This is a genomic window from Rhodococcus sp. H29-C3 (assembly GCF_030063405.1).
Lineage (GTDB): Bacteria > Actinomycetota > Actinomycetes > Mycobacteriales > Mycobacteriaceae > Rhodococcoides.
The window spans coordinates 57,672-173,014 of sequence record NZ_JASITC010000008.1 but is presented as its reverse complement, the minus strand read 5'-3'; the positions used below and the strand labels follow the sequence as shown (position 1 = coordinate 173,014).

100 protein-coding genes, 1 tRNA gene and 1 pseudogene (2 of these 102 cut by a window edge) are annotated in these 115,343 nt (G+C 62.1%); 43 read left to right on the top strand and 59 right to left on the bottom strand.

Annotation, left to right across the window (positions count from 1 at the left end):
- Positions 1-325: pseudogene (locus QMK32_RS18275) on the top strand (metallopeptidase TldD-related protein); it begins 1,037 nt to the left of the window's first position.
- Here the strand turns inward: QMK32_RS18275 and QMK32_RS18270 are convergent.
- The 3 genes from QMK32_RS18270 to cobN all read right to left on the bottom strand — a co-directional run bounded on the left by QMK32_RS18270 (position 326) and on the right by cobN (position 4,913).
- Positions 326-751, bottom strand: coding sequence for a VOC family protein (locus QMK32_RS18270; RefSeq protein ID WP_283476586.1), 426 nt, complete (start codon positions 749-751; stop codon positions 326-328).
- Between the two features lie 158 nt (positions 752-909).
- Positions 910-1,287, bottom strand: a complete 378-nt coding sequence (locus QMK32_RS18265; protein ID WP_283476563.1) for a PPOX class F420-dependent oxidoreductase — start codon at positions 1,285-1,287, stop codon at positions 910-912.
- A gap of 17 nt (positions 1,288-1,304) precedes the next feature.
- Positions 1,305-4,913 carry a cobaltochelatase subunit CobN gene (gene cobN, locus QMK32_RS18260; protein WP_283476562.1) on the bottom strand — a complete coding sequence of 1,203 codons (3,609 nt, stop codon included), beginning with the start codon at positions 4,911-4,913 and terminating at the stop codon, positions 1,305-1,307.
- A gap of 210 nt (positions 4,914-5,123) precedes the next feature.
- Here cobN and cobG point away from each other — a divergent pair, with 210 nt between their 5' ends.
- Genes cobG through cobJ form a run of 3 tightly spaced genes read left to right on the top strand, consistent with a single transcriptional unit; the run spans position 5,124 to position 8,435 of the window.
- On the top strand, positions 5,124-6,275 hold the full coding sequence (gene cobG / locus QMK32_RS18255) for a precorrin-3B synthase (RefSeq protein ID WP_283476561.1): 1,152 nt from the start codon (positions 5,124-5,126) through the stop codon (positions 6,273-6,275).
- A gap of 31 nt (positions 6,276-6,306) precedes the next feature.
- Positions 6,307-6,933: a precorrin-8X methylmutase gene (locus QMK32_RS18250; protein WP_283476560.1), complete on the top strand. Its 627-nt coding sequence runs from the start codon at positions 6,307-6,309 to the stop codon at positions 6,931-6,933.
- The gene (cobJ, locus tag QMK32_RS18245; protein WP_283476559.1) at positions 6,930-8,435 is read left to right on the top strand and encodes a precorrin-3B C(17)-methyltransferase; all 1,506 of its coding nucleotides are present in this window, start codon (positions 6,930-6,932) and stop codon (positions 8,433-8,435) included. Before QMK32_RS18250 ends, cobJ begins: the two co-directional genes overlap by 4 nt.
- Here cobJ and QMK32_RS18240 read toward each other — a convergent pair.
- Genes QMK32_RS18240 through QMK32_RS18230 form a run of 3 tightly spaced genes read right to left on the bottom strand, consistent with a single transcriptional unit; the run spans position 8,432 to position 11,162 of the window.
- Entirely contained in the window at positions 8,432-9,190 is a 759-nt protein-coding gene (locus tag QMK32_RS18240; RefSeq protein ID WP_283476558.1) for a cobalt-precorrin-6A reductase, read from the bottom strand. The genes cobJ and QMK32_RS18240 overlap by 4 nt on opposite strands.
- Positions 9,169-10,380 (bottom strand): precorrin-6y C5,15-methyltransferase (decarboxylating) subunit CbiE, encoded by a 1,212-nt coding sequence (gene cbiE, locus QMK32_RS18235; RefSeq protein ID WP_283476585.1) that lies wholly within the window; start codon positions 10,378-10,380, stop codon positions 9,169-9,171. The genes QMK32_RS18240 and cbiE overlap by 22 nt, the downstream gene beginning before the upstream one ends.
- Complete coding sequence (locus tag QMK32_RS18230) at positions 10,380-11,162, bottom strand: SDR family NAD(P)-dependent oxidoreductase (protein WP_502943687.1); 783 nt, start codon at positions 11,160-11,162, stop codon at positions 10,380-10,382. Before QMK32_RS18230 ends, cbiE begins: the two co-directional genes overlap by 1 nt.
- Positions 11,163-11,184: 22 nt before the next feature.
- On the opposite strand from QMK32_RS18230, the gene QMK32_RS18225 reads away from it, so the two are divergent.
- The gene (locus QMK32_RS18225; protein WP_283476556.1) at positions 11,185-11,598 is read left to right on the top strand and encodes a TIGR03618 family F420-dependent PPOX class oxidoreductase; all 414 of its coding nucleotides are present in this window, start codon (positions 11,185-11,187) and stop codon (positions 11,596-11,598) included.
- A gap of 1 nt (position 11,599) precedes the next feature.
- Here QMK32_RS18225 and QMK32_RS18220 read toward each other — a convergent pair whose 3' ends face one another.
- Positions 11,600-12,745 (bottom strand): M24 family metallopeptidase, encoded by a 1,146-nt coding sequence (locus QMK32_RS18220; protein ID WP_283476555.1) that lies wholly within the window; start codon positions 12,743-12,745, stop codon positions 11,600-11,602.
- 27 nt (positions 12,746-12,772) lie between these two features.
- On the opposite strand from QMK32_RS18220, the gene QMK32_RS18215 reads away from it, so the two are divergent.
- Positions 12,773-13,747, top strand: a complete 975-nt coding sequence (locus QMK32_RS18215) for a 5'-3' exonuclease (protein WP_283476554.1) — start codon at positions 12,773-12,775, stop codon at positions 13,745-13,747.
- Between the two features lie 45 nt (positions 13,748-13,792).
- Here the strand turns inward: QMK32_RS18215 and QMK32_RS18210 are convergent, their stop codons facing one another.
- From QMK32_RS18210 to pafA, 7 genes are all read right to left on the bottom strand, one after another.
- Entirely contained in the window at positions 13,793-14,614 is an 822-nt protein-coding gene (locus QMK32_RS18210) for a DUF4333 domain-containing protein (RefSeq protein ID WP_283476553.1), read from the bottom strand.
- Positions 14,615-14,660: 46 nt separating this feature from the next.
- Entirely contained in the window at positions 14,661-17,384 is a 2,724-nt protein-coding gene (locus QMK32_RS18205; protein ID WP_283476552.1) for a DEAD/DEAH box helicase, read from the bottom strand.
- Positions 17,385-17,393: 9 nt separating this feature from the next.
- Positions 17,394-18,356, bottom strand: coding sequence for a twin-arginine translocase subunit TatC (gene tatC / locus QMK32_RS18200; protein WP_283476551.1), 963 nt, complete (start codon positions 18,354-18,356; stop codon positions 17,394-17,396).
- Positions 18,357-18,424: 68 nt separating this feature from the next.
- Entirely contained in the window at positions 18,425-18,706 is a 282-nt protein-coding gene (gene tatA / locus QMK32_RS18195) for a Sec-independent protein translocase subunit TatA (protein WP_502943681.1), read from the bottom strand.
- A gap of 120 nt (positions 18,707-18,826) precedes the next feature.
- Positions 18,827-19,798: a helix-turn-helix transcriptional regulator gene (locus QMK32_RS18190; RefSeq protein WP_283476550.1), complete on the bottom strand. Its 972-nt coding sequence runs from the start codon at positions 19,796-19,798 to the stop codon at positions 18,827-18,829.
- The gene (locus QMK32_RS18185) at positions 19,795-20,784 is read right to left on the bottom strand and encodes a helix-turn-helix transcriptional regulator (protein WP_283476549.1); all 990 of its coding nucleotides are present in this window, start codon (positions 20,782-20,784) and stop codon (positions 19,795-19,797) included. Before QMK32_RS18185 ends, QMK32_RS18190 begins: the two co-directional genes overlap by 4 nt.
- A gap of 31 nt (positions 20,785-20,815) precedes the next feature.
- Positions 20,816-22,174 (bottom strand): Pup--protein ligase, encoded by a 1,359-nt coding sequence (pafA, locus tag QMK32_RS18180; protein WP_283476548.1) that lies wholly within the window; start codon positions 22,172-22,174, stop codon positions 20,816-20,818.
- Positions 22,175-22,262: 88 nt separating this feature from the next.
- On the opposite strand from pafA, the gene QMK32_RS18175 reads away from it, so the two are divergent.
- Positions 22,263-23,732, top strand: coding sequence for a bifunctional phosphatase PAP2/diacylglycerol kinase family protein (locus tag QMK32_RS18175; protein WP_283476546.1), 1,470 nt, complete (start codon positions 22,263-22,265; stop codon positions 23,730-23,732).
- A 24-nt stretch (positions 23,733-23,756) separates the two neighbouring features.
- Here QMK32_RS18175 and prcA read toward each other — a convergent pair whose 3' ends face one another.
- From prcA to QMK32_RS18145, 6 genes are all read right to left on the bottom strand, one after another.
- Complete coding sequence (prcA, locus tag QMK32_RS18170; protein ID WP_283476545.1) at positions 23,757-24,518, bottom strand: proteasome subunit alpha; 762 nt, start codon at positions 24,516-24,518, stop codon at positions 23,757-23,759.
- Complete coding sequence (gene prcB, locus QMK32_RS18165; protein ID WP_283476544.1) at positions 24,515-25,402, bottom strand: proteasome subunit beta; 888 nt, start codon at positions 25,400-25,402, stop codon at positions 24,515-24,517. The genes prcA and prcB overlap by 4 nt, the downstream gene beginning before the upstream one ends.
- Complete coding sequence (locus tag QMK32_RS18160) at positions 25,399-25,593, bottom strand: ubiquitin-like protein Pup (RefSeq protein WP_084348893.1); 195 nt, start codon at positions 25,591-25,593, stop codon at positions 25,399-25,401. The genes prcB and QMK32_RS18160 overlap by 4 nt, the downstream gene beginning before the upstream one ends.
- Before the next feature lie 327 nt (positions 25,594-25,920).
- A complete protein-coding gene (gene dop, locus QMK32_RS18155) occupies positions 25,921-27,420 on the bottom strand; it encodes a depupylase/deamidase Dop (RefSeq protein ID WP_283476542.1) in 1,500 nt (499 codons plus the stop codon).
- A 203-nt stretch (positions 27,421-27,623) separates the two neighbouring features.
- Positions 27,624-29,396 carry a proteasome ATPase gene (gene arc / locus QMK32_RS18150; RefSeq protein WP_269305792.1) on the bottom strand — a complete coding sequence of 591 codons (1,773 nt, stop codon included), beginning with the start codon at positions 29,394-29,396 and terminating at the stop codon, positions 27,624-27,626.
- 382 nt (positions 29,397-29,778) lie between these two features.
- Entirely contained in the window at positions 29,779-30,756 is a 978-nt protein-coding gene (locus tag QMK32_RS18145; protein WP_283476541.1) for a tRNA (adenine-N1)-methyltransferase, read from the bottom strand.
- Between the two features lie 150 nt (positions 30,757-30,906).
- On the opposite strand from QMK32_RS18145, the gene QMK32_RS18140 reads away from it, so the two are divergent.
- Positions 30,907-31,779, top strand: a complete 873-nt coding sequence (locus QMK32_RS18140) for a RecB family exonuclease (RefSeq protein WP_349307573.1) — start codon at positions 30,907-30,909, stop codon at positions 31,777-31,779.
- Positions 31,776-32,663 carry a thioesterase family protein gene (locus tag QMK32_RS18135; protein ID WP_502943680.1) on the top strand — a complete coding sequence of 296 codons (888 nt, stop codon included), beginning with the start codon at positions 31,776-31,778 and terminating at the stop codon, positions 32,661-32,663. Before QMK32_RS18140 ends, QMK32_RS18135 begins: the two co-directional genes overlap by 4 nt.
- 18 nt (positions 32,664-32,681) lie before the next feature.
- On the opposite strand, the gene hisG is transcribed toward QMK32_RS18135, so the two are convergent.
- The 4 genes from hisG to metH are packed head-to-tail and all read right to left on the bottom strand — an operon-like array spanning position 32,682 to position 38,119.
- The gene (hisG, locus tag QMK32_RS18130; protein WP_084348888.1) at positions 32,682-33,533 is read right to left on the bottom strand and encodes an ATP phosphoribosyltransferase; all 852 of its coding nucleotides are present in this window, start codon (positions 33,531-33,533) and stop codon (positions 32,682-32,684) included.
- A gap of 47 nt (positions 33,534-33,580) precedes the next feature.
- Complete coding sequence (locus QMK32_RS18125) at positions 33,581-33,862, bottom strand: phosphoribosyl-ATP diphosphatase (RefSeq protein WP_179142431.1); 282 nt, start codon at positions 33,860-33,862, stop codon at positions 33,581-33,583.
- Positions 33,859-34,557, bottom strand: coding sequence for an HAD family hydrolase (locus QMK32_RS18120; RefSeq protein ID WP_283476540.1), 699 nt, complete (start codon positions 34,555-34,557; stop codon positions 33,859-33,861). The genes QMK32_RS18125 and QMK32_RS18120 overlap by 4 nt, the downstream gene beginning before the upstream one ends.
- Positions 34,550-38,119 (bottom strand): methionine synthase, encoded by a 3,570-nt coding sequence (gene metH, locus QMK32_RS18115; RefSeq protein WP_283476539.1) that lies wholly within the window; start codon positions 38,117-38,119, stop codon positions 34,550-34,552. Before metH ends, QMK32_RS18120 begins: the two co-directional genes overlap by 8 nt.
- A gap of 241 nt (positions 38,120-38,360) precedes the next feature.
- Between metH and QMK32_RS18110 the strand changes: the two genes are divergently transcribed.
- The 4 genes from QMK32_RS18110 (at position 38,361) to QMK32_RS18095 (ending at position 42,498) form a co-directional block, all read left to right on the top strand.
- A complete protein-coding gene (locus QMK32_RS18110; protein WP_222438178.1) occupies positions 38,361-39,206 on the top strand; it encodes a PAC2 family protein in 846 nt (281 codons plus the stop codon).
- A gap of 135 nt (positions 39,207-39,341) precedes the next feature.
- Positions 39,342-39,689, top strand: coding sequence for a molybdopterin oxidoreductase (locus QMK32_RS18105; protein WP_283476538.1), 348 nt, complete (start codon positions 39,342-39,344; stop codon positions 39,687-39,689).
- On the top strand, positions 39,689-42,202 hold the full coding sequence (gene nirB, locus QMK32_RS18100) for a nitrite reductase large subunit NirB (protein WP_502943679.1): 2,514 nt from the start codon (positions 39,689-39,691) through the stop codon (positions 42,200-42,202). The genes QMK32_RS18105 and nirB overlap by 1 nt, the downstream gene beginning before the upstream one ends.
- Positions 42,199-42,498, top strand: a complete 300-nt coding sequence (locus QMK32_RS18095) for a Rieske (2Fe-2S) protein (protein ID WP_283476537.1) — start codon at positions 42,199-42,201, stop codon at positions 42,496-42,498. Before nirB ends, QMK32_RS18095 begins: the two co-directional genes overlap by 4 nt.
- A gap of 43 nt (positions 42,499-42,541) precedes the next feature.
- Here QMK32_RS18095 and QMK32_RS18090 read toward each other — a convergent pair whose 3' ends face one another.
- The 3 genes from QMK32_RS18090 to QMK32_RS18080 all read right to left on the bottom strand — a co-directional run bounded on the left by QMK32_RS18090 (position 42,542) and on the right by QMK32_RS18080 (position 44,212).
- Positions 42,542-42,787, bottom strand: coding sequence for a pentapeptide repeat-containing protein (locus QMK32_RS18090; protein WP_283476536.1), 246 nt, complete (start codon positions 42,785-42,787; stop codon positions 42,542-42,544).
- 283 nt (positions 42,788-43,070) lie between these two features.
- Complete coding sequence (locus QMK32_RS18085; protein ID WP_283476535.1) at positions 43,071-43,691, bottom strand: RES family NAD+ phosphorylase; 621 nt, start codon at positions 43,689-43,691, stop codon at positions 43,071-43,073.
- Complete coding sequence (locus tag QMK32_RS18080) at positions 43,688-44,212, bottom strand: hypothetical protein (protein WP_283476534.1); 525 nt, start codon at positions 44,210-44,212, stop codon at positions 43,688-43,690. The genes QMK32_RS18085 and QMK32_RS18080 overlap by 4 nt, the downstream gene beginning before the upstream one ends.
- 222 nt (positions 44,213-44,434) lie before the next feature.
- Between QMK32_RS18080 and QMK32_RS18075 the strand changes: the two genes are divergently transcribed.
- The 4 genes from QMK32_RS18075 to QMK32_RS18060 are packed head-to-tail and all read left to right on the top strand — an operon-like array spanning position 44,435 to position 52,726.
- Entirely contained in the window at positions 44,435-45,910 is a 1,476-nt protein-coding gene (locus QMK32_RS18075) for a TIGR02677 family protein (protein ID WP_349307574.1), read from the top strand.
- Positions 45,907-47,325: a DUF2398 family protein gene (locus tag QMK32_RS18070; RefSeq protein ID WP_283476532.1), complete on the top strand. Its 1,419-nt coding sequence runs from the start codon at positions 45,907-45,909 to the stop codon at positions 47,323-47,325. Before QMK32_RS18075 ends, QMK32_RS18070 begins: the two co-directional genes overlap by 4 nt.
- Positions 47,326-51,507: a TIGR02680 family protein gene (locus tag QMK32_RS18065; protein WP_283476531.1), complete on the top strand. Its 4,182-nt coding sequence runs from the start codon at positions 47,326-47,328 to the stop codon at positions 51,505-51,507.
- Complete coding sequence (locus QMK32_RS18060) at positions 51,497-52,726, top strand: DUF2399 domain-containing protein (RefSeq protein ID WP_283476530.1); 1,230 nt, start codon at positions 51,497-51,499, stop codon at positions 52,724-52,726. The genes QMK32_RS18065 and QMK32_RS18060 overlap by 11 nt, the downstream gene beginning before the upstream one ends.
- Before the next feature lie 66 nt (positions 52,727-52,792).
- Here QMK32_RS18060 and mshC read toward each other — a convergent pair whose 3' ends face one another.
- The 5 genes from mshC to QMK32_RS18035 all read right to left on the bottom strand — a co-directional run bounded on the left by mshC (position 52,793) and on the right by QMK32_RS18035 (position 57,113).
- Positions 52,793-54,034 carry a cysteine--1-D-myo-inosityl 2-amino-2-deoxy-alpha-D-glucopyranoside ligase gene (gene mshC / locus QMK32_RS18055; RefSeq protein WP_283476529.1) on the bottom strand — a complete coding sequence of 414 codons (1,242 nt, stop codon included), beginning with the start codon at positions 54,032-54,034 and terminating at the stop codon, positions 52,793-52,795.
- Between the two features lie 24 nt (positions 54,035-54,058).
- The gene (locus QMK32_RS18050) at positions 54,059-54,853 is read right to left on the bottom strand and encodes an SCO1664 family protein (RefSeq protein ID WP_283476579.1); all 795 of its coding nucleotides are present in this window, start codon (positions 54,851-54,853) and stop codon (positions 54,059-54,061) included.
- A gap of 35 nt (positions 54,854-54,888) precedes the next feature.
- Positions 54,889-55,482, bottom strand: a complete 594-nt coding sequence (locus tag QMK32_RS18045; RefSeq protein ID WP_084348874.1) for a DUF3090 domain-containing protein — start codon at positions 55,480-55,482, stop codon at positions 54,889-54,891.
- 71 nt (positions 55,483-55,553) lie between these two features.
- Complete coding sequence (locus QMK32_RS18040; protein ID WP_283476528.1) at positions 55,554-56,243, bottom strand: histidine phosphatase family protein; 690 nt, start codon at positions 56,241-56,243, stop codon at positions 55,554-55,556.
- 27 nt (positions 56,244-56,270) lie between these two features.
- Positions 56,271-57,113 (bottom strand): undecaprenyl-diphosphate phosphatase, encoded by an 843-nt coding sequence (locus tag QMK32_RS18035; protein WP_283476578.1) that lies wholly within the window; start codon positions 57,111-57,113, stop codon positions 56,271-56,273.
- A 215-nt stretch (positions 57,114-57,328) separates the two neighbouring features.
- On the opposite strand from QMK32_RS18035, the gene QMK32_RS18030 reads away from it, so the two are divergent.
- The 4 genes from QMK32_RS18030 to QMK32_RS18015 all read left to right on the top strand — a co-directional run bounded on the left by QMK32_RS18030 (position 57,329) and on the right by QMK32_RS18015 (position 60,834).
- On the top strand, positions 57,329-58,261 hold the full coding sequence (locus QMK32_RS18030; protein WP_283476527.1) for an aldo/keto reductase: 933 nt from the start codon (positions 57,329-57,331) through the stop codon (positions 58,259-58,261).
- A 152-nt stretch (positions 58,262-58,413) separates the two neighbouring features.
- Positions 58,414-59,439, top strand: a complete 1,026-nt coding sequence (locus tag QMK32_RS18025) for a YncE family protein (protein WP_283476525.1) — start codon at positions 58,414-58,416, stop codon at positions 59,437-59,439.
- Between the two features lie 30 nt (positions 59,440-59,469).
- Positions 59,470-59,718, top strand: a complete 249-nt coding sequence (locus QMK32_RS18020; RefSeq protein WP_283476524.1) for a DUF5703 family protein — start codon at positions 59,470-59,472, stop codon at positions 59,716-59,718.
- Positions 59,719-59,760: 42 nt separating this feature from the next.
- Positions 59,761-60,834 (top strand): quinone-dependent dihydroorotate dehydrogenase, encoded by a 1,074-nt coding sequence (locus tag QMK32_RS18015; RefSeq protein ID WP_283476576.1) that lies wholly within the window; start codon positions 59,761-59,763, stop codon positions 60,832-60,834.
- A gap of 75 nt (positions 60,835-60,909) precedes the next feature.
- Here QMK32_RS18015 and QMK32_RS18010 read toward each other — a convergent pair whose 3' ends face one another.
- Together QMK32_RS18010 and QMK32_RS18005 are read right to left on the bottom strand one after the other, a co-directional pair.
- Positions 60,910-61,440, bottom strand: a complete 531-nt coding sequence (locus QMK32_RS18010) for a YbhB/YbcL family Raf kinase inhibitor-like protein (protein ID WP_283476523.1) — start codon at positions 61,438-61,440, stop codon at positions 60,910-60,912.
- Between the two features lie 17 nt (positions 61,441-61,457).
- Entirely contained in the window at positions 61,458-62,771 is a 1,314-nt protein-coding gene (locus QMK32_RS18005) for a M20/M25/M40 family metallo-hydrolase (protein ID WP_283476575.1), read from the bottom strand.
- Positions 62,772-62,974: 203 nt separating this feature from the next.
- On the opposite strand from QMK32_RS18005, the gene QMK32_RS18000 reads away from it, so the two are divergent.
- The 7 genes from QMK32_RS18000 to QMK32_RS17970 all read left to right on the top strand — a co-directional run bounded on the left by QMK32_RS18000 (position 62,975) and on the right by QMK32_RS17970 (position 70,469).
- A tRNA-Leu gene (locus QMK32_RS18000) sits at positions 62,975-63,063 on the top strand.
- Between the two features lie 124 nt (positions 63,064-63,187).
- Complete coding sequence (locus QMK32_RS17995) at positions 63,188-64,705, top strand: SDR family NAD(P)-dependent oxidoreductase (protein ID WP_283476522.1); 1,518 nt, start codon at positions 63,188-63,190, stop codon at positions 64,703-64,705.
- Positions 64,706-64,826: 121 nt separating this feature from the next.
- A complete protein-coding gene (locus QMK32_RS17990) occupies positions 64,827-66,323 on the top strand; it encodes a glutamate-cysteine ligase family protein (RefSeq protein WP_283476521.1) in 1,497 nt (498 codons plus the stop codon).
- Between the two features lie 25 nt (positions 66,324-66,348).
- Positions 66,349-66,723, top strand: coding sequence for a DUF2784 domain-containing protein (locus QMK32_RS17985; protein ID WP_283476519.1), 375 nt, complete (start codon positions 66,349-66,351; stop codon positions 66,721-66,723).
- Between the two features lie 55 nt (positions 66,724-66,778).
- Complete coding sequence (locus QMK32_RS17980; protein ID WP_283476518.1) at positions 66,779-68,050, top strand: saccharopine dehydrogenase family protein; 1,272 nt, start codon at positions 66,779-66,781, stop codon at positions 68,048-68,050.
- Positions 68,047-69,441 carry a CoA transferase gene (locus QMK32_RS17975; RefSeq protein ID WP_349307572.1) on the top strand — a complete coding sequence of 465 codons (1,395 nt, stop codon included), beginning with the start codon at positions 68,047-68,049 and terminating at the stop codon, positions 69,439-69,441. Before QMK32_RS17980 ends, QMK32_RS17975 begins: the two co-directional genes overlap by 4 nt.
- The gene (locus QMK32_RS17970) at positions 69,438-70,469 is read left to right on the top strand and encodes a nucleoside hydrolase (RefSeq protein ID WP_283476517.1); all 1,032 of its coding nucleotides are present in this window, start codon (positions 69,438-69,440) and stop codon (positions 70,467-70,469) included. The genes QMK32_RS17975 and QMK32_RS17970 overlap by 4 nt, the downstream gene beginning before the upstream one ends.
- Positions 70,470-70,518: 49 nt before the next feature.
- Here QMK32_RS17970 and meaB read toward each other — a convergent pair whose 3' ends face one another.
- The 3 genes from meaB to mutA are packed head-to-tail and all read right to left on the bottom strand — an operon-like array spanning position 70,519 to position 75,723.
- Complete coding sequence (meaB, locus tag QMK32_RS17965; protein ID WP_283476516.1) at positions 70,519-71,541, bottom strand: methylmalonyl Co-A mutase-associated GTPase MeaB; 1,023 nt, start codon at positions 71,539-71,541, stop codon at positions 70,519-70,521.
- 15 nt (positions 71,542-71,556) lie between these two features.
- Positions 71,557-73,845, bottom strand: coding sequence for a methylmalonyl-CoA mutase (scpA, locus tag QMK32_RS17960; protein WP_283476515.1), 2,289 nt, complete (start codon positions 73,843-73,845; stop codon positions 71,557-71,559).
- A gap of 3 nt (positions 73,846-73,848) precedes the next feature.
- Positions 73,849-75,723: a methylmalonyl-CoA mutase small subunit gene (mutA, locus tag QMK32_RS17955; protein ID WP_283476513.1), complete on the bottom strand. Its 1,875-nt coding sequence runs from the start codon at positions 75,721-75,723 to the stop codon at positions 73,849-73,851.
- A gap of 165 nt (positions 75,724-75,888) precedes the next feature.
- Between mutA and QMK32_RS17950 the strand changes: the two genes are divergently transcribed.
- From QMK32_RS17950 to QMK32_RS17940, 3 genes are all read left to right on the top strand, one after another.
- On the top strand, positions 75,889-76,566 hold the full coding sequence (locus QMK32_RS17950; protein WP_283476512.1) for a TVP38/TMEM64 family protein: 678 nt from the start codon (positions 75,889-75,891) through the stop codon (positions 76,564-76,566).
- 74 nt (positions 76,567-76,640) lie between these two features.
- A complete protein-coding gene (locus tag QMK32_RS17945; protein ID WP_283476510.1) occupies positions 76,641-77,246 on the top strand; it encodes a hypothetical protein in 606 nt (201 codons plus the stop codon).
- Between the two features lie 58 nt (positions 77,247-77,304).
- On the top strand, positions 77,305-77,823 hold the full coding sequence (locus QMK32_RS17940; RefSeq protein ID WP_283476509.1) for a hypothetical protein: 519 nt from the start codon (positions 77,305-77,307) through the stop codon (positions 77,821-77,823).
- Between the two features lie 84 nt (positions 77,824-77,907).
- On the opposite strand, the gene QMK32_RS17935 is transcribed toward QMK32_RS17940, so the two are convergent.
- Genes QMK32_RS17935 through QMK32_RS17925 form a run of 3 tightly spaced genes read right to left on the bottom strand, consistent with a single transcriptional unit; the run spans position 77,908 to position 80,397 of the window.
- The gene (locus tag QMK32_RS17935; RefSeq protein WP_283476508.1) at positions 77,908-79,110 is read right to left on the bottom strand and encodes an SPFH domain-containing protein; all 1,203 of its coding nucleotides are present in this window, start codon (positions 79,108-79,110) and stop codon (positions 77,908-77,910) included.
- Between the two features lie 4 nt (positions 79,111-79,114).
- Entirely contained in the window at positions 79,115-79,546 is a 432-nt protein-coding gene (locus QMK32_RS17930) for an NfeD family protein (protein WP_084349008.1), read from the bottom strand.
- 41 nt (positions 79,547-79,587) lie between these two features.
- The gene (locus QMK32_RS17925; RefSeq protein WP_283476573.1) at positions 79,588-80,397 is read right to left on the bottom strand and encodes a DUF3097 domain-containing protein; all 810 of its coding nucleotides are present in this window, start codon (positions 80,395-80,397) and stop codon (positions 79,588-79,590) included.
- Positions 80,398-80,472: 75 nt separating this feature from the next.
- Here QMK32_RS17925 and QMK32_RS17920 point away from each other — a divergent pair, with 75 nt between their 5' ends.
- Entirely contained in the window at positions 80,473-81,294 is an 822-nt protein-coding gene (locus QMK32_RS17920) for an Rv1486c family protein (protein ID WP_283476507.1), read from the top strand.
- Here QMK32_RS17920 and QMK32_RS17915 read toward each other — a convergent pair.
- From QMK32_RS17915 to QMK32_RS17880, 8 genes are all read right to left on the bottom strand, one after another.
- On the bottom strand, positions 81,291-82,358 hold the full coding sequence (locus tag QMK32_RS17915) for a ferrochelatase (protein ID WP_283476506.1): 1,068 nt from the start codon (positions 82,356-82,358) through the stop codon (positions 81,291-81,293). The genes QMK32_RS17920 and QMK32_RS17915 overlap by 4 nt on opposite strands.
- Before the next feature lie 113 nt (positions 82,359-82,471).
- Complete coding sequence (gene inhA, locus QMK32_RS17910) at positions 82,472-83,296, bottom strand: NADH-dependent enoyl-ACP reductase InhA (protein ID WP_283476505.1); 825 nt, start codon at positions 83,294-83,296, stop codon at positions 82,472-82,474.
- Positions 83,297-83,368: 72 nt separating this feature from the next.
- Entirely contained in the window at positions 83,369-84,091 is a 723-nt protein-coding gene (gene fabG1 / locus QMK32_RS17905; protein ID WP_136169040.1) for a 3-oxoacyl-ACP reductase FabG1, read from the bottom strand.
- A gap of 66 nt (positions 84,092-84,157) precedes the next feature.
- Positions 84,158-85,150 (bottom strand): VWA domain-containing protein, encoded by a 993-nt coding sequence (locus tag QMK32_RS17900; protein WP_283476502.1) that lies wholly within the window; start codon positions 85,148-85,150, stop codon positions 84,158-84,160.
- Positions 85,147-86,139, bottom strand: coding sequence for a DUF58 domain-containing protein (locus QMK32_RS17895; protein WP_283476500.1), 993 nt, complete (start codon positions 86,137-86,139; stop codon positions 85,147-85,149). The genes QMK32_RS17900 and QMK32_RS17895 overlap by 4 nt, the downstream gene beginning before the upstream one ends.
- On the bottom strand, positions 86,136-87,392 hold the full coding sequence (locus QMK32_RS17890; protein WP_502943686.1) for an AAA family ATPase: 1,257 nt from the start codon (positions 87,390-87,392) through the stop codon (positions 86,136-86,138). Before QMK32_RS17890 ends, QMK32_RS17895 begins: the two co-directional genes overlap by 4 nt.
- Before the next feature lie 224 nt (positions 87,393-87,616).
- Positions 87,617-89,146: an NlpC/P60 family protein gene (locus QMK32_RS17885; RefSeq protein WP_502943674.1), complete on the bottom strand. Its 1,530-nt coding sequence runs from the start codon at positions 89,144-89,146 to the stop codon at positions 87,617-87,619.
- 421 nt (positions 89,147-89,567) lie between these two features.
- Entirely contained in the window at positions 89,568-90,158 is a 591-nt protein-coding gene (locus QMK32_RS17880) for an Rv1476 family membrane protein (protein ID WP_283476495.1), read from the bottom strand.
- Between the two features lie 349 nt (positions 90,159-90,507).
- On the opposite strand from QMK32_RS17880, the gene QMK32_RS17875 reads away from it, so the two are divergent.
- Positions 90,508-93,318 carry an aconitate hydratase gene (locus tag QMK32_RS17875; protein ID WP_283476493.1) on the top strand — a complete coding sequence of 937 codons (2,811 nt, stop codon included), beginning with the start codon at positions 90,508-90,510 and terminating at the stop codon, positions 93,316-93,318.
- A 157-nt stretch (positions 93,319-93,475) separates the two neighbouring features.
- The gene (locus QMK32_RS17870; RefSeq protein WP_084349004.1) at positions 93,476-94,048 is read left to right on the top strand and encodes a TetR/AcrR family transcriptional regulator; all 573 of its coding nucleotides are present in this window, start codon (positions 93,476-93,478) and stop codon (positions 94,046-94,048) included.
- Positions 94,049-94,075: 27 nt separating this feature from the next.
- On the opposite strand, the gene QMK32_RS17865 is transcribed toward QMK32_RS17870, so the two are convergent.
- Positions 94,076-94,321: a helix-turn-helix domain-containing protein gene (locus QMK32_RS17865; protein ID WP_283476492.1), complete on the bottom strand. Its 246-nt coding sequence runs from the start codon at positions 94,319-94,321 to the stop codon at positions 94,076-94,078.
- A 93-nt stretch (positions 94,322-94,414) separates the two neighbouring features.
- Positions 94,415-96,046 (bottom strand): ABC-F family ATP-binding cassette domain-containing protein, encoded by a 1,632-nt coding sequence (locus tag QMK32_RS17860; RefSeq protein ID WP_269305699.1) that lies wholly within the window; start codon positions 96,044-96,046, stop codon positions 94,415-94,417.
- 207 nt (positions 96,047-96,253) lie between these two features.
- On the opposite strand from QMK32_RS17860, the gene QMK32_RS17855 reads away from it, so the two are divergent.
- Genes QMK32_RS17855 through ku form a run of 3 tightly spaced genes read left to right on the top strand, consistent with a single transcriptional unit; the run spans position 96,254 to position 99,213 of the window.
- Positions 96,254-97,045, top strand: a complete 792-nt coding sequence (locus tag QMK32_RS17855) for an SDR family oxidoreductase (protein ID WP_283476491.1) — start codon at positions 96,254-96,256, stop codon at positions 97,043-97,045.
- Positions 97,042-98,208 (top strand): lycopene cyclase family protein, encoded by a 1,167-nt coding sequence (locus QMK32_RS17850; RefSeq protein WP_283476490.1) that lies wholly within the window; start codon positions 97,042-97,044, stop codon positions 98,206-98,208. The genes QMK32_RS17855 and QMK32_RS17850 overlap by 4 nt, the downstream gene beginning before the upstream one ends.
- Before the next feature lie 45 nt (positions 98,209-98,253).
- Positions 98,254-99,213, top strand: coding sequence for a non-homologous end joining protein Ku (gene ku / locus QMK32_RS17845; RefSeq protein WP_283476489.1), 960 nt, complete (start codon positions 98,254-98,256; stop codon positions 99,211-99,213).
- 137 nt (positions 99,214-99,350) lie between these two features.
- On the opposite strand, the gene QMK32_RS17840 is transcribed toward ku, so the two are convergent.
- Genes QMK32_RS17840 through QMK32_RS17810 form a run of 7 tightly spaced genes read right to left on the bottom strand, consistent with a single transcriptional unit; the run spans position 99,351 to position 105,822 of the window.
- The gene (locus tag QMK32_RS17840; RefSeq protein ID WP_269305692.1) at positions 99,351-99,791 is read right to left on the bottom strand and encodes a metal-sulfur cluster assembly factor; all 441 of its coding nucleotides are present in this window, start codon (positions 99,789-99,791) and stop codon (positions 99,351-99,353) included.
- Complete coding sequence (gene sufU, locus QMK32_RS17835) at positions 99,788-100,264, bottom strand: Fe-S cluster assembly sulfur transfer protein SufU (RefSeq protein WP_269305690.1); 477 nt, start codon at positions 100,262-100,264, stop codon at positions 99,788-99,790. The genes QMK32_RS17840 and sufU overlap by 4 nt, the downstream gene beginning before the upstream one ends.
- Before the next feature lies 1 nt (position 100,265).
- Complete coding sequence (locus tag QMK32_RS17830; protein ID WP_283476488.1) at positions 100,266-101,540, bottom strand: cysteine desulfurase; 1,275 nt, start codon at positions 101,538-101,540, stop codon at positions 100,266-100,268.
- Between the two features lie 2 nt (positions 101,541-101,542).
- Positions 101,543-102,319: a Fe-S cluster assembly ATPase SufC gene (sufC, locus tag QMK32_RS17825; protein WP_269305686.1), complete on the bottom strand. Its 777-nt coding sequence runs from the start codon at positions 102,317-102,319 to the stop codon at positions 101,543-101,545.
- Between the two features lie 42 nt (positions 102,320-102,361).
- Positions 102,362-103,585, bottom strand: coding sequence for a Fe-S cluster assembly protein SufD (sufD, locus tag QMK32_RS17820; protein WP_283476487.1), 1,224 nt, complete (start codon positions 103,583-103,585; stop codon positions 102,362-102,364).
- The gene (gene sufB / locus QMK32_RS17815) at positions 103,586-105,049 is read right to left on the bottom strand and encodes a Fe-S cluster assembly protein SufB (protein WP_088943144.1); all 1,464 of its coding nucleotides are present in this window, start codon (positions 105,047-105,049) and stop codon (positions 103,586-103,588) included.
- Positions 105,046-105,822, bottom strand: a complete 777-nt coding sequence (locus QMK32_RS17810; protein ID WP_283476572.1) for a helix-turn-helix transcriptional regulator — start codon at positions 105,820-105,822, stop codon at positions 105,046-105,048. The genes sufB and QMK32_RS17810 overlap by 4 nt, the downstream gene beginning before the upstream one ends.
- Positions 105,823-106,104: 282 nt before the next feature.
- On the opposite strand from QMK32_RS17810, the gene mptB reads away from it, so the two are divergent.
- The 4 genes from mptB to QMK32_RS17790 all read left to right on the top strand — a co-directional run bounded on the left by mptB (position 106,105) and on the right by QMK32_RS17790 (position 110,582).
- Entirely contained in the window at positions 106,105-107,760 is a 1,656-nt protein-coding gene (gene mptB, locus QMK32_RS17805) for a polyprenol phosphomannose-dependent alpha 1,6 mannosyltransferase MptB (RefSeq protein ID WP_502943684.1), read from the top strand.
- The gene (locus QMK32_RS17800; protein WP_283476485.1) at positions 107,757-108,701 is read left to right on the top strand and encodes an ABC transporter ATP-binding protein; all 945 of its coding nucleotides are present in this window, start codon (positions 107,757-107,759) and stop codon (positions 108,699-108,701) included. Before mptB ends, QMK32_RS17800 begins: the two co-directional genes overlap by 4 nt.
- Positions 108,698-109,498 carry an ABC transporter permease gene (locus QMK32_RS17795; protein WP_283476483.1) on the top strand — a complete coding sequence of 267 codons (801 nt, stop codon included), beginning with the start codon at positions 108,698-108,700 and terminating at the stop codon, positions 109,496-109,498. The genes QMK32_RS17800 and QMK32_RS17795 overlap by 4 nt, the downstream gene beginning before the upstream one ends.
- Before the next feature lie 79 nt (positions 109,499-109,577).
- Positions 109,578-110,582: a COX15/CtaA family protein gene (locus QMK32_RS17790; RefSeq protein ID WP_283476481.1), complete on the top strand. Its 1,005-nt coding sequence runs from the start codon at positions 109,578-109,580 to the stop codon at positions 110,580-110,582.
- 96 nt (positions 110,583-110,678) lie between these two features.
- Here the strand turns inward: QMK32_RS17790 and QMK32_RS17785 are convergent, their stop codons facing one another.
- On the bottom strand, positions 110,679-111,074 hold the full coding sequence (locus tag QMK32_RS17785) for a hypothetical protein (RefSeq protein ID WP_283476480.1): 396 nt from the start codon (positions 111,072-111,074) through the stop codon (positions 110,679-110,681).
- Positions 111,075-111,225: 151 nt separating this feature from the next.
- The gene (locus QMK32_RS17780) at positions 111,226-112,248 is read right to left on the bottom strand and encodes a heme o synthase (protein WP_283476478.1); all 1,023 of its coding nucleotides are present in this window, start codon (positions 112,246-112,248) and stop codon (positions 111,226-111,228) included.
- Positions 112,249-112,566: 318 nt separating this feature from the next.
- Here QMK32_RS17780 and tkt point away from each other — a divergent pair, with 318 nt between their 5' ends.
- Together tkt and tal are read left to right on the top strand one after the other, a co-directional pair.
- Positions 112,567-114,663 carry a transketolase gene (gene tkt, locus QMK32_RS17775; protein WP_283476477.1) on the top strand — a complete coding sequence of 699 codons (2,097 nt, stop codon included), beginning with the start codon at positions 112,567-112,569 and terminating at the stop codon, positions 114,661-114,663.
- A 5-nt stretch (positions 114,664-114,668) separates the two neighbouring features.
- Positions 114,669-115,343 carry the 5' portion of a transaldolase gene (gene tal / locus QMK32_RS17770; RefSeq protein ID WP_283476476.1) on the top strand. It continues 450 nt past the right edge of the window, so the window shows 675 of its 1,125 coding nt (coding positions 1-675); its start codon is at positions 114,669-114,671; its stop codon lies beyond the right edge, outside the window.

Below are 115,343 nucleotides of genomic sequence, written 5' to 3'. Positions count from 1 at the left end.
CACCCTCGAAGAGATGGTCGCGCGAACCGAACGAGGACTGCTACTGAGCACACTCTGGTACATCCGCGAGGTGGACCCTGCGACCCTGCTGCTGACGGGGTTGACTCGCGACGGCGTCTACCTGGTCGAAAACGGCAAGGTAGTCGGCGCGGTCAACAACTTCCGCTTCAATGAAAGCCCACTGGCCCTGTTGAGCCGAGCCACGGAGGCCGGGGCAACGGAGAAGACGCTGCCCCGGGAATGGAAAGACTGGTTCACGCGAACGGCTATGCCGCCGTTGCGTATTCCGGACTTCCACATGTCCTCGGTGAGTGAAGCGCAGTAGCTATTCGCTGGGGCCCGCGATTTCCAAAGCAATATTGTCGGGGTCACGGAACTCAACGATCGACAATCCAGGGCCACCGCTCTTGATCGGCTCGTGCGCGATACCGAGCTTGTCCAGCGTCGCCACTGCGTCCTTCAAGTCCTGATGCTTCTCGACACTGAAGGCCAGATGGTCGAGTCCCGTTCGATCTTCGTCGAAGGAATCTCCCTCGGGTGCGACCGGGCGCAAGCCGAACAATCCGCCGGGAAACTTGTAGATCACTCCGCCGAAGAGGAACCACAGAGACTTCTTGGTTTCTTCGTCTGCATTCGGATCGAAGGCAAACGCGACCTCGAAGCCGAACACCTCGTCGTAGAACTTGCGCGAGACGTCGATGTCGCTGACTGTGAGGCGAACATGGTTGTAGTCGGATACCGCGATCGGCACGTTGAAATCTCCGTTCTGGCGACGGAACTCGTCACCGATTATCGAGCACTCGAAAAACATTCGGAACTGTCACCGCGAACGATTGCCGACCGAACGATATGAATGTCGAATCAAGCAAGACCGGTGGCAGGAACATCGGTGGCGGCTGTCAGCGTCGACTACGCCGGCACGATCGAGATGCCCACCGTCCCTGACTTTCCTCGACGAAGCGAGCTTCCCTTCACCGTCAACCAACCGAGAATGCCGTACTTGGACGATATTGCCGAGCGCGCCTTCTCGGTACCCGCGGCGTCCAGAACCTCGGCAACACCGTCGACTGCGTCGCCCTCGACCTTGCCCCGCGCCGAACACAAGGCGATGGTGACCGAGGAGTTGCGCTTGATGCGCTTGACCTTCCACGAATCAGTCGGCGTCCACACGAGAAGACGATCTCCGTCGCGCGCACCCCACAACGGCGTCGCGACGGGAGTCCCGTCCTTCTTGAAGGTGGTCAGTGACACGAATTTTCCGTCGGCGATGCTCGTAAAGGTGGTCATGCCGATAAAGGGTACGGCTACTCCCCCTCCAGGTCGCCTTCGGTTTCGAGATACACCTGGCGTAGACCGTCGAGGATTGCGGCATCGGGCTCGGCCCACATCTTTCGTTCGGCCGCTTCGAGCAACCGTTCCGCGATCCCGTGCAGAGCCCATGGATTGGACTGCTGCATGAACTTTTGATTCTGCTCGTCCAGGACGTACGTCTCGGCCAGCTTTTCGTACATCCAATCGGCGACGACATCAGTGGTGGCGTCGTACCCGAACAAGTAGTCGACCGTGGCCGCCATCTCGAACGCGCCCTTGTAGCCGTGTCGGCGCATCGCTTCGAGCCAGCGAGGGTTGATCACGCGTGCGCGGAACACGCGAGCGGTTTCCTCGGATAGCGTTCTGGTCCGCACGGATTCCGGCCTCGTGCTGTCACCGATGTACGCCTCGGGAGACTTCCCCGTCAGGGCACGAACAGTTGCGACCATCCCGCCGTGGTACTGAAAATAGTCGTCCGAATCGGCGATGTCGTGTTCCCGAGTGTCGGTGTTCTTTGCGGCAACCGCGATGCGGCGGTACGCACTGCGCATATCGTCCGACGCGGGCACTCCGTCGAGGCCCCGCCCGTATGCGAAACCGCCCCACGTCGTGTAGACCTGCGCCAGATCCTCGTCGCTGCGCCAGGTCTTGCTGTCGATCAGTTGCAGCAGCCCAGCGCCGTAGGTTCCAGGCTTCGAGCCGAAGATGCGGGTCGTCGAGCGACGCTCATCGCCATGCTCGGCGAGATCTGCCTGAGCGTGTGCGCGAACGTAGTTCTGGTCGGCCGGTTCGTCCAATGAAGCGACGAGGCGTACTGCGTCGTCGAGCATCGCCAGCACGTGAGGAAAGGCGTCACGGAAGAAACCACTGATCCGCACCGTGACGTCGATCCGCGGACGTCCCAGTTCGTCCAGTTCGATGACCTCGAGCTTTGTGACGCGTCTGGAAGCCTCGTCCCACACCGGTGCGACACCGAGGAGTGCGAAGACTTCTGCGACATCGTCGCCGGACGTCCGCATGGCGGAGGTGCCCCACACCGACAGACCTACGGACTTGGGCCACTCCCCGTGGTCCTTGCGGTAGCGGGCGAGAAGCGACTCGGCCATTGCCTGCCCGGTTTCCCACGCCAGGCGCGAGGGCACTGCCTTGGGATCGACAGAGTAGAAGTTCCTGCCGGTCGGCAGAACGTTGATGAGTCCGCGCAGCGGGGACCCGCTCGGTCCGGCGGGAATGAACCCACCGTCGAGCGCGTGGAGGATCTGGTCGATCTCGCGAGAGGTTGCCCGAAGCCTGGGAACCACCTCGGTGGCCGCGAAGCGAAGGATCTCGGCAACGACCGGTCCGTGCTCGGCCGCTACTGCTTCGGCGGCGCCGGGATCCCACTGAGTCGTCTGCATCGTCGCCACGAGACCGTGTGCGATCGACTCGATGGCGTCGACTCGTGTTCGCTCCTCGTCTCCGTCCTCGCTCAGTCCCAACGCTTCGCGAAGTCCGGGCACGGTTTGTTCGCCGCCCCACATCTGACGTGCACGCAGCATCGCCAGCACCAATTCCACCTCGGCGTCGCCGACCGGCTCCTGACCGAGGATATGCAGACCGTCCCGGATCTGGACGTCTTTGATCTCGCAGAGCCAACCGTCGACGTGCAGCAGCATGTCGTCGAACACTTCTTCGTCGGGACGCTCCTCCAATCCGAGGTCCTGATGCATCTGGGCCGCGGTCATCAGAGTCCAGATCTGCTGCCTGATAGCAGGCAGTTTGGCCGGGTCCAAAGCCGAGATGTTGGCATGCTCGTCGAGCAACTGCTCGAGCCGGGAGATGTCGCCGTAACTCTCGGCGCGGGCCATCGGCGGGATGAGGTGATCGACCAGAGTGGCGTGGGCACGACGCTTGGCCTGCGTCCCCTCACCCGGATCGTTGACGAGGAATGGGTAGATCAGCGGCAGGTCGCCGAGTGCGGCATCGGTGCCGCACGAAGCGGACATCCCGAGCGTCTTACCTGGCAGCCACTCGAGATTGCCATGCTTTCCCAGGTGGACCATCGCGTCGGCACCGAAGCCACCGTCCTGAATCGACGCCTGGATCCAGCGATACGCCGCGAGATAGTGGTGACTGGGAGGTAGATCCGGATCGTGATAGATCGCGACGGGTCGCTCGCCGAATCCGCGGGGCGGTTGAACCATGATGACGACGTTGCCGAACTGCATTGCCGCGATGACGATTTCGCCGTCGCGATCGCTCGAACGGTCGACGTACAGATCACCGGGAGCTGGGCCCCAATGCTTCTCGACGGCGGTCGTCAGGTCCTCCGGGAGCTCAGCGAACCACGACCGGTACCGCGCGGCCGAGATGCGGATCGGATTGCCCTCGAGCTGTGCGTCGGTGAGCCAATCCGGGTCCTGTCCACCACGCGCGATAAGTGCGTGAATGAGTGCGTCGCCATCGCGGGCGGCCAAGCCCGGAACGGCGTCGGGTCCGTCCTCTGGTCCGAGATCGTATCCCGCGGTGCGCATCTCGGTCATGAGCGAAATCGCGCTTGCCGGCGTATCGAGGCCGACGGCATTTCCGATGCGAGCATGTTTGGTCGGGTACGCCGAGAACATCAGGGCAATCCTGCGCTCCGACGTAGGAATGTAGCGAAGTCGTGCATGACGCACCGCGATTCCAGCTACCCGCGCAGCACGTTCGTGATCGGGGACGTAGGTGGTCAGGCCATCGCCGTCGATCTCTTTGAACGAAAACGGAACCGTGATGAGTCGGCCGTCGAATTCGGGAACTGCAACTTGAGTCGCTACATCGAGCGGCGACATGCCGTCGTCGTTCGCATCCCAGGTGGCCCGGCTGCTGGTCAAGCAAAGCCCCTGCAGGATGGGAACGTCCAGCGCAGCTAGTTCGGTAACGTCCCATGCTTCGTCGTCGCCGCCTGCCGACGCGCCCGCAGGCTTGGTTCCGCCCGCGGCCAACACTGTCACGATCATCGCGTCGGCCGACTTCAAAGCGCCCAGTAGTTCCGGGTCTGCGGCGCGCAACGACGCGCAGAAGAGCGGAAGCGCCTTCCCGCCCTTCGCCTCGACGGCCGTGGCAAGAGCTTCGATGTACGCCGTGTTTCCGGCCAGATGCTGCGCTCGGTAGTAGAGGATCGCGATGGTCGGTCCGTCGGCATCGGCGGGTGTCACCGAAGACTCCAATACTCCCCACGTAGGTGTGTGGACGGGCGCAGAAAACCCATGACCGGTGAGCAGAACGGTGTCGGACAGGAAGCCGAAGAGCTCGGCAAGATTTTCCGGGCCACCTTCTGCCAGGTAATTGTGGGCTTGAGCTGCGACATTGCCGGGGACCGTCGACAACTCCATCAACTCCGCGTCCGGCGCCTGCTCCCCGCCGAGAACGACCACCGGCACCCCCGAGGCGAGTACCGCGTCGACGCCTTCTTCCCAGGACCGCTTCGACCCCAGGATCCGGAGCACGATCAAATCAATGCCCTCAGCCAGCCCTGCAACATCGTCGGCGAGCAGGCGCGAGGGATTTCCCCACCGATAGTCGGCGCCGCTGGCACGCGCGCTGAGCAGGTCGGTGTCCGATGTGGACAGAAGCAGGATCACGGTTACTGCCCTCCTCGGGGTTTTCGCGCCCCGCATTTGTCTTGCGTGTGGGCTCACGGGAGAGGGTCTGGCTTTCACAGTGGCGCGACCGCGCCGGACTTGCACCGGCTTCCTCTCGGCCGAAGCCGTTCGAAGGGGATGCTACCGAAGAAACCCTCCGGCTCGTTACATCGGGAAACCCCGACAAGATGCACTTGTAGCCTTGGACAGGTGACGTCGAGCGATCCGAGAACAACCCCCGACCGCTGCCCAGGTGCACTGACCTTGCACCAAGCAGCCGATGGCGCGCTGGCCAGGGTGCGGCTGCCCGGCGGATTGGTCGACCCTTCCCACATGCAGGTTCTCGCGAAGGCTGCCGGCGATCTCGGCAACGGGTCTATGCAACTGACATCCCGTGGCAACATTCAATTCCGCGGGGTTCGGGATAGCACCGAGCTGGCTCGACGCCTAGCGGATGCCGGTATGTTGCCCTCTCCCTCTCACGAGCGTGTGCGCAACATACTTGCCTCGCCCTTGACTGGTCGGGTGAATGGTGTCACCGATGTCCGAACCTTGATCACCGCACTCGACCGAGGCCTGTGCGCCTGTGCCGACCTGGTGGATCTTCCCGGCCGGACGCTGTTCGCCCTCGACGACGGCCGAGGCGATGTCACCGCTCTGGACCCGGACTTCGGTGTCCAAGCGCTTTCGCCAGCGTCGTTCGCACTGATCCTCGGTGGCGCTGATACGGGTGTCAGGGTCGACCGCGACAGCGTCGTCGACGTGCTGGTGGACGCCGCCCGGATATTCGTCTCGTTGCGGGGCACGGAGTGGCGACTGACCGAGCTCGCCGACGGACCCGCACGAGTTCTCGCAACGCTGGGCCTCGATTCATCCGGCTACGACCCGACAACTACGGCCCCACTGGCCACTCGGCCGTCTGATACGCCCCCGGTCGGGTGGCTGTCGCAGGGCGACGGACTCGTCGCGCTGGGCGGAGTCCTTGCGCTCGGAGTCCTCGACGCACGGCTCGCCGAGTTTCTCGCTGCAATCGACAAACCGCTCGTCGTCACGCCGTGGCGCGGGATCGTCGTGTGCGATCTCGACGAGGGCGCTGCCGAACAGGTGGTCCGAGTACTGGCCCCGATGGGCTTGATCTTCGATGCCGACTCACCCTGGGTGAACCTCAGCGCCTGCACCGGCGCACCTGGGTGCGAGAAGTCGAATGCCGACGTGCGGGGGGATCTACGTGACGCCGTGGCTGCCGGCCGGAATCTTGCTGACCAACGCGAACATTGGTCAGGATGCGAGCGTCGATGTGGCAGGCCGAAAGGCGAGATCGTGAACGTCGTCGCCACCGGCGCCGGATACCGGGTGTCATGAGGGGTCTCCGTTCTGACCTATCGTGAACTCCATGTACGACTACATCCGCGACGGTGCGGAGATCTATCGACAGTCCTTCGCGACTATTCGAGCCGAGGCAAATCTTTCGGCGTTCGCCCCTGACGTCGCGCAGGTCGTCGTTCGGATGATCCATGCCAGCGGTGAAGTCGACCTCACCGAAGTTGTCGGTGCCACACCGTCGGTTGTTTCCAGTGCCCGCACTGCTCTCGCTGCAGGTGCACCGGTTCTGTGCGATGTGAAAATGGTCGCGGCAGGTGTCACTCGTCGACGATTGCCCGCCGACAACGAAGTGATCTGCACGCTGTCGGATCCGAGAGTGCGTGATCTCGCGGCCAAGATGGGCACGACTCGAACTGCCGCCGCGCTCGAGTTGTGGGGAGATCGGCTCGATGGCGCCGTAGTTGCGATCGGTAACGCGCCGACAGCGCTGTTCCGTTTGCTCGAGATGCTGGCTGCAGGCGCGCCCAAACCCGCTGCGATCGTCGGGGGGCCGGTCGGTTTCATCGGTGCTGCCGAATCCAAAGAGGACCTCATCGCATCGAACTTCGGTCTCGAGTATCTGGTGGTTCGGGGACGGCGTGGCGGTAGCGCCATCACAGCCGCCGCAGTGAATGCCATTGCAAGCGAGGAAGAATGAGCGTAATTCCAGGAAAGTTGTGGGGCGTCGGTATCGGGCCCGGGGATCCCGAACTGGTGACGGTCAAAGCTGCGCGGGTCATCGGTGAAGCCGATGTCGTGGCATTCCACAGCGCCAAGCATGGCAAATCCATCTCACGCGGAGTCGCCGCCGGCTATATGCGCGAAGGTCAGATCGAAGAGCACCTGGTGTACCCGGTCACCACGGAGACCACCGATCACCCAGGCGGCTATCAGGGAGCTATCGACGAGTTCTACACCCAGGCAGCCGAACGCCTTGCCGCACATCTCGAGTCCGGACTCTCGGTAGTACTTCTCGCCGAGGGCGACCCGCTTTTCTACAGCTCCTACATGCACATGCACAAGAGGCTCTGCGACCGGTTCGACGTAGAGATCGTACCGGGTGTGACTTCGGTGAGCGCCGCCTCGGCCGCACTGAAGACACCATTGGTCGAGCGCGACGAAGTCTTCACGGTGTTACCCGGAACGCTGTCTGTCGCCGAGCTGACGAGGCGGCTTCGAAACACCGATGCGGCGGCAATCATGAAGCTCGGGCGCACGTACCCCAATGTTGTAGCTGCACTGAAAGATTCGGGGCGACTCGACGAAGCGTACTACGTCGAACGAGCCAGTACCGGTAGCGAACGGGTTCTTGCCGCTGCCGACGTCGTCGCCGACGAGGTGCCGTACTTCTCCATCGCAATCGTGCCGAGCCCGGCGAACAATCCCGTCGAATCGCGCACACTGGGTGAAGTTGCCGTCGTCGGCCTCGGTCCGGGCGCAGACAGGTGGACGACGGACGAGGTTCGTCATGAGCTTCGCGCTGCCACCGACCTAGTCGGTTATGTGACGTATCTCGACCGAGTCCCGATGCAGGCCGGTCAGATTCGGCATGCAAGCGACAACAAGGTCGAGTCCGAACGTGCCGCTTTCGCGTTGGACCTCGCGAAGCGGGGCCGACGGGTTGTAGTGGTGTCCTCCGGCGATCCTGGAGTGTTTGCAATGGCCTCGGCAGTCGTCGAGATCGCCGCCGAAGATCAATGGTCTACCGTGCCGGTGCGGGTCGTCCCTGGAATGACCGCAGCCAATGCGGTAGCAAGCCGCGTCGGCGCACCACTCGGACACGACTATGCCGTGATTTCACTGTCGGATCGCCTCAAACCCTGGGCCGTCGTGGCCGCGCGACTGTCGGCTGTGGCCGAAGCGGACATGGCGATTGCCATCTACAACCCCGCCTCGAAGTCGAGGACATGGCAGATCTCTGCCACACGTGACATCCTCCTCGAACATCGTGGACCTGACACTCCGGTGGTCATCGGTCGCGCAGTGGGAAGCGAAGACGAGTCGGTGACCACCGTCCGGTTGGCCGATCTCGCCGAAGCGAAAATTGATATGAGGTGTCTCCTCATCGTGGGATCCTCGCTCACTGAGGTCATCGACACGGGTAGTGGCCCAATGATCTTCACGCCACGGAGATACCCTGCTGCAGAGGGACGCGCCTAGCCGGAAAGCGAATCCAGCCAGGCCAGCACGTCGTCCACGGTGTGAACCACACGTCGATCGGGTGGCACAGTCGGCCGGGCGATCATGATCACTGGAATGCCCAGTTCTCTCGCCGCGGTGATCTTCGCTTCCGTCATCACTCCCCCGCTGTTCTTGCTGACGACGGCGTCGATCCCGCGTCGACGCATCAGTTCGATCTCGGCGTCGATGTCGAACGGCCCTCGTGCGAGCAGTAATTCGTGATGGATCGGAAGTACCGGGTCCGGTGGATCGATGCTACGAATCAGAAACCAGCTGGATTCGACGGCCGCGAAGGCCGCTACCTCCTGACGCCCGATCGTCAGCAGGACGCGACCGGCGTCGGCTGGAATGGCCGCCGCTGCTTCGCCTGGGGTGAATACCTCCAGCCACTGGTCACCGGGCCTGGAGGACCACGGCGTGCGATGCAGTCCGAGAAGCGGGATGCGAAAGCGTGCAGCAGCGATGGCGGCGTTGTTCGAGATCGTGGAGGCGAAGGGATGCGTCGCGTCCACCATCGCGTCGATCTCGTGATCGTGCAGCCAGCGGGTCAGCCCGTCGGCCCCGCCGAACCCGCCGACGCGCGAAGTGCCCAGCGGGAGTTTCGGGTCCCGGACACGGCCGGCAAGAGACGTGACGAAGTCGAACCGATCGTCGCCGGACAATCGTGCGGCCAGCTCTCGCGACTCGGAAGTGCCTCCGAGTACCAGCACTCTCACTGCTTGGTCGACATCCACTGCGCAACCGGAAGTTGCGGTCGCCAACTCGTGAACGAGCCCAACGGCTCCCCCCGGTAGATCTGAAACTTTCTCAGCGACCCACCGTACCGATCCACGCATTGTAGAAGAAGAGCCTCGGATTCGGCCGTCACCGCATTCGCGACGAGTCTCCCACCTTCTCGCAGTTGCGACCAACAGGCCTCGATCATCTCGCTCTGTGTCAGTCCGCCACCGATGAATACCGCATCGGGCTGCTCACCGTCGCCGAAGCAGTCGGGTGCAGCGCCACGAACCTGGAGGCCTGGAACGCCGAGCGCATGTGCGTTGACCTCGATCTGTGATCGCCGTGCCTCGAGAATCTCGAATGCGACTGCGGTGCATCGTGGATCCGTTCGCATCCATTCGATGCCGATCGATCCGGACCCGCCACCGACGTCGAACAACACTTCTCCCGGCGTCGGTGCAAGTGCACTGACCGTCAATGCCCGAACCTCGGATTTGGTCAGCTGACCGTCACCGGCGTAGACAGCGTCGGGTAGCCCTGGGATTCGACTGATCCGAGATGCTGTGGGCGAGAACACGCAGTCGACAGCGACGACGTTGAGCGGATCTCCGGGCGCCTCGCTCCACGCGCGCGCAGTACCGGTCATCGACCGTTCGGCGTGTCCACCCAGTTGTTCGAAGACTGTGACAGCCGAGTCCGCGAACCCCGATTCACGCAGCAACGACACCACCTGAGCGGGGGTGTGCTGATCTCGGGAAAGAACGATCACTCGGGAGCCATGGGCCAAGGCTGGTACCAGCGTCGCGACTTCGGAGTTGACGAGACTGACCGCGGTCGTGCTGTGCACCGCCCAGCCCAGACGTGCGCAGGCCAACGACATCGACGACGGGGCCGGCATCACATGCAACCGCTGGGCGCCGAATTCCCTTGCCAGCGTGACTCCGATGCCGTGGAACATCGGATCCCCGCTCGCGAGTACGCATACCCGCTTACCGTCGAACTCGTCGATCGACGCGCGTAGTCCGGGCAACATCGGGGACGGCCACCGACGTAAGCGATCGTCCGGTATGGGAAGCGTCGCCAACTGCCGAGTCGAGCCGAAGACCACGTCCGAGGACAAGATCACTGCCCTGGCGGATTCGGCTATACCTTCCCAACCGTCCGCTCCGATACCGACAATCGCTATCCGGCCGCCCGGGAGCATCAGCGAGGCATCTTTCGCCAGAGCCACGACGGCAGCAGATTCAATCCGGCGTACAGGGGTCCGAGGATGCCGGGCACCCACACCCGAGACTTCTTTCTTGCCAGCGCATGCGCCACGGCATCAGCGACTTGGCCTGGTGTACTGGAAAACGGTGCGGGAGACATTCCCTCGGTCATCGATCCGATGACGAAGCCTGGGCGGACCAGTAGCAGTGATACCCCCGACCCATGCAGTGCATCCGCTAGACCGCTCGCGAAGCCGTCGAGCCCAGCCTTGGCCGAGCCGTACACATAGTTGGCCTTGCGCACGCGGATGCCGGCCACGGAGGAGAAGACTACGAGTTCGCCGCTCCCCTGTACGCGCATCATCCGAGCCCCGTGAGTGAGAACAGAAATCTGAGCGACAAAGTCGGTATGCACGATCGCCATTGCGTGCTCGGCGTCCGATACCGCCCGTGACTGATCACCGAGGATTCCGAATGCCAGAACCACGGTCGCCAACGGGCCGTGCTCCTGCGCGACGGATTCGAGAAACTCGCCGTGCCGGCTCACGTCGTCGGCATCGAACTCCACCGTTGCGACGCTGCGTGCACCGGCGGCCTGCAATCGCCCGACCTGCGAGGAAAGTTGATCGCTCCGCCTCGCGGCAAGTACGACGGTCCGACCCGGTGCAAGCCTCGTCGCCACCTCCATACCGATCTCGCTGCGGCCCCCTAGAAGCAGGACTGTGCCGACATGGTGCGGAAAAGTGTCACTGGGTGGAGTGGACGTCACGACTGACAGTGTCGCCGATTACGGTCGTAGCATGGCCACCACCCCCGCAGACCCCGCAGCCCTCACCGCCGAGGCGACCGAATTTCTTACCCAACGTCATCTCGCAACGCTGACGACACTCCGCGCCGACGGCACGCCCCACGTCGTCGCTGTCGGGTTCACCTGGGATCCCGAAGCTCGCATTGCGCGCGTGATCACCGGCCGCACGACACAGAAGGCGATCAACGCTGCACGAGGTGGCTATGCAGCTGTCAGTCAGATCGAAGGGCCGCGGTGGCTGACGTTGGAAGGGCCGAGCACCGTGCTGACCGACCGAGACGACGTCCACGAGGCGGAGCATCGATACGCCCACCGCTACCGAGTCCCTCGGGAGAATCCGGAACGCGTCGTCATCACGATCGCCGTCCAACGGATACTGGGCTCTCGGTCACTGCTTGCGCGCTGACCTACGTGGTCGGTAACACCGCCAGCCCGTGCGGCCGAAGGTTGACCGACTCGCACCCGTCCGCGGTGACGATCACGATGTCCTCGATTCGCGCACCCCACCGGCCCCGAAAATAGATCCCGGGTTCGATACTGAAGGCCATCCCCTCGACCAATTCGATGTCATTTCCTGCCACGATGTAAGGCTCCTCGTGAACCGACAGACCGATTCCGTGGCCGGTGCGGTGCAGGAACACATCTCCTAGTCCCTCGGCGGACAGTACGTCGCGCGCCGCCGCGTCGATGGTCTCGGCTCTCACACCGGGCCTGACTGCATCGACTGCCGCCTGTTGTGCTCGCTCGAGAACGGCGTACTGCTCGGCAACTTCGGCAGAGGGCTCGCCCAAAACATATGTACGCGTCGAATCGGAGTTGTACCCCGGCGCGACAGGCCCGCCGATGTCGATCACGACGACATCTCCTGCCTCGATGATGCGCTCCGACACCTCGTGATGTGGATCCGCGCCGTGCGGACCGGAACCGACGATGATGAACGCTGCCTCGGTGTGCCCTTCCTCCACGATCGCGGCGCCGATGTCGTGTGCAACTGCGGCCTCCGTTCGGCCAACTCTCAGGAAGTCCCCCATTCGGGCGTGGACCCGGTCGATGGCGTGGCCGGCGCGCCGGAGCGCCTCGATCTCGGCGCTGTCTTTCGACATTCGCAGTTGCCGCAACACCGCGGTCGCCAAAATCGGTGTCCGACCCAGCTTCTCGGCCAACGGCACGAAGTGCAATGCCGGCATGGCGTCGTCGACCGCGGTCTTCGCGCCGGACGGCAAGATGGCGGCGACAAGTGCGTACGAACTGACTCCATCCACCCAATCGGTAATGACGAGACCGAGATCACCGACCGCGGAATCCTGCAAGGCTGCCAACTCGATCCGCGGGACGATCACGGTGGGGCTCGAGCCATCCGCGGGGATCACCAGGCAGATCAGGCGCTCGAACGAACTTGCCCGCGATCCGACCAGGTATTGCAGATCTGGACCAGGGGTGACCAGCAACGCATCCAGGCCCGCCTGCCCGGCGTACTCGGCCGCGTGAGCCAGCCGCGAGGCATAGATTTCTGTCGCGAATCGGGTGGGTGACGACGTGGAATCGGAACTCATGACTTCAGGCTAACGGCGTTTGGCAAGATGATGTCCATGACAGCCCCGGGAACGTCACCTCTTCTCCTTCTCGACGGAGCCAGCCTGTGGTTTCGGGCCTACTACGCGCTACCCGAATCGATCACGGCACCGGATGGGCGACCGGTCAACGCCGTGCGGGGATTCATCGATATGGTCGCCGCTCTGATGGCTCGCACCGAGCCGCGCCGTCTCGCCGTCTGCCTGGATCTCGATTGGCGCCCGAAATTTCGAGTGGATGCAGTGCCGTCGTACAAGGCGCACCGCGTCGCAGAAGTACTTCCCGACACCGGATCGAGCGAAGAAGTACCCGAAACGCTGACGCCGCAGGTCGAGATGATCATGAACGTGCTCGCAGCCGCAGGGATCGCAACTGCCGGATCAGTCGGACTCGAAGCCGACGACGTACTCGGAACTCTGGCTGCCCGCGAGCGAGAAGATCCGGTCGTCGTCGTCAGCGGAGATCGAGATCTTCTGCAGGTTGCATCCGATGAACCCAACCAGGTCAGGGTCCTCTACGTCGGACGGGGGTTGGCGAAAGCAGAGTTGTTCGGCCCCGCGGAAGTGGCAGACAAATACGGGGTTCCCCCGCACCGGGCGGGCGAAGCATATGCCGAACTCGCCCTTCTACGCGGTGATGCCTCGGACGGACTCCCGGGCGTGAAAGGCGTCGGCGAGAAGACGGCGTCGACGCTCATGCTGCGATACGGCTCCGTAGCCGACCTGCGCGCAGCGGTGAACGATCCAGCATCAGATCTAGCGAAGGGCATCCGAGCAAAACTGACGGCGGCGAGCGACTACCTGGATGCAGCACTGCCCGTAGTTCGCGTCGTCACCGATGCCGAGGTCGAGTTCTCACGCTCGGACATCATCCCAGCTGTGCACGCCGACCCGGATCGGCTGTCGCAGCTGGCTTCCGAGCTCGGAATCGGCAGTGCTGTGGACCGACTGACCTCGGCAATGGGCACCTACGGCCGCGCCTGACCCGAACCCCAGCTGCACTCCGTGGCCCAGCTGGGTCCCAGTACGTCAGCGGGGACGTGAAACCTCGTAGGTTCCGCTGTCATCGGTGAACGTCAACGTCACCTTTTTGTCGATGCCATCGACTCGCACCGAGCAATCGAAAGATGCACCTTTTTCGACGGCCTGGCCGCTGGGGCAATCTACGTTCGAAACGCTTGTGGCACCGTAGGTTCCGGAGACGATCTCTTCGATTCCGGCCTCGGCAGCGTCAGTATCGAGGGTCTTCGTTCCACCCAAGGTGGCAAAAAGCACCCCACCGATGAGAAGAATTGCAACGACCAAACCGCCGATCAGGAACAGGGGTGTCTTCGACTTGGTGCCCTGCGGTGATTGTCCACCTGGATTCCACTGCTGCTGACCGGGCTGCTGCTGACCGGGATACATGCCCCCGTACTGGCCCTGCGGGTTTTGGCCCTGCGGATACTGCCCCTGGGGAAATTGGCCCTGCGGGAACTGACCTTGCGGGAACTGGCCCTGCGGGAACTGGCCCTGCGGGAACTGGCCCTGCGGATACTGCCCCTGCGGGAACTGCCCCTGCGGGAACTGGCCCTGCTCGTAGGACTGAGTTGGATAGTTACCCTGCCCCTGGGGCTGCGCCGGGTATTGCCCCTGTGGATAGGGCGGCTGCTGCAGGTAGCCCTGAGTCGGTTGGCCCGATGTAGGTCCGGCTTGGCCCCATGCTTGCTGACCGGGTACCTGTTGATCCCACGGCTGACCGGTCGCAGGGAGTTCACCACCAGAAGGGGTCTCCGACGCTGGTTCTTCCCGTTGCCCCTGATTGCGCGACCACTGCTCATCAGGGTTGTTCGGACCGTAAGGGCCGGTCATCTCGCCTCCACTTGATTCGATGTCGTCACACCTTAACGGAATTCACTCACGCCGCATCGACTGCGACAACACCACGTCGTAAGGCAGTGACAGCGCGAGCTGCCGTCTTGGATATCTCCGGATCCGGCGAAGCCAGACGTACCTGGTCGAGTAGATCGATGACCTGTCGGCACCATCGAACGAAATCACCCCCGGACAGAGCTTTTCCGTTGTCCCCTGCAGCGACGAGAGCATCTACGAGCGAGCTGTCGCTGGCCCAGCGATATACGGCTTTCACAAACCCCATATCGGGTTCACGTGTCGGCGGCAGGGAGTGTCGAATCTCGTCGGCACGCAATTCCGTCCATACCCGAACCGTCTCGGTCAGAGCATGACGCACAGGTCCGGTTGGCCCCTGTGGAGTCGAGTCGCCTTCCTGCCGTGACTCGAACACGACCGAGGACACAACGGCAGCGAGTTCGGCGGGCGCAAGGCCGAGCCAGAGGCGTTGCCGCAGGCACTCGGCGACAAGCAGATCCGATTCCGAGTAGATGCGGCTCAACCGCGAACCGTTACCCGTCACCTCGGGTGTACGACCGGCAGTGATGTATTCCCTTTCGGCAAGCAGCGATAAAATCCGGTCGAATGTGCGCGCCAAGGAATTGGTCGTGGCAGACACCTTGCGGCGCATCGATTCATTCTCACGAGCAAGCCTGTTGTACCGCTCGCCCACTCGGCCGAGCTCCTCACGATCGGACCTCGAATGAACCGGATGCGAACGTATGCTCCGCCTCAACGTGGCAAGTTCGCGGTCGTCGGTCGCCGTGGATTTACGGCGTCGGTGATCCGATGGCACGGAGATTCCGGTCGAACGCAACGCCGCTGCCAAATCACGCCGAGTCCTCGCCGTTCGATGATCGACATAGCGGGGCAAACGCATCGCACCCAATGAGTCTGCAGGAGAGGGGAAGTCGGCAGCCGACACTCGTCCGGCCCACTTGTCCTCGGTCAGAACCAACGGCCGAGGATCGGTGAGATCGTCATCGGGCTCGAGGACAACGGCCAACCCGCTGCGCTTCCCGCTGGGAACGGACACGACGTCACCACGCTTGAGACTCCGTAGCGATTCGACGGCATTGTCCCGTCGGTCCTGTCGTCCCTGACGCTCGAGGGTCTTTTCGCGGTCTTTCAGTCGTTCGCGCAGCTTGGCGTATTCGAAGTATTCACCCTCCGGCCCGCCCAGTCGCGCACCCAATTGGGTCAGAGTCTGATCGTTACGCTCGATGCCGCGAACAAGCCCGACGACAGATCGGTCCGCTTGGAACTGCGCAAACGAGCGTTCCAGCAATGCGCGTGAGTCGGCAGCCCCGAATTGTTCGACCAAATTTATCGACATGTTGTAGCCCGGACGGAATGAGCTCCGTAGCGGAAAAGTGCGGGTCGATGCCAGACCCGCTACTTCGGTCGGCTCGGTTCCCGGCTGCCACAGTACGACCGCATGACCTTCGATATCGATGCCACGACGTCCCGCTCGACCCGTCAGCTGGGTGTACTCCCCCGGAGTCAATTCCGCATGGGACTCACCATTGAACTTGACCAGCTTCTCGAGCACGACGGTGCGTGCTGGCATATTGATGCCCAGAGCCAATGTTTCGGTGGCAAACACCGCCCGGACCAGGCCTTTGACGAACAGCTCCTCGACTGTATGGCGGAAGACCGGCAGCATACCCGCGTGATGGGCGGCGAGCCCTCGCTCGAGAGCCTCGCGCCACTCCCAGAAGCCGAGTACTTCGAGGTCCTGACGAGGAAGCTCGGAGGTGTGTTTTTCGACAATGTAGCGAATCTCTTCGACCTGCTCCGGCGTCGTGAGAACCAACCGGGAACGCAGACATTGCGTCAGCGCAGCGTCACAACCGGCACGGCTGAAGATGAAAGTGATTGCAGGGAGTAGACCCTCCTGGTCGAGCCGAGCGATAACTTCGGGCCGCGGCAGAGGTCGATTGTTCGCACTCGCACCGTGTCCACCCCGCCCGCGTCCTCTTCCATGGGGCGCTTGCCATCTGTCGACGTAATCGAGTGACTGCCTTTCCTTCACATGGCGGACCAGATCGCGGTCGACGACAGGTTTTGCCGCACCCCCGCTGGAGTGAGCGCGACTGTCGAACAAATCGAACAACCGGCGGCCGACCATGATGTGCTGCGACAACGGCACCGGTCGATTCTCGTCCACCACGACGGTGGTATCTCCCCGCACCGTCTCCATCCACGCGCCGAACTCCTCGGCGTTGCTCACGGTGGCCGACAGGCTGACCAGTCGAACGTCCTGCGAGAGATGAAGAATCACCTCTTCCCACACCGCACCCCTGAACCGATCGGCGAGATAGTGAACCTCGTCCATGACCACATGGGACAGTCCCCGAAGGGCATTCGAGTTGGCATAAAGCATGTTTCGCAAGACTTCGGTCGTCATCACGACGATCGGAGCATCGGGATTGATGCTCGAGTCGCCGGTCAACAGGCCGACAGTCGACCGGCCGTACCTTGCCGTCAGCTCGGCGAACTTCTGATTGCTCAGCGCTTTGATCGGGGTCGTGTAGAAGCACTTGCGACCCGATGCGAGGGCGAGATGAACGGCGAACTCACCGATAATCGTCTTACCGGCACCGGTGGGGGCGCATACCAGAACGCCGTGGCCCGCCTCCAATGCCGTACAGGCATCGATTTGAAAGCGATCGAGTGGAAAGCTCAGCTCACCCGCGAACTTCTGCAATTCAGAGGTCGAGACGCTCACTCCATCACGTCAGATCGTGTCGGTGAAGTCCTGCTGAGGTTGACGGGGTGCCTCGACCTTGCTCGGTGACTCGACCTTGTTCGGTGATTCGATGGATCCAGTGAAATCGATCGACGATGCTTCGTCATCGGATACATCACCCCATTCCTCGCTACTCTTGCGCAATTTACGCCTGTCGTGAATGCGAGCGATCTGCACTGCCATTTCGAACAGGATCGTAAGTGCCAACGCCAACGCCAACATCGAGAACGGGTCTTGACCGGGCGTTGCGATCGCAGCGAAGACGAACAGTCCGAAAATCAGTCCGCGGCGCCATGCTTTCAATCGTTCGTAGGTCAAGATGCCGACGAAATTCAACGCCACCACCAGGAGCGGAATCTCGAAGCTGACACCGAAAATGATCAGCAAGTTGATCAAGAACCCGAAGTACTGGTCACCGCTGAGCGCCGTGATCTGAACGTTGTCGCCGATGGACAACAAGAAGTGCAGGCCCTTGGCCACGACGAAGTACGCGAGGATCGCACCTGCGACGAACAGTGCAGCAGCTGAAGACACGAACGCGATCGCATAGCCGCGTTCCTTCGCGTATAGACCCGGGGTGATGAACGCCCACAACTGGTAGAGCCATATAGGGCACGCCAACACGACGCCGGCGGTGAACGCGACCTTGAATCGGAGGAGGAACTGATCGAATGGGCCAGTAGCCAGCAAGCGGCACGAATCGTCGTTGCTCAGATTCGCTCTCAAACTCGGATCGAGCGAGCAGTAAGGACCGCGTAGTAGGTCACCGAGGCTCTCGGTGCCGAACAAGGTGTGCGAGTACCAAAAAAAGCCGAAGGCCGTCGTCACGGCAACGGCGAGCAGAGCCCACATCAACCGAGTCCGCAACTCGTACAAGTGATCGACCAACGACATCGTGCCGTCGGGATTCAGTCGGCGCTTGCTTCGCCTTGGGTCGAACGGGATTCGCATTCTCTGTCTTCGCTCAGCAGTGAACCGGGGTGCTGATCAGCACCCCGGTTTGCTACGTATCGTTCTTCTCAGGCCGACTTGGTGTCAGGTCGGCTGCTCACGCCGTCGACGGGATGAGCGTCAACGGAGTGCGGGTCGACCGGCACCGCAGGATCGAGCAGGCCTGGCGCGGCAGGTCGAGCGGCAGGAGCTTCGGCCTTACCGTCGTTCTGCATTTCCTTCACTTCGCTCTTGAAGATGCGCAGCGAGCGTCCCAGTCCCCGAGCTGCTTCGGGCAGCTTCTTGGAACCGAACAGAATTACGACAACCACCGCGACGATGGCCCAGTGCCACGGGCTCAAGGCTCCCATGTATACCTCCCAGAATCAGATATCTCGAGCGTACCCGACATCAGACCTAGTCGGACCCGAAGAAATCGAGTGTTAACTGTCAGTTCATTGATCTCGAGCGACGCGAACAACCTCTTCGAATCATTCACCGAGCTCAGCATAGGCAGCCAGCGCGGTCCGGGCACGTTCGTTGACGCTGCGCTGCAGTTCCGGCGGTCCCAGCACAGCGATCCCCGTACCGAAGCCAAGCGTCAAACGGGTCATCCACGCCAAGGTCGCGAATCGCATCGTCACCGTGATCGAGCCATCTGCCGCAGCACCTACCTGAGTCATCGGGTAGTAGTCCATCACCCACACGAAATCTGGTTGGATCTCGAGAAGTGCCTGTGGGAGCGACGGATCGTCATTGAAGATCTCGAAACTGTCGTCCTGTGGTGCACCCTCGGGCGGGCGCGACGGTTCGGAAAGCTCGCCTGCGCTGTCGATTCGATCGAATCGAAAGAGTCGCACTCCCTCGGCGCGACGGCACCAAGCCTGCAGGTAGCTGTGATCGTCGATCAGGACAGTTCGGATCGGATCGACGATTCGTTCGGACACGGCGTCACGCGAAGCGGAATAATAGGTCAATTCGAGTGCATGTCGATTCCGAAGGGCAGAGCGGATGGCGGCCGCGGCCGCGCTCTCCGGTGCCGATGTCTCCGTATCCTGCCCGGATGATCGGGGGACGTTGGCGGCAGCAGCTCCTGCTGCATCCTCGATCTTCGCGATCGCTCGCTGCGCAGCTGACGGATCCACCATCCCCGGCATCGAAGTCAATGAACGAAGTGCGACGAGTAGGGCCGTGGCTTCGGTCGACGTCAGCCTCAACGGACGATCGATTCCAGCAGAGAACGTCACCTCGATGCTTTCTTCCGAGAAGGACAGGTCGATGAGATCTCCGGGGCCGTAACCGGGCAATCCGCACATCCAGAGCTGATTCAGATCGGTCATCAGGGTCGTGGTGGATACGCCGAGCTCGCGTGCTGCTTCGGCTGCGCTCAGGCCTGGATTGGCCAGGAAAAAAGGCACCATGTTCAGGAGTCGGGCCAACCGCACCGACAGTCGCGCGCTCACCGTGACGCCTCGACCGCAGCTGAACGCAGTGCACGAATGACGTCGGCGCGTAGCTCTGGCGGGTCCAGCACCAAAGCGTCACCCCCGTGGCCCGCCACGAGCCGGGTCACCCATTCCCACGAACGGACCGGGATCTGCACGACCGATCCGCTTCTTCCGCCGACGGTGCGTTCCTCCAGCGCAGTTCCTAGTCTTCTGATCTCGAATGCAGCGTCGTCGACAACCCAGACGGTTGCCGATCCGCTGACCTCCGCGGTTCCTGCAACTCGTTCGACTATGGATTGAAGATCGATGCCCTCGGGCTTACGAACGCTTCCTGTGCGCCCGAACGTGGAAACGTCATCGCCGATCCGCGACAACCGGAACGTCCGAGTGTCGTTGCGATCGACGTCGTGCCCCACCAGGTACCACCGCCCACGAAACGTGACGACGCCCCACGGTTGCACGGTGCGAGTGACGAACGGGTCTGTAGTCGATCCTCGATGCAGGAAACGGACCGACCGCCCCGCGTCGATTGCCGAGAGCAAGGCACCGAGCGCAGGTTCGGAGCCTCTGGTCCGCGCTGGAACCGCGGTGACCGATGCCGCCGATTGGTCCTGATCGACCTGAATGCCGGCGGCACGTAGCTTGAGGAGCGCGCTTTGCGCTGCAGAAGTCAACTCTGGGGACTCCCACAATTGAACGGCGACGGCGACGGCTGCAGCTTCTTCTCGGCTGAGATCGATGTCTGGAAGCTCATAGGCGTCTCGATTGATCCGATAGCCCTCGATCCCTCCCGAGCCAGCAGCTAATCCAGTCTCCAACGGAACGCCGAGATCGCGGAGTTCGTTCTTGTCTCGCTCGAACATACGACTGAACGCTTCGTCGGTCCCCGAGTCTCCGTACCCTGCGACGCTGTCTCGGATCCGCTCCGCGGTCACGAACTGCCGCGTCGACAGGAGACAGATGACCAGGTTCATCAACCGCTCGACTTTGGTGATCGCCACTATGGCAGCCTAATGGTCGATACCTGACCCGCTACATCGAAGCGATCAAACGCTCCACGCGTTCGTCGACCGAACGGAACGGATCTTTGCACAGCACGGTGCGCTGTGCCTGGTCGTTGAGCTTGAGATGTACCCAGTCGACGGTGAAGTCGCGTCCTGCTTCCTGCGCGGCGGTGATGAATTCGCCTCGCAGCTTCGCGCGAGTCGTTTGCGGTGGCAAATTGACCGCCTCGTCGATTTGTTCGTCTTCGGTGATTCGTTTGACCAAGCCTTTGCGTTGAAGAACGTCGAACACCCCGCGACCGCGTTTGATGTCGTGGTACGCCAAGTCGAGCTGAGCGATCTTCGGATCCGACAGTTCCATCGAGTAGCGATCCTGGTAACGCTGGAACAGCTTGTGCTTGATCACCCAGTCGATCTCGGTGTCGACCTTCGCAAAGTCCTGCGCTTCGACGGCGTCGAGAGTTCGGCCCCACAGATCGACCACTTGCTCTACCTGTGGGTCCGGTTCGCGGGACTTCAGGTGTTCGACAGCTCGCGCGTAGTACTCACGCTGGATCTCCAATGCGCTGGCCTGACGTCCACCGGCCAGGCGGACCGGCTTCCGACCGGTCAGATCGTGGCTTACCTCGCGAATCGCCCGAATCGGGTTGTCCAGAGCGAAGTCTCGGAAGGGGACGCCCGCCTCGATCATTTCCAGAACGAGCGCAGCGGTACCGACCTTGAGCATGGTGCTCGACTCGGACATATTCGAGTCACCGACGATGACATGTAGTCGCCGGTACTTCTCGGCATCGGCGTGTGGTTCGTCCCGGGTGTTGATGATCGGTCGCGAGCGCGTAGTCGCGGAGGACACGCCTTCCCAGATGTGTTCAGCCCGCTGAGAGAGGCAGAACGTCGCAGCTTTGGGGGTCTGTAATACCTTGCCGGCACCACAGATCAATTGGCGAGTCACAAGAAAAGGCAGCAAGACGTCGGAGATTCGGGAGAACTCCCCTGCGCGTGCCACCAGATAGTTCTCGTGGCAGCCGTAGGAATTTCCGGCCGAATCGGTGTTGTTCTTGAACAGATAGATATCACCGCCGATACCTTCTTCGGCGAGACGCTGCTCCGCATCGATCAGCAGGTCTTCGAGCACGCGTTCACCGGCTCGGTCATGTGTGACGAGCTGCAGAAGGCTGTCGCACTCGGCCGTCGCGTACTCCGGATGCGAACCGACGTCGAGGTACAACCGCGCACCGTTGCGAAGAAAAACGTTGGAGCTACGGCCCCAGGACACGACGCGGCGAAACAGGTAGCGGGCCACTTCGTCGGGACTCAGCCGCCTGTGCCCGTGAAAGGTACATGTCACACCGAACTCGGTCTCGATGCCCATAATTCGTCGTTGCACACTTCGACAGTACAACGACCAAGCACCCACCTGGGGTCCGAACGTGCCGACTTCGGTCGTGTCCACTCGGTCCGCATAGGCTTGAACTGTGAAGCACAGGCCATCGCGACTACCCGACTTGATCCATACCTGGGACGTAAGAGTGTTCGATCGCATTGCCGTGAGCCGCGCGTCCGCTGCCGATCCAGTGTTGCGCGAACTCAGTACGGCCGCGAATCACAGTCTTTTGTGGGCGGCCTCAGCGGGCCTGCTTGCTGCCCGCCCCGGCCCGACGCGTCGTGGCGCTGTTCGCGGACTTCTTGCTGTCGCCGGCGCAAGTGCAGTCGCCAACGGCATTCTCAAGCCACTCCTACCGCGGACCAGGCCAGGGTTCGAGCGCACTCCACTCGTCCGGCGCCTGCTGTCCCCACCCGAGTCGTCCTCGTTCCCATCCGGGCACTCCGCGTCGGCGGCAGCATTCGTCGTCGGGGTGTCCCTTGAATCACCGCTGGCAGGAGCGCTTGTGGCTCCGCTCGCAGCCGCAGTCTGCTATTCGAGGGTGCACACGGGCGTCCATTGGCCATCCGACGTTGTCGCCGGCGCTGCTCTGGGTGCGGGTATCGCGCTGTCGACCAAAAGGTGGTGGGCGGTTCGCACAGAGGACGCAGCAGAGCTCGGCACTTCCATCGAAGCGCCTGCGTTGCCGAAGGGAAGAGGACTACTCGTCCTCACCAACCCTGGTTCCGGGACGGACGACGACATGTCCGCCGTGATCAGCAAGCTGCTTCCCGAGGCCGAACAATTCACCCCAGATAGCGACACCGATTTCAACGAACAGCTCGAGAAACGCATCAGCGGAGGCAGACCGCGGGCGCTGGGAGTCTGCGGCGGTGACGGCACGATCGTCAGCGTGGCGGAATCAGCTGTTGCACACGGACTCCCGCTTGCAGTATTCCCTGGTGGAACGCTCAACCATTTCGCCCGAGACGCCGGGGTAGCCAGCGTCGAAGCGACGGTGCATGCCATCGAGAGTGGATTCGCATCGCGGGTCGATCTCGCATCGGTGATCGTCGACGGCGCTCGGTCTGTGCATTTCGTCAATACGGCAACGTTCGGCGGGTATCCGGATTCCGTACGACTTCGAGAACGCTTGGAAGGCAAGATCGGTAAATGGCCGGCAGCGGCGGTAGCGATGATCGGTGTTCTGGCGGCGGCGGAACCCTTGAAAATTTCCCTCGACGGCCTGCCTCAATCGGTGTGGATGCTGTTCGTCGGCAACGGCCAGTACCACCCCAGTGATCAGGTTCCGATGTCTCGACGCTCCATCGGTTCTGGCACGCTCGATGTTCGGTATCTTCCATCGAAGCCGTTTTTGTCGCGCACGCGACTGCTGATCGCAGCGTTGACCGGCACGCTAGGAAATTCGGCAACCTATGTGCATTCCGTTGCTCGAACGTTGAGTGTGAAGGTCACCGGCTCGGAGGTTGCACTCGCGACCGACGGTGAAGTAACCGCTGACGGTAGTGATTTCACCTTCTCCAGCGACGACAACGGCCTCGTACTCTACCGTGACAGGTAGCGCACGAGGCCGGTCCGCACTAACTCAATCAGGCATCGAGGACTCGGAACTCGAGGCGAGATCGGGCAACATTTCCTGCAACGCCGGTCCCGCTATGCGTCGAAACGCTCGCCGCGGGCGAGCCTGATCGAGAACGGCAACTTCGAGGGAACTGACTTCGAGAACTTTCTTCTCGGAGTCGGTTCCGTTCGCGGTCGAAGTCGTCGACACCGTGCCCTGAGCAAGTGCATCGACGGCAATCCTCACCGCGGCGCTGAGGTCGAGCCCCTGCCGGTAGGACGTGCGCAGCGCGGTCACGATCGGTTCGGTAGTGCCGCCCATGACGACGAACTCTTTCTCGTCGACGATCGAACCGTCATAGGTGATTCGGTACAGCTGCGTCGACGCCGGCTCGTCGGAGTGGCCTACCTCGGCAACACAGATCTCCACCTCGTACGGCTTGAGTTGCTCGGTGAAGATCGTGCCGAGCGCCTGGGCGTAGGTCTTGGCGAGAGAACGTCCGGTGACGTCACGCCGGTCGTAGGTGTAGCCCTTGGTATCAGCGTGCAGAATCCCAGCCTTGCGGAGGTTTTCGAACTCGTTGTACTTGCCTACAGCTGCGAAACCGAGTCGGTCGTAGAGTTCGCTGACCTTGTGGAGTGCCGAAGAGCGGTTCTCGGCGACGAACAACACACCCTCGGCAAAGGTCAAGACGATGACGCTTCGACCTCGTGCGATGCCTTTGCGTGCAAGCTCCGAGCGATCGCGCATGATCTGCTCGGCAGATGCGTAATACGGCATCGTCATGACAAAAGCCCCCCGTCCTGAGCGCGTTCGGCGATCACTGCCCGAGCGGCATCGGCAATTCGAGATTCGGCAACGTCAACCGCACCGACACTGGTGATGGTGACGGCAGTCGGGTAGATGCCGCGCGTCACGTCCGGTCCGCCAGTCGCGGAGTCGTCGTCTGCTGCATCGAAGAGGGACTCCACAGCCGCACGCAGCGCGGCTTCCTCGTCCATGGCCGGCGAAATCAGCTTCTTCAGCGCCGATTTCGCGAATAGCGATCCCGAACCTACCGAGTGATAACCGGATCGTTCTTCGTACCGGCCGCCGACCACGTCGTACGAGACGATGCGACCAGCAACCTCGGGATCGGCTGCGTCGACGTCGAATCCGACCAGCAGTGGCACTGCTGCCAGGCCTTGCATTGCGGCACCCAGATTGCTGCGGACCATCGAAGACAGCTTGCTCGCCTTACCGTTGAACGTAAGCGGAACGCCCTCGATCTTCTCGTAGTGTTCGAGTTCGACGGTGAACAGACGCACGAGTTCGATTGCGATACCTGCAGTCCCGGCAATGCCCGCCGCCGAGTATTCGTCCGTGACGAAGACTTTCTGCATGTCTCGGTTGGCGATGAGGTTGCCCTGCGTCGCACGACGATCGCCTGCGATGAGAACGCCACCGGCGAAGGTAACCGCGACGATGGTCGTGCCGTGGGGCGCCAGATCCGACATCGTCACGAAATCGCCTGCGCTTCCGTGTGGATCCGCACCTGCTTCCGGCGAAAATCGATTCCCCGGAAGCAGGTGCGGTGCATGATCACGTAGGTGGTCGGTGAACGAAGAATGATGCGAGCCGAAAGTCGGCAGCAGATCATCGAGCGCGGACGCCGTCCGGTCCAACCTCACTGGCCGCCCTTCTGAACGTAAGCACGTACGAAGTCTTCGGCGTTTTCCTCGAGCACGTCGTCGATTTCGTCGAGTAGGTCGTCGGTTTCCTCTGCCAGCTTCTCGCGCCGTTCCTGACCACCGCCGGCCTCACCGGGGACCTCGTCGTCGCCGTCGCCACCGCCAGAGCGTCGTGTCTGCTCTCGAGCCATAGTCGCCGACCTCCTTACGTATTCGCAGTACCTGCTCGGACCTTCACCCTACCGATTCGGCGCTGGGACGGGCGGCAAGACACCAGATCAGGCAGGAGCGGAGCCTGCGGAGTGACCGAGATGAGCAGGAGCGGAGCCTGCGGAGTGACTCCGGTCAGGCAGGAGCGGAGCCTGCGGAGTGACCGAGATGAGCAGGAGCGGAGCCTGCGGAGTGACCGAGATGAGCAGGAGCGGAGCCTGCGGAGTGACTCCGGTCAGGCAGGAGCGGAGCCTGCGGAGTGACCGAGATGAGCAGGAGCGGAGCCTGCGGAGTGAGAGCCGCGTGGGTCAGCTGGTGAGTTGTTCGACGAGCTCGGCGGCAGTCTCGGCGGACTCGAGGAGTGCCCCGACATGCGCTTTGCTTCCACGCAGCGGTTCCAGGGTCGGTATTCGCACCAGCGAATCGCCGCCGAGGTCGAAGATCACCGAGTCCCAGCTTGCGGCTGCGATATCGGCGCCGAACTTACGTAGGACCTCACCGCGGAAATAGGCCCTGGTGTCGGTCGGTGGGTTGCTCACTGCGTCGAGGATCTGCTGCTCGGTAACGAGACGCTGCATGGATCCGCGCGCCACGAGTCGGTTGTAGAGGCCCTTGTCGAGCCGCACATCCGAGTATTGAAGGTCCACGAGATGCAGCCGTGGCGCTGACCATCCCAGGCCTTCGCGCTGCCGGAACCCTTCGACCAGGCGGAGTTTCGCCGGCCAGTCGAGCAGATCCGAGCATTCCATCGGGTCGCGTTCGAGTAGGTCGAGGACCATCGCCCACTTCTCGAGGATGTCCGCAACCCGTGGGTCGTCGTTGCCCTCTCCGGCTACGAACTTGGCGACGCGCTGATGGTAGATCCGTTGCAATGCCAATGCGGTCAGTTCTCGACCGTCGGTGAGTGCGACGGTCTGCCGCAGGGTCGGGTCGTGGCTGATCTGGTGAACTGCGGTGACGGGACGCGCAAGCTGAAGGTCCGAGAGATCGACGCCTGCCTCGATGATGTCGAGGACCAGCGCTGTCGTTCCCACCTTCAAATAGGTCGCCATCTCGGCAAGGTTGGCGTCGCCGATGATGCAGTGCAGTCTCCGGTACTTGTCTGCGTCGGCATGCGGTTCGTCCCGGGTATTGATGATTCCGCGCTTGAGGGTCGTTTCGAGGCCTACTTCGACCTCGATGTAGTCGGCGCGCTGCGAGAGCTGGAAGCCTGCTTCATCGCCGGACTGACCTATACCTACCCGACCCGATCCGGTGAAGACCTGACGGGATGCGAAGAACGGAGACAGGCCGGCGATGACAGCCGAGAAAGGGGTCGTGCGGGACATGAGGTAGTTCTCGTGAGTTCCGTACGACGCGCCTTTGCCGTCGACGTTGTTCTTGTACAGCTGGAGCCGCGGGGCACCGGGCACACTCGAGGCATGCCGTGCCGCGGCCTCCATCACCCTCTCGCCTGCCTTGTCCCAGATGACTGCGTCGAGCGGATCGCGTACTTCTGGTGCCGAGTACTCCGGATGTGCGTGGTCGACGTACAGCCGTGCACCGTTGGTCAGAATCATGTTTGCGGCGCCGATCTCGTCGGCATCGATGATCGGCGCAGGTCCGCTGAAACGGCCGAGATCGAATCCACGAGCGTCACGCAGGGGCGACTCGACCTCGTAGTCCCAGCGGGTTCGCTTCGCCCGAGGTACCCCGGCTGCGGCGGCATAGGCCAGCACTGCCTGAGTGGACGTGAGAATCGGGTTGGCCGTTGGATCGGTTGGGGAGGAGATTCCGTACTCGACCTCGATGCCAATGATGCGCTCCATACATCCGAGCCTAGGTGATGGTCGGGTCTGCAATCGAACGACCAGGCCGGACCGGATCGATACCGTCGCGACATTGCGACGTATCACCGAGGGCGACGTGCCGTTTCCTCGCGAAATCAGAACTGCTCGGCGCACCTACCGAACGAGCGGCGTGTGTGTCGAGCAGTTCTGGACGACGATCTTCCTGTCGAGAAACTCGGTTGCTACAGGTACTGCCCCGTGTTCGATTCGGTATCGATCGCGCGGGAAGCACTTGCGTTCTTGCCGGTGACCAGGGTGCGAATGTAGACGATCCGCTCGCCCTTCTTCCCCGAGATCCGAGCCCAGTCGTCCGGGTTCGTGGTGTTGGGCAAGTCCTCGTTCTCGGCGAATTCGTCGACAATCGAGTCGAAGAGGTGCTGAACGCGAAGTCCTGGGGTTCCCGACTCGAGAACAGACTTGATCGCGTACTTCTTCGCACGATCGACGATGTTCTGGATCATGGCACCGGAATTGAAGTCCTTGAAGTACAGGACTTCTTTGTCTCCATTGGCGTAGGTCACTTCGAGGAACCGATTGTCGTCGCTTTCCGCATACATTCGGTCCACCACACGTTCGATCATCGCCCGAATGCAGGCAGTCCGATCTCCGCCGAATTCTGCGAGGTCATCAGCATTGACCGGTAGTGAATCGGTCAGGTACTTCGAGAAGATGTCCTGAGCCGACTCGGCATCGGGGCGCTCGATCTTGATCTTCACATCGAGCCGACCGGGACGAAGAATCGCCGGATCGATCATATCTTCACGGTTGGACGCACCGATGACGATGACGTTCTCGAGTCCCTCGACGCCGTCGATCTCGGCGAGAAGCTGTGGGACGACCGTTGTCTCGACATCCGAGGACACCCCGGAGCCACGGGTACGGAAGATAGAATCCATCTCGTCGAAGAACACGATGACGGGCGTACCCTCGGATGCCTTTTCACGCGCACGCTGGAAGATCATCCGGATATGCCGCTCGGTCTCACCGACGAACTTGTTCAGCAGCTCGGGACCCTTGATGTTCAGGAAGAACGATTTCGCTTCCTTGGCATCCTGGCCGCGAGATTCGGCGATCTTCTTCGCAAGCGAGTTCGCGACAGCCTTCGCGATCAGCGTTTTACCGCAGCCGGGTGGGCCGTAGAGCAGTACTCCCTTGGGTGGCCGCAGGGAGTACTCGCGGAACAGATCCTTGTGGAGGAACGGAAGCTCCACCGCGTCGCGGATCTGCTCGATCTGGCGGCCGAGACCACCGATATCTTCATATCCGACGTCCGGCACTTCTTCGAGCACCAAATCTTCGACCTCGGCCTTGGGTACACGCTCGAACGCGTACCCGGCTTTGGTATCGACCAGGAGCGAATCGCCGGGGCGCAGTTTGCGGGACGGCTCGTCCGGATCTTGGGGAAGGGTGTCGTTGACCATGTCGAACAGCGGCTTGGCGAGCCACACCACGCGCTCTTCGTCTGCGTGACCCACGACCAGAGCGCGGCTGCCGTCGCCGAGCAACTCTCGGAGAGAACAGATCTCCCCGACTTGCTCGAACGATCCCGCTTCGACGATCGTCAGCGCCTCGTTCAACCTCACGGTCTGGCCGGGCGCCAGTGATTCTGCCTCGACGTTGGGCGAACACGTCAGCCGCATTTTGCGTCCGGACGTGAACACGTCCACCGTGTCGTCTTCGTGCACTGCCATCAAGATGCCGTAGCCGCTGGGGGGTTGTCCGAGCCGATCGACTTCTTCACGCAGCGCGATGAGTTGCTGACGCGCCTCCTTGAGGGTGTCCATCAGCTTCGAGTTTCGTAGCGACAGCGAATCGATGCGGGTCTCGAGTTCACGAACACGCTCCGGCGATTCCCCGAGTTGACCGAGTTGTCGCCGTAGTGCCGAAGCCTCGGTACGAAGCTCGTCGAGTTCCGCCCGTGCCGCAGCCGATTCTGGATTGTCTGTTGAGCTCATGAGCGACTCCTCCCAGTCCGATCTTTCAACGCTACCGGCACAGCGCCCAAAGCGCGTGTGGACACGTTCGAGTGTTGTCGACCGGGTGACGAATAGAGCCATCGAAGACTTCGTAGAGCCATGTTGGCCTCGCCTGCCTAGTAACCCGAGAGCCCCGCCCGAAAGAAGCTCTACCAGTGAAGATGCGAGGTTTCTCGGTGCTGATTGCAACCGCGCAACAGTGATGGCCGTTACCGGTTGTAGCGACAGCGAGGATTCCGATCACGCTGATCACAGTTCGGACTCCACCGTCGAGAAACCCGAAACAACGTCCACCGTGTGCGGCGCCGACAGCTTCGGAACTCGAACCTGGCCTCGGCCGGGTTCGAGTTGCCAGGGTCCGTCAGCCCTTGCCGGATCGGCGCTGAGGCTTCGGGGTAACGGTACCGGCTGCCAGTTTGCGAGCGCTGATCAGGAATGCGGTATGCCCCTGCATTCGATGCTCGGGGCGCACTGCCAATCCCACGACGTGCCAACCGCGGACGATGGACTCCCACGACTTCGGTTCGGTCCAGCATTCTTGCGCGCGCAGAGCTTCGACGACGCGTGAGAGTTGCGTTACCGTCGCGACGTAGACGATCAACACCCCGCCAGGGACGATCGCATCCGCGACGGCGGGCAGGGCATCCCACGGCGCGAGCATGTCGAGAATTGCGCGGTCCACCGTCTCACCGGGATGGTCCGCGGCGAACTGATCGATGTCGGCAACGGTCAAATCCCAGTTCGACGGCCGCTCGCCGAAGAACGTTTCGACGTTCTTCACGGCATAGTCGGCGTGGTCCTGCCTGATCTCGTACGAGATGACGGTGCCCTCGGAACCGACCGCCCGAAGCAGCGAACACGTCAGCGCACCGGAACCCGCTCCGGCCTCCAACACTCGCGCTCCGGGAAACACGTCGCCCTCGTGGACGATCTGCGCAGCGTCCTTGGGGTAGATGACCTGCGCGCCGCGCGGCATCGACAGAACATAGTCGGTCAACAGTGGGCGCAGCGCCAAGTACGGCGTGCCGTTCACGGACGTGACGACGCTGCCCTCGTCGGCACCGAGGAGCTTGTCGTGGGTGATTCCGCCGCGGTGAGTATGGAACTCCTTGCCGGGCTCGAGAACCACCGTGTAGTGCCTGCCCTTGCCGTCGGTCAGCTGGACTCTGTCACCGGTGCGGAACGGTCCGCTCCTGGCGGGTCCGGCACTCTCGGTGGGCTCAGGAGTCGCATCGTGTGTGGGAGCTGGGTCGGATGCAGGAACGGGGTCGGATGCGAAAGCCTCCTCGGATGATTCGATTTCGCCCGAAGACACGCTCTCGTCCGAAGACACAGCCATTCCCACTTTCTAGTACTTGCACTCAACCATCCGCCCGCGCGTAAATCTGCATGGGAAGACGGCCGCCGATCCGAGAATTCGGAAGCGACTCGACCGCCCAGACTACGGCCTTCCCCGATTCTGTCGGGGCAGGGGCTTACCCTGCCCTATGTGAGTATTTTGGAATTGCCGGCGCAGCCACGTCCGCGTCGGAGTAGGCCCGCATTGTCGCCTTCCCGCGCGAACGACTTCAAACAGTGCCCTTTGCTCTACCGATTTCGAGCAGTGGATCGTCTTCCCGAGAAGTCCACCACAGCTCAGGTCAAGGGAACCGTCGTTCACGCTGCACTCGAAGCGCTGTACGCAATGCCCACCGAAACAAGAGATTCCGTCACTGCGGTCGAGTTGGTGTCCCCAGCGTGGGATCGTGTGCTCGAAGAATCACCGGAACTGGACGTACTGTTCGAAGGTAAGGAACGCGAGACACTTCTCGACCAAGCGCGGGCGCTGGTGGCCGGGTACTACGAGATGGAAGATCCAACCAGATTCGATCCGGAGTCTTGTGAACAACGAGTGGAGATCGAACTGGCCGACGGCACTCCTCTTCGCGGATTCATCGATCGAATCGATGTTGCACCCAATGGCATGGTCCGCGTCGTCGACTACAAGACCGGCAAGTCTCCTCGCGAGTTCACCGAGGCCAAGGCGCTCTTCCAGATGAAGTTCTACGCACTGGTGATCATGCGGATGCGCAGCGTCGTACCCTCCCAGCTCAAATTGATGTACCTCGGTGACAAGAAATCGCTTACCTACACACCCGACGAGGAAGAATTGATTCGGTTCGAACGGATGTTGTCGGCGATATGGAAGGCAATTCTCGAAGCAGGGCAGTCTGGCGACTTTCGACCGAAGCGAACCAAACTGTGCGGGTGGTGCGATCACCAGGCCTTGTGTCCTGAGTTCGGTGGTACTCCCCCGGTCTATCCTGGGTGGCCTGACGAACTTCAGGATCAGAACTTGCTCGTCTCGGAGATGAGCCTGTGACCTCGAGCGAGCACACCCCGAACTCCGCGACCCCCGCTGCCGAGAACGAGCCGGACGCATTCTTCGTGCCCCTAGGGCTCAATGCTCAGGGCAACGAGGTGTTCTCCACGACACGTCGTACGGTGAGCTTGTGGGCACCGACCATGCAGCACGGCGCACCCCCGTCGGCTTTGCTCGTTCGGGCTCTCGAGCGCGTCGCACCGCGCGAGGACGTACTCGTGAGCCGGGTCGTCGTCGAATTGCTCGGCCCCGTGCCCATCTCGGACATCGAGGTTCGTTCCTGGGTCGATCGACCGGGCGCGAACATCGAACTCGTCGTTGCCGAATTATGGGCTCGGTCTCCTGACCGAGTCGATCGGGACGGTGTTGTCCGCGAGGGTGTCGAACGCGCGGTTGCCCGAGGTACGGCGTGGCGGATGACCACAGTCGACACCTCGAGCGAGTCCCACCAAGCCGACTCGTCCTTGAAACCCCTGTCGGAGGGGATAAGTCACAACTGGGGAGGAATGTGGAAGTCCGGGTATCTCGACAACATCGAGATCTTCGCGCTCACCGAACTGGGCGGTAACGGACCAGGACAGGTATGGGCCAGGCCTACACCAGCTTTGGTATTGGGCGAAGAGATGACGCCCCTCGAAAGATTGTTCTCGATTGCCGATATCGCAAACGGTATCGGTGCCAAACTGGACCTGAACCGGTGGACCTTCCTCAATACCGATCTCACCGTCCACATCTTCCGCGTACCGGAGGGTGAGTGGGTTGGGATTTCGGCCGAAACGTCTACCGGCCCAGATGGGTTCGCAATGTCTTCCGGTGTGCTACACGACGAACGAGGGCCGATCGGACGTATCGCACAGACAGTGCTGGTCAGACCGCGCCCTTAGGGGCGAGAACCGACCCGGTCAGAAGGCGCGGCAGGACCTGATATCCGAAGCGAGAATAGCTTTGGCTCCCAGGTCCGCCAGCTCGTCCATGACGCTGTTGTGCACCTTGCGAGACACCATTGCCCGCACCGCAACCCAGTTGTCGTCGACCATCGGTGAGAGCGTCGGGGATTCGATGCCGGGGGTGATCTTGACGGCCTCGTCAAGAATGGACTTCGGGCAGTCGTAATCGAGCATGAGGTACTGCTGAGCGAACACGACGCCTTGCACGCGAGCGATCAACTGCTTGCGAACCTTGTCGGTGTCCTCGCTACCCGCCCGCGAAATCAGAACACCTTCCGAATCACACAGGGACTCACCGAACGCGACCAAATTATGTTGCCGCAAGGTACGACCGGAGCCCACGACATCAGCGATGGCATCGGCGACACCGAGCTGGATGGAGATCTCGACGGCGCCGTCGAGTCGGATGACCTCCGCAGTAAGGCCGCGACGAGCCAGGTCTGCTCGTACGAGGTTCGGGTACGAGGTTGCGATTCGGAGTCCGTCGAGGCTCTCCGCAGTCCATTCTTTTCCTGCTGGCGCAGCGTATCTGAAGCTGGATCGCCCGAAGCCGAGGGCCAAACGCTCATCGACCGGGGCACCTGAATCGAGTGCAAGGTCGCGGCCGGTGATGCCGAGGTCCAGCTCGCCGGAGCCGACGTAGATGGCGATATCTTTCGGGCGCAGAAAAAAGAACTCGACCTGATTGGCTGGATCGAGGACTGTGAGATCACGAGCGTCGGTCCGGCGCCGATAACCGGCCTCGGACAGAATTTCAGCGGCGGATTCGGAGAGCGAGCCTTTGTTGGGAACTGCTACACGCAACATGGAGTTTTCCTGTTCGGGGTGTCGGTCGGGAATCGTCGGGGCGGAGCTCACAGATGTCGGTAAACATCTTCGAGTTCGAGGCCCTTACCCACCATCAACACCTGAACCCAATACAGAAGCTGGGAGATCTCCTCGGCGAGCGCTTCGTCGCTCTCGTGTTCCGCGGCGATCCACACTTCGCCTGCTTCTTCGAGGATCTTCTTTCCTTGCGCATGCACGCCTGCATCCAACGCAGCGACGGTGCCGGAACCCTCAGGGCGTGTCGCGGCACGATCGGTGAGCTCGGCGAACAGGGATTCGAAGGTCTTCACGGGTTGTGATTCTTTCATGACGAAGTAGTGGAACGCGCATCGCACCACGCCGATGAGAGTTCGTCGGCGGTGAGCCCGACGAGCGAGCTGCGTACGACATAACCCGCACGAGGGGTTACTGCGAGTTCGGAGGGCACAAAAAGCACGGAACAACCTGCGCGATGAGCGGACAACGATCCGGTCGGTGAGTCTTCGACAGCGAGGCAGTCCTCCGGAGCGACACCGAGCAACGAGGCCCCGCGGAGATAGGGCGCAGGATGCGGTTTGCCGGCCTCGACTTCGTCGCCGCTCACAGTGGCGTCGAAGTAGTCACGGCCGACGGTGTCCAGCGCGTACTCGACCAGGCCCCGCTCGGTGTTGGTCACCAGAGCAGACCTGAGGCCGAGATCGCGGACTAGCTGAAGTGCGTCCTTGGCACCGGGGCGCCACGAGATTCCCTCGGCGAACAACACAGCGACACGGTCGGTGAGCCAGTTCCTTGCGGTGGCCAGCGACTGGTCGCTCACCTCGGTGCCGGTGTGGGCAAACACTGTGCGGAGGGCGTCCTGCATCGAATTTCCGAGAGTGCTCTCGCGAACCTCCGGCGTCAGTTCACGTCCGAGATCGAGGGACAGTTCCTCGACCGCGACGTCCCAGATCTTCTCGGAATCGAGCAACGTTCCGTCCATGTCCCACAGCACAGCCCGCAGACGGCGGTCAGAAGAGTCAGACATTGAAATACTTCGCCTCCGGGTGATGAAGAACGAATGCGTCCGTGGACTGCTCCGGATGCAGTTGCAGTTCCTCCGACAGATTGACGCCGATCCGTTCGGGTTCGAGAAGTGCAGCCAACTTGATTCGATCCTCGAGGTCGGGGCATGCACCGTAACCGAACGAGTAACGCGCACCACGGTATTCGAGTTTGAAGTATCCCTCGGCCTCGGTCGGGTCCTCGGCCGCAACACTCGCACCACTGGAAAGCTTCAGTTCTTCACGGACTCGGCGATGCCAGTACTCGGCGAGCGCCTCGGTCAGCTGCACACCGATGCCATGCACTTCGAGGTAGTCACGGTACGAGTCCGCAGCGAACAGCTCGTTTGCGAAATCCGCGATCGGCTGCCCCATCGTGACCAGATTCATCGGAAGGACGTCCACCTGACCAGTTTTCGTGGCGTCTTCCCGCGACCGAATGAAGTCGGCGATGCACAGGAATCGATCCCGATTCTGACGTGGGAAGGTGAACCGGAATCGTTCGGGCGCATCGACGCGCGGTTCGGTCAGTACGACGACGTCGTCACCTTCCGAGACCGCTGGGAAGTATCCATAGACGAGGGCCGCATGCGCGAGGATGCCGTCGGTGCTGAGACGATCCAGCCAATACCGCAGTCGCGGTTTGCCTTCCGACTCGACGAGGTCCTCGTACGTTGCTCCTTCGCCCTTGCGTGCGCCACGCAAACCCCACTGGCCGAGAAAGAGTGCGCGTTCGTCGAGGAGCTCGGAGTAGTCGGACAACGACACGCCCTTGACGATGCGAGTCCCCCAGAACGGCGGAGTCGGAGTCTCGATATCCGTCGCGACGTCCGAACGCTCCGGCACCACGATAGGAACCTCGTTCGCCTTGCGCTGCTCGGCGATTCGACGTGAACGTTCGTGGCGGGCCTTGCGCTCTTCGGTTTTCGCCTTGGCCGCCAACGCCTCCGGGCTGTCCGGCGCCGGTCCACCTCCACGCTTGGTAGTCATGATGGTGTCCATCAGGCTGAGACCCTCGAACGCGTCGCGGGCATAGTGGACATCGCCTTGGTAGACGTCCTGTAGATCGTTCTCGACATAGGAGCGCGTCAAGGCTGCGCCACCGAGCAGCACCGGAAACTTCTCGGCGACTCCCCTGTTGTTGAGTTCGATCAGGTTGTCCTTCATGACGACCGTGGATTTGACCAGCAGTCCCGACATGCCGATGACGTCGGCACGCTTGTCGATCGCCGCTTCAAGAATTGTCGCGATCGGCTGTTTGATCCCAAGGTTGACGACCTCGTACCCGTTGTTGCTGAGAATGATGTCGACGAGGTTCTTGCCGATGTCGTGCACGTCGCCCTTGACCGTGCCGAGGACGATTCGCCCCTTGCCGTCGTCGTCCGACGCTTCCATGTGGGGTTCGAGGTACGCGACAGCGGCCTTCATCACCTCAGCGGACGCCAACACGAACGGCAGCTGCATCTGACCGGAGCCGAACAACACTCCCACGGTCTTCATGCCTGACAGGAGCGTTTCGTTGATGATCTCCAGCGGTGGCTTTTCCTTCATTCCCGCATCCAGATCCGCTTCGAGTCCGTTGCGTTCGCCGTCGACGATGCGCCGCTCGAGCCGCTCGAACAGCGGCAATCGGCCAAGTTCTTCGGCACGAGACTCGCGCGCCGACGCCGCCGAAACCCCTTCGAAGAGCTGCATGAGCTTTTGCAGCGGGTCGTATCCCTCGGATCGACGGTCGTACACCAGATCGAGTGCAATCTCGCGATGCTCGTCGGGGATCTTGTTCATGGGCAAAATCTTCGACGCGTGCACGATGGCCGTGTCCAACCCGGCCTGGGTGCACTCGTGCAGGAAAACCGAGTTGAGGACCTGCCGTGCAGCAGGATTCAAACCGAAAGAGATGTTCGACAATCCGAGCGTGGTGTGCACCCGCGGATAGAGTTCCTTGAGCTGGCGGATGGCCTCGATCGTTTCGATTCCATCGCGTCGCACTTCTTCCTGCCCAGTGGAAATCGGGAAGGTGAGTGTGTCGACGATGATGTCTTCCTGACGAAGACCCCAGTTGCCGGTGATGTCCTCGATCAGGCGCGCGGCGACGCGGACCTTCCATTCGGCGGTGCGTGCCTGACCTTCTTCATCGATGGTCAGAGCGACGACAGCAGCACCGTGCTCCTTGACGAGCCGCATGATCTTCTGAAAACGCGAGTCCGGGCCTGCTCCGTCCTCGTAGTTGACCGAGTTGACTGCGCTGCGACCACCGAGATGCTCCAATCCGGCTTTCAGTACGGCAGGTTCGGTCGAGTCGAGCATGATCGGCAACGTGGATGCCGTCGCCAGCCGACTGGCGAGTGCAGCCATGTCAGCGGCCCCGTCCCGGCCCACGTAGTCGACGTTCAGGTCGAGCATGTGTGCACCGTCGCGAGTTTGATCCTTGGCGATGTCGAGGCACTTCTCGTAGTCCTCGGCGAGCATCGCGTCGCGAAATGCCCTGGAGCCGTTGGAGTTGGTGCGCTCACCGATCACCAGGATGCTGGAATCCTGCTCGAAGGACACGGCCGAGTAGAGCGAGGAAACACCCGGTTCCGGGGTGGGCGTGCGCTCGGCATGGCGGGTGCCATGAACGAGATCGGCGACCTGACGAATATGCTCGGGCGTCGTTCCGCAGCATCCGCCGACCAGTGACAGGCCGTATTCGGAGACGAAGCCGCTCAAGGCGATCGCCAACTCGGGCGCGGTCAGCGGATATTCGGCTCCTCTGGCTCCCAGAGTGGGCAGCCCGGCGTTCGGCATGACGGACACAGGCAACCGCGAGTGCTTCGACAGATGCCGAAGATGCTCACTCATCTCTGCAGGTCCAGTTGCGCAATTGAGCCCGATCATGTCGATACCGAGCGGTTCCAGCGCAGTGAGCGCGGCGCCGATCTCACTTCCGACGAGCATGGTGCCGGTGGTTTCGACGGTGACATGCGTGATGATCGGAATGCGCGCACCCAGCTTGTCCATCGCGTGCTGGCTACCGATGATCGCCGCTTTGACCTGTAGCAGGTCCTGGCAGGTTTCGATGAGAATTGCATCGGCACCGCCGTCGATCATGCCGAGCGCGGCCTCGGTATATGCGTCACGTAGGCGTGCGAACGGCGCGTGACCCAGCGTGGGAAGTTTGGTACCCGGGCCCATCGAGCCCAGAACGAATCGGTCCATCCCATCACGACCGGGGCCCATCTCGTCGGCCGTTTCACGCGCGAGGCGTGTCCCCTTCTCTGCCAGCTCGCGGATCCGGTCCTCGATGTCGTAGTCCGCCAGGTTCGGAAGATTGCAACCGAAGGTGTTGGTTTCGACGGCGTCTGCGCCCGCATCGAAGTAGGCGCGGTGGATCTCACGAAGCACATCGGGACGAGTGTCGTTGAGAATTTCGTTGCAGCCCTCGAGACCGATGAAGTCGTCGAGCGTCAATTCTGCGTCCTGCAACATAGTCCCCATCGCACCGTCACCGATGACAACGCGCGAACGAATCGCTTCCAGCAGACCGGTCTTATGTAGCGCAGGCATTGCTACAGCCTAGTGGTCACGCAGCGATACCCAAGACGGGCCGGGCTGGTCGTAGGCTGTCGTGGTGAGTCCCCGAAACAGCGACGGCAATATCCCAGCTGACAACGACGTTACAGAACGCGACAATTCAGACAACGCTGCAGAAGCGCTGCTCGAAGCCGTCTCCGATGCTGTGTCCAATGCCACATCGTTTTCCGTCCCCGAAAACGAAGATTCGGATGTCGAGCCGGACCTCCCCACGCTGCGCGACCCGATTCTAGTGGCCGCGTTCGAGGGCTGGAACGACGCGGGGGACGCAGCGAGTGGCGCCGTCGAGCATCTGGAATTGATCTGGGATGCCAGTCCGTTGGCCGAGCTGGACTCCGAGGACTACTACGACTACCAGGTGAACCGTCCGACGATTCGACAGGTAGAGGGCGTCACGAGAGAAATACAGTGGCCGTCGACGCGCTTGTCGGTGTGCTCGCCCCCCGGCAGCAGCAGGGACGTCGTGTTGCTGCGCGGTATCGAACCCAATATGCGCTGGCGAAGCTTTTGCGACGACCTGCTGGAGTTCATCGAGCAGCTCGGCGTGGACACCGTGGTCATCCTCGGCGCTCTGCTTGCAGACACCCCGCACACCCGACCGGTACCGGTGACGGGAAGCGCGTACAGCGTCGAAGCCGCCGAGCGTTTCAACCTCGAGCAGACTCGATACGAGGGGCCGACGGGCATCACCGGTGTCCTACAGGACGAATGCGTCAAGGCAGGCGTTCCGGCCGTCTCGTTCTGGGCAGCCGTGCCGCACTATGTGTCGCAGCCACCCAACCCCAAGGCAACCGTGGCGTTACTCCAGCGCGTCGAGGATGTACTGGATATCGAAGTTCCGCTCGGTGAGCTCCCTTCCCAGGCCGAGGACTGGGAAGAGGCCGTCAACGAAATGACAGCCGAGGACGAGGAAATCAGCGAATACGTTCGAACGCTCGAGGAGCGCGGAGATGCCGAGGTGGACATCAGCGATGCGATCTCGAAGATCGACGGCGACGCCATCGCAGCCGAGTTCGAGCGTTATCTCCGACGTCGGGGGCCCGGGAACTTCGGGCTGTAGCGGAAGTCGGTCAGGGTCGCAGTTGCAGGCCCGAGCGCAACCGCACAGCGACAGAACGATCATCGTGAGATCTTTCTGACCCCTACGTAACGTCAACGCAGCGGGAGTGCAACCCCGACGCGGCACCGTGGCGTCATGGCCAGCACACCGCGATTTCTCCAGGGCGTCTTCCCATTCACCGGGCACGGGCTCAGCAAGCCCGAGTCGATAGATCCGTCGACCAGGTTCGTCGTTCCATCCGGGGCTACCGCTCAACCGCTGTACTTCCGTGGCGGCAATTCGAGCGAAGAGCTGGTGGTCGTGACCTTGATGAGGGACGGGCAGCCCATGCGGATGTTCCCCATGGGCTCCAAGAGCGGGGTCAACATCGCGCTTCGTGTCGTCGAGGACGTCGATCCGGATTCCGTACTCGAGCTCGTCGTCGCGGCACCGGAAGGGACGACTGGTGAAGTCGTCGTCGATTTCGGTTTGGTGCTGATCTGATGAGCAACGACGCGATGCGTAGCGAAAAGACCGACCTGCGGAAACTGCTCGTGGTCGGGAACGGTATGGCGGGCGCACGAACAGTCGAGGAGATCCTCAAACGCGGTGGAAGCACACTGTTCGACATCACGATGATCGGCGACGAACCGTACGGCAACTACAACAGGATCATGCTGTCGCACGTGTTGTCCGGTGAAGCCGGCATCGACGACGAAGATCTGCTCCTCAATCCGATGAGCTGGTATCGCGAAAACGGTGTCACGCTGTATGCGGGCGACCGTGCCGTCTCGCTGGATAGGTTCGCCAAGTCCGTGGTGTGTGAAAGTGGTCGAACTGTTGCGTACGACGTACTGATCATCGCCACCGGTAGCAACACGTTCTTTCCGAACATGGACGGGCTTCGTGAGAGCGACGGTCGCCTCGCCCGCGGGGTGTTCGGATTCCGGACCATCGCCGACACGAACGGCATGTTGCAGATGGCGGAGGCTCAGGACGACGTCGCTGCGGTCGTGATCGGCGGCGGACTGCTCGGATTGGAAGCTGCGTACGGTCTTCGAACGCAAGGCTTGGACGTCGATGTCGTGCACTCACCCGGCCACTTGATGAACCAGCAGTTGGACGAACGCGGTGGACGGGTACTACGCAACAAGATCGAAGCACTCGGCGTCGGTGTGCACACCTCCAAACGCACAACTTCGGTCTTGCGTACCAGCGAGGGCGCAGTGGCCGGTGTGGGCTTCAACGACGGCACCTCACTCGCCGCCGACATGATCGTCGTGACCGCCGGAATCCGTCCCAATGTCGAATTCGCACGCGGGGGCGGACTGGTGATCGAACGCGGAATCGTGGTGGACGATCAACTGCGCTGCGAGGACGAGGGGTCGATCTTCGCAGTGGGTGAATGCTGCCAACATCGCGGTGAGGTGTACGGCCTCGTAGCCCCGCTGTGGGAACAGGCTGTCGTCCTCGCCGATCATCTGACCAACGCGAATCCTACTGCGGCATATCATGGTTCACGCCTGACGACTAAGCTCAAAGTGGCCGGTGTCGACGTTGCGGCAATGGGGGTCAAAGGGCCGGAGCGTGAGGACGACGAGTTCGTCCAGTTCTACGAACCACGCAGCGGAACGTACAAGAGCGTCGTCGTGCGCGACGGCAAACTCATCGGTGCCACGCTTCTCGGGGACATCAGCAAAGCAAACTTTCTGACGCAGGCGTTCGATGAGAAGGTTCCGCTCCCCGAGGAACGAATCAGCATGTTGTTCGACATGGGAACCCCGACGGCGGCAACCGGTGCAGCCGAACTGGCCGACGACGTCCAGGTATGCAACTGCAACGGCGTCACCAAAGGTCAGATCGTCGCCTGCGTTCACGCAGGTGCTACGACGATGAGCGACGTCACCGCCAAGACCCGCGCAGGTAAGGGGTGTGGGTCCTGCAAAGGCCTCGTCGCCGATATCTTGGCTTGCGCTGCCGGAGGCGCAGTCGCCCCCGACCCCGCCGCTGACTGGTACGTGCCGTCCATCCCGTTGGCCAAGCCGGCCTTGATCGAGATCATCCGCGAGCGCGACCTACGTTCGGTGTCGCAGGTGTTCAGCGAACTCGCTGCAGATGGCCGTGAAGATGCTAGCGCGAAGATGCCACTCGCATCGTTGCTGCGAACGATCTGGGGACCGGACTGGGTAGACGAACGGGGTGCGCTCTTCATCAACGATCGCGTCCACGCCAACATTCAGCGTGACGGCACCTTCTCGGTCGTACCGCAGATGAAGGGCGGGGTCACGACTCCGGATCAGCTTCGCAAGATCGCCGACGTCGCCGACAAATATCACGTTCCGCTGGTCAAGGTCACCGGCGGGCAGCGCATAGATCTGCTCGGAATCAAGAAGGAGGATCTACCCAAGGTCTGGGGTGACCTCGGCATGCCGTCCGGGTTCGCGTACGGCAAGAGTATGCGAACCGTGAAAACGTGCGTCGGTAGCGACTTCTGCCGCTTCGGCCTCGGCGATTCGACGGCGCTGGGCATCGCACTCGAAGAGCGCTTCCAGGGACTCGAGACCCCCGGCAAACTGAAGCTGGCCGTCGCCGGATGCCCACGAAACTGTTCCGAAGCACTGTGCAAGGACTTCGGTGTCGTGTCCGTCGGCGAGGACAAATGGGAGCTCTATGTCGGCGGTGCCGCAGGTGCCCACATCAGGAAGGGCGATCTGCTGGCCACTGTCGTCGGCGGCGGGGAAGTTCTGCGCATGGCAGGGTTATTCATCCAGCACTACCGCGAGACGGCGCAGTGGCTCGAGCGAACATATGCGTGGGTCCCGCGGGTCGGACTGGACGAGCTTCGACGAATTCTGGTCGAGGACGGTGACGGAATCGTCGCTGGACTCGAACAACGCATGCAAACATCGGTGGACGGATACCGGGATCCCTGGCTGGACCGGGCCGAACACAAGTCGCCTGCGCAGTTCACACCGTCCTTGCCGCTCCTTCCGCTCCCCCAGGTACCGGTCCGATGAGCGTGCCCGTAGGTCCTGTCGAAGACCTGACACCTGGTGAGGGCCGCACCTACGTCGTCGACGGCAGGCAGGTAGCGGTATTCCTCCTCCAGGATGGGAGTGTGCGCGCCATGGACGCGGTGTGCCCGCACAAAGGTGGGCCGTTGGCGGACGGTCAAATCGACGGCTCGGTCGTGATGTGCCCGATGCATCAATACGCGTTTTCTCTCGACGACGGCACCTGTCCGAGCGGAATCGCCTCTGTACGAACATATCCCGCAATAATCGTCGATGGAAAGGTCATGGTGGAGGTGTAGCGGCACTCGCTATCTTTCGCGACCAACCCCATACCGATCACCGTCAGCCGATCGAGGTGCCGTCCGGCATGATCGCCCCGGTGAGATCGGCACCGTCGAGGATGGCGGTGACGATCTTCGCGCCCGTCAGGTTGGCTTTCCCAAGGTATGCACTGATCAGGGTGGCACCCGAGAGGTCGGCGTCGACAAGGCTGACGCTTCCCGGATTGCCAAGTGCCCGAGCAGCATTCCAAGCCGCAACATCGAAGTGGAGCAAGTCGAGCCGATGCGCCCGCGTTGTCGATGTCATCGAACCTCCGAATAGGACGACGATGGCGGCGAATCACCACCATCCATCAGGACAGTCACCGTCACCGTCACGTTGACGCTGTCAACCTAGCAACGGCTTGTTGGCGCTGCAGGTGCAGCCGTATCGCGCAGGTTCCACTTGCCCCAGAAGAAGAAAGAACCCACACCTGGCGGGTCTTCTTCTTGGCAGCCACTGTCGGCTCCTTCTGGGTCTTATTGATCCGAGACGACCAGGATCACATGGCTTCTCCTGGCGCCCCCACTTCGTGGTGATTCGGGCCGAGTCAGTTCACGGGCGGCGGGATGATGCGTACCGATCTCGGCGGGCTGGCAACGGTGAAGCCGCACCGACGAGCGGCCGCCACCAGCGGCTCGGGGTTCGCGTCGGTCGTCCAGGTGGCCTCCCCCGCTTCCCCGAACAGTCCGACGGCGTTGGGGTTCGGCCCGGTGGTGAACCGGGTCTGGTAACGGATTCCGGCGAAGGTGGCCGAGAACGCCGCCGCCCATTCTTGCGGAACTCCGTATGAGGTCATGGACACAAGCTCCCTGGTCAGGCCGAAGTCTGCAGCTGTACCCGCACACGTGTCGGCAAGCTGATGCTCGTGCGGCACGGTTAGGGTGGACAGGCATCGGGTGGCGGCGAACGCGTCACTGACGACCCCGGTTCTCGCCAACGTCTCTCCGACGGTTTCCCGGATAGCGGTGAGTTCGTCGAATGCGAGGTAGCAGGTGCCACGTGGCGGTGTCAGGTCGAAGCGGCCACCGCCGGAGGAGGCAAACCACCATGGTCCGTTCCCGGTGCTGTGTCCACGGATCAATGGCTGCGCGGCGGTGAGCTCGCAGCCGGGGAACCCGAGCGGCGAGCGCAGCGGCGGGCCGAGAGCGACAGTGTCGCGGTGGCTCACGCAGCCCACCGTTGTGCGTCGGCGCTGGCAAGCGCCATGACGCTCTCGTGAGGGTGGCCGTCGGCGATCCACTCGGCTGCGCTGCGGCCATCGAGTTCGGGCTGCGGGCTGCGTAGCCACACTGCGCAGGTCCAAGGGTCGGCGGCAGCACGCAGCGTCGACCACAGGGTGATCAGGCGCGGGTGCACTGTTCCCGAGTCCGTGAACTGCCAGGTGGGATAGACCCATTGACCTCCGTCGAGTCGGCAGGCGATCACGGTGCCGGCGGCGACAGCCTTGTTGATCGCTTGGCGGCTTATGCCCCACCACTGGGTCAGGCCGTTGGTGTCGTAGAACGGGCCGACGAGCTGGTCGTAGATACCGCTGGTGGGCAGTGCCGCGGTCATGGAGCGGGCGATCGATTCGACGTCGTCGAAGACGTCGGTGGGAACGCCGGCAGCGCGGGCCTCTTCAAATATCTGGTGGACGCGGCGGGCGAGCAAGTCCATGAGCTTGCGTTCCTGCTCGACGAGGGTGTTCATACGAGGCCTCCTGACGGTCAACCGTGACAACCTCAGTGTCCTCATCACCGTCAACCATGTCAACGACAAGGCGGTGCGGGATGCCTCAACGGCAGCAAACTGCATTGCCCGGCAACCCTCGACGCGCGACGCACGCATTTCACTCACCCCCCGGCCAACGCCTACCCTGTTCCAGTGAGCGATTCAGACGACAACGCACGGCTCGGTGCCGCGGCAGCGTTCCTGCAGGAAGATCGCCTCAAACTCTTCGCATTCACGGTCGCGGAAAAGCACAACGAGTACCTCTGGGTGCTTCGTGCCTTCGACATCGCCCGTGCCAACTATGTCGTTCTTCTACATGCGGCCGAGATTGCCGACACGCTGGCCAGGAACGCCCCCGAAGACGCGCGGCTCACCCCCGCCGAGATTGCACCGCTCCTCGAGCAGCTTCATACCTGGGAGCTTCTCGAGCGCAGCTACGACGGCTCACGTGCGGCTACCTTGGCCGAATACCGCAACCGCCATTACGTCTACCAATTCAGCCAGGCCGGCTACAAGGCGTTTCGTGCCGTCGAGGACGTGCTCGGCGCCAGGCTCGACGACGCGTCCCTGTCCCGGCTCGTCCTTCCCGAGCTGCTCGCCGACATGCACGAGTTGGCCGAGGCGAACCGTCAGGCCGACGGCGACCGCATCTACCGCAAGCTCAGCAGACTCGACTCGACCCTCTCCGAAATGGCCACTCGGGCGGCGCATTTCTATCTGGTCCTCGGCGACCTCGTCCGCACCACCGAGATCACACCCGAATCGTTTCTGGTCCACAAAGATGCACTCCTGACGCATATGCGTGAGTTCAGCTCGGACCTGACGCGGTACGCCCCGAAGTTGGCGGAGGCCATCGCCGTCGTCGAATCGACATCCATCTCGACGCTCATCGAGCGCGCCGCAATCAGTGACGAGCGGGTCTTCCTGACCATCGACGAGCGTCGTGCCGACTGGCAGGCGCGGTGGTCGGGTCTATCTCATTGGTTCGTGGCTGCGGAGGCCGAACTCAGTGAGTCCGAGCGTCTACGTGAAGGCACGATGAGCGCTATTGCCGCGGTGTTGTCGCTGCTTCGACGGGTAACCGAGACGCGCAGAGGTGGTGTGAGCCGCGAGAGTCAACTCCGTCACCTCGCAGGTTGGTTCGCCAACACTGCGACCGAGGACAGTGCGCACGCTCTTTTTCATGCCGTGTTCGGTCTCGGCAGGCCCCGTCATCTGTCTATGGTCCACCCGGATGCGGACGTCATTCCCGCGTCTCGATCCTGGTGGGAAGCCTCTCCCGTCGAAATCTCTCGCACTTTGGCTGAAACCGGTCGCGCGCCGTCGCCCGGCCTGCCTGGCCGCGTTCAACGCAACGACGGCGGGATTCGTCGTCTCCGTGAACAGCAGCTCGCCGCGCAACGCACTCGCAGTGCCGCAGCTCGATCTTTGGCCTCGGTTGGTGTGTACGACCGGACGCTGAACGAGGAGGAGACCGAAGTGTTGCTGAGCTTGCTCAATGCGGCGCTCACTGCCCGGGTCCGGGTGAGTGGTCGTACGTCCGGTTCGACGGGTTCGGACAGTGGTGTGAAATTGACACTGACCGACTCCGAAGTATCGACCGTCGTCAGAACTACGCGTGGACGGTTGCATCTGGATCGGTTGCAACTCGAGGTTGCGGATGTGACGCGCCGGTGAGAGCACGCGAAATACCTTCTCTGGCACTCGATTCCTATCAGCGTGCGGCGCGCGTCGCGTTGGCGAATCATCTGGTGACGGCGACGTATCCGGACCGTATCGCTCTTCCGCTTCTCCGTAGATGGGCAACCGAGCTTCGCGAGGATCTTCTCGAGTTGTTCGGCTATCGCCTCGAGGTCACCGAAACGACAGCCCGTTTGTTTCCGGTTCTCGACGCGCTCGATTCGACCCAGCCTGCCCGAACCGCCTCGGACCGCGTCTTCGATCGACGCAGATACGCCTACCTGGCGTTGTCCTTGGCTGCGCTCGGCCGAGCAGGCAATCAGATCACGCTCTCCGAACTCGCCGACCACGTAGCCGCCGAGGCAGGCCAGGTGGACGGGGTGGAACTTGCGACCGACCGCGCTGCGGACCGAGACGCGTTCGTCGACGCCGTCGGCTGGCTGGCCGCGCGGGGTGCGATATCGCTCGCCGATGGTGATGCAGGCGGCTGGGCGAACAATCCCGCTTCGGGTGAGGCTCTCTACGACATCGAGCGATCAGTGGTCGTGGCGATGTTTCGTCCACCCAGAGCCGTGCAGCACCTCCGTTCGGTCACCGGTCTGCTCGTGGGATCCGACGACTCGACCGAAGACAGCGAAGAGGACGGGGAGTCCCGGCCGCCGATAGATCCCAAGGAGACTCTCAAAAATGTGCGCCGTGCGTTGGTCGAGCATCCTGTCGTCTATTTCGACGATTTCGATCAGGACGGCCGCACCGCACTCGCGTCGGTACGGACAGTCGCCGACGTCGAACTCCTGACCGGTCTGATCGCCGAGCGTCGCGCCGAGGGCGTCACGTTGATCGATACATCCGGGCGGATGTCGGACCTCCGGTTCCCCAGCACGGGAACGATCGCTCAAGTCGCACTGCTTCTGGCCGGTGAGATATCGGACCGGGTGATCGATCCCGATGCCCTCGAATTGCCACGCCATCCGATTCCGGATGACAGCGACCTGATCGACCTGGTCGACTCGGCGATACCTGGAGGTGGGGTTTTCGACGACCTCGCCGAGTTCGGTGGGCGAGGTCGAACCGTCGAAGACTCTATTACCGAGCTCTACCCTTTCGTGGAGAACAGTTGGGTGAGCGGCGCGGTCTCCGACCTGGTCGAGAGGTACGGACGCACGTTCGCGGCCCAATGGCAGGCCGACCCGATCGGTCTCGGTGAGCGAGCGGTCGGCATGCTCCATCGACTCCGGCTGGTGCACATCATGTCCGGCGGGATACTCGTTCTCCCCGTCATCGCGCGCTACCGCGATGTGGTGATCAGTGTGCGGGACCGGGTACCCCAGGATTCTCTCTTCGAGACCACAGAATTCGATGGCACAGAAACGAGTTCGCATTCTCACACCACGGAAACCGAGGCGCACTAGATGACCGCACATGCTCAGCGCTTTCGCCCGACCCGCGCCGGAATCATCAATCTGTGGGACTACCGCGATCAGGAATTTTCTTTTGCCGACGGTCGCCTCGTGTTACGTGGACCGAACGGCTCGGGAAAGACCAAAGCGCTCGAGGTTCTGTTTCCCTTCGTGCTCGATGGACGAATCGAACCGAGGCGGTTGAACCCGTTCGCCGGCGAAGAGCGCACGATGAAGTCCAACCTTCTCTATCGCGGCCAGGAGAGCGCGCACTCATACGTGTGGATGGAGTTCGGGCGGGGCTCACGCGAAGATCCCGAGTCCGTCACCGTCGGTATCGGAATGCGCGCCAGTCGACAGAACGACAAGGTCACTCGCTGGTACTTTGTCGCCGACGGCCGTGTCGGCGTGGACTTTTCGCTTCTGGGGTCCGATGATCGGCCGCTGACCAAGAAGCAGCTTGCCGATCAACTCGGCACCGACGCGCTTTCCGACCGGCCGGTCGACTACCGAGCAGCCATCGACGCTCGGATGTTCGGTCTCGGCGCGCAGCGTTACGACCAATTGATCAATCTGATCTTGACGTTGCGTCGTCCGCAACTGGCAAAGAACTTGGATCCGAAGGGCCTCTCCCAGGCACTGACCGACGGTCTGCGTCCGCTGGACGAGCAACTGGTTCTCGAAGCAGCGCGCTCGTTCAGTGACATGGAAGAGGTCGGTCGAGCGCTCGAAGGCTTGACTCGGGCAGATCAGGCCGCCACAACCTTCGTCGGCGTGTACGCGAAATACCTTCGAGTGCAGGCTCGCTCGGACGTGGAACAGATCAGTCGCAGACTCGAGTCCGTTACCCATGCAACCACGGCGCATTTCGCGGCCGCGGCACTGAAGGAACGCCGGTTGTCCGAGCGCTCCGCAGCCGAGAAGCGATTCGACGACGCCGAACGAGGTCTGGACCAAGCTCTCGCCGACCGCGAAACACTGCAGCGATCGAGTGCCTACGAGGGCAAACAGCAACTCGACGATCTCGCCGAATCGGCGGCGAAGCTGAAGATATCCGCCGCCCAGCAGTCCGAGCGTGCTAGTAAAGCGCAGGCGGATCTGGCGCAGCGTTCCACCGAGGCCATCGACGCCGAAAGCTCGGTACGCGACTCGGTCGCCGCACTGGCACGCGCCGAGGACGATCTCCAGATTGCGGCCGAGGATGCCGGCATCGCGTGGGCGTCGATGCCGGCCAGTGCGCGCACCGACCAGTTCAGCACGGCACTGCGGGGTCATGCCGAGGAACGTGACGGTGATGTGCGTGCCGTCCGCGACGCTCTCAGCACCGTCGAGAAGGCGATGACCGAACGCGCCCGTGCAGACAGAAGTGCTTCTCGGGCAAGCGAATTGCTCGAAGCTGCTCGCGCGTCCGTTACCGAAGCCGAAGCTGCCGTGGAGTTGGCTCGTGCGCAGTATGCGTCGGGACTGCGGTCCTGGTGGGCCGAGAACTCGACCCAGTACTCGGCTGCGGGAATCACCGTCGCCGCATTCGATTCCCTCGACGCTGCGGTACCTCACATCGGCGAGGACGACGCACCCAGCCTGGATGCCGTCCTTGCCGAGGCCTCGGCCGAGGGCCTCGAGAACGTGCGCGGACGGCGGACGCAGGCGGGTGCCGCCGCTGCGGCACTGACCGAAGAACTGGCATCGATGCGTGCCGAACATGACCTCGTCACTGCTCAACGCGACGATGCTCCCCCACCGTTCGCAGGTCGTACATCCTCGCGTGCCGGGCTTGTCGGAGCACCACTGTGGCAGCTCGTTCGATTCGCCGACGGCGTGGAACCTGCTGTAGCTGCTGGTGTCGAAAGCGCATTGCAGGCCGCGAACCTTCTCGACGGTTGGATCTCGCCGACCGTCACTCTTGGGTCCATGGAGTCGGACCAATTTCTGGTCGGCGTACCGGAAGCCGAGCGTCCGACGGGCCGCACGCTGGCTGACGTCCTCGAGGTCGAACCTGGAACAGACGTGCCAGAGGCCGTGGTGCGCGATGTACTGACCTCGATCGCACTGCTGGAGGACACGGGCGCATCGAAGAATGCGGTGACCTCGATCGGCATCGACGGGCGCTACTGGCAAGGCGTTCAGCGGGGACGTCATGTCAAGCCGGATGCGGAATACATCGGGGCTACTGCCCGTGCGCGTCGTCGGGCAACGCGGCTCGCCGAACTGGACACCTCGATCGAAACAGCCAGTATGTCCTTGGCGGCCACCCGCGAAGAGGAGCAGTCGGCTGCCGAACTTCTGCGCGGCCTCGCGGTTGCGGCGAAGAATTTGCCGAAGGTCTCCGGAATCGTCAAGGCGCAGAAGACTGTCACCGAGTCGGCGGGGGCCCTTCGTACCTCACAGGCAGGTTCCGCGGCCGCGGACAGCGAGCTCGACCAGGCTATCGCGGAGCTCTCGGCGAAGGAGAGACACCTGCGGAGTACTGCGGTCGCCCACCGCACTCCCCATAGCGCACGGGATATCGACTCACTCGCTGCAGCGATCCGGCACTTCGAGAATCAGGGTGGTCTCGTCCTTCGTCGCCGAGGCGAACACGTTCGCGAAGCCGAGCGGGCACGCGAAGCACAGAACCGATTGGAAGAATCCACCGGCCTCGCCGAAGAGTTGGCCGAGGAGTCCGCGATCGCACAGGAAAACCATCTCCAGCAGGTTCAGAGGTTGGACATCCTCACCGAGAAACTCGGATCCACCGCCGAACAGATCAATGCCGATCTGGAGAAGGCGCGCGAAAAGATCGAAGCATGCAAGGTCGAGCAACGCTCAGCACGCAAAGCCGACAAGGAAGCCGGAGAGGCGATCGGTAAGGCCGAAGGTGCATGCAACACAGCGCAGGAGGGTCTGCGAGCCGCGCTCACCGAGACTCTCGACGACACAGCACGCCTCGCCCCGTATGCCCGCAGAGATCTACTCGCCATCCTTGGTGTCCACGAGCTCTATTCCTGGCCATCGTCCGACTCCGCGTGGCTCACTGTCGAACAGATCCTCTACCGAATTCAAAGTGCCTCGTCACCTGATGAAGAGATTTCGGTGCTGCCACCGGTGGTGCACCAACTCCACACGGCGCTCGACGCGGCCACTGCGTCGGTCAAGGCCGGCGACTCCTACCGCAAAAGCACGCGGACTGCGTTGACCGGTGCTTTGCAGGAATTCGACTCACAGCTGGCGTCGTCCGGGCAGGACTACCGGTTGCAGTGGGACGCACCCGACGGATTGACCATCGTTCGTGTGCAGGACGAGCAAGGATTCACCTCGGTCGGCGAGTTCGCACACCGTATCGGTGACGCGCGGTCGAATCAGGAGACGTTGCTCACCGAACACGAGCGTCGGATTCTCGAGGATGCGCTGTTGACCGGCTTGGCGCAGCAGATCCACGAACGCACCGTCGATGCCCGCGAGCTCATCGCGCAAATGTCTTCCGAGATGAAGCAACGGAAGATGTCCTCTGGCAACACGATCGGTGTGCATTGGGTCCTCGCGGACAATCTCGACGAAGGCGCACGAGCGATCTCGAAGCTACTCGATCGTGACGCGTCCGGACTGCATTCGGACGACCTCGCCTCCATGCGAGCACATTTCGCGTCCGAAATCAGAGTCGCGCGCGCGGCACACCCGGAGCGTTCCTACCCCGAGATTCTGGCCTCCACGCTCGACTACCGCCGTTGGCGAGTCTTCTCGTTCACGCTCATTCGCGGCGACGGTACCGAGGATCGCCTGACGGTCGCGCGACACAGCGCGTTGTCCGGCGGTGAGCAATCGGTGTCTCTACATCTACCGTTGTTCGCGGCCGCGCACGTCATGCTGTCCTCGGCCGATCCGCACGCACCCCGACTGCTGGCACTCGACGAAGCCTTCGCCGGCGTCGATGACAACGGTCGTAGTGAACTGCTCGGGCTCAGCGTGCAGTTCGATCTGGATCTGTTCATGACGGGCTACGATCTGTGGATCACCTACTCCGATGTCCCAGGGTGTGCGCACTACGACCTTGCGCATTCGACAGCGGAAAACACTGTCAGCGCAGCGTTACTCGTCTGGGAGAACGGTGAACTGTTCGCCGAACACGATGGTTCCGATCTAGCCGCCGCTCTGGGTTCGCCGTTGACACGACGCGTGCCCACTCACGCCGAAGGCGGTCTTGAATTTGTCCGGTAACGAAGAACTCGGATGGCGAAACACACCGGAACTCGACGCGCTCTTGGCCACCGCGCGCAAGAAGTTGGAGTCGAACTACCTGAAGGTCGGTGGCAACATCACCGTGCACCTGGGTGAGCCGCCAGAGCTGTGGCGATTGTGCAGTGCAATCTCTCGATCCAGTACCGGCCTGCACAGCCGCGCCCAGACTACGAAACTTGATCTCGCCCGTTTCGACGAATGGCTCGCCCACCCACGAAACGGTGGGATCGGCTTGATCGCAACTCTCGACGCCGTCGCTCCGCTACAGGACAGAAAACAGATCGCATTCGATAAAGCCGAGGTCAAGGCCACTGCACTCGCCGACGCGCGGGCTCTACTTGCCGAAACAACCGACGACGACTGGGCCGAGCATTGGTTGTCCTCGTTGCTGAATCAGGATGGAACACTCGGAGGACGCGTGGCCGTCGACGCCCTACGGGTGGCTGCCCGGGTGTTGGCGTGTCTTCCCGTCGACGGCTTGTCGTTGACCGAACTCGCCGAATACGCGTGCGGGGACACCAAGGCACTGTCCTCCGGTGGTGCCCCACGTCTTGTTCTCGACGCACTCTCGCTCCGCGAAGGAATACCCCGTCCTGTCGACCCCGTCGGCATTCGGTTGCTATGGGAAACTGCCGGAGTCTCGGTCGACGCACTGTCGAGCAGGGTTCTGGTGTTCGGGTATCGAGTCGACGAAACGCACACCGTCGGACGTTGGCTGAACGACGCTGCAGACGCCGGGATTCCGTTCCCACTCACGCTCGACATGGCCTCACGCGGCCCGCTCACCAATGTCGCAGACCGAATCTACGTGTGCGAGAACGTAGCAGTCGTCGCGGCGGCCGCACGATCGTTGGGAAGTCGTTCCGCGACTCTCGTCTGCACCGATGGCCAGCCGTCGGCTGCGCTGCACAAACTACTCTCGGGCGTGCGGGCAGGCACGGAATTGTTCTGGCGCAACGACTTCGATTGGCCAGGCCTGCAGATGACCGCCCGCGCCCGCTCGCGTTACAACGCCGTCCCATGGCGGATGGATGCGCAGGCGTATGTTCGTGCGCTCGACGCACGAAATTCCGAACCGCTGAAAGGTCATCCTGGCCCGAGTGAGTGGGACCCTGATCTTGCGGCGGCGATGCACGAGTCGGGCCGCGCGGTAATGGAAGAGCGTCTCGTGCCCGACCTTCTTCTCGACCTAGCGTAGTCCTGTGTGGACGGTTGATCCCGGGTGTCGAGACACCCCGGGATCACTGCCAGTTCGAAAGATGTATCAGCGCAAGGGCACGCCGAGGAGTGCGTCGACGGCGTCGGCAAATGCACCGGGGGCGGTGGTGTCCGATCCCCCGCGCTCGACGGCGAAACTTGCCCACGCATCAAGTGCATCGAGAGCCCTCGGTGTGTCCAGATCGTCGGCCAAGTGCTGACGTAGGCGAACTACTGCGTCGTCTGCGCTGACGGCCGACTCCAGTGCAGCTGCCTTGCGCCACAGCGCCAACCTGGTATGTGCACGTTCGAGAACCTCGTCCGTCCACGGGCGATCCTGACGGTAGTGCCCGGACAGCAGACCCAACCGAACTGCAGCCGATTCGACATTGTCGGCGCGAAGCTTCGATACGAACACGAGGTTGCCGCGACTCTTCGACATCTTCTCGCCGTCGAGACCGATCATCCCGGTGTGCACATAATGCCGAGCGAATCGACCGCCACCGGATACAGCTTCGGCGTGCGCGGCCGAGAACTCGTGGTGCGGGAAGATGAGGTCCCTGCCGCCACCTTGCACATCGAAACCGGTCCCGATGCGATTGAGAGCAATTGCCGAGCACTCGATGTGCCAGCCCGGTCGGCCAGGCCCGAACGGAGACGGCCACGACGGCTCACCCTTGCGCTCTGCACGCCACAGGAGAGCATCGATCGAGTCCTTCTTACCTACTCGGTCCGGGTCGCCTCCACGCTCGGCGAAGAACTTATCCATCGTCGCCCGGTCGTAACCGGACTCGTAACCGAACTCAGCCGTAGCGTCCGCGCGGAAGTACACATCGGGATACTCGGCGTCGTCGACGACATACGCCGCACCCGAGGCGACCAGTTTCTCAACCATCTCGATGACCTCGTCGATGGATTCGACAGCACCGATGTAATCGCGCGGCGGCAAGACTCGGAGCGCCTCCATGTCCTCACGGAACAAGGCGATCTCACGATTGCCGAGGTCGATCCAGCTTTCGCCGTCGCGGTCGGCTCGTTCGAAAAGAGGGTCGTCGACATCGGTGACGTTCTGCACGTAGTGCACCTCGTGACCCGCGTCGCGCCACAGTCGGTTGACCAGATCGAAAGTCAGGTATGTCGCGGCATGACCGAGGTGCGTTGCGTCGTACGGGGTGATTCCGCACACGTACATCTTCGCCACTTTGCTGGGTGTGACCGGTCGCACTTGCCGATCTGCCGTGTCGTAGAGCCGGAGCGTAGGCCCCTGGCCGGGGATCGAGGGAACGGCTGGTTCGGACCAAGACTGCATGAAGACGAGCCTAACGGAGAGGCTTCAGAAGGCAGGCCACGGTATCGGCCTGCTCGATAGCGGCTCCGGCATCACCGGATGCGCCACGAGCGCACGGGCTCGGCCGAGCAGGGCATCGATCTCCTCATCAGTGATGTGCCCGCGAATTCGTGGTTCGACGACAGTGGCGAACGACTCGACGAAAGCGACGACGTCGGACATTGCAGCGTCGTCGATAGCGGTGCCGGCCCAACCCCACAGCACCGTCCGAAGCTTGTTCTGCGAGTGCAGACAAATGCCGTGATCGACGCCGTACACGTAACCGTCCATGCCTTCGAGGGCGTGGCCGCCCTTCCGGTCGGCGTTGTTGATGAGTACATCCAGCACTGCCATCCGCTGCAGGCGAGGATCGTCGGCATGAATGAGCGAGACTTCCTCGCCATCGCCGTCGTAAGCCTGCATGACCGGTATCCATCCGGTGGGAACGAGGTCCGGCCTGCAGATATCGACCAGGTCGAGAGTGCGGCCGTGTTCCCCGTCGCGGTCCGGCGTATCGATCCACCGCTGCACCATCCCCGGACCGAACGGACCGTCCCGAAGAATCGTTGTCGGAATTACATTCCAACCCAAAGAGTCCGAAACCTCGTACGACGCGATCTCTCGCCCGGCCAAGGTTCCATCGGGAAAGTCCCAAAGCGGCACTTCTCCGCGAACAGGTTTGTAGACGCACCGAACCGTGGACGTCTCACCGTCGTTCCCGGTGCCCGTTGCCTCGCAGACCAACGTCGCGTTGCTGGCCGACACCACTCGACCGATGATGGTCAACTCACCGGTTTCCATCACCTTGTGACCCGCGAACGGCGGCCGGTCTTCGGTCAAAGCTCTTCACCAAGTTCGCCGGCCGAACCGAAGGTGGCATCTCGTTTGTATCCATTCGATCGGATACAGGTGTGTCCGTCCTGGGTCAACGGCTCACCACACAAGGGGCACGGCGCACGGCCGGCAGCAATCACCCGCTCGGAACGAAGGGCGAACTCCCGTGCCGCGAGCGGCGTCAGAAAGACGCGGACTGCATCGGGACCTTCGTCGGTGTCATCGAGGACGACGGACTCGTCGACCTCTACCTCACTGATAGCCAGCAGTTCTACCACCACCGCATTCGCATCCGCGTCCCAGCCCAGACCCATGGTCCCGACCCGAAACTCGGTATCGATCGGAGTCATCAACGGACTCGTGTCGCCCAGTTCGGTTTCCTCGGGCGGAAACTCCGCGCCGAAGCGTCGTTGAACTTCGTCCAGCAGCAAACCTATCCGGTCTGCGAGGACCTGCACCTGCTGCTTTTCGAGTGCGACCGAGACGACGCGAGCGTCGTGGACTGCCTGCAGAAAGAACGAACGATCGCCTGGCTCACCCACGGTTCCCGCGACAAAACGATCAGGGGTGCGGAAAACATGTATTGCGCGTGGCATTGCACCTCCTGGAGCTTCATTCTCGGATCCGAAAACTCGGACCCGAACTTCATTATCCGCTATCGGCGGGCCTACGTTCCGGAACCGCCACCGGGCATCGCATCGGAGTCCATGCTCGACGCCGTCGGCACCGCAGGTACCAACGCGGTCAAGTCGAGACCGGTGTCGTTCGTCCGAAGCACGAACGGCCTGGTGGAGCTGTACCGGACGACACTGACGGAGGCAGGATCGGCAACGATACGTTGGAACGAATCCAAGTGGCAGCCCAATGCATCGGCGAGGATCGATTTGATGACGTCACCGTGTGAGCACGCCACCCAGAGGACATCGCGGCCGTACGCCTCCGCGAGGCGCGCGTCGTGTTCCCGAATTGCAAATACAGCCCGCGACTGCACCTGAGCTAGTCCCTCGCCACCGGGGAACACCGCCGCAGACGGGTGTTGCTGGACCACCTTCCACAGCGGCTCCTTCACCAGATCCTTGATCGATTTTCCCGTCCACGACCCGTAATCGACCTCGATCAGCCGTTCGTCGACCGTCGGAGTCAGACCGCGCCGGGAGGCAAGAGGTGCCACCGTTTGCTCACACCGTTGCAGTGGTGAGTGCACGATCTCCTCGACCGGAAGCCCACCCAATCTCTCCGCAATATGAGCGGCCTGTTCCAGTCCGCGGTCGTCGAGCGCGACACCGGCCGACCGCCCTGCCAGAGCGCCCGCAGTATTCGCCGTCGAGCGGCCGTGTCGCAGCAAGATCACCGTCATGGAACCCAGCCTAGGGCGTCTGACGAATCAGGTGGCCGACACCACGCCCGCAGACAGCAGCGCCATCACGCCGATGCCGAGCACGATGCGATAGCCGACGAACCAGTACAGCGAGTGATTCGCAACGAACTTCAGCAGCCATGCGATCGAGGCATAGCCCAGTGCGAATGCAACGACGGTCGCGACCAGCAATTGTGGGCCGGAGGCATTGAGACCTTCACCGGCCGGCTCGAATGCATCGGGCAGCGAGAACAGTCCGGACGCAGTCACAGCCGGTATGGCGAGCAGGAACGAGAACCGCACGGCTGCTTCGCGTTCGAGGCCCATGAACAGGCCGGCACTTGTGGTGGCGCCCGACCTGGACACACCGGGAATCAACGCCAGACATTGTGCGGCGCCCATCACGAGCCCGTCCCGTGTGGTGATTTTGTCGAGCGGTCGCTTCTTGGAACCGAGGAACTCGGCGACTGCGATGACGATGGCGAAGACGATGAGCATCGTTGCGATGAGCCACAAGTTGCGTGCCCCGGTTCGGATCTGGTCTTTGAACAGGATCCCCAACAGCCCGATCGGGATGGTGGCGATGATCACGTACCAACCGAGCCGATAGTCGAGATCGCGCGCAGCCTTGTCGAACATGCCGCGGAACCAGGCCTTGACGATTCTCACGATGTCGCGCCAAAAGAACACAAGCACTGCCGCTTCGGTTCCGAGCTGCGTGACAGCGGTGAACGAAGCTCCTGCATCGGACCCGAAAAAGACGCTCGAGACGATTCGTAGGTGTCCTGACGACGATATCGGTAGGAATTCGGTCAACCCCTGAACAGCGCCGAGGATGATTGCCTGAAGCCAACTCATGGACTCGCCGATCATGCTCGAACCTCCCCCAAGGTCGACGAGAGCAGAGGGGTCCGGCCAAGGAAAGATGCGCAATTCACGGCCCGACGGTACCTGGCGCGGCTCGCCGGGATCGACCGACACTCGCACCGCCGCCACCGGCGCACTACTCTGCTCACCTGGCGCCGTTTTCGTGATCGACTCAGAAAACCGACACCATCACAATCGACAAGGAATGTTGAAAAACTATGAAGCAGCGATCAGTCGGCTCCAGTGGCCTGCGCGTGTCGAGGATCGGGCTCGGCACGCTCGGATGGGGCAGTGGCACCGACGGTGACGACGCGGCTGCCCAACTCGCTGCCTTCGCCGACGCCGGGGGAACGCTCGTCGACACCTCACCCGTATATGGGGATGGACGAGCGCAACGAGTGCTCGCGGAGGTCCTGGACGACGTGGTCCCGCGCTCGAACCTCATCGTGAGCAGTGCAGCCGGTATCGAAACTGCGAGCGGGCACTACCGCATCGACTGTTCTCGACGAGCACTGCTCGGTCAACTCGATGCGACGCTGCGTGATTTGGGCACCGACTACCTCGATCTGTGGCAAGTGGCGGCATGGGATGCAAGCACGCCCGTGGACGAGATCGCATCCACCCTGGACTACGCCGTATCGAGCGGAAAAGTCCGGTATGTCGGCGCACGTGGCTATCTCGGCTGGCAACTCGCGACTGCGGCTGGAGCCGCGGGCGCAGGCCGCATCGTCGCGACGCAGGCCGAGTATTCGCTTCTTGCTCGCGGTATCGAGGACGAATTGCTGCCGGCCGCGCATCATCACGGTGTCGGCATCCTCGCTGCTGTCCCTTTGGCCGGCGGAGTACTGACCGGAAAATACCGGAACGGCACGCCGGCGGACTCACGAGGTGCCGACGATCTCCACGCAGGATCGCTTTCCGGTTACCTCACCGACGCTGCCGTCAACGTCGTCGATGCGGCCGTCATGGCCGCAAGTGGCCTGCAAACTTCGCCTCTCGCGGTGGCCTTGGCCTGGGCGCGCGATCGCCCGGGTGTGAGCTCGGCGATAGTCGGAGCCAGGGACCTCGCGCAATTGACCGGGGTACTCGTCGCGGAAGACCTCGAGTTGCCTGCAGCTATCACCTCGGCGTTGGACGACGTCAGTAGCTGACCGTGTGCCTACGCCGTCCCGTTGCTCGTCGGTAGTCCGAGAGTGTCGACTTCTGATCCATCAGGCAGGGTGGACTCGACACGTCGTTCCGCTACGCCACACCGTGGCACCCTTCCGTCGCACGATCACAGCATCCAGGAGCAGGCATTTTCATGAGAGACAGACGTTTGCGGTGGCGAACTCTCGCCGCGGTCGCGGCCAGCTCGACGATCTTGTTGGCGGCCGGTTGTTCGGGGGACGGCGCCGAGGAGCCCGATCCGGTGAGCGTCGAGCCTTTGGCCGGGGTCAGCTCTCCCGAAACTTCGACTCCCCCAGTAGGGAGCATCACGGCGTCTCCATCCGGGATCCACTTCACCTCTTTCGACACTGCCACGCGCAGCGTTCTCGCGCTCGACGACAGTTTTTCGAACCTGCTGGTGTTCGATACATCCGACGGCAACGCCGAACCGCGTGCAATATCGCTACCGGGCGAGGCGGCCGCGATAGTGGCCCCCGGCGACGGCACAGTCGTACTGCCGATGAACGGAAGTCTCGCACGCGTCGATATAGGCGACTCGAAGGTCACGTCGACGAAAGTCGACGCCAATCTCCTCAGTGCTGCTGTTCTCGAGGACGGCAGAACGGCGGTAGGAGATGATCGTGGTTCGGTTCACATTCTCGATCAAGACGGGACCGAATCGCAGACCATAGACGGGTTGACCTCGGTCGATGCCCTTGCCTCGACCATGTATGGACTTACCGCTCTGGATCGCGATCAGACATCCGTCACAGTTGTCGACGTCGACAACGGTTCCCTCGGCATTGCCCTCCGCGCCGGTGAAGGTGCAGCCGAGCTGGACACCGACCGGTTCGGGCGAATTCTGGTGACAGATGCGACCGGAGAAGAACTTCTCGTGTTCTCCTCGGACGACTTGTTGTTGCGTCAGCGCTTTCCTGTCGATGCGCAGCCATGGGCTGTCACCTACGACGACGAGACCGATGTCGTATGGATCAGCGTCCCCGCCCTCAATGAAGTTGTCGGATACACGCTCGATACGGGAATCCCTGTCGAGGTTTCCAGGTTCCCGACGGTAAGGCAGCCGGACTCCCTCGCGATCGACTCCGCGACGGGTGACTTGCTCGTGGGATCGGCCGCCGGTGCGGGATTACAGCGAATATCGGTTGGCGACGCCCGGTAGCGGCAACGAGAGTCGAGGCGATAACCCACCATGTCGAAGAACAGCTACGGGAGCGGGCGCTTCCCGCGTGAGTGGGACTTGACATCTGAGGAGTGGGAATACGTTCCACTCCGCCTGCCACCGGATGTCACCCGGGTGACGGCCTCGATGCGGCTTGCAATCCAGGTCGAATTCGGCGGTTGGGAACTTTCGCGCGTGCGCGTATACACCGATGGAAGTCGGCGAGTTCTGCTCAAGCGAAAGAAATCCGCCCAGCACATACCCGATCCTGGAATATGAGACTCGAGTACCAAGATGGAAAGAAGAACCGTGGGCCAGACCTTGTACAGCGCACTGCTTCGGCTGATGTTTTTACTGCAGCCGGAGCGGATCCACCATCTCGTGTTCGCGACCATGCGCACGCTGACGGCCTTTACGCCGACGAGAAAGCTACTCTCGCGAGTATTCGTCGTCGACGATCCACTACTTCGAAGCACAGTTTTCGGCGTGGACTTCCCCAGGCCACTCGGTCTCGCTGCAGGCTTCGACAAGAACGCGGACGGCGTGGATGCCTGGGGACCACTGGGCTTCGGGTTCGCCGAGGTGGGCACGGTCACCGCGCAACCGCAGCCCGGCAATCCGACTCCCCGGCTGTTCCGGCTGCCTGCGGACCGTGCTCTGATCAATCGAATGGGCTTCAACAACCACGGCGCCGGCAACGCGGCCAACGTGCTGAGGAACCGCCGAGGCGGTGTACCGATCGGCGCGAACATCGGGAAGACCAAGGTCACGCTCCCCGCCGACGCTGCTGCCGACTACACCGCAAGCGCAACGCTTCTCGGACCACTGTCCGACTTCTTGGTGGTGAACGTCAGCTCGCCTAACACCCCGGGCTTGCGTGATCTTCAGGCTGTCGCGTCGCTACGGCCCATCCTCGAGGCTGTGCAAAGTGTCGTCACGGTTCCCATCCTGGTGAAGATCGCACCCGATCTGTCCGATGAGGACATAGACGCCGTCGCCGACCTTGCAGTCGAGTTGGGACTCGACGGTATCGTCGCAACCAATACGACGATCGACAGGTCTGGCCTGCGCACTTCGGCCGAGGAAGTCGAGTCCATCGGGGCAGGCGGATTGTCGGGTCCACCGGTGGCCGACCGCTCACTGGTGGTTCTGCGCCGGCTGTACGCCCGAGTGGGGACACGTATTGCCATCATCTCGGTCGGTGGGATCGAGTCGGTGGATCAAGCGTGGGAACGCATCACCGCAGGCGCGTCACTGATCCAGGGTTACACCGGTTTCATCTATGGGGGCCCGTTCTGGATGCGTCGAATCAACAAGGGCATCGCCCTGCGATTGAGAGCGCACGGGTTCACGTCGTTGTCTGACGCGGTCGGATCGGACCACCGCCGCAACTGACGGCAACCTGACACAGCAAGCAAGGCCGTGTTGTGCGACGATCCGCACAGCACGGCCTTTCTCGTGCCGTGGGCCCTATCGAGCCTCGTACAACCCCGTCAAGACGGCTCGTCCGATCGCGTGTGAGAACAGGTTGAAACCGAGAAACGCCGGCGTTGCGGTCTCGTCCACTTCCAGTCGCTCGACGTCGACCGCATGGACCACGAAGAAGTAGCGGTGCGGTCCATGACCCGCTGGAGGTGCCGCACCGATGTATCGAAACAGACCCGCGTCGTTCTTCAACGTGACAGCAGCATTGGGCACGCCTGTACCGCCGTCGTCACCGGCACCCACGACGAGCGAAGTCGTGTCGACTGGGATGTTCGCTACCGCCCAATGCCAGAAACCCGAGGCCGTCGGTGCGTCCGGGTCGAAGACGGTGAGTGCGAAACTCTTGGTGCCCTCTGGGAACCCGGACCAGGACAGTTGCGGCGAATTGTCGTGGCCACCGGCACCCATGATTCCACTCAACTGCTGGCTACCGAGAGTTCCACCGTCCTCCACGTCCTCCGAGGTGAGTTCGAAGGAAGGCAGTGCGGGAAGTGCGTCGTAAGGGTTGTACGCCATCAAAAGATCCTTTCGATTCAGCTGTGCAGCAGAAAGTGTTCCAACACCTGTGTACCGAACTCCAGTGAACTGACCGGTACCCTCTCGTCCACGCCATGAAACAAGGCTGCGAAGTCGAGTTCGGGCGGCAATTTCAGTGGCGCGAAACCGAAGCATCGAATACCCAAGCGCGCGAAGGCCTTTGCATCCGTACCACCCGACAGCATGTACGGAACCGTGCGTCCGTTCTCGTCGTGTGCAAGTATCGCGTCGTTCATGGCGTCGACGAGATGCCCGTCGAATGTCGTCTCGTAGGAGTCGAGCTTGGTGACCCACTCGCGTTCGACGTTGGGCCCGATCAGTTCGTCCACTTCCCGCTCGAATGCCGCCTGACGCCCGGGGACCACCCTGCAATCGATCATCGCCTCGGCGGTCTGCGGAATGACGTTCGCCTTGTATCCGGCCTCGAGCATCGTCGGGTTGGCGGTATCTCGCAGCGTAGCGCCGACGATCCGCGCGATGCTGCCGAGTTTGAGCAAGGTGCCGTCGAGATCGGGGCTCGTCGGGTCGAAATCGAGTCCGGTCTCCTCGGCCACCGCTGCGAGAAACTCTGCCACCGAATCGGAGATCACCAACGGGAATGTGTGATTGCCGAGCTTGGCCACAGCTTCGGCCAGATAGGTCACCGCATTCTCCTCGTGCAAGAACGACCCGTGTCCGGCTCGCGCCTTCGCAGTCAGTTTCATCCAGCCGAGACCCTTCTCTGCCGTCTCGACCATGTATAACCGCTTCTCGGTGCCGTCCGGCCTGGCTACGGTCAAGGAGAACCCACCGACCTCGCCGACGGCTTCGGTGACACCCTCGAACAGGTCAGGACGATGCTCGACGAGCCACTGCGAGCCGTACTTCCCACCGTTCTCTTCGTCGGCAAGGAAGGCGAAGAGAACGTTCCGCGGCGGGACGGTGCCGTTGGATTTGAATTGCCGCGCCAACGCCAGCGCCATTCCGACCATGTCTTTCATATCGATCGCGCCGCGACCCCACACGTACCCGTCTTCGACAGCGCCGGAGAACGGATGCACGCTCCAATCCGCAGGCTCTGCCGGGACGACGTCGAGATGCCCGTGGATCAACAAAGTGCCGCGGCTCTGGTCCGCACCCGGCAACATCGCGAATACATTCCCACGGCCGGGGGCACCGGATTCGACGTACTCGGTCTCGTAACCGACCTCGTGAAGTTTCTGCGCCACCCACTCGGCGCACTCCTTCTCACCCTTGGTCGTTTCGAGTTCGCCGGTGTTGGAGGTGTCGAATCTGATCAAAGCGCTGACGAGGTCGACGACCTCGTCCAATGCGGTCGTCGGGGCAGGGTCGGGATGGGGATGATCGGCGGAAGACACCCCACGTTCCTACCACCCGGACCAGAGCTATGGGCGAACTGACGTGGGGATTTGGGCGATAGGCCACCCGTCGTATATCTTTGTCCAGCACGCAGCGAGCAGGCGTGCGAACAAGATGTGTACACCGTGTTGCTGGTAATTGCAGTGCACAACTGGTCCGAGTGGCGGAATGGCAGACGCGCTAGCTTGAGGTGCTAGTGTCCTATTAACGGACGTGGGGGTTCAAGTCCCCCCTCGGACACCAGGGAATTGCACAAGATCTTGTGTACGAGTTCCAGAAGTTCTGAGTTGAGACAGACGACATAAGCCCCGATTCCCCGGAATCGGGGCTTATGTCGTTTTCGCACGTAGCAAGGAGAGGAAGACGGATGGTCGACGGGAACGCTGTTGTCGATTCGGAGTTGCTCGGCTCGTCGACCGACTGCTCGGCGATCGAGCCGGCTGATCTCGCGATCTGTCTCCGTGTCCTCGCCCAGGCTGGGTCGCTGGACAAGGATCATCCTGATTCGATTGTCGTGCAGCGCGCTTCGGGGCAACTGTTCAAGGATCTGAAACGGGCACGCCGTGTCGCCGCACGTTCGGCCAAGTCGGATGCGGATCGGGCAGTTGTGGAGGCGACCGCCACCGGGTCGCCGGATCGTATCGACGACGAGACCGCGGGCGTATCGCTGACCTCGCGGACCGAAACCGAGTTCGCAGGCACATTGATTCGCCCTCGCCCGTGCTACATCTGTAAGCAGCGCTACACGCTGGTCGACTCGTTTTACCATCAGCTTTGCCCGGACTGCGCAGTGTTGAACCGGGGCAAACGTAATGCAACTACCGATCTGACCGGGCGCACCGCGCTTCTTACCGGTGGGCGAGCCAAGATCGGCATGTACATCGCGCTGAGACTGCTGCGGGACGGCGCGCATACGACGATCACGACGCGTTTCCCCAATGATGCCGTCCGCAGATTCGCGGCGATGCCGGACAGCGACAAGTGGCTTCATCGTCTCCGTATCGTCGGAATCGATCTGCGCGACCCGGCTCAAGTTGTCGCACTTGCAGATTCGGTCGCCGCTCATGGACCGCTCGACATCCTGATCAACAACGCAGCGCAAACGGTGAAGCGCTCGGTAGGTGCATACAGTGCGCTCGCAGACGGTGAGTCGACACCGCTTTCCCTGGACTTCATCCCAGCCGGGTCTCGGCCGGAAGTGACGAAGTTCGGCACGACGAGTGATGCGCATCCCGCGTCGCTGGCGAGTTCGCTGCCGGAGACCGCTATCACGGCGGGCGGTCGTCAATCCCTCACCGCCGAGGCCGTCGCATCTCTTGCGTTGGTTGCGGGATCGGCGAGCGCCGATCGAATCGAGCAAGGCATCGCTATCGACGCCGGTGGACTCGTGCCGGATCTGGCAGATACGAACAGTTGGATACACACCGTCGAGCAAGTCGATCCGGTGGAACTGCTCGAAGTTCAGCTTTGCAATTCGGTGGCACCGTTCATTCTGGTCTCCCGTCTGCGCGCAACCATGGAAGCCTCGACTGCCCGCCGTAAGTACATCGTGAACGTCTCGGCGATGGAGGGGCAGTTCAGTCGGGCGTACAAGGGTCCCGGACATCCGCACACCAACATGGCCAAGGCCGCGCTCAATATGCTCACCCGAACGAGCGCCAAAGAAATGCTCGATCACGGAATTCTGATGAGCGCCGTCGATACCGGGTGGATCACCGACGAACGACCCCACCCGACGAAGATGCGGTTGGCGGACGAAGGATTTCACGCCCCACTCGATCTTGTCGACGGTGCGGCACGTGTCTACGACCCCATCGTGCAAGGCGAGGCGGGTATCGATCTGTACGGCCAGTTCCTCAAGGACTACGGCCCCTCACCCTGGTGATGTCGCCCCCTGGGCAGTAGCCACCATGATCGGCCCTCGCACGTTTGTGCTGCGACACTCGAGGGAATACCGGTTTGCGAAGATCGGATCTCGGGCGTGGTGACGGATAGGCGGTTGGGGTATGGGCGACGATGTCGAACAGCGGAAGTTCACCAGGGAGGACCGTCATCGGTTCCGACAGAAGGTTCAGGACTGCCTCGATGCGCTCGCGACCATGCTCACGGAGCAGACATTCGAGGTCGGTCAACCGCAAATAGGGATGGAGATCGAACTCAATCTCGTCGACGACGCCATGGCACCTGCGATGGCCAACGCGACCGTCCTCGACGCTATTGCCGACCCGGATTATCAGACGGAACTCGGCCAGTTCAACATCGAGATCAATGTCGAACCACAGCCGTTGCGCGGCCGCAGCATCGAAGATCTCGAGCGCAATCTGCGGACTTCGCTCAATTCTGCTGACGCGCGTGCACGTTCCTCGGGTAGCAGACTCGCGATGATCGGAATGCTTCCGACGTTGACCGAGAAGCACTTCGAGCATCGCTGGTTGTCGGCGAACCCCAGGTACGACCTGCTCAACCAACAGATCTTCGCTGCCCGCGGCGAGGATATCGAACTCGATATCCTCGGCGTCCGACTACCCGGAGCAGATTCTGCCGAGAAGCTGTCGACGATCACGGACACGATCCTGCCCGAAGCGGCCTGCACCTCGGTGCAACTTCACCTGCAGGTTGCCCCGGAGGAATTCGCCTCGCATTGGAATGCAGCGCAGGCGCTCGCCGGCGTTCAGGTGGCGCTCGCGGCCAATTCACCGTTCCTTGCCGGCCGTGCACTGTGGCACGAGACGCGTATTCCGTTGTTCGAGCAGGCGACCGATACCAGGCCGAAGGAATTGGTGAATCAAGGAGTACGGCCGAGGGTCTGGTTCGGCGAACGATGGATCACTTCGATCTTCGACCTGTTCGAGGAGAACTCACGATACTTCCCAGCGCTGTTGCCGGTGTGCAGCGACGAGGATCCATTGGCAGCGTTGGCCGAGGGCGTGACACCGAGCCTGTCCGAGTTGCGCATGCACAACGGGACCGTTTACCGCTGGAATCGACCCATCTACGACCGCTCGTCCGGCGGTCACCACATCCGACTCGAGAACAGGGTGCTACCCGCCGGTCCGTCGATCGTGGACACTCTCGCCGATGCCGCGTTCTATTACGGGACCGTCCGTTCGCTCGCCGACGCCGACAGGCCACTGTGGTCGCAGATGTCGTTCGATGCGGCTGAGGAAAACTTGCATTCTGCAGCTCGAAGTGGGTTCGACTCTCGGCTCTATTGGCCGGAAGTAGGTTCGGTGAGCCCGCAGGAACTGGTCCTTCGACGGCTACTGCCGATGGCCGACGCCGGGCTCGCGTCCTACGGCGTGGATGTCGCTGTGCGCGATAAGTATCTCGGCATAATCGAGGGTCGTTGCTTGGCTCGACGTTCGGGCTCGGTCTGGCAGCGGGAGGCAGTAGTGGCGCGCGAGCGTGCCGGAGAGGACAGAGAGTCCGCGTTGGCCGGAATGCTCGGTGACTACATCACGTTGATGAACGAAGGCAAACCGGTCCACACCTGGTCTTTCTGACCCGCTGGGGGCATAGGATCGGTTCATGATGTTCCGGGCGCTGGCCGACATCACGGTAGCGGCGCACCTCGCCTTCGTCGTGTACGTCGTCGCGGGCGGTTTTCTCGCTTGGCGCTATCGACGCACGATCTGGCTGCACGGCGTCGCAGTGGCGTGGGGTTTCGTCTCGATAGTGATCGGTGTCGATTGCCCGCTCACCCAACTCGAAAGCTGGGCCCGAGTTCGTGCGGGTGAATCTGCACTGCCGTCTACCGGTTTCATCGACTACTACCTCACCGGGGTCATTTACCCCGAAAGCATGCTCGGCGTGGTTCGGTTTGCGGCAATCTGCGCCGTCGCCATCTCGTGGGCAGGGTTTGTGCTGCTCCGATCACGGTCGCGGCACCTCAGCTCGACCTGATCGAGGATGGTGGGCGTCGTCGACTCTTGCCGTGATCCACGTTACTGTCGGGTACATGACTTCGAGTGTTCCCGAACCTGCCGAGACTGCTGACAAAACCCGCGTGTACGACATAGTCGTCTACGGCGCAACAGGCTTCGTCGGACGTCTTACTGCCGACTATCTGGCCCGCCACGCGCCGGAGGGAACGGTGGTAGCCCTCGCCGGCCGGTCTGCTTCCCGTGTCGAGGCGGTTCGGCGCTCGCTGCCCGCCGCTGCGGCGCAGTGGCCCATCGTCGAGGCCGACGCAGCGGACGAAGAGGCGCTCCGCGCGCTCGCTGAATCCACTCGTGTCGTGCTCACTACCGTCGGTCCCTATGCCAAGTTCGGATTGCCGCTCGCTGCCGCATGCGCGGTCGCCGGCGCCGACTACGTCGATCTCACCGGCGAAGTGCTCTTCGCTCGCCAAAGTATCGACAAGAATCACGAGATCGCCCAGAAGTCCGGCGCCCGCATCGTCCATTCCTGTGGATTCGACTCGATACCCTCCGATATCGGTGTCCACGTTCTGCACGCAGCAGTTGCCGCCGATGGCGCCGGCGAACTGACCGACACCACCCTCGTCGTCTCCTCCATGCGCGGCGGCGTCAGCGGCGGCACCGTCGACTCGGTTCGGACACAACTCGCCGAGATGAAGAAAGACGGCAAACTTCGCCGACTTGCCGCTCGCCCCTATTCCCTGAGTCCGGACCGTAGCCTCGAGACCGACTTCGGTCGGCAACTCGATGCCCAGGTCGTCAACGGCACCCAGATCTCCCCCAGCGTTCGAGGATGGAAAGCACCGTTCTTCATGGCGTCGTACAACACCCGTGTCGTTCGGCGAAGCAACGCTCTTCGAGATTGGGCTTACGGCAAGCAGTTTCGTTACCGCGAGGTGATGAACGTCGGCACCTCGTTCGCGTCTCCCGTCATTGCCGGCGCAGTCTCCGTGGGGCTCGGCGCCGCGTTGGTGGGAATGACAGTTCTGCCCCGCAAGCTTCTCGACCGCATCCTGCCCGAGCCCGGCAAGGGGCCGAGCACCCAGGCGCAGGAGAACGGTCACTTCACGATGGACGTGTACACGACCACGACGTCCGGTGCTCGATACCGTTCACGAGTGAAGGCCGACGGCGATCCAGGCTACAAGGCCACCGCGGTGATGCTCAGCGAGTCAGCGCTCGCTCTTGTCCACAACCGAGACAGCCTGCCCGAGGCTGCTGGAGTGCTCACTCCGGCAACGGGAATCGGTGATGCACTGGTGACTCGCCTCCAGGATGCGGGTCTGGAAATCTGGGCTCGCAAGGAGTGAAGGCAGCCGACGGGTCCGATGCCCACACCGATCTCGCGCGGGAGTACGAGAAATCGGTGGGGGTGTCCGGCGACGGCAGCGAGTTCTCGACGGCGCCGTGGGGTAATCAGCTGTCGGCCGTCTTACCGGTACGCGGACTCGCATCCGGTGCTGTTGCAGCGTTCGCGTCGTCAGTGGATCGGTATCGGCGAAGCGTGGGACTCGAGACCACTGCATGGAAACTCAGCCCCGATCGAATTTCCGCGTCCTTCAGCGGTGACCGCATGTACCGAGAAAACGGTGAGCCGGTACGCGCCTTTGCCGAACTCTCCGGGTTCTTCGAATGCGCGGACGGTTGGGTACGCACGCACGCCAACTATCCGCATCATCGACGTGCGCTGTTGCGGGCAATCGGCCTCGACGAAGCAGCCACCGTGGACGCAGCCCGGACACGTATCGGATCGCTCGGCAGCGACATCATCGAGCGCAGATGCGCACGCGCCGGCGCAATCGCGGTCCGGGTCCGCACCGAGCAGGAGTGGGCCGAACACGAGGTCGGCGCAGCGGTTGCGTCCGAACCTCTCGTTCGTTCCATTCTTCGATCCGATGCAGCGCCGCGATCCGATCCCGTTGCGACACAACAGCATCCGCTGCGCGGAATTCGGGTACTCGACTCGACCCGGGTAATCGCAGGACCCGTCGCATCGCGCGCCTTAGCTCTTCTCGGCGCGAGTGTGCTGCGCATCGACCCGCCAGACCTGCCCGAGATCGGATGGCAACACATGGAAAACGGCCAGGGTAAACGTAGCGCCCTACTCGACATGAAGACTGCCGAAGGATTGAATACGGCTCGACAATTGTGCGCCGAGGCCGATGTCTTTCTCTCAGGCTACCGACCGGGCGCCATCGAGAATGTCGGCTTCCTACCCAGCTCGTTTCGGCCGGGGATCGTGTGTGGATCCGTGTCGGCGTGGGGGCACAGTGCTCGGCAGAACAGTGCATGGCTCCAGCGTGGTTTCGACAGCATCGTCCAGGCCGCGAGCGGGATAGCGGTGATCGAGGGATCCGAGGACGATCCTCGCGCCCTACCCGCGCAGGCACTCGATCATGCCAGTGGTTACCTTCTCGCCGCAGGCATCGTCGATGCACTCACCTCGACACGCACGTCGGGATCAGGCCGCGATGTATCGGTGTCACTGGCGCGAACCGCGTCATGGCTCACCTCCGCAAGAGGTCGGACCGAACACCCCGACGCTGCGTCCCTACCCGGACCGGACTTCACCACCACACATGGATCCACGACGACCGCATTGCCTGCGCTCGCGGACTACAGGGACTACCCGTTTCCAGCACACCCGCTCGGTTCGCACGCCCCGAGCTTCGACGACGACCGAGGACTTACTTCCGCATGACTGTTCCGCTGATCGTCGACGTAGACACCGGAATCGACGACTCCTTGGCTCTGCTCTACCTGTTGGCCAGCCCCGAAGCCGAAATTCTGTCGATCGCATCGACCGCGGGCAACGTCTCGGTGAACCAGGTGGCTGCAAACAACCTGGCGTGGCTCGACCTGTGCAAGGCAACCGACATCGAGGTGACGCTGGGTGCACAGGTGCCGCTGGTATCCCCGCTCATGACAACCGAAGAAACGCACGGCCCACGCGGAGTCGGGTACGCCGAGCTTCCGGTTTCCGATCGCTCACTGTCGAATCGTGATGCAGCAACTGCCTGGGTGGAACTTGTACGCGAACGGCCAGGCGAGATCGTCGGATTGGTCACCGGGCCGTTGACCAATCTCGCACAGGCTGTTCGAATCGATCCAGACCTTCCGCGCTTGTTGAAGCGACTCGTGTTGATGGGTGGGGCTTTTCAGCACCCCGGTAACACGACACCGACAAGCGAATGGAATATCGCAGTCGATCCGGAGGCAGCATCGGAAGTGTTCGCGGCATTCTCCGGCCTTCCAGAGGCACGTCTTCCCATCGTGTGTCCACTCGACATCACCGAAACCATCGAAATGCTCCCCCACCACATCGCGCGGTTGGCCGAGCGCGCGGGAAGCACATCGCGCGAGATCATTTCGGAGGCCGATGCATCCGACATCAGATCAACCGCGTCCAACGCGGTAGTACGTCACCTTTCCGATGCAGTTCGCTTCTACATGAAGTTTCATCGCGATCACGACCAAGGATTCCTGGCGCACATGCACGATCCATTCGCCGCTGCCGTAGCCCTGAATCCCGCGATCGCGACACTGCGAACAGCCACCGTCGATATCGAACTGAACGGAACCCTCACCCGCGGAACAACTGTCGCGGACTGGAGGGGAATGTGGGGCCGCCCGCTCAACGCAGCCATCGCATCGACGACAGACCCGGAAGCCTTCTTCGACGACCTGATCGAGCGCATCGGAGCGATGGCTGCACGCCTGTACCCCTGAGCTGCCGATTCTTCGGAACGGTCAGGGGTACAGGATGTTCACGGTCGAACTACGTCCACGCGGGCGGCGCGGCAGCATCGAAGGTGTCGAGCAACTCCTGCGCTGCCAATGCCGCGGTCAAAGACCCGTCGCGAACACGCTCTTCGACGCCGACGCGAATAGCCTTCACCGCAGGGTTCTGGGCGATTCGGCGCAGCATCTGATCGTTGACCATCGTCCACATCCAGTCGACCTGCTGGCGTCGACGCTTTTCGGCGAAATCACCGGCGTCGGTGAGCACCTGTTGATGCTTCAGCACGGTGTTCCAGAAATCGTCGAGCCCGGTCCCCTCGATCGCGCTGATAGTGAGAACCGGCGGCTTCCAGATCGCATCGTGCGGATAGATCATCCGGAGCGCGCCTGCCAACTCCCTCGCCGCGCTCTTGGCCTCCATGACGTGTTTGCCGTCGGCCTTGTTCACAGCCACCAGATCGGCCAGCTCGAGGACGCCTTTCTTGATGCCCTGCAACTGATCTCCGGTCCGGGCCAGAGTCAAGAACGCGAAGCAGTCCACCATGTTGGCAACCGACACCTCCGACTGCCCTACCCCGACGGTCTCGACGAGGATGACGTCGAACCCAGCGGCCTCGAGTAGCACGATGGTCTCGCGGGTCGCGCGCGTCACTCCCCCGAGAGTGCCAGAGGTCGGCGAGGGCCGAATGTAGGCGTCCTTCTCCACCGACAACCGAGCCATCCTGGTCTTGTCGCCCAGAATCGACCCACCGGTGCGGGTGGACGAGGGATCGACGGCCAAGACAGCGACCCGATGGCCCTGTTCGATCAACCGCATGCCGAGTGCGTCGATGAACGTCGACTTCCCTACCCCCGGAACTCCGGTGATGCCGACGCGATGTGCGCCACCGGCCTTCGGCAGCAGTTGTAGAAGCAGTTGCTGTGCCAGGTCGCGATGGTCCGCTCGCGTCGACTCGACCAACGTGATCGCCCGAGCAAGCCCGGAACGATCGTTGGCGAGGACCGACTTCGCGACCGCGTCGATATCGATATTCAGCGGCGTTCTGATCGAGCTACTCATCCGAATACGTCACGATCACGCGGTCGCCTCGTGCGGCTCCGGCCCGTTTCCGTGACCGAGCTGTTCGGAGATCTTCTGAACGAGTCCGATAGCAGCGTCGGCGATGACCGTCCCGGGCGGGAAGATCGCTGCAGCACCTGCGGCATACAACTCCTCGAAGTCACCGGGCGGGATGACGCCACCGACGACGATCATGATGTCGGGCCGATCGACTGCTGCGAGTGCTTCCCGAAGTGCAGGCACCAACGTCAAGTGGCCTGCTGCGAGCGAGGACACACCGACGACGTGTACGTCGTTGTCGGCCGCCTGCCGCGCAACCTCTTCAGGAGTCTGGAACAGCGGTCCGACGTCGACGTCGAATCCGATATCGGCGAACGCAGTCGCAATGACCTTCTGACCACGATCGTGGCCGTCCTGGCCCATCTTGCACACCAGAACGCGGGGACGTCGACCTTCGTCCTCGGAGAACTTCTCCACCAACTCTGTCGCCCTGATCAGATTCTCGGACTTTCCTGCTTCGTCGCGGTACACACCACTGATTGTCCGGATTTCGGCCTGATGCCGCCCGTAAACCTTCTCCAGTGCGTCGGAAATCTCTCCGACCGTAGCCATCTTGCGGGCAGCGTCGATCGCCAGATTCAGCAGGTTGTTTTCCATACCGGGCTCGTCGGACGCCGCTGCACGCGTCAGGTTCGCCAACGCGGCCTCCACCTCTTCGGTGTTTCTTTCCTCGCGGAGGCGCTTCAGTTTGTCGATCTGTTCTTTGCGGACCTTCGAATTCTCGACCTTGAGAACCTCGATGGTGTCGGGCTCGTCCGGCACGTACTTGTTGACGCCGACGAGCGGCTGGCGACCGGAGTCGATACGAGCCTGGGTTCGTGCAGCTGCTTCCTCGATCCGCAACTTCGGAATGCCTTCGCCGATGGCCTGCGCCATTCCGCCTGCGGCTTCGACCTCGGCGATGTGTGCCCGTGCGCGGTTCGCGAGCTGGTGAGTGAGCCATTCGACGTAGTGAGAGCCGCCCCACGGGTCGATCGGTCGTACCGTGTTCGACTCCTGCTGAATCAGCAACTGCGTGTTACGGGCGATTCGAGCGGAGAAGTCGGTAGGCAGCGCCAATGCTTCGTCGAGTGCGTTGGTGTGTAGCGACTGCGTGTGCCCCTGGGTTGCGGCCATCGCCTCCACACACGTGCGTGCGACGTTGTTGAACACGTCCTGGGCAGTCAGAGACCACCCTGAGGTCTGCGAATGTGTACGCAGCGACAACGATTTGGCGCTCTTCGGCTCGAATTTCGCCACCAACTCTGCCCACAGCAACCGGCCTGCACGCAGCTTGGCAACCTCCATGAAGAAGTTCATCCCGATGGCCCAGAAGAAGGAAAGTCGAGGCGCGAACGTATCGATGTCCATTCCCGCGGCCAGTCCTGCGCGGATGTACTCGACGCCGTCGGCAAGGGTGTACGCCAATTCGAGATCGGCTGTCGCACCGGCTTCTTGGATGTGATAGCCCGAGATCGAGATCGAGTTGTACTTCGGCATGTTCGCACTCGAATACGCGAAGATGTCCGAGATGATCCGCATCGACGGTTTCGGCGGATAGATATAGGTGTTGCGGACCATGAACTCTTTGAGGATGTCGTTCTGAATGGTCCCGGCAAGTTTCTCCGGCCCGACGCCCTGTTCCTCGGCCGCAGCGACGTACAGCGCGAGGATGGGTAGCACGGCACCGTTCATCGTCATCGATACCGAGACGCTGCCGAGATCGATACCGTCGAACAACTGCCGCATGTCGTAGATCGAATCGATCGCTACACCGGCCATACCCACATCGCCTTGCACGCGCGGATGATCCGAGTCGTAACCGCGGTGGGTCGCCAGATCGAACGCAACCGACAGACCCTTCTGACCGGCCGCGAGATTTCGCCTGTAGAACGCATTCGATTCCGCCGCAGTGGAGAATCCGGCGTACTGACGAATCGTCCACGGCTGGTTGACGTACATCGTCGGGTAGGGCCCACGAATGAACGGCGGCGTGCCCGGATAGCTGTCGAGCGGGTAGCCCTCGGCTTCGGCAGCATCGCGATCGGCCTTGGTGAACACAGGCTTGACGTCGATACCTTCGGGAGTGGACCACACAACCTGCTCAGCGGTGTAGTTGTTGGCCTTCGCACCCGCCGCAATATGCTCCGACGCTTCCTCGGCCGTGGGCGAGGACGAGGGCGGCGACTGCGGATCCTTCAGTGGAACATCGGCAAAACTACCGATGACATGAGTTACCCGTGGTTCGGCTTCGTTGGTGGTCATTTCTCAGGCCCCCAGATTGGTGAGGAGATCGGACAGAACTGCGATGGCGTCGACCTTGGCGGTCAAGAAATCGTCCGGCCGACCTTGGCCGGTGATATCGGTGAACAGCTTTTCGGGCCCGGCGAGAAGTACCCTTTCGACGCCGGCCGCGCGGAGCGCGCTTACTGCGGACGAGGCCTCATCGGTGTATCGCTTGTCGGTGCCGCACACGACCGCGATACGAGCGCTCGCTATGCGTACGGCTTCGGCGATGCTCGACTCGGTCAGCGGTCCTGGATTCTGCGACTCGATTCCACCCGAAGCCAATAAGTTCGCAGCGAAAGTCGTTCGTACATTGTGCTCGGCTACCGACCCGAGCGGCACGAGCAGCGCCAGTGGCCGCGCATCGTGCTCGGCGAGATATGCATCCGAGCGGTCACGTAGAGCTTCGAACGCAGCTCCGTACCGAGCAACCCGTGGCGCTGTGCCCGCCTGCTCCGGGCCTACCGGCGCAAGCGGCGCCTCGGCCAGGTTGGGGAACTCGTTGACACCGGTGAGCGGCGTCCGGCGGTGAGCGACATCGGAATCACGAGCGGCTTTGGTCTCCGCGATCGACGACGCAAGCGTCCCGGACTCGAGTGCAGCACGATAACCACCGTCGGCTTCGATCTTCTGGGTGAAAGCCCATGCCTTCTCGGCGATGTCATCGGTGAGTTGCTCGATGTACCAAGAGCCGGCACCCGGGTCGAGAACGCGCCCGAGATGAGACTCCTCGAGGAGCAACAGCTGCGTATTTCGTGCAATTCGCGCCGCGAAAGTCTTCGACACCCCGGCTGCTCCCCCCTCCAGCGCCACATCGAACGGAAGGACGGTGATCGCGTCGGCTCCGCCGATACCCGCGCCGAATGCCGCCAAGGTGGTGCGAAGCATGTTGACCCACGGATCGCGCTGCGACATCATCGCTTCGGATGTGACCGCATGCTGCGGAGCACCGCCGGCGTCGGGCGCACCGGATACCTGCGCGACGCGTGACCACAACACGCGTGCCGCGCGGAACTTCGCGATCGTCTGGAACTGGTCGTCGGTCGCTGCGAAGCGGAACTCCAGTTGCCCGAGCGCATCTCCGATGGAGAGACCACTCGACGTCAGAGCACGGAGGTATTCGAGGCCGGCAGCAACTGCTGCTCCGAGTTCCTGTGCATCGCCGGCTCCGGCGTTGTGGAACACGGTGCCGTCGACGGTGATCGCGCGAACGGTCTCTGCGCGGGCGGACGACTGTGTGGCCAGGTCTACGAGTGTCGTGAGTTCGGGTGCGGGAGCCCCTGAAAACTGCGAGGTGAGCGTGGCACCACCCAGCCGAATGTCCACCGCTTCCGTATTCTCGGCGGCGGTACGGTCGAGCAATTCGAACACTGCGTGTGCGGCTGCTTCGGTGGCGTTACCGGCGTCCACGACCAACGGTGCGAGATCGAGCAGGACGCCGTCGACTGCTTCGTCGATCGAAGCTGCCGGAAGGTCACTCTCACCGACGCGGAGCCAGAGTGCGCTGACACCGTTGTTCAAGCCGTCCAGTATCGACCGGTTGACCTTCGCTGCGTCCGACTCACCGACACCGAACCTGGCACTGACCTTCCACCCAGCGTTGACGTCTCGGGCCGCATCCCGGCCACGTACGAAAGGGAACACTCCAGGGAGTGCGTTCTCGGGGTGCTCGTCACGAGAACCGTAGAGAGGTGAGATCGTCACCCCGTCGTAGGTCGTCGTCTCGAGGAGACGCTCAGGATCCTCTGGCAGATCTGTGACGTCGACTCTGCGCGACTTCGCCAGAACTCCGGCAACCGCCTTCTGCCAGGCGGCATACGCAGTGCGTGAGGCGTCTTCTTGTGAAGCAATGGGCACGATGACTGCTCCCTCAACTCGATCGACGAGAGTCGGTCGACAATAGCGACTTTTGTGATGTGAAACCCGATCTCTCCGACAGTATCGTGAGGATCACCTCATGTTCGAATCGGAGGTGGTTTGGTCGCGGCGCGAAACGCTTCGACGCAGGTAGGCTCGTTGATCGTGACGAGGCGATTGCGAGATCCACGGATGATCGGCATCGTGGTTCTTCTCGCAACTCTGGCAATGGCAGCGGTATCGGCACCTCATCTGTCGGCAGAACAGCTTCGGCACTGGGCGCTGTCGATCGGACCCATCTTTCCGCTCGTGTTCTTTCTCGTCCACGCGATCGTGACCATTCCGCCTGTGCCGCGAACGCTGTTCACCCTCACTGCCGGAGTTCTGTTCGGTCCGGTCACCGGCATCGCTGTCGCGGTGGGTGCGTCGACCCTCAGCGCCGTTCTTGCATTGTTACTCGTTCGGATTATCGGTCGAGAGTGGTTCGCCGCGAGGATGACACATCCTGCCGTTCGCGCGATCGACGACAGTCTGCTTCGGCGCGGATGGCTGGCGGTGGGATCTCTCCGGTTGATCGCACCGGTTCCATTTTCGGTCGTCAACTACTGCTGTGGAGTTTCTTCGATTCGGCTCGTACCGTTCGCCGTGGCCACCGCGATAGGCATGGCGCCGGGAACGGTGGGCATCGTCGTCCTCGGCGACGCCATCGGCGGACACACGAATCCAGTACTGCTCGCGCTCTCCGGTGTGTGTATTGCTGCTGGAGTGATCGGCCTCTACGTCGACTGGCGTCTTTCGGCATCGACTCGGCTCTCGAAAGTGAATTCCGAGCCAACCAAGTAAACTCTCCAGGCTTGATTATCTGTATGCAAGCTCTAATCGTTGACTAAGTAGTATCAAGCTTCTAGGCTTGACGAATGTTTGTCATGACGGTGGATCAACGTCGAAGTCGACGCGATATCGACAGAGTCGAAGCGGTACTGGAACTGACTCGCCACGCTCCCCTCCTTCGAGGTTTCGAACGTACGGCAGGCGATGAAATCCAGGCAGTCGCGACAGATGCGCACACTGTCGTGGATCTCACGCTGACACTGCTCAGGCTAGAAACGTGGAGTGTCGGCATCGGTGTCGGACAGGTCGAAGAGCCGCTGCCCGACACGACACGGGCCGGTCGCGGCCCAGCTTTCGAGGCCGCACGAGACGCGGTCACTCGCGCCAAGAACGCACCCGCTGCAGTCGCCGTCGCGGCTGCGGATCCCGATCTCGATACGCCATGCCGAGATGCCGAAACCGCATTGACGCTGATTGCTCTACTCATCACCGACAGAACAGAGCAAGGGCATGCGGCGTCGGATCTGATGGCCCGCGGCCATACGCAGAAAAGCGCGGCGGAGACTCTGGGGATCACCAAGCAGGCCATGTCCCAGAGGTTGTCGGTAGCTCGGTGGAGTATCGAGGCAGGCGGACGCGCCCTCGCCGAGCGACTACTCACCGAACTCGACGTCACCACCCGACACCACTGAATTTTCCGGTCCGATCGACCGCACTCGGCAACGCTGCACCGACACATAGGGGGAATTCATGATCGCCGTGACGCTGATACTTCTGGCGCTGTCGGCAACAGCGTCCGTCTTCCCGGGGAGTGCCTCGGTTCCGCGTTGGGTGCCTGCGGCATTATCTGTCACATTGTTGATCTCGGCGGCAGCGGTCGGGACGACCACCGAGCCGGCCCGAGGATTCGCCCTGGCCTCCACCTACGTCGTCACCGTTCTGGCGGCCGTAGCGGGTGGGTCGCGGATAGTCGCCGAAGTTTTCCGATTAGCGCGACGCGACCGGACACCGACCCCGGACATGCCCGTAGAACCACTACACGGCGGGCGCACAATCGGAGTGCTCGAGCGCACCGCAGTCGCAGCATCCATCCTCGCCGGATGGCCCGAGGGCATCGCAATCGTTCTCGCGGTGAAAGGGCTTGCCCGATATCCCGAACTACGAGGATCGCAGGCGTCCGCGGCATCCGAGCAGTTCATCATCGGAACCTTTGCCAGTGTCATGTGGGCGGTCGCCGTCTGTGGCGTCGGACAGGCACTCGCCACCTGAACTGTGGGCAGATACACCTCATCCCTCGGCCGCCACAAGTGACGTGCCGAGGGATGGTTCGAGCCTGATGAGTCGGTGCGGGGCCTAGTTCGGCTCTGCTGGCGGAGCCGTCAGATCCGTCTCGGGCTGCGGTGCAGGAAGTTGTCCGACGTCCGTGCCCTTGATCAGACTGGGATCAGGCGCCAACGAGGTATCGACCGGTGTCCGGGCAACCGCCTCCGCCGCAGCAACCGCCTGGGCCACTGCGGGGTCCGTTTTCGTTTCGAACCACTCGGCAACCTCTTCGGAATCGTCTGCAGCCTTGGGCTCGTCGCCGCTACTCGAGCTGGGCTCGTAACGGAAAACACCGTCCTCGCCTGGTGTCCCGAGGGTCTTGGCAAAACCCTTCAATGCATCGCCGAAGTCGCTCGGGATCATCCAGACCTTGTTGGCGTCGCCCTGCGCCATCTGGGGAAGGGTCTGCATGTACTGGTAGGCAAGTAGTTCCGGAGTCGGCTTTCCTGCCTTGATGGCTGCAAATACCTTCTCGATTGCTTTTGCCTGACCTTGAGCCTGCAGATATTTCGCCGCTCTGTCGCCTTCCGCCCGCAGAATGCGAGATTGACGCTCGCCTTCAGCTGTGAGGATCGAGGCCTGTTTTCCGCCCTCGGCGGCAAGAATACGGCTCTGCTTGTCGCCCTCGGCGGTCTTGATCGCGGACTCGCGGTGGCCTTCTGCAGTAAGAATGGTCGCCCGCTTCTCGCGGTCCGCCTTCATCTGCTTCTCCATCGACTCCTGGATCGACGGAGGTGGATCGATGCTCTTCAGTTCCACGCGAGCGACCCGCAGTCCCCATCGACCTGTCGCCTCGTCGAGGACTACCCGCAGTTGGCCGTTGATCTGATCACGGGATGTCAGAGTTTCTTCCAGCGTCATGCCGCCGACGACGTTACGCAGCGTCGTGGTGGTCAATTGCTCGACGCCGACAATGTAATTGTTGATTTCGTATACCGCGGACTGGGGATTCGTGACCTGGAAATAGACAACGGTGTCGATCGAAACAGTCAGGTTGTCCTTGGTGATCACCGGTTGCGGCGGGAACGACACGACACGCTCTCGCAGGTCCACCTTGGCCCGAATCCGGTCGACGAACGGTACGAGGAAAGTCAGCTGCCCGGAAACGGTGCGAACATAACGACCGAGCCTCTCGATCACTGCTGCCTCGGCCTGCGGAATGATCGATACGGATTTGGCCACGAGTACGACGACGAGAAGAACGATGACGCCGAGAACGATCAGTGCTGCCATAAAACTACGGTCCCCTCCACACGACGGCAGTAGCGCCGTCTATTTCCATCACGGTCACAGTCACTCCCGGTGCGTAGACCTCGGATTCGTCGAGGGGACGCGCAGTCCACACCTCGCCGCCGAGTTTCACCTGACCCTCGTGTGCCGAAACCTGTTCGAGCACAATCGCACTCTTGCCCGACAACGCGGCAGCGTTGGTGGCAAGCGCGGGCGGAGCGGCGAAGCGTCGCAACAACATCGGCCGCACACCCAGCACCAGTACCAAGGACACGAGTCCGAATACAACCGCATCGGCCCACACTGGGAAGTCCGTGACGGCCGAAATGCCGGCGGTGGCTAGCGCACCACCGGCGATCATGAGCAGAAAGAAATCTCCCGTCAGCGCCTCAGCTGCCGCGAGAGCGATTCCTGCGATGAGCCAAATTATCGCCGCCACAACCTCCATCTAACCAGAAATCGGACATCGGGCGGCGGCTCTCACTCCGTTACGAAGTCGACCAGCTGTTCGACCGCTCCGATCAACGGCGCTTCGAGATCTCGGAACGTCGAGACCGACGAATACACATGTCGCCAACCCTGCTTCGGAGTTCCCCACCCGAGCTCGCGACAGATTCCCGTCTTCCAATCCTGACCGCGGGGAATCTTCGGCCAAGCGCTGATTCCGACAGCCTTCGGCCGGACGGCTTCCCACACGTCGATGTACGGGTGACCGGTGACAAGTACGTGCGGGCCGAGCGAGGCAGTCAATTTCGACTCCTTGGATCCCGTGACGAGGTGGTCGACCAGGACACCTACTCGCCGGCCAGGGCCTGGTTCGAATTCGGCCAGGCGCTCACCCAAATTGTCCAGCCCCTCCAGGTGCTCTACGACGACTCCCTCTACTCGGAGGTCGTGGCCCCACACACTTTCCACCAGGGCAGCGTCGTGCACGCCCTCGACCCAGATCCGGCTGGCACGAGCGGTACGAGCACGCAACCCCTCTACCTTGGTAGAGCCGGAAGCCGATCGCGTCGACGTGGCCTTCTTCGGAGATGCCGTCGCACGCACGAGGGTGACGCGCTTGCCGTCGATCAGAAATGCCGCCTCGCGCAATGCGAACAACCGCGTCGTGCGAGCCGAATCTTCGAGGCGTACGAAATCGCCGTCGTACGTGCGCACGAACCCGACTACCGCCCCGCAATAGCCGGTAGCGGAGTCCTCGACGACGAGTCCGCGCTCGGCCGGCACCTGCGGGACAGGTACCTTTCGCATGCGGCTGTGTCCTGAAAGTATGTCTTCGCCGTACATGTTCGTCACGGCCGACAACGGTAGCCACCCCCACGCCCGAGCGCGCGTCGCCACGCCGACCTATGCTTGGAAGTCGTGAGTTCTCCAAGTGCAAGCCTTGCCGTCTGGGCCAGCTCGTGGCTGGCCGGATTCAGCGCGCCCGACAACGTGATCGATTCGATGGCGGAGTGGGCACCGATGCATCTGGCAGTTGCCGGCGACCAAGAAACGGCGCTCGAGACCGGGCTGCCATGGCCGAGTCCTCGCGACGAGGGCGTGGCAGGCCTACTCACCCTCGTTCGCGCTCAGGTACCGAGTGACCGCACAAACCCCGCAATCGAACTCCTCCTCCCCCATCCTGGTGCCACGTCGAACGTGTCACCGAAGAGTCCGTTCGGGCGCCTGGCCATTCAGACCGGAGAGGCCGTTTTGGTCGGCGATCCCGAGACCCGAGGACTGGGACTCGTACCGACCGTAGAGGGGCCGGACGTCCTCCGATGGACGGTGTTCTCGATCGTCCTGCCGCCGCGTGCGATGCGCGACTTCACGCTCGGGGAAGCCGAATACGCCATGCGTGAAGCGGTTCGTGGCGCTGCCGAAGCCCTCGGCTCGCTTCAATCACTACCGACGCGAACCGAACTGGGAGACCCCCGAACACGTATCGCCGCCGAACTCGCCGATCTCGGCCGACACCGCTATCCGTCGGAAATGTCGGACCGGGCACTTCGAGTGCTCGAATCGGCAGATCGAGTGGCAGCCATTCTTTCGGTGGCACAACACTCTTCCCCGACCGAACCCGCCACGGCACTCGGAGCGGCAGCACGTGAGGATTTGATCAGACCGTTGTGGGCTGCGGTGAGGAAAGCTCGTGCGATAGCACTCTCGACGAGTATCGAGTCCAGGGCGCCCGGCCGCTAGCTGGGCCGTGTTGGGCGAACGGGCTGCTCGCAGCATCGAATTGCGCATCGGCTGCCGTTGAGTGTCGAGCCGTACTTCGGGACACTTCCGATTCCACGCGGCGTCGCGTCGCTGATGCGCTCTTCGACGAGTTCGAGGATCATCTGCGCGAACCGAGGGTCCGTTCCCGGTGTCGAGGCCCGCGCGAAAGCCATATTCAGCTCCCTAGCTTTCTCCTCGGCCTCGGTGTCGAGGTCCCAGACGACTTCGAGGTGATCGGAGACGAATCCCACCGGACAAACGACTACCGCTTCTACGCCCTTGTCCGACAGCGCATCCAAATGGTCGCAGATGTCCGGTTCCAGCCACGGCACCTGCGGCGGACCTGACCGCGACTGCCAGACGAGGTCGTAATCGTCCACACCGACGGCTGCCGCAGCAAGCCTGGACGCTTCCGCCACCTGCCTGCTGTAGAGGTGCCCGCCGTCGGCCGGAGGCCCGGCATTTGCGTCGGCAGCGCTCGGAATCGAATGAGCCGTGAACACCAATCTTGCCTTCGAGCGATTCTCGGGGGAGAGCGAATCCATCGCCGCCGCAATCGAATCGGCGAAAGCGGCGATCAGCAAGGGATGGTCGTAATACTGTCTGATCTTCACCAGGTCGGGTGCGTCGGAACCGACAGCTTCCCTGGCTCTGGCCACATCCTCGTGGTACTGGCGACAACCCGAGTAACCACCCCACGCCGACGTCGGAAACACCAGCGCGCGTTCGATACCGTCCGCCTGCATCTGCGCGAGAGTGTCCTCGACCATCGGATGCCAGTTCCTGTTACCGAAATAGATCGGCAGGTCGACACCGGCCGTGGCGAATTCAGATTCCAGAGCGGAGATAATGTCGCGATTGAGCGCATTGATCGGCGACACACCGCCGAAGTGCATGTAGTGCTCGACTACCTCGTCGAGTCGCTCGGGCGGGACCCCACGCCCGCGCGTCACATTTTCGAGAAACGGCCGAACATGGGAGGGCTCCTCCGGGCCGCCGAAGGAGAGAACCAGGATTGCATCGAAACCCGCAGACTCGGTCATGTCCCCATTGTGCGCGCTCGAAGACAACAGGTTCGCTCAGGTTGCCTCATGCAAGCGTCGATCCACCATCTGGTAGGCCCCCACTCGTCGATGCTTGCATGAGGCGAGACGGACTACATGTCGTCGGGCAACCAGGTGTTGTGGCTGGCGCCGCCGTCGACGTACACGATCGAGCCGGTCGTTCCCGGCAACCAATCCGATAGCAACGCCACGATCGACTTCGCGACCACTGTCGGGTTGTCGACGTCCCAGCCGATAGGAGCAGAGGCCGACCAGTAATCGTTGAGCTGATTCATCTTGTTGGCATCGCCGGTAGCCGTTCCGGCGATGGCCTTGGCAGCAAGGGTCTTGATCGGCCCAGCAGCAACCAGATTGGACCTGATCTTCTTCGCTGCGCCTACTTCACGAGCCACGTACCGGTTGACCGACTCGAGTGCAGCCTTCGCCACGCCCATCCAGTTGTAATACGGCATCGAGGTCCGCGGATCGAAGTCCATACCGACGATGGAACCGCCCTCGTTCATGACGGGCAAAACAGCCCGCGCCAGCGACGCGTAACTCCACGCCGATATTTCGAATGCTCGTGCCGCGTCGGGACCGGGCCCCTCGAGGAACGGCTTCGCATCCGGGCCCATGAGTGTGCGAGGCGCAAACGCGATCGAATGCAAGACGCCGTCGATGCCTTCGGGGGCCACTTCACGAATGCGATCGGCGAGGGCCGACAGATGCTCCTCGTTGGTGGCGTCGAGTTCGATCGCAGGGGGCACTTCTTTGGGCAGGCGCTTGGCGATGCGATCGATCAACCGAAGTCGATCGAACCCCGTGATGATGACCTTCGCGCCTTGCTCCTGTGCCATAGCTGCGGCGTGGAACGCGATCGAGGCATCGGTGATGATGCCGGTGATGAGAATGGTCTTTCCTTCGAGCAGTCCGCCCATGTTCTTCCTTACCGATCGAGTCGAAATGAGAAAAGAGGTGTACCAGTTACGAATACTCGGATACTCGAGAGGTCAGTGGCCCATACCGAGACCACCGTCGACGGGAATGACCGCGCCCGAGACGTACGCGGCGTCCTCGGAGGCAAGCCAACTGACGACGCCGGCAACCTCATCCGTCTTACCCTTGCGACCAAGCGGAATAGCGCTGACAGCCATCTCTTGGTACTTCTCGTCCAATGCCTGCGTCATTTCCGTGTCGATGAAGCCGGGAGCGACGACATTCGCCGTGATCGACCGAGACCCCAGCTCACGAGTGAGCGATCGAGCAAGCCCGATGACGCCGGCCTTCGACGCCGCATAGTTGGCCTGTCCAGGAGTTCCAGCTAGAGCGACAACAGATCCGATGAAGATGAAGCGGCCGTAGCGGGCACGAAGCATCGAGCGGCTGGCGCGCTTGGCGACTCGAAAGGCACCGGTGAGGTTGGCATCGATAACGCGAGAAAACTGGTCCTCGCTCATCCTCATGATCAGCGTGTCGTCAGTGATGCCGGCGTTCGACACCAGAACCTCGACCGGTCCGTGCTTGGCTTCGACCTCTTTGAAAGCAGCATCGATCGACTCGGAATCGGTGACGTCGCAGACGACCCCGAACAGGCCGTCCGGCACCCCGGAACCACGGTGCGTGACGGCTACTTTGTGCCCGTCCTCCGCAAGCCTCTGAGCGATGGACAGACCGATACCTCGGTTCCCTCCCGTGACAAGTACCGATCGAGCAATGAAGTCTGGTTTGGACATGCCTGCAACCTATCTGTTCGTCCCGGAATGACAAAGCGAAACTTACTGGTGAGTAATAACTGGGAATCAGGGCAATCGTTGCCGGAGAACCAAAGCCGTGCCCAAACCCAATGTTGTGAGCAGGACTCCGAGAATCAACCACGGACGGCTCGCATCTCCACGGGTGATCTCGAACCCGATTTGCTCTTCCAGCGTGTCGTACACCGCGCGCAATTCTTCGAGTGAGGAAGCAGTGAAGAAGCTTCCACCGGAAAGATCGGCAATCTCCCGCAAAGACGGGTCGTCGACTGGGACCGGTACTCGTTCGACTCCGGACTCGTCTTCGATGTCGACTGTCCCGTAGCTCGTCCCGAAAGAAATCGTCGAGATCGGTACGTTCTTGTCCTTCGCGGCGCGCGCAGCGGTGTATCCACCCCGCGGATCGTCAGGGCTCTCCGGAACGGTCTGTTTGCCGTCGGACAACAGAACAATTCGAGCAGGCGGGGCCGCATCACCTCCACCGAGCACCGCTCCCAGCGTGTCGATCGACTGCAGCGAGGTAAAAATAGCCTCGCCAGTGGCCGTACGTTCGCTTAATTGCAGTTTGTCGATGGCCGCCTTGGTCGCTTCTCGATTGGCGGTCGGAGATACGAGCACCGACGCCGTTCCAGCGAAAGCGACGAGCCCGAGGTTGATACCTGGAGTCAACCCTTCGGCGAACGACTTTCCTGCCTCCTGGGCAGCAGCCAACCGAGACGGTTCGACGTCCGTTGCCTCCATCGACAACGACACGTCGATCACGAGTATCACCGTCGCGCGGTTTCGCGGCACCTTTTGATCAGCAGTCGGACCCGCCAACGCGATTGTCAGCACGAGCAGACCGGCCAGGATCAGTGCAGTCGGCACGTGGCGCCAGTAACCCGGCCGCGTCGGCGCCACTTTCTCCAACAGTTCCATGTTCGAGAACCGCAAAGTGTGGTTGTGACGACGGCGCTGCGCCAACACGTAACCGACGACCAAACCGGCAACGACGAGCACGAACAGCAGCCACCACGGTGAGGTGAACTCGGACAGACTCACCGGCGACCTGCCCGAGCCGAATTGACTGCGCTGGAGCCGAGAGTGTGTCGGCGTGAAGAAACGAAGCGGACGACGTCCGCTATCCAGTCGCCGTCGGTTCGAAGTGTCAAGCGCGGAGCGCCACATCGACGAAGCGCACGCTCGACGTCCTCGCGATGAGACGCCGCGGCTTCAGCGAAATCGGCACGCAACTGCGGCGTCGTGCTGAATTCACGGGTGCGGCCTGTTTCGGGGTCGTGGAGGACTACATCCCCGACATCTGGCAATTCGAGGTCCCGAGGATCGAGTACTTCCACCGCCAACACGTCGTGCCGTGCGGAGATCGCTCGCAGCGATCGCTCCCAATCGATCGGCCCGAGGAAATCACTGATCACCACTGCCATCCCCCGCCTGCGTTGCGGCCGACGAAGCGCTTCGATGGCCGAACGAAGATCTCCTCGGACGCCGTCTGCGGCACTGGGCGTGGTCGCGATGGTCCGGAGCAACGTCTGTGAGTGGATTCGGCCACCCCTGGCCGGGATCCGAGTCGTTTGCGCTCCGGTAGCAACCACAGCACCGATGCGATTGCCTCCACCACTGGTCAAGTGGGTGATTGCGGCGGCCGCCGCGACAGCCAGATCTCGCTTCTCGCACCCCGTCGTACCGAAATCGAGACTGGCCGACAGATCGACGACCATCCAAGTTTCCAGTTCACGATCCGCAACAGACTGACGGACGTGCGGGTGAGTCGTCCGAGCGGTAACCGACCAGTCCATCTGTCGGACGTCGTCACCAGGCTGGTACTCCCGCGCGTCGCCGGGCTCGGAACCAGGTCCCGGAATCAATCCGAGGTGGTCGCCGTGCAACACGCCGTCGAGACGGCGGCGGACTGTCAATTCCAAAGTACGCAACGCCGCAGCGAGTGTGGGGTCACGTAGTTCACCGCTCCGGAACGACGGGGGCCGCGAGTCGGGTGGTCGACCCGCCCCGCGGGCAAGTGCCCCGCTCACTGCTGCTGGCTACCCACGGCTGGGGAATTCCCCGCGGATTTGTCCAGGGACGGGGCTGGACCCGGCTGTCCTTGTGGCACGCCGGCGTTGTATCCCTGCTGCGGCACTCCCTGCTGCGGTGCTCCCTGCTGCGGCATTCCCTGTTGCGGGGGATGCTGCGGCGCCGCGCCTTGGTTCGCCGGTTGCTGCGGGACGAAAGGAGCTTGGGGGGCCTGCTGCGCGCCGACCGCTTGAGGGGCCACCTGGGGAAGACCCACCGCCTGCAAGATACGAGTGATCACATCTTCCGGAGTCACCTCGTCGGCGAGTGCGTCGTAGGACAGGACGAGGCGGTGACGGAGAACGTCGGGGATCACTTCGAGCACGTCCTGCGGCACCACGTAGTCACGTCCTCGCACCAGAGCAAGGGCCCGCGATGCCGAGATGATCCCGAGAGTTGCTCGCGGAGACGCGCCGTATGCGATCCAACTTGCGACGTCGTCGAGACCGAGTTGTTCGGGCGTTCTCGTCGCAGCGATGACGCGGACGACGTAGTCGACGAGTGCATGATGAACGAACACCGAACTCGCGACGTTTTGGAGCCGAACCAGCTCCTCTGGATCGAGGATTTGCTTCGGAGTCGGGACCGCGGTGCCCATCCGGTAGACGATTTCGCGTTCTTCCTCGACAGAGGGGTAGTCGACGACGATTTTGAACAAGAACCGGTCACGCTGAGCTTCGGGAAGGGGATAGACACCTTCGTTCTCGATCGGGTTCTGCGTCGCCATGACCAGAAAGGGGTCGGGCATCGCGAAGGTATGACCACCGATGGACACTTGCCGCTCCGCCATGACTTCCAGCAATGCGGACTGTACTTTTGCGGGTGCGCGGTTGATCTCGTCGGCCAGCACGAAGTTGGCAACGACCGGACCTAGTTCGGTGTCGAATTCTTCGCGCCCCTGCCGATAGATGCGGGTACCGATCAGGTCTGTGGGCACAAGGTCGGGCGTGAATTGAACGCGAGAGAACGTTCCACCGACAACCTTGGCGAAAGTTTCCACGGCAAGGGTCTTCGCCACTCCGGGCACACCCTCGAGGAGTACGTGGCCGCGTGCAAGAAGTCCTACGAGGATCCTTTCGACCAGTCGATCCTGGCCGACGATCACACGCTTGACTTCGTACACGGCCTTTTCGAGGATCTGCACATCATGTGCGAGCCCTGCCGCATCGGTGCGGCCCGATCCATTCCCGCCCGAGGCGCCGCCCTTGGACATGCTGCCGTTCGAACCGCTGTCCTGCGAGACGCTGCCGTTCGCTTCGGCGCCGTCACGTGATGTCACCAAGAATTCACCGCTTTCAATCGAATCACTTCTCGGGCACGTTCGGTATCGACCATCGACTATTTCAGACGATGACTGCTTGCGCCGTGAGGCCGCCCCCCAAGGCTACCGATGTCTCCTTTGGGGCGAGCCTACCGAGTGGCCCCCGAAGAATGCCGTCAGGACACCATACGTACTGCATACGGCGTCATACCGTCGTATCGAACGGACGAAACCTTCACGATGTCACCGGATTGAGGGGCTTCGAGCATCTTCCCGTCGCCCAGATACAGCGCGACGTGCTGACTGGCGTTCGGTCCATAGAAGATCATGTCCCCGCGCTTCATGTTCGAGGATGGGACCTGTTTGCCTGCCGTGTATTGATAGCCCGTGTAGTGAGGCAGCGATATGCCGAGTCCCCCGAACGCGTAGATCATCAATCCGGAACAGTCGAAGCCGACCTTGTTGTAGTCGCCGTAGCTATCGGCCACTCCCCCGTCCCGGATTCCTTTCGTCGGTCCGTTTTCGTCGCCGCCACCCCAGGAATACGGGACGCCCAGCTGGGACATTCCGCGGTCGATGGCGAGCTCGACTGCTGCACTGCCGGTGAGGGACGAACTCGATTGGCCCGAGCTTCGCGGCTTCTTCGGTGTCGTGGGTGTCGTGGTGCCCGTGCTGCCTGCAGAGTCGCTGCCGGTGGAGTCGCTGACGACAGAGTCCTGATCTTCGTCGATATCGGTGTGGGATCGTTGACCTGCTGCTGCGGCAGCCGCAGCCGCACTCGCAGCCTGGTTCGCTGCAACCCTGGCAGCAGCTTGAACTGCCGCCTGCTTCGCTGCGGCCGCCGCGGCGGCAATGGCTGCATCCTCCGCTGCCTTCTGTGACTCCCAGGTCGAATAGGCGACGCGCTGATCGGCAAGTCCTGCCACGTTCGATCGTGCGGAATCGAGCTGACTCTGCGCTGAGTCACGCTCGCTCTCGATCGCAGCCTTCTGTTCTGCCTGGGCTTGGAGCGCGGCGCGGGCGGTCGCTATCGCTTCCTCGGCATCTGCTTTCTTGGACTCTGCTGTCGAGGCTGCGGCATCGGCTTGTTGTTTGGACTCGCGAGCCGCGGAGTCACGGTTGGCCTGTTCGGTTCTGGCCCGTTGGAGACCGTCGAGCACAGCGTTCTGGCTGTTCGACAGAACCTTCAGTACCTGCGCACGGTCGAGAACGTCGTCTGGTCCACTCGATCCGAGGAACGAGGACACCGAGGCGACGCCTGTGCCCTGGGTGTAGCTCGACACGGCGAAATCGTTGAACTTTTGCTGTGCCGCCTGGATTCGAACACCTGCATCGGTGAGAGCCTGCTGAGCAAAGACGACGAGTTGCGCAGCTACGTCGGCGGCGTCACGAGCATTTTGAAGATCGACGAGGGCCTTGTTGACGTCCTCGCGTTTGATCGCCACGTCAGCATCGAGTTGGGCGAGCTGTTGGTTCGCAGACGCGACTTGATTGATCAGTGCACCCACGGCACCGAGCTGTTGCTCTACCGCGGAGCCCGCGGCGGCAATGTCGAAGTCGGATGGATTGGGCGGCGGCGGCGGAACCGCGAGAGCGGTGCTGGACGCACCGCTGATCAATGCAACAACCATTCCGGCCCCAACGAAAATTCTCGCCGTTCTGGAGAACGTGCAGCGGTGAGTGCCGCGGAATGCTCGTCGCCTCAAAGTTGTCTCCCTCTGTTCCGGCGCTCGCGACGTTCTATCGAAGGTCGACGCCGGAAGAGTGGACCCAGTACCCACATCGGGTACCGGAAATCACGCTCACCGGGCAGGAAGGAGGCACGCAGCATCACCTCAGGTGCAGACCACGTCGGTCCCACCAGAAGCAGGCGTCACCCAAGGAAACTCGGATTGACCCCTGCCTTTTGCGACACTCCTTCCCCAGCAGTGCCAATGGGACCGTACGACACTTTGCACACTAAAGAAACTCCAGCCACAAAGAACACATATGTAATTCGACCAGCGCGAATGCGCTGAACTCGGTGTTTACGTGAAAGAAGTTTTTTCGACTTTTTCTACACGCGAAAAACGCCCCGACCAGAGGGGCGAGGCGTTCGTTCCAGCGGTCTCGAGAAAGCGTCGATCTTCAGCGGTCGAGGACGGACTCACCAGAAGTGTTGCTCGGTGGAGTCGACGGCGAAGGCCGCTCCGTCTCGTCGGACTCAGATGTCGAGATGATCCGCGCCTTGTGGCGCCGGATCTTCGCCACTGCAGTTGCTGCTGCTCCCGCCGTAACCAGCACCAAGATCAGACCCGTGATCAAACCCCACGGAGTCTGCGGGCCAACCAGTGTGTCGACGAAGTTGTCGGCTCCGACGATCGGATTGCCCGTGTAGGTGCGATCTTGCCCAGCTTCGAGCGTCACTCGACTGACGGTGTCACTGAAGGACCCCACCTGACCTGGACTCAAGACGAGGACTGTGCCGCCGTCCTGGGTCCCGACCGCTGTCGCGAGATCACGCAACTGAGAATCGTGAACGGGGTCCTTTTCCATGACCACGATCCCGAGATCGACGCCGTGCTCTTCCGCACGCTGGACTACGACCTGCAGGTCACTCCGAAGCGCCGAAGGCGCACTGACTCCGGACTCGGCGACGTCGGCCACGATCGAATCGATGTCCGTGCCGGGTGGCACTTCGGCGGCCAGCGGAACAAAAGCAAGAATCGGATCAGGCATCTCTCGTCCAGTCGCAATAGCGGAGTCGGTGGGTGGCGGTCGTTTCCGAACAGTACGAGCGGCCCGTTCGAACCCTACGTCACCGAACCCTAGCGGGACCGCATTGGACGCTGGCGGCATGGTCCGTATGAGGTTGCCCTGCATTGCGAAGGTGGTGCCACTGCGTGAGGATTGTCGGTGCAGGGCTCGCCGTCGCACCATCAGGCCTGCCCTCAGGGTTTCACAGGACAAGCGTACTGTTAGACTTACAACGAGACATTCGGCGCACCGCTCGGTCGCGTAGAAGGTCTCGCTTCAACCGTCGACACAGCCCCGTCGGCGGTGTGCCTCATAGACGAGTGGAGCTGAAGTGACCGCTAGTAATAACTCATTCGGTGCAAAGGGCACCCTCGAGGTCGGAAAGAACTCTTACGAGATCTTCCGTCTGTCGGCCTTGCCCGGTGCCGAAAAGTTGCCATACGCACTGAAAGTCCTCGCGGAGAACCTCCTTCGCACCGAGGACGGTGCCAACATCACCGCCGACCATATCCGTTCGATCGCTTCGTGGGATCCGTCCGCGGACCCGAGCGTCGAAATCCAGTTCACTCCGGCGCGAGTCATCATGCAGGACTTCACCGGCGTGCCGTGCATCGTCGACCTGGCCACCATGCGCGAAGCCGTGACCACACTGGGCGGTGACCCGAGCAAGGTCAACCCGCTCTCTCCTGCCGACATGGTGATCGACCACTCGGTGATTCTCGACGTGTTCGGCCGCGCCGATGCCCTCGAGCGCAACGTGGACCTCGAGTACGAGCGCAACGGCGAGCGCTACCAGTTCCTTCGTTGGGGACAGGGCGCCTTCGACGACTTCAAGGTCGTACCCCCCGGCATGGGTATCGTGCACCAGGTCAACATCGAGTACCTGGCACCGACCGTCATGACCCGCAACGGCCAGGCGTATCCCGATACGTGCGTCGGTACCGATTCACACACCACTATGGTCAACGGCCTGGGCGTGTTGGGTTGGGGCGTCGGCGGGATCGAAGCCGAAGCAGCAATGCTCGGCCAGCCGGTCTCGATGCTCATCCCCCGCGTCGTCGGCTTCAAGCTCTCCGGGGAGATTCAGCCCGGCGTGACCGCGACCGACGTCGTCCTCACCGCGACCGAAATGCTCCGTAAGCACGGCGTCGTCGGCAAGTTCGTGGAGTTCTACGGCAAGGGCGTCGCAGAGGTACCTCTGGCCAACCGAGCAACGCTGGGCAACATGAGCCCCGAGTTCGGTTCCACCGCGGCAATTTTCCCGATCGACGAAGAGACCATCAACTACCTGCGCCTGACCGGCCGCAGCGACGAGCAGCTGGCGCTCGTCGAGGCGTATGCCAAGGAACAGGGCATGTGGCACGACCCGGAGAACGAGCCCGTGTACTCCGAGTACATCGAGCTCGACCTCAACACCGTCGTTCCGTCCATTGCCGGGCCGAAGCGCCCGCAGGACCGAATTCTTTTGTCGGAGTCCAAGCCTGCGTTCCGCAGGGACATCCACAACTACGTCGATGAGAGCCACCCCGCACACGAAGGTGACAGCAAGCTCGACGAGGCACTCAACGAGTCGTTCCCCGCGAGCGACCCCGCTTCACTGTCGTTCACCGAGGACGACGCCGTCGCCGTCCAGTCCGCCGCGTACGGTTCCGACGGTCGCCCGAGCAAGCCGATCACCGTCAAGTCCGAAGAGGGCGCCGAGTTCGTCCTCGACCACGGCGCGGTCGTCGTTGCAGGCATCACCTCCTGCACCAACACCTCGAACCCGTCAGTCATGCTCGGCGCTGCACTGCTCGCGCGCAACGCCGTCGACAAGGGCTTGACCACCAAGCCGTGGGTCAAGACCAACATGGCGCCCGGCTCGCAGGTAGTCACCGACTACTACGAGAAGGCCGGTCTGTGGCCGTACCTAGAGAAGCTCGGCTACTACCTCGGTGGCTACGGATGCACCACCTGCATCGGCAACACCGGTCCTCTCGCCGAACCGATCTCGAAAGCGATCAACGACAACGACCTTTCGGTCACTGCAGTGCTCTCCGGTAACCGAAACTTCGAGGGTCGGATCTCCCCCGACGTCAAGATGAACTACCTGGCTTCGCCCCCGCTCGTCATCGCATACGGCCTCGCCGGCACGATGGACTTCGACTTCGAGACCGACTCGCTCGGAGACGACCACGACGGCAAGCCCGTCTACTTGAAGGACATCTGGCCGTCCGCACAGGAGATCGACGACACGATCAAGTCGTCCATCAGCCAGGACATGTTCCGCAAGTCGTACAAGACGATTTTCGACGGGGACAGCCGCTGGCAAAACCTTTCGACCCCCGAAGGCGACACGTTCGCGTGGGACGAGAAGTCCACTTATGTGCGCAAGCCCCCGTACTTCGACGGCATGACAATGGATCCGGAGCCGGTCAAGGACATCAAGGGCGCTCGTGTCCTTGCACTGCTGGGAGATTCGGTCACCACCGACCACATCAGCCCAGCTGGCCCGATCAAGGCCGGAACGCCTGCTGCCCAGTACCTGGACTCGCACGGAGTCGAGCGCAAGGACTACAACTCGCTCGGTTCGCGCCGCGGCAACCACGAGGTCATGATTCGTGGAACGTTCGCTAACATCCGACTGAAGAACCAGCTCCTCGATGACGTCTCGGGCGGTTACACCCGTGACTTCACCCTGGAAGATGGACCGCAGGCCTTCATCTACGATGCTTCGCAGAACTACCAGGCCGCCGGCATTCCGCTCGTGGTCCTCGGTGGCAAGGAGTACGGTAGCGGCTCTTCACGTGACTGGGCTGCGAAGGGAACCAGCCTGCTCGGCGTCAAGGCTGTCATCACTGAGTCCTTCGAGCGTATCCACCGCTCCAACCTCATCGGGATGGGCGTTGTTCCGCTTCAGTTCCCGGTTGGCGAGAGCGCTGCATCGCTGAAGCTCGACGGCACCGAGACATTCGATATCGTCGGCGTCGAGAAGCTGAACGAGGGTGTCACACCCAAGACAATGGCAGTCACTGCGACGAAGACCGACGGCACGAAGGTCGAATTCGACGCCGTGGTGCGCATCGACACCCCCGGTGAGGCGGACTACTACCGCAACGGCGGCATCTTGCAGTACGTCCTCCGCAATATGATCCGAGGCTAGGCACTTCTTTTCAAGCTCGGCCCTGGTGAGTGAACTCGACCAGTGAGACTCAGAACGCGCACGACCACTTCGAGCCCGGTTCAGGCTCGAACAGACAGTGGGCGTGCGCGTTCTGCGCTGAAGGCGGGACCACGTATCAGCCTATGAAGGAGGCAGTGTGCCGAAGGTCAGTGAGGACCATTTGGCAGCACGACGTAGCGAGATCCTCGACGGCGCACGACGTTGCTTCGGTGAATTCGGCTACGAGGGTGCGACGGTCCGCCGCCTCGAGGAGACGACTGGTCTGTCCAGAGGTGCGATCTTTCACCACTTCAAGGACAAGGACGGGTTGTTTCTCGCGCTCGCGCAGGAAGATGCTCGGCGAATGGCAGAAGTGGCTGCTCGTCAAGGCCTGGTTCAGGTCATGCGGGACATTCTCGAGCAACCCGATCGGTTCGAGTGGCTCGGTACTCGGCTGGAAATAGCGAGGCGCTTACGCACCGATCCGGAATTCAGGAAGAGCTGGGCGGAGAAATCCTCGGAACTCACCGATGCAACCCTTGCCCGTCTGGAACGTCAGAAAACGGCGGGCAAACTGCGTGAGGACGTTCCGAAGGATGTGATGCACGACTATCTCGATCTCGTGCTCGACGGTCTTGTCGCTCGCATCGCCTCCGGTCAGGGAGGACCTAATCTCTCGGCGGTACTGGACCTTGTCGAAGCATCGGTTCGCAGGCCCGACAGCGCTTAGCCCCATGTACAGCTATTCGGCGCGATGTCACTTCTGCCGATTAGGGCCGCCCCTCGAACGTAACGCGACACCCGATTCGGCCAGTATCTTGTGCACGAATCCGTAGGATCTGCCGAGATCGTGGGCCAGACTGCGAATACTGGCCCCTGCGGAGTACTGCTCCTGCAGTGACGCTCGGAGCCGATCGCGCGATTCGCCGGTAATACGTGCGCCTTTACCGATAGGCGGGACCTCGGATTCGGTGACGGATCCTCGGGCCGGTAGTGGTGGCATGGCGTTCCTCCAGTCAGCGACAGTTCACTCACCGAACACCCCCGCACAACCAGGGTAGAGGACATCACACTTCGACCACGAGAAAATCGCCGATCAGGCCAGCTGAATCAGTTCAAGGTAGTCCTGTGACCAGTGGTCCTCGTTGCCGTCGGGTAGCAGGATGACCCGCTCGGGTGACAGGGCTTCGGCCGCACCAGGGTCGTGAGTGACCAGCACGACGGCTCCCTTGTAACTACGGAGAGCATCGAGCACCTGTTCACGTGAAATCGGGTCGAGGTTGTTCGTCGGCTCGTCGAGAAGCAGAACGTTGGCTGCAGAGGACACAAGTCCGGCAAGTGCAAGTCTGGTCTTCTCACCGCCCGACAGCGTGCCCGCCGGCTGCTCCAGCTGCGGTCCGGTGAACATGAACGCCCCCAGTAGCGAGCGCAACTCCTGCTCCCCTGTGTCCGGTGCCGCATGGCGAATGTTCTCCCACACCGACGCGCGATCGTCGAGTGTGTCGTGTTCCTGTGCGAAGTATCCGACGCGGAGTCCGTGGCCGGCGAGGATCTCACCGGCGTCGGACTTTTCGGTACCCGCAAGAATCCGAAGCAAGGTCGTCTTACCCGCACCGTTGAGTCCGAGTACTACGACGCGGCTGCCGCGGTCGATGGCCAGATCGACTCCGGCGAAGATTTCCAGCGACCCGTACATCTTGGTGAGGTTCTTCGCCATGAGGGGGGTCTTGCCGCAGGGTGCAGGTTCAGGGAAGCGGATGTGCGCAACTTTGTCCGAGACTCGCTCGGCGTCGAGGTTGGCCATGAGCTTGTCAGCACGCTTTGCCATGTTCTGCGCGGCAACAGCTTTGGTTGCTTTCGCGCCCATCTTCGCGGCCTGCACGCGCAACGCGCCTGCCTTCTTCTCCGCATTGGCACGCTCACGCCGCCTGCGCTGCTCGTCGGTTGCCCGAGCATCGATGTACTTTTTCCAGTTCATGTTGTAGACATCGGCCTCGCCGCGCACCGCATCGAGGAACCACACGCGGTTGACTACGTCACTCAGAAGGTCGACGTCGTGGCTGATCACGATCAGCCCGCCATCGTGATTCTGCAGAAACCCACGGAGCCAGGTGATGGAGTCGGCGTCGAGGTGGTTGGTGGGTTCGTCGAGCAGTAGTGTCGTGTCGGACCGTCCGCCGCTCCCGTCGGAGGCCGCGAACAGAATGCGCGCAAGTTCCACGCGCCGACGTTGGCCGCCGGACAGCGTGCGCAGTGCTTGGGCGAGAATGCGATCGGCAAGTCCCAGGCTGTTGCAGATTCGCGCTGCTTCACTCTCTGCTTCGTAGCCGCCCAGCGATGCGAATCGCTCCTCGAGCTCGCCGTACTTGCGGACCGCCTTGTCCAGAAGCGCCTCGTCGGCGACCTCGGCCATCAACGCCTGCTGCTTCTCCATGCGATGCAACAAGGTGTCGAGTCCGCGCGCGGAGAGAACTCGATCCCGGGCAAGCACATCGAGGTCGCCCTCTTTCGGGTCCTGTGGCAAGTATCCGAGATCGCCCGTACGCACAACGGTGCCCGCGTAGGGTTCGCCCTCACCCGCAAGAATTCTCAGCGTCGTGGTCTTGCCCGCTCCGTTACGGCCGACCAACCCGATACGGTCTCCACCTTGTACGCGAAGTGCTGGTCCTTGCGTCGAGAGCAACGTGCGGACACCGGCACGAACTTCCAAGTCGGTGGCGGTAATCACGCGGGTGCTCCTAGCTATAGCGGGCGAAGTTCGGCGTCTGGCCGTTTTCACGAGCGGTCGAGTCGCAGGCGGTAGCGAACGATGACTCGTCGAAAGTGCGCTGGGCCTGGCCCTGAAACCACTCATGGCCCATGAACCTCCCATTTTAACCCCTCGGGGGCCGTGCTACCGACCGTCCGAGCAGTGACACCGGTAACGTCTTGATTCATGACCGCCGCCAAAACAGCCCAAGAGCAGGATCTGACAGGCCGAGTGGCTCTCGTCACCGGTGCCAGCCGAGGAATCGGCAAGGCAATCGCCACCGAGCTGCTGGCTCGAGGCGCACGTGTGACGATCACCGCTCGCAAACCGGAACCGCTGGCCGAGGCGGCCCGCCAACTCGGCGAAGCCACCGGAAACGGGACCGACAGGGTCCTGGCAATTGCAGGCAATGCCGGTGATGCGGACTCCCGTCGCGACTCGGTGGACAAGACGATCGAGGTATTCGGTTCGCTCGACATCCTGATCAACAACACCGGTATCAATCCTGTCTACGGTTCACTGATGGACGCCGATCTCGACGGTGTCAAGAAGACCTTCGACACCAATGTCGTCGCCACATTGGGGTACATCCAGGAGGCCTACCGAGCCTGGATGGGCGCGCACGGTGGTGCCGTAGTGAACGTCGCGAGCGTCGCGGGCCTGCGCTCCACAGGTGTGATCGCTGCGTACGGCGCTTCCAAAGCGGCCCTGATCCGCTTGACCGAAGAACTCGCGTGGCAGCTGGGACCATCGATACGAGTGAACGCAGTCGCACCGGGCGTGGTCAAGACGAAGTTTGCCGAGGCGCTGGTGGCTGGAGGCGAGGAGCAAGCTGCCGCGGCATATCCGATGAAGCGGCTCGGATCTCCCGAAGACGTCGCAAGTCTCGTGGGATTCCTCGTATCCGACGCATCGTCCTGGATCACCGGCGAAACCGTCCGAGTGGATGGCGGATTGCTGGCCACCGGCGGACTGTGAACGATTCAACGCCGTCCCAAGACGTCGCGGCCGACCTCGTCGTGGTCGGGCTCGGCCCGGCGGGTCGCGCCCTCTCACATCGAGCGTCCGCCGCTGGGGTCGACGTCGTAGCCATCGATCCTCACCCCAACAGGCGCTGGACCCCGACATATTCGGCCTGGTCGGACGAGCTCCCCCACTGGCTCCCCGCCGCAGCCGTCGCGTCGACCATCGCTCGGCCAGCGGCGTGGACGGTACGACGTCACACGATCGATCGGACGTATTGCGTACTCGACACCGCTGCGCTGCAACAGGTGCTCAGCGAAGGATCCGCTCGTGTGCTCCAGGGAACAGCCACATCGGTGACCAAGGACGCCGTTCGTCTCGCCGACGGGAGAACGGTCACCGGACGCACGATTGTCGACGCGCGCGGATCCGCCGGCGTGCTGGGTCTCGCCGAACAGACGGCATACGGCATCGTCGTCGATCGCTCGGCGGGCGTTGCGCTCCTGGAGGACACCAGTGCTTGGTTCATGGACTGGCGATACGACAATGGCACCTCACCTGAGGAGGTACCGAGCTTTCTGTATGCGGTCCCGCTCGACGACGATCGAATCCTGCTCGAAGAGACCTGTCTTGTGGGGAGTCCGCCACTGGGTCTCGATGTCCTACGAGATCGCCTCGCGAAACGATTACACAACCGCGGCGCCCGCCCGACCGGGACCGAGCCGATCGAACGCGTCCGGTTCCCGGTACAACCGCCAGGGCACCTGCGAGGTGAACGCGGGGCTGTGCGGTTCGGCGCACGATCCAGTCTCATGCACCCGGCCACCGGCTACAGCGTCGCAGCATCACTGGCCGCAGCCGACACCGTAGTCGCGACACTTCGCACCGGAAATTCTGTTCGCCCCCTTTCGGTTTGGGCGGTCCAACGTCTACGCAACCTCGGGCTACGGACCGCGCTCGAACTCGAACCCGAGCTGATCCCCCACTTCTTCGCCAGCTTCTTCGAGCTTCCGGTCGCCCAGCAGACTGCCTACCTGTCCAACCGAGCGGATCCACTCGCAACGATGAACGCAATGATGCGAATGTTCCCGACGCTCCCACCTCGAGCTCGCATGGCGATAGCGCGAACGGTAGTCAATCCGCGGCGGGGAAACGGCCACCACTCGTCGTCTCGATAACGAACCCCTCGACACGACACCCGTGCCTCGTGAATCATGAACCTCATGCGTTCCATATGGAAGGGATCTATCGCCTTCGGGCTCGTCAACGTGCCGGTGAAGGTGTACTCCGCGACGGAGACACACGACATCCGGTTCCATCAGGTACACGCGAAAGACGGCGGTCGGATCAAATACGATCGTGTCTGCTCCGAATGCGGCAAATCGGTGCAGTTCGCCGACATCGACAAGGCGTACGACTCACCCGACGGTGAACGCGTCATCCTGACCGACGAAGATTTCGACAAGCTCCCTGCCGCCGAAAAACACGAGATCCCGGTCCTGGAATTCGTCCCTACCGAACAAATCGATCCCATCCTGTACGACAAGAGCTATTTCCTCGAACCCGACTCTTCGTCGCCGAAGGCATATGTGCTGTTGCGACAGACACTCCTGGATACGGAACGTACCGCGCTGGTGCATTTCACCTTGCGGCAGAAGACGCGACTGGCCGCCTTGCGGGTTCGCGAGAATACTCTTGTGATCCAGACACTGCTGTGGCCGGACGAGGTGCGGGCCGCGGAATTTCCCTCGCTGAACGATGCACCCGAAGCAAGGCCTCAGGAAGTCAAGATGGCTACCTCACTGGTGGAGAGTATGTCGGCAGATTTCGATCCCACGGAGTACACGGACGACTACCAGATCGAACTACGTAAGCTGATCGACGACACGATCGAGAACGGTGGAGAGAAGGTCGTCCGTCCCGAGGGCGAGACAACCAGCGACGGCGAAGACGCCGAGGTCGTCGACCTGGTGGCTGCCCTCCAACGCAGCGTCGAAGCCGCGGGCAAGAGCGCCAAGACCGCACACTCGTCTTCCAAGACCAAGACGGCCGCGAACAAGAGTGCGTCGGAGGAGAAAACTCCGCAGAAGAAGGCGGCCGCAAAGAAAGCACCCGCCAAAAAGACTGCGCCGTCAAAGCGATCCGCTGCCGAAAAGTCGACGCCGGCTAGAAAAGGCGCATAACCGAACCTGCATCGACCAAAACCATGCAGGTTCGTTCAAGCTAGGACGCCTTCGAGCAAAAGTCGGTTCACCAGAACGTCCATGACATACCGAACGTACTGGTGAACCTATGCGTAATTAGCCCTCACGAGGCGAGATCACACGGTAAAGCCGAGGGCCCTGAGCTGCTCACGTCCGTCGTCGGTGATCTTGTCCGGTCCCCAAGGCGGCATCCACACCCAATTGATCTTCAGGTCGGCGCACAGACCACTTCGCACAAGCGCGCCACGCGCCTGATCTTCGATGACGTCTGTCAGCGGGCACGCAGCCGAAGTCAGCGTCATATCGACCGTGACGATGTCGTCGGCGTCGATATTGATGTCGTACACCAGGCCGAGGTCGACGACGTTGATCCCGAGCTCGGGGTCGACCACATCGCGCATTGCCTCTTCGAGGTCTTCGAGAACCTTGATCTCATCCGGGGTGAGCGATGCAGGCACCGCCGTAGACGACGAGTCGGCCGGAGCCGAGCCTGCCGAGTCGGTCTCGGGCGCAGCAGTGGCACCGTTCTGCGAATCGGTTGTCTGTGTCTGGGTCATACCTGTCCTCCGGATCGTGCGGGTGCTGCGGGAGTCTCTTCTACTATTCGAACAACCGCATCCTTGAAAGCCATCCATCCGAGCAGCGCACACTTGACGCGGGCGGGATACTTGGACACTCCGACGAACGCGATTCCATCGCCGATGACATCCTCGTCGCCATCTACGGTACCTCTGCTGCCGACCATTTCACTGAAGGCATCCACGACTCTCATCGCTTGCTCGACAGGTAGTCCGATGACCTGATCCGTGAGGACCGAAGTCGCAGCCTGACTGATCGAACAACCCTGCCCGTCGTAGGACACGTCGGTGACGGTTCCACCATCGTCGATGTTCACCCGCAACGTCACCTCGTCACCGCAAGTCGGGTTGACGTGGTGGACCTCGGCTCCGAACGGCTCGCGAAGACCGCGCCCGTGCGGGTGTTTGTAGTGGTCGAGAATGACCTCTTGGTACATCTGCTCCATGCGCATGTCAGGCAGCACCCCTGGTCCCGAAGAACTTCTGGGCGTGCTCGATCGCCGAACCCAGCGCATCTACTTCATCGAACGTGTTGTACAGAGCAAACGACGCTCTCGCAGTGGCTGCGACACCGAAACGGCGGTGCAAAGGCCACGCGCAGTGGTGTCCGACGCGGATAGCAACACCGTCATCATCGAGAATCTGACCGAGATCGTGTGCGTGGACGCCGTCGACGACGAACGACACCGCTGACCCTCGATCGATGTTCTCGGTCGGTCCGATCACTCGAACACCCTCGATATTCGCAAGCATGTCGAGTGTCGCTCCGACGAGGGTGTGCTCGTGCGCCGCAATTGCGTCCATACCGATCGACTCGAGATAAGCGACCGCTGCGCCGAGTCCGACCACCTGAGAAGCCATCGGTACGCCCGCTTCGAACCGCTGAGGCGGCGGCGCGTAAGTGGTCTTCTCCATTGTCACTGTCTCGATCATCGAACCGCCTGTCACGAATGGCGGCATCGCGTCGAGGAGTTCTGCTTTGCCGTACAAAACGCCGACGCCCGACGGCGCCAGCATCTTGTGTCCCGAGAACGCCGCGTAGTCGACATCGAGTGCATGAAAGTCCACGCTCATATGCGGCACGGACTGGCATGCGTCGAGCACGACGAGCGCCCCGACCTCACGAGCCCGTCGAACGAGCTCGGCAACAGGTGACACCGCGCCCGTCACGTTCGACTGATGAGTGAACGCGACAACCTTGACCGCATCGGTGAGCTTCAGAGAATCGAGATCGATCCGTCCCTCGTCGGTCACGCCGAACCATCGCAGCGTGGCACCGGTTCGTCTGGCTAATTCCTGCCACGGCACTAGGTTGGCGTGATGCTCGAGTTCCGTGATCACGATCTCGTCGCCAGGTCCGACGTGGCGATCGAATCGATCGTCTCCGAGAACATAGGTGACGAGATTGAGCGCCTCGGTGGCGTTCTTGGTGAACACGAGTTCACCGGCGTCCGCACCGACGAACGACGCGATGGCGGCGCGGGCGCCCTCGTACGCGTCGGTCGCTTCTTCGGCGAGCTGATGTGCGCCACGATGAACCGCGGCGTTGCACGTCAGCAGAAACTCACGTTCTGCGTCGAGAACCTGGACCGGGCGCTGAGATGTAGCACCCGAGTCCAAGTACACCAACGGCTTACCGTCGCGAACCGTACGCGAAAGAATCGGAAAATCGGCACGGATCGAGCTGACATCCAATGTGCTGTTCGACAGAGCTGCTGGTGCAGCCATACTTACGCTCCTGTGGTCGCAGGCTGAGTGAAATCGGTGTAGCCATCGGCCTCGAGCTCGTCTGCCAACTCTGCTCCACCGGACTTCACGATCTCGCCATCGACGAACACGTGAACGAAGTCGGGCTTGATGTAGCGGAGAATCCGCGTGTAGTGCGTGATCAACAGAACGCCGCCGTTCTCGCGTTCCTTGTACTTGTTGACACCCTCCGAAACGACTCGGAGCGCATCGACGTCGAGACCGGAGTCGGTCTCGTCGAGGATGGCGATCTTGGGCTTCAGCATTCCGAGCTGCAGGATCTCGTGGCGCTTCTTCTCACCACCGGAGAAGCCTTCGTTGACGTTCCGCTCGAGGAAAGCCGCATCGATTTCGAGTTCGGACAGGGCCGTCTTGGCTTCCTTGACCCAGTGCCGAAGCTTCGGAGCCTCACCGCGGACAGCCGTCGCTGCAGTGCGGAGGAAGTTCGACATCGACACTCCGGGAACCTCGACCGGGTACTGCATCGCGAGGAACAAACCTGCGCGAGCCCGCTCGTCGACAGTCATCGCGAGCACATCTTCGCCGTCGAGCGTGATGGTGCCCGAGGTCACTGCGTACTTCGGGTGACCGGCGATGGCGTAGGACAACGTCGATTTACCGGATCCGTTGGGGCCCATGATCGCGTGTGTTTCACCGGACTTCACGGTCAGGTTCACACCCTTGAGGATGTTGATGGGCTCAGCGGTTGTGTCGGAGTTTGCGACGCTGACGTGCAGGTCGCGGATTTCGAGCGTGGACATGAAATTTTCCTTACGAATGTCGATAAGTACGGGAGCCGGAATTTACGAGCCGACGAGGGCCAGTTCGGCCTCGATCGCGGCATCGAGTCGCTCACGAACCGCGGGGACCGGAATCTTGTCGATGACTTCGTGGAAGAAGCCGCGCACGACGAGTCGTCGAGCCACTTCCTCGGAGATTCCTCTGGACCGGAGGTAGAAAAGCTGTTCGTCGTCGAACCTGCCGGTCGCACTGGCGTGGCCTGCACCGACGATCTCGCCGGTTTCGATCTCGAGATTCGGTACCGAATCGGCGCGTGCGCCGTCTGTCAGAACCAGGTTGCGGTTCAATTCGAAGGTTTCGGTTCCCTCTGCTTCAGCCCGGATCAGAACGTCGCCGATCCATACGGTGTGGGCATCGTGCTTACCGACACCGACCTCGCCCTGCAGGGCACCCTTGTACATGACATTCGACTTGCAATGCGGCGCCGAATGATCGACGAGCAAACGCTGCTCCAGATGCTGACCCGCATCGGCGAAGTAGACGCCGAGGAGGTTTGCATCGCCGCCGGGAGCGTCGTAATGCACGGTCGGGCTGATGCGAACCAGATCGCCACCGAGACTGACGTTGAAGTGCCTCAGTGTCGCGTCGCGGCCGAGCCGAGCGTGGTGAGCTCCGACGTGCACTGCGTCGGACTCCCATTCCTGGATCAGTACGACCGAGAGGTTGGCTCCGTCGCCGATGACGAACTCGATATTCTCTGCGTAGGTGCCCGATCCGACCTGGTCGATCACCACCGTCGCCTTGGCGAACTTATCCAGGCGAATCTGCAGGTGTCCGTATGAGACGGCGTCGATGCCAGGCCCGGTGACTGTGATCTGCACAGGCTCGACGACCTCGTTCTCGGACGCCACCGAGACGATCGTAGCCTCGGTAAATGCCGAATACGCTTGCGCAGCAATGCGATCCGCGGGAACGCCGGCGACACCGATACGTACATCGTCACGGCCGACCGTCTCCACTGTCACACCCTCGGGTGCCTGGACGAGAACGTCGGACCCGGCGGTGGCCACCGCCGAACCGTCGTGCAGCCCCTTGAGTCGACGAATCGGCGTAAATCTCCACAGCTCGTCACGGCTGGAGGGGACCTCGAAGGCGTTGACATCGTACGAGGTGAATTGAGCACCCTTGTTCGCAACGATGGCCGACTTGTCCTCGGCCGCTGGATTCTCCGACGCTACGGCGCCCTGAACTCCTGTGAGCGACTCTTCTGTATTCGAATTGGTCACTTAACCGACCGACCCTTCCATCTGAAGCTCGATGAGCCGGTTCAGCTCGAGTGCATATTCCATCGGAAGCTCACGCGCGATCGGTTCGACGAATCCGCGCACCACCATCGCCATCGCTTCGTCCTCGGTGAGGCCACGGCTCATCAGGTAGAACAGTTGGTCGTCACTGACCTTCGAGACTGTCGCCTCGTGGCCCATTGACACGTCGTCTTCGCGGATGTCGACATAGGGATATGTATCCGAGCGCGAGATATTGTCGACGAGAAGTGCATCGCACTTGACGGTCGAGCGGGACCCATAGGCTCCCTTGTTGATCTTGACCAATCCTCGGTACGAAGTCCGTCCTCCACCGCGAGCTACGGACTTGCTCACGATGTTCGATGACGTGTGCGGCGCGAGGTGCAGCATCTTCGAGCCCGTGTCCTGGTGCTGGTCGGGGCCGGCGAACGCCACGGACAGGACCTCACCCTTGGCGTACTCACCCGTCATCCATACAGCGGGGTACTTCATGGTGACCTTTGAGCCGATGTTGCCGTCGACCCACTCCATCGTGGCGCCTGCTTCTGCCTTCGCACGCTTGGTCACCAGGTTGTAGACATTGTTGGACCAGTTCTGGATAGTCGTGTAACGGCAACGACCACCCTTCTTGACGATGATCTCCACAACGGCCGAGTGCAACGAGTCCGACTTGTAGATGGGTGCGGTGCAGCCCTCGACGTAGTGCACGTAGGCACCCTCGTCGACGATGATCAGAGTGCGCTCGAACTGCCCCATGTTCTCGGTGTTGATCCGGAAGTAGGCCTGCAGCGGGATGTCGACATGGACGCCTGGCGGGATGTAGATGAAGGATCCACCCGACCAGACCGCGGCGTTCAGCGCGGAGAACTTGTTGTCCCCTGCAGGGATGACCGTGCCGAAGTACTCGCGAAAGAGTTCGGGCTGTTCCTTGAGCGCAGTATCGGTGTCGAGAAAGAGCACCCCTTGCGCTTCCAGGTCCTCGCGGATCGAGTGGTAGACGACCTCGGACTCGTACTGCGCGGCAACGCCGGATACGAGACGCTGCTTCTCGGCCTCAGGGATACCTAGCTTGTCGTAGGTGTTCTTGATGTCCTCGGGAAGATCTTCCCAGGTCGCAGCCTGCTTCTCGCTGGAGCGAACGAAGTACTTGATGTTGTCGAAGTGGATACCTTCGAGGTCCGCGCCCCAGTTGGGCATGGGCTTGCGGTCGAACGTCTTCAGTGCCTTCAGACGCGACTCCAGCATCCATTCGGGCTCGCTCTTCTTCGCCGAGATGTCACGCACCACCAACTCGGAGAGTCCACGCTTGGCGCTGGCTCCGGCGACGTCGGAGTCCGACCAACCGAAACCGTAAGTACCCAGCGACGCAATCGTCTCGTCCTGAGTAAGAGGAGCAGCGGGGGTCAGCGGCGCAACGGGTGTCACCTGGTCTGGTGTGACGGTCATGCGAGCTCCTTCCGGGGGCTTGTGCGATCTCCGGTACTGGGCTGAGCACCGGAAGTTATGGATGAGGCGGGGTGGGGCATGGAATTCGACTTTTTCGAAATCTCGGGGCGGTTTCGACCGGTGAAAGGAACATGCGTAGTGCAGGCGCAATCGCCGTTCGCGATGGTCGCCAGTCGTTGCACGTGAGTTCCGAGTAAATCGGAGAAGGCTTGCCGTTCGGCGTCGCACAGCTCAGGAAACTCGGAGGCCACATGCGAGACGGGGCAGTGGTGTTGACAGATCTGCACGCCGTTGCCTACCTGACGGGTCGTCGCGGCAAATCCTGCAGCTGTGAACGCGTCGGCGATCCGATCCGCTGCTTCTTCCACGTCCACAGGTCGACTTCCCACCGCCGGCTCGACGTCGGCCACGATGGCTTCGACGCGCTGGCGTGCGAAGGCCTCGATCGCACGGTCCCCGCCGATCTTGCGTAACTGACGCATTGCTGCGCCTGCAAGATCGTCGTAGGTGTGTCCAAGCCTGCTGCGACCGACTGCAGTCAACTGGAAATGCTTGGCCGGTCTTCCACGGCCTCGTTGGGTGACGACGGTAGAGGAGGTTATTCGCGCCTCACCGCTGTCGATGAGTGCTTCGAGATGTCGTCTGACCCCGGCAGCACTGAGGCCCAGACGGGTACCGATATCGGAGGCGCTGATCGGGCCCTCTTCGAGAAGTAGGGTGACAACAGCTCCCCGCGTCTGGCCTTCGTGACCGACAACAGCTGAACCCGTCACCGTGGAGGTGGTGCCGCGACGTGCGCGTTCTCCCCCATGCGTGGTACTCGCTGATGATTTCACAACACCAGTGTGACGGAATTAGCCGGTATGGTCCACCAAGGGTGCCCTACTTCACCAGAGTCGGGACCAGGAAATATTGGCGCGGTCTTCATCTGCTGCCGAATCTCCCCCGGATGCACTGCGATCGACGGGCTGTGCAGAGTCACAGATACGCTGCCATTCGTGTCGACGACCCCAGCCGAGAAGCAAACCGCCGAAAAATCCGGCGTGCAACTTCGCATCGTCGCCCCACTTCGCAAGCTGGTCGGCCTCGATACCGATCGACCCACACCGACCGTCGCTGCCTTACACGGCGACGAGGCCGAGGCGCCGGGCCTGAACAAGACCGAGACGGCACAGCTCCGCGGAGTCCGGCGCTTCGGCGCAGTGGGTTCGATTCTGATGGCGATCGGTGCGCTCGGGGCAGGCGCCCAACCTGTTTTGCAGAACCCGGTCGTCGGTGTTCGCATTCTGAGTCTTCCCTCCCGCATGGCCAGCTCCGCGCTGACCATCACCATGACGGGCACCGTCATGGTTGTCCTCGCCTGGCTCCTCCTCGGGCGATTCGCGGTCGGGCGTCTACGTGATGGAACTGTTCCGAGAAGGCTGAGCAGATCACAGTTGGACCGAACGCTGCTGCTGTGGATCTTGCCACTGTGCGTGGCACCACCGATGTTCAGCAAAGACGTCTACTCCTACTTGGCACAGAGCGAGATCACCGCACGGGGTCTCGACCCGTACGAGATCGGGCCTGCTGGGGCCCTCGGCGTCGACAACGTCCTCACCCGGACCGTGCCGAACATTTGGCGTGAAACCCCCGCGCCTTACGGTCCGCTGTTCTTGTGGATGGGTCGCGGCATCACGTGGTTGACCGGTGAGAACATCGTTGCCGGGATCTTCCTGCACCGTCTTCTGGCCCTCGCAGGTGTCGCGATGATCGTGTGGGCACTCCCCCGGTTGGCGCGTCGATGTGGCGTCGCGGCGGTCAGTGCATTGTGGCTCGGTGCGGCCAACCCACTCCTCCTCTTCCACCTGGTGGCGGGCATACACAACGAAGCGCTGATGATCGGTCTCATGCTTGCCGGGCTGGAGATCGCACTAAGTGCCGTCGAGTCCAGTTCTCCGATTCGCGCGCCGTCTTTGCTTCTCCTGCTCTCCGGTTCTGCATTGATTGCGCTTTCGTCTACCGTGAAAATTCCGTCCTTGCTCGCGCTCGGTTTCGTCGGGATGGCATTGGCCCGAAGATGGGGCGGGACCGTCCGAGCCGTACTGAGTGCAGCGGCAATCCTTGGGCTTGTCACCGTCGTGGTGCATGTCGGAGTCAGCCTGGGTAGCGGCCTGGGCTTCGGCTGGATCAACACCCTCGACACTGCCAGTGTCGTGAGGAGTTGGATGTCCATTCCCACGATCCTGGGAATCGGAACCGGATTCGTCGGTGTATTGCTCGGGCTCGGCGACCACACGACCGCGGTGCTCGGCCTCACTCGACCGATCGCAGCGGCTGTCGCCGCCTTCGTTGCTCTTCGCATGCTCGTAGCCGTACTGAAGGGGCGGTTGCATCCGGTGGGCGCACTCGGTGTCGCACTCGGCGCTCTCGTTCTGCTGTTCCCGGTCGTCCAGCCGTGGTATTTGCTGTGGGCAGTGATACCCCTGGCCGCCTGGGCGACCCGCCCGGCTTTCCGCGTTCCGGCAATCGTGTTTTCTTCCATCGTCAGTGTCATCTTGATGCCCAACGGGAGCGAGTATTTGCCGTTTCAAATCGTTCAGGCCGCCGTCATGATGATTCTGACTGTCGGTCTCATGTTCTTCATCACCCGCAATCGACTGCCCTGGCGGTCGAACCTCGGGCCGTCGGCAAACACCACCGCCGCCGGGGCATACGCTGGATCCTCGTGATCGTTAGCGCGTCGAGTTCGACGCATCCTGCCGTGCAGCTCACCGGTGTACGAAAGACGTACGGCGGTATCGCAGCCGTCGACGGACTCGACATCACCGTCGAGAGGGGTCAAGTTCTAGCCCTCCTCGGCCCGAACGGAGCGGGAAAGACCACGACGGTGGAGATGTGTGAGGGATTCGTCACCCCTGAATCCGGGTCCGTTCGGGTTCTCGGCCTCGACCCCATCGCGCAATCGGTACAGCTGCGACCACGTATTGGGGTCATGCTGCAGGGCGGCGGTGCGTATCCAGGCTCGAAAGCGGGCGAGATGCTCCGCCTGGTTGCCTCGTATTCCGCAAACCCGTTGGACCCTGACTGGCTTCTGGACTGCCTGGGACTCGACCGCGCCGTGAAGACACCGTATCGACGCCTGTCCGGGGGGCAACAGCAACGGCTGGCACTCGCTTGCGCCATCGTGGGCCGCCCCGAACTCGTGTTTCTCGACGAGCCGACCGCAGGACTCGATGCCCAGGCTCGACTCCTCGTGTGGGAGTTGATCGACGCGCTGCGTCGGGACGGAGTGAGCGTTCTGCTCACAACCCACCTGATGGACGAAGCAGAGCAGCTCGCCGACGAACTGGTGATCATCGACCACGGCAAGATTGTCGCTTCCGGTACCGCTTCCGAGCTGACCAAACAGGGCGCGGAGGGGAGGCTGCGATTCAGTGCGCCGGCTGGACTCGATCTGACCTCGCTCGCCGAAGCACTACCGAGGGGGTACAGCCCTCATGAGGAAGGACCGGGCTCCTATGTCGTCGTGGGAGTCATCGAGCCCGGAATCCTCGTCATCGTCACCTCCTGGTGTGCTCGACAGGATGTATTGGCGACCGAACTTCAGGTAGACCAGCGCCGTCTGGAAGACGTCTTTCTGGAGCTGACAGGAAAAGAGTTGAGAAGATGACGATCAACGGTCACGACCGTCGTCCGGACAACCGATTCGATGTCGGATTGTTCACTCCGAATCCGACCCCCAACACAGCCGTTGCGATGCTCACAGCGCAGTCGGTCCTCGAACTCAAACTGTTGCTTCGCAACGGCGAGCAGTTGCTCCTGACGATGTTCATCCCGATCACCCTTTTGATCGGGCTCACGCTGCTGCCCCTCGGCGCGATGGGCGACCATCCGGTGGACCAGGTCGTCCCGGCCGTGATGATGGTGGCGATCATGTCCACTGCCTTCACCGGTCAAGCGATTGCAGTCGGCTTCGACCGCCGGTACGGCGCACTCAAACGCCTCGGAGCAACGGCACTACCCCGGTGGGGAGTCATCGGCGGCAAGAGCATCGCAGTAATGATGGTGGTAATCCTGCAAACCGTCGTGCTCGGCACGATCGCGGTGGCGCTGGGTTGGCGTCCCGACATTGTCGGGCTGGCGCTCGGAGCAGTGGTGATCGCATTGGGTACGGTGACATTCGCCACCATGGGACTGTTGCTCGGAGGCACACTCCGAGCCGAGATAGTCCTGGCATTGGCAAACATCTTGTGGTTCATCATGCTCGGAATCGGTAGCCTCGTCGTTCTCTCCGAAGACATGCCGACGGTGTTGCACACCATCGCCCGATTGGTTCCGTCGGGCGCGCTGGCCGAGGCGTTAGGACAAGCCGTCGATGGATCATGGGATTGGTTCGGCGTTGCGGTGCTCGCCGCCTGGGCTGCAGCCTGCGCTTGGCTCTCGGTCCGCACTTTCAAGTTCACGTGAGGGGTATCCCCGGCTCTCGCCGAGCACACAGCATGGGGTCAACGACGCTCTGTAGTTGACAGCCGTTTACCATCACAGAGTGCTGTATCGAGCGTTTCTCCGCGTCGTGGACCTGCTGCCGGTGCCTACCCTACGAGTGCAGAAGATCGTGGCATTCATCGTGATTCTGACTCAGGGCGGAATCGCCGTCACCGGGGCCATCGTGCGGGTGACGGCGTCGGGACTCGGTTGCCCGACGTGGCCGCAGTGCTTCCCAGGCAGTTTCACGCCGGTCGGCGTTTCGGAAGTTCCGGTTCTGCACCAGGCAGTCGAGTTCGGCAACCGGTTGTTGACCTTCGCCGTCGTACTTGTTGCAGCCCTGATAGTTCTCGCGGTCACACGTGCCCGGCGGCGTCGGGACGTACTTCTATTCGCCTGGCTCATGCCACTCGGAACCGTCGTACAGGCAGTGGTCGGCGGCTTCACCGTGCTGACCGGCCTGCTGTGGTGGACGGTTGCCGTACACCTCGTGCTGTCCATGATCATGGTCTGGCTCGCAACGCTGTTGTACTTCAAAGTGGCCGATCCCGATCCTGCGGGACCTTCTGTACCCACCGTTCCCGAACCGCTGCGATTGCTGACCTGTTTGTCTGCAATCGTGTTGGGAGGTGTCCTGATAGCCGGGACAATGGTGACCGGCGCGGGCCCACACGCAGGCGACAAAAGCATCGATGAACCTGTGCCGCGCCTCGGAATCGAGATCGTGACGCTAGTGCATCTGCACGCTCAACTGCTCGTGGGCTACTTGGCCCTTCTGGTCGGGCTGGGTTTTGCACTTTATGCGGTGAAGGCTCCGCTGACGATCAAATTCCGGTTGAAGGTACTGGTCGGCATCGTCCTGGCGCAGGCATTGGTGGGAGTCGTCCAGTACTTCACCGACGTGCCGGCCGTCCTGGTTGCAATCCATGTGGCAGGTGCAGGTGCGTGCACGGCCGCAACTGCCGCAGTCTGGGCGGCCTGTCGCACCCGCAGCTCCCTCGATGACGCGTCCGGCGACAAGCTACCTGGCGCCCGGACTGCAGCCGAAGCCGCTACCAACGAATAAAAGAGGAGAGATAGTCGGACTCCCCCTCAGACGACCGACTACCTCTCCTGCTTTCTTTGACGCACCCGATCGGTGAACGGTTCCGTCTTCTCCGAACTATTTTTCCATCGACGCGTTTCTGGCCTTGGGAAAGCGTGTCTGACGTGCGACCCATCCGGCCATCTTCCGGTAATGACCCGGTGCGGGGTTGACCGAACTGACGAGTTCGCGATCCCACTCCGACTCGGTCAAGTTGCCGGCGGCTTCGACCAAAGCACGTGCGACTGCCGGGCTTTCCACTACCTGATCACCCAATATCCCATCAGCGCCGACCATCGTCACACGTGTTCCGGCCCGTCCGACCGGCTGAATGACGACTTTGCCCGAACCGCCGTGTTCGCCGACGAAGGATCGGACGGCCGACAACGCACCAGCAGGCACATCGATTGTCGGGCCGGACTTGTTTCCGGAGGTCGAATCCTCGACGGATGGGTTCTTTGCATCGGTTGCCATGGTTCGACAATACCGCTGGGTAACAGGCATAGAACAGACAGGTCGGCACCGGATGCCACCCCGCGGCTGCAGGCAATCGAATCCCGCGCAGCCGATCGCACGAACCTGTCGCGGCAGCTGTTCGTCACCAGGACGCAAGGGGGGGTCGAACTCAGGACAACAGTTGAGTGAGCGTGTCCCAGCCGACCACGGAGTCCACGGCCAAGCCGCAGAAAACCAATGCCAGATACTCGTTCGAGAGGATGAAGAGCTTCATCGGCTTGACCGGAGTGCCCGCGCGGACACCTGAGTAGAGGCGATGGGCCACGGTGAGGAACCAAACGCCGGCCGCCACGGCGATCACGGCATAGATGACACCGGATCCGGGTGTGAGTGCCAACGTTGCAGCGACAGTTGCCCAGGCGTACAGAACGATGTGCTTCGTCACCTTCCGTTCGGATGCCACCGCCGGCAACATCGGAACGTTCGCAGCCTGGTAGTCCTCCTTATAACGGAGCATCAAAGCCCACGTGTGCGGAGGTGTCCACAGGAAGATGACGAGGAACATCACCACGGCCTGCCAGCCGATCGTGCCGGTGACCGCCGACCAGCCGATCATGACGGGCATGCAACCAGCGGCGCCGCCCCACACGACATTCTGCGACGTCCGGCGTTTGAGGACCAGGGTGTAGACGAAGATGTAGAAACAAATCGTGACGACGGCAAGGATGCCGCTGAGCAGGTTGGTGGTTGCCCACAACCAGAAGAACGAAATGACGCCGAGACTGACCCCGAACACGAAGGCGTGCGACACCGGCATCGCTCCACGAGCAAGAGGCCTCTTGGCAGTGCGAGCCATGATCTTGTCGATGTCGGCATCAGCGACCATGTTCAGACTGTTCGCACTGGCTGCCGCAAGCATTCCGCCGAACAGCGTGGTGAGAATCAGCATGGGCTGAACATGACCACGGTCGGCAAGCAACATCGCCGGAATCGTCGTCACCAGCAGCAGTTCGATCACTCGAGGCTTGGTCAGGGCGACATAGGCCATGAACAATGCCAAAGCCCGACGGGGGGCCGAAGTGGGACGACTCGGATCGGCTTCGCTTCCAGCGTCGGTACCGAGGTCGTTGTCCTCTGGATTGCTGGGACCGCTTGCGAATCCGTGGCCGCCGGACTGCTGCCCAATTCGCACTACGTCTCCTTGCACAGGCTCGAACACACATGAACATGGGTACGCGCGGTGGTCGCGGTCTGCGATTACCTACGTACTACTACAGGCGATGGTAGACGCCGAGCATCCCGGCTCCAATTCGCAGGCCCCCAAAGTGAGAAACATATCCCCTGCCGCCAACCGAGTACGGCCCGGGCAGCGAGTGCAGCGGAGCCCGACGGGGGGAAGGCACGACAATGAGCTGCCTCGGAACTAGGCTGGTGGTCGGCTGCATGTCGATCAAACGAAGATCGAACGCACGTCGGCCTCAATAATACGAATGTCAGGAGATCTCTGCTCGTGTCGACCACAGACGATATTGACGTCCTCACCACGGCGCACCACCCCAGCGACTGGACGGACCTGGACACCAGGGCGGTCGATACCGTCAGAGTCCTCGCTGCAGACGCGGTTCAAAAGGTCGGAAACGGTCACCCCGGGACGGCGATGAGTCTCGCGCCACTCGCGTACACGCTGTTCCAGCGGACCATGCGCCACGATCCGACCGACACCCACTGGATCGGTCGAGACCGCTTCGTGTTGTCTTGCGGGCATTCGAGCCTGACGCTGTACTTGCAGCTCTATTTCGGCGGATTCGGCCTCGAACTGATCGACATCGAGTCCCTACGCACGTTCGGGTCGAAGACCCCGGGCCACCCCGAGTTCCGGCACACCGACGGTGTCGAGATCACCACTGGGCCACTCGGTCAGGGACTGGCGTCGGCTGTCGGCATGTCCATGGCGTCACGACGTGAGCGGGGATTGTTCGATCCCGAGCCTGCCCTAGGCGCAAGTCCGTTCGACCACTTCATCTACGTCATCGCTTCCGATGGCGACATCGAAGAGGGAATCACGTCCGAGGCGTCCTCGCTTGCCGGCACCCAGCAGCTCGGCAACCTCATTCTCTTCTACGACGACAACAAGATTTCGATCGAGCACTCGACCGATATCGCATTGTCGGAAGACACCGCAGCACGCTACGAGGCGTACGGCTGGCACGTCCAGGTCGTCGAGGGCGGCGAGAACGTCACGGCCATCGAGGCAGCCATCGAGGCAGCCAAGGCGGTGACCGACAAGCCGTCGATCATCGTTCTGCGCACCATCATCGGCTTCCCCGCGCCGACGATGATGAACACCGGCGCCGTTCACGGTGCGGCGCTCGGCGAAGAAGAGATCGTGAAGGTCAAGAAGGCTCTCGGTTTCGACCCTGAGAAGACGTTCGAGGTGACCGACGAGGTCATCGCGCATACACGCACCCTCCAGGAACGCGGCCGCAAGGCGCACGAAGAGTGGAACATCGAATTCGACGCCTGGGCAGCGCGTGAGCCCGAGCGCAAGAAGTTGCTCGACCGTCTCACTCGAGGGACCCTCCCCGAAGGATGGACCGATGTCCTCCCGACCTGGGAGCCCGGCAGCAAGGCCATCGCCACCCGAGCAGCCTCCGGCGAGGTTCTCAACGCGGTAGGACCCGTTCTCCCGGAACTGTGGGGCGGATCGGCGGACCTCGCGGGCAGCAACAACACCACTATCAAGGGCGCCAAGTCGTTCGGCCCCACCTCGATCTCCACCGACGACTGGGATGCAGAGCCATACGGCAGGACCCTGCACTTCGGCATCCGCGAGCACGCAATGGGCGCCATTCTGAGCGGCATTGTCATGCACGGACCGACGCGCGCCTACGGCGGCACGTTCATGCAGTTCAGTGACTACATGCGCCCCGCTGTTCGGTTGGCGTCGCTGATGGACATCGATCCCATCTACGTGTGGACACACGACTCCATCGGTCTCGGCGAGGACGGCCCGACCCACCAACCGGTCGAGCACCTCGCTGCATTGCGCGCAATTCCGAATCTCTCGGTGGTCCGCCCAGGCGATGCCAACGAGACAGCCTTCGCATGGCAGGCCGTGCTGGCCAAGTCGAGCAGCAGTGGCCCGGTCGGGCTGGCGCTGACGCGTCAGGGCATCCCGGTCCTGGCAGGAACCAGCTATGAGGGTGTGTCCAAGGGCGGTTACATTCTGTCGGACTCCCCGACCGCACCCGACGTCATTCTCATCGGTACCGGCTCGGAACTCCAGTACGCGGTAGAGGCGCAGAAGCTGCTCGCAGAGCAGTCGATAGCCGCTCGCGTCGTATCGATGCCGTGTGTTGAGTGGTTCGAAAGCCAGGACCAGAACTACCGCGACCAGGTGATTCCACCCACGGTCAAAGCCCGCGTCTCGGTCGAGGCCGGAATCGCAATGCCGTGGTACAAGATCGTCGGAGGGTTCGGCGAGATCGTTTCGCTCGAGCACTACGGCGAGTCGGCGGACGCCAAAACACTGTTCCGCGAGTACGGATTCACAGCCGAGGCCGTCACCGCCGCCGCGCAGCGTTCGATCACCAATGTGAAGGGATGACAGACATGACCCAGAACAAGAATCTCGCCGCTCTCTCAGCCGCTGGAGTATCGGTATGGCTCGACGACCTGTCGCGTGACCGTATCTCCTCGGGCAACCTGCAGGAACTGATCGACAGCAAGAGTGTCGTCGGCGTGACGACCAATCCGTCGATCTTCCAGGCAGCGCTCAGCAAAGGCAACGCCTACGACGCTCAGGTGACCGAGCTGGCAGAGCGTGGTGCCGATGTCGACGCCACCATCCGCACAGTCACCACAGACGACGTACGAAACGCGTGCGACATCTTCACACCGGTCTTCGAGGCGACCGGTGGAGTCGACGGACGCGTTTCCATCGAGGTCGATCCACGCCTGGCACACGACACCGAGAAGACGATCGCTCAAGCGGTCGAGCTGTGGAAGATCGTCGACCGGCCGAACGTCCTGATCAAGATCCCCGCTACCGAGGCAGGCATCCCCGCCATCGCCAAGGTCATCGGTGAGGGGATCAGCGTCAACGTGACGCTGATCTTCTCCGTCGAACGCTACGAACTGGTCATCGGCGCATACCTCGAAGGCCTCGAAGCTGCTCGCGCCGCAGGGCACGACCTGTCGAAGATCCACTCGGTCGCGTCGTTCTTCGTCTCTCGCGTCGACACCGAGATCGATGCACGCCTGGACAAGATCGGCACCCCAGCCGCG

What these genes read in the sequence shown, in the direction of transcription:
- QMK32_RS18065 (WP_283476531.1), top strand. Translation starts at nt 47,326, where the DNA reads ATGACCGCACATGCTCAGCGCTTTCGCCCGACCCGCGCCGGAATCATC.
- QMK32_RS17990 (WP_283476521.1), top strand. Translation starts at nt 64,827, where the DNA reads ATGGGCGACGATGTCGAACAGCGGAAGTTCACCAGGGAGGACCGTCAT.
- nirB (WP_502943679.1), top strand. Translation starts at nt 39,689, where the DNA reads ATGAGCAACGACGCGATGCGTAGCGAAAAGACCGACCTGCGGAAACTG.
- tatA (WP_502943681.1), bottom strand. Translation starts at nt 18,706, where the DNA reads ATGGGAGCCTTGAGCCCGTGGCACTGGGCCATCGTCGCGGTGGTTGTC.
- QMK32_RS17970 (WP_283476517.1), top strand. Translation starts at nt 69,438, where the DNA reads ATGACTGTTCCGCTGATCGTCGACGTAGACACCGGAATCGACGACTCC.
- QMK32_RS18080 (WP_283476534.1), bottom strand. Translation starts at nt 44,212, where the DNA reads ATGAACACCCTCGTCGAGCAGGAACGCAAGCTCATGGACTTGCTCGCC.
- mshC (WP_283476529.1), bottom strand. Translation starts at nt 54,034, where the DNA reads ATGCAGTCTTGGTCCGAACCAGCCGTTCCCTCGATCCCCGGCCAGGGG.
- QMK32_RS18045 (WP_084348874.1), bottom strand. Translation starts at nt 55,482, where the DNA reads ATGCCACGCGCAATACATGTTTTCCGCACCCCTGATCGTTTTGTCGCG.
- sufC (WP_269305686.1), bottom strand. Translation starts at nt 102,319, where the DNA reads ATGTCCACGCTCGAAATCCGCGACCTGCACGTCAGCGTCGCAAACTCC.
- QMK32_RS17855 (WP_283476491.1), top strand. Translation starts at nt 96,254, where the DNA reads ATGACCGCCGCCAAAACAGCCCAAGAGCAGGATCTGACAGGCCGAGTG.
- sufU (WP_269305690.1), bottom strand. Translation starts at nt 100,264, where the DNA reads ATGCGCATGGAGCAGATGTACCAAGAGGTCATTCTCGACCACTACAAA.
- hisG (WP_084348888.1), bottom strand. Translation starts at nt 33,533, where the DNA reads ATGTTGCGTGTAGCAGTTCCCAACAAAGGCTCGCTCTCCGAATCCGCC.
- QMK32_RS18250 (WP_283476560.1), top strand. Translation starts at nt 6,307, where the DNA reads ATGTACGACTACATCCGCGACGGTGCGGAGATCTATCGACAGTCCTTC.
- scpA (WP_283476515.1), bottom strand. Translation starts at nt 73,845, where the DNA reads ATGACCACCAACGAAGCCGAACCACGGGTAACTCATGTCATCGGTAGT.
- QMK32_RS18120 (WP_283476540.1), bottom strand. Translation starts at nt 34,557, where the DNA reads ATGTCTGACTCTTCTGACCGCCGTCTGCGGGCTGTGCTGTGGGACATG.
- QMK32_RS18050 (WP_283476579.1), bottom strand. Translation starts at nt 54,853, where the DNA reads ATGGAAACCGGTGAGTTGACCATCATCGGTCGAGTGGTGTCGGCCAGC.
- QMK32_RS18160 (WP_084348893.1), bottom strand. Translation starts at nt 25,593, where the DNA reads ATGGCTCGAGAGCAGACACGACGCTCTGGCGGTGGCGACGGCGACGAC.
- QMK32_RS18145 (WP_283476541.1), bottom strand. Translation starts at nt 30,756, where the DNA reads ATGGCTGTGTCTTCGGACGAGAGCGTGTCTTCGGGCGAAATCGAATCA.
- QMK32_RS18210 (WP_283476553.1), bottom strand. Translation starts at nt 14,614, where the DNA reads ATGACCGGCCCTTACGGTCCGAACAACCCTGATGAGCAGTGGTCGCGC.
- QMK32_RS18020 (WP_283476524.1), top strand. Translation starts at nt 59,470, where the DNA reads ATGTCGAAGAACAGCTACGGGAGCGGGCGCTTCCCGCGTGAGTGGGAC.
- QMK32_RS17925 (WP_283476573.1), bottom strand. Translation starts at nt 80,397, where the DNA reads ATGTACGGCGAAGACATACTTTCAGGACACAGCCGCATGCGAAAGGTA.
- QMK32_RS18225 (WP_283476556.1), top strand. Translation starts at nt 11,185, where the DNA reads ATGGCCACCACCCCCGCAGACCCCGCAGCCCTCACCGCCGAGGCGACC.
- QMK32_RS18125 (WP_179142431.1), bottom strand. Translation starts at nt 33,862, where the DNA reads ATGAAAGAATCACAACCCGTGAAGACCTTCGAATCCCTGTTCGCCGAG.
- inhA (WP_283476505.1), bottom strand. Translation starts at nt 83,296, where the DNA reads ATGGGCGGACTGCTCGAAGGAAAGACCATTCTCATCACCGGCATCATC.
- prcA (WP_283476545.1), bottom strand. Translation starts at nt 24,518, where the DNA reads ATGACGATGCCGTATTACGCATCTGCCGAGCAGATCATGCGCGATCGC.
- QMK32_RS17840 (WP_269305692.1), bottom strand. Translation starts at nt 99,791, where the DNA reads ATGACCCAGACACAGACAACCGATTCGCAGAACGGTGCCACTGCTGCG.
- QMK32_RS17785 (WP_283476480.1), bottom strand. Translation starts at nt 111,074, where the DNA reads ATGGCAACCGATGCAAAGAACCCATCCGTCGAGGATTCGACCTCCGGA.
- QMK32_RS18025 (WP_283476525.1), top strand. Translation starts at nt 58,414, where the DNA reads ATGAGAGACAGACGTTTGCGGTGGCGAACTCTCGCCGCGGTCGCGGCC.
- QMK32_RS18105 (WP_283476538.1), top strand. Translation starts at nt 39,342, where the DNA reads ATGGCCAGCACACCGCGATTTCTCCAGGGCGTCTTCCCATTCACCGGG.
- sufB (WP_088943144.1), bottom strand. Translation starts at nt 105,049, where the DNA reads ATGACCGTCACACCAGACCAGGTGACACCCGTTGCGCCGCTGACCCCC.
- QMK32_RS17940 (WP_283476509.1), top strand. Translation starts at nt 77,305, where the DNA reads ATGATCGCCGTGACGCTGATACTTCTGGCGCTGTCGGCAACAGCGTCC.
- QMK32_RS18220 (WP_283476555.1), bottom strand. Translation starts at nt 12,745, where the DNA reads ATGAGTTCCGATTCCACGTCGTCACCCACCCGATTCGCGACAGAAATC.
- QMK32_RS17915 (WP_283476506.1), bottom strand. Translation starts at nt 82,358, where the DNA reads ATGACCGAGTCTGCGGGTTTCGATGCAATCCTGGTTCTCTCCTTCGGC.
- QMK32_RS18010 (WP_283476523.1), bottom strand. Translation starts at nt 61,440, where the DNA reads ATGGCGTACAACCCTTACGACGCACTTCCCGCACTGCCTTCCTTCGAA.
- ku (WP_283476489.1), top strand. Translation starts at nt 98,254, where the DNA reads ATGCGTTCCATATGGAAGGGATCTATCGCCTTCGGGCTCGTCAACGTG.
- QMK32_RS17880 (WP_283476495.1), bottom strand. Translation starts at nt 90,158, where the DNA reads ATGCCTGATCCGATTCTTGCTTTTGTTCCGCTGGCCGCCGAAGTGCCA.
- QMK32_RS18090 (WP_283476536.1), bottom strand. Translation starts at nt 42,787, where the DNA reads ATGACATCGACAACGCGGGCGCATCGGCTCGACTTGCTCCACTTCGAT.
- dop (WP_283476542.1), bottom strand. Translation starts at nt 27,420, where the DNA reads ATGGAGCGCATCATTGGCATCGAGGTCGAGTACGGAATCTCCTCCCCA.
- QMK32_RS17795 (WP_283476483.1), top strand. Translation starts at nt 108,698, where the DNA reads ATGACGATCAACGGTCACGACCGTCGTCCGGACAACCGATTCGATGTC.
- QMK32_RS17830 (WP_283476488.1), bottom strand. Translation starts at nt 101,540, where the DNA reads ATGGCTGCACCAGCAGCTCTGTCGAACAGCACATTGGATGTCAGCTCG.
- QMK32_RS17935 (WP_283476508.1), bottom strand. Translation starts at nt 79,110, where the DNA reads ATGGCAGCACTGATCGTTCTCGGCGTCATCGTTCTTCTCGTCGTCGTA.
- QMK32_RS18265 (WP_283476563.1), bottom strand. Translation starts at nt 1,287, where the DNA reads ATGACCACCTTTACGAGCATCGCCGACGGAAAATTCGTGTCACTGACC.
- arc (WP_269305792.1), bottom strand. Translation starts at nt 29,396, where the DNA reads ATGAGCTCAACAGACAATCCAGAATCGGCTGCGGCACGGGCGGAACTC.
- QMK32_RS17985 (WP_283476519.1), top strand. Translation starts at nt 66,349, where the DNA reads ATGATGTTCCGGGCGCTGGCCGACATCACGGTAGCGGCGCACCTCGCC.
- QMK32_RS18095 (WP_283476537.1), top strand. Translation starts at nt 42,199, where the DNA reads ATGAGCGTGCCCGTAGGTCCTGTCGAAGACCTGACACCTGGTGAGGGC.
- QMK32_RS17995 (WP_283476522.1), top strand. Translation starts at nt 63,188, where the DNA reads ATGGTCGACGGGAACGCTGTTGTCGATTCGGAGTTGCTCGGCTCGTCG.
- QMK32_RS17890 (WP_502943686.1), bottom strand. Translation starts at nt 87,392, where the DNA reads ATGTCCAAGGGCGGCGCCTCGGGCGGGAATGGATCGGGCCGCACCGAT.
- tatC (WP_283476551.1), bottom strand. Translation starts at nt 18,356, where the DNA reads ATGCGAATCCCGTTCGACCCAAGGCGAAGCAAGCGCCGACTGAATCCC.
- fabG1 (WP_136169040.1), bottom strand. Translation starts at nt 84,091, where the DNA reads ATGTCCAAACCAGACTTCATTGCTCGATCGGTACTTGTCACGGGAGGG.
- cbiE (WP_283476585.1), bottom strand. Translation starts at nt 10,380, where the DNA reads ATGCTCCCGGGCGGCCGGATAGCGATTGTCGGTATCGGAGCGGACGGT.
- QMK32_RS17980 (WP_283476518.1), top strand. Translation starts at nt 66,779, where the DNA reads ATGACTTCGAGTGTTCCCGAACCTGCCGAGACTGCTGACAAAACCCGC.
- QMK32_RS18215 (WP_283476554.1), top strand. Translation starts at nt 12,773, where the DNA reads ATGATGTCCATGACAGCCCCGGGAACGTCACCTCTTCTCCTTCTCGAC.
- metH (WP_283476539.1), bottom strand. Translation starts at nt 38,119, where the DNA reads ATGCCTGCGCTACATAAGACCGGTCTGCTGGAAGCGATTCGTTCGCGC.
- QMK32_RS17945 (WP_283476510.1), top strand. Translation starts at nt 76,641, where the DNA reads ATGTTTGTCATGACGGTGGATCAACGTCGAAGTCGACGCGATATCGAC.
- cobJ (WP_283476559.1), top strand. Translation starts at nt 6,930, where the DNA reads ATGAGCGTAATTCCAGGAAAGTTGTGGGGCGTCGGTATCGGGCCCGGG.
- QMK32_RS17865 (WP_283476492.1), bottom strand. Translation starts at nt 94,321, where the DNA reads ATGCCACCACTACCGGCCCGAGGATCCGTCACCGAATCCGAGGTCCCG.
- meaB (WP_283476516.1), bottom strand. Translation starts at nt 71,541, where the DNA reads ATGAGTAGCTCGATCAGAACGCCGCTGAATATCGATATCGACGCGGTC.
- QMK32_RS18040 (WP_283476528.1), bottom strand. Translation starts at nt 56,243, where the DNA reads ATGACGGTGATCTTGCTGCGACACGGCCGCTCGACGGCGAATACTGCG.
- QMK32_RS18030 (WP_283476527.1), top strand. Translation starts at nt 57,329, where the DNA reads ATGAAGCAGCGATCAGTCGGCTCCAGTGGCCTGCGCGTGTCGAGGATC.